We start from the raw sequence: 113,549 nt of genomic DNA, 5'->3' as shown, positions 1-113,549 counted from the left end.
CAGGGGGGACCCTGTGGGAGAGTAGGACGCCGCCGAACAATCTTTGTGGGAAGCCCCGCACCTTATGGTGCGGGGCTTTTCCGCGTTTACGGGGTTCACCGGGTCTGGGCTGGTGTTGGTGGACGAGGCGTGGATCGAGGGGGTTTGCTGCCAGCAGCCGTCCGATCAGATTGCCGTGCGGGACGTCGAGGGCTTGTTGGAGAGAGACCACCTGCTTTCGGACCGCGGCGCCTGAAAGGCTGGCGCATCGATCAGCGCACCGATCCCGCCGTCTCTTTGCTAGCTGGGGACGCTGTGCTGGGAGTACCGGTACGGCACCAACCGATTTGGTCCTGAAGACTCTTGGTGCAGAGGAGCCGGCAGGGCGAGTCTGGGTCCTCGGGCTCGATCAGCAAGAGCTGTCGGTGACCCGAAAGGCACGTCTTAGCTGGCCCCGTACCTTGTGCGCGGGCTCTGTCAGAGGCGGCCGGAGGACTTCAGGGTGAGGTAGGCGTCGGCCAGGTCCGGGGCAAGGTGGTTCGGGGTCGAGTCGATGACCGTGATGCCCTGGTGACGGAGGCGGTCTGCGGTGTTGCGGCGGGCGGCGCGGGATTGTTCCGCGGCGGCGGCCGCGTAGACGGCCTCGGGGGTGTGCCGGCCGGCGGCCATTTCTTCTATGCGGGGGTCGGCGACGGCGGCGACGATGAGTTCGTTGCGATGGGTGAGGCTTGGGAGGACCGGCAGCAGGGCCTCCTCTACGGGGGCCGTGTCGAGGCCGGTGAAGAGCACGATGAGGGACCGGCGCTGGGTGCGGCGGTGGATGGAGGCGGCCAAGCCGCGTGCGTCCGCCTCGACGAGTTCGGATTCGAGGGGGGCCAGGGCATCGGTCAGGGCCGGAAGCAGATCGAGGGCCGTTCGGCCTTGTACGGAAGCCCGTACGCGGCGGTCGTACGCGAGGAGGTCCACTCGGTCGCCGGCGCGAGAGGCGAGGGCTGCGAGGAGGAGTGCTGCGTCCATGGAGGCGTCGAGGCGAGGGATGTCGCCGACGCGGGCGGCGGAGGTGCGGCCGGTTTCCAGGACGAGCAGGATGCGGCGGTCGCGCTCGGGGCGCCAGGTGCGGACGGCGAGGGTCTGCCGGCGGGCGGTGGCGCGCCAGTCAATGGAGCGTGTGTCGTCGCCGGGGGCGTAGTCGCGGAGGCTGTCGAATTCGGTGCCCTCACCGCGGGTCAGGATGCTTGTGCGGCCGTCGAGTTCGCGGAGTCTGGCGAGCTTGGCGGGGAGGTGCTTGCGGCTGGCGAAGGGCGGCAGGACGCGCACGGTCCAGGGGACGTGATGGTTTCCTTGCCGGGCTGCCAGGCCGAGGGGGCCGTAAGAGCGGACCGTGACGCGTACTGCGCGGTGGTCGCCGCGGCGGGTGGGATGAAGCGTGGTGGTGAGACGCCTGCGTTCGGCACCGGGGATACGGACGCTGTGGCGGGATGCGGTGATGTCCGTGCCGGGGTGGAAGGAGCTCGGGGGCCAGGCGTCGCGGATCTGCGCGCGCAGGGTGCGGCGGTCCGGGTTGGTGAGGGTGAGGTGTGTGTGGGCTTCGCCTGTTAGTCGAACGGTTGTGTCACCGGTACGGGTGAAATGGAGCTTTCGCACTGGCGCGGCGAGCGCGAGGTCGCACAAAATTGCTATCAGCAGGGCGAGTTGGACGGTGAGGATGCCGAGCCAGCTCGGGAGCACGAAGCCGACGAGGAGAGCTCCGACTGCGGCGATGAGGGCGGTGCGTCCGGTGAGGGCCACGGCGTCGCCTCAGCGGGGGACGGGGAGGTGGGCGAGCACGGCGTTGATCACGGAGTCTGCGGAGACTCCCTCCATCTCCGCCTCGGGGCGGAGCTGGATGCGGTGTCGGAGCGTGGGGAGGGCAAGGGCCTTGACGTCGTCCGGGGTGACGTAGTCGCGACCGGTGAGCCAGGCCCAGGCCCGGGAAGTGGAGAGCAGGGCGGTGGCGCCTCGAGGGGAGACGCCGAGAGAGAGCGAGGGGGATTCGCGGGTGGCGCGGCAGATATCGACGATATAGCCGGTGACTTCGGGGGAGACGGCGGTCTTGGCGACCGCGGCCCGAGCCGCTTCGAGGTCGGCGGCGGAGGCTACGGGGCGCAGGCCTGCGGCGCCTAGGTCGCGGGGGCTGAAGCCGTCCGCGTGGCGGGTGAGGATGTCTATCTCGTCCTGGCGGGCGGGGAGAGGGACCGTCAGCTTCAGCAGGAACCGGTCGAGCTGGGCCTCGGGGAGCGGGTAGGTGCCCTCGTATTCCACGGGGTTCTGGGTGGCGGCCACGAGGAACGGTTCGGGGAGGGGTCGGGCGGTGCCGTCAATGGTGACCTGGCGCTCCTCCATGGCTTCTAGGAGGGACGCCTGGGACTTGGGAGGGGTGCGGTTGATCTCGTCGGCGAGAAGGAGGTTGGTGAAGACGGGGCCGGGCTGGAAGGAGAACGCCGCGCTGCGGGAGTCGTAGACCAGGGAGCCGGTGACGTCGCTCGGCATGAGGTCGGGGGTGAACTGGACGCGCTTGGTGTCGAGTTCGAGGGTGGCCGACAGGGCTCGTACGAGCAGGGTCTTGGCGACGCCGGGGACGCCTTCGAGGAGCACATGGCCGCGGCAGAGCAGGGCGACGACCAGGCCGGTGACGGTGGAGTCCTGGCCGACGACGGCCTTGGCTATCTCGGTGCGGACAGCTTCGAGGGAGGCTCGGGCGCTGTCAGCGGTCGGGGTGCTCACGGGGGGCGTGCCTCTCTTGGGAAACGATCGAGATTTCGAGTTCGTCGAGTTGGTCGGCCAATTGCACCAGGGCCTTGTCATCCGCGGGAGCCGGGCCGAAGAGCAGGGCGTGAAGTCCGGCTTCGGCCACGGGTGCGGTGGTCAAGTGGGCATGGACGGCCGGGAGAAGGATGTCGGGGGTGTGGGCGTGCGCGGGAGGCACGCCGATGAGGGGGGCGAGCCGCGTGCGGGTGGCGGCGCGTAGGACGGCTGCGGCGCGGTCGCGGGCGTTGGCCTGCTCGTAGAGACGGGCGTGGCCTTCGGTGGTCTCGGCGGCCGGGACGGTGACCGGCAGGCGTTCGTGTACCAGCGGGCCGAGCCGGCGGGCACGCCAGAGAGCCGCGAAGGCCGCGGCGAAGGCGAGTTGGAGCAGGCCCCAGCCCCAGCCGACGGGTATGAGGTCGAGGAAACCGCGTTGGTCGTCCTGGGCGGACGCCGGGTCGCTCACGGAGGGGAGGTACCAGATCAGATGCTTGTGCGCACCGAGGAGTTGAAGGGCCAGCGAGGCGTTGCCGCGCTCGGCGAGGTGGTGGTTGTAGAGGAAGTCGGGGGAGCCCAGGAGCACGGTGTCGCGGCTGGTGTCGTGGGCCGGCAAGCGCAGCAGGGTGGGCAGGTCGCCGCTGAGGTAGCACCGGTCGGCCGGGCCGTCGGGGGCGAGGTAGCGCAGGCCGCCCAAGAGGGCATCACCTGCGCGGCGGGCGGCGGGCAGCGAACAAGCGGGACTGCGTGCCGTGTTGCCGGTCTCGGAGGCCGCCTTGATGTGAGGAGCGAAGGCATCGAGGGTGGTCGGGCCGGGGGCGAGCAGGACGATGCGGCCGGAGGTGTGCGCGGTTGCGGTGCGCAGGCCGGTCAGCTGTCGTGTGGTGAGGACGTCGGGGTCGGTGACGAGGAGTGTGGTGCCGGGGCCGGCCGCGGCGGCGGCCTCCTCGGAGGTGGTCACGACCTGGGTGGTGACGCCTTGGGCGGACAGGAGTTGGGCGAGGGCCCGGCTTCCGGTGCGGTCCGCCGAGCGGGGGTCGAGCCTGCCGTGCTGTTCTCCGGACTGCAGGGTCGCCAGTGTCACCCCGGTGACGACGAGCAGGAGGAGCGCGAGCAGCGGGCCTCGCGACTGCCGCCACAGGTGACGGGCGGGGGTCGGGGTCGGGGCGATGGTGTCCGTTGTGGCTGTGGTCATCCGCGGCTCCCGGCCGGGGCGGCGAGGTGGGGCTTGGCGTGCCGCAGGTCGTTGTCGAGGTCGGTCAAGAGGGCGTACTCCCGCTTCGTGCCGGGGCGGCCGCCGTATGTGACGTCGTCAAAGGTGCGGGCCGCGGCGCTCAGTTGGCCGGCGTGTGCGGGGAAGACGCGGCCGGCCGCGGTGGCGGCCTCGTCGGCGGTGCGGCCAGGGCCGGGCGTGAGCAGCGCGCGCTCTTCGAGGGCGAGGACGATGGCGCGCATGCGTTCCTGCATTGCCTGGCTCCAGTGGCCCTCGGCGGCGTGCCGGTCGGCGGCCGAACGGTGCTCGTCGGCCGTCCGGGGGGTATCGGCGAAGAGCGCGCCGCCGGTGGTCGGGGTGCGGCGGATCGCGCCGAGCCGCAGCCGGAGCGCGACGATCAGCAGCAGCACCGCCGCGACGACGGTGAGCAGCCCGATCCAGCCGCCGGGGGCGGCGCCGGCGGCTGTCTGGAACAGGTCGTCGATGCGGTTCCCCAACCAGGCCAGGGTCTGCTGGATCGGGTTGGGATCGTTCTGGTGGTACCGGGGGTCGGACAGCTCGCGCTCCGCCGCTTCGCGTGCGGGCGTGCGCGGAGTCCGGACCGGTATGTCTTCGCCGACACGCACCATGAGTCGTCCGAGTGCGGTCGTCATCCCCCCTGTTGTCACCGCATCAGCTTCCCGGAGTGGGGTCGGTGTGGGCATCCGCGGGGACAGCGGCATCGGCCGTACCCGCGGCGTCCGTGCCGTAGCCGGGGAGGCCTGCGGCGCGGGCGAGTTCGAGGTCGAGGGCCTCGCGGCGGATGCGCTGGTCCATGTAGAGGAGCGCGGTCACGCCTGCGCTGAGCGGGAAGGTGAGGGTGGAGCTGATGACGGCTCCGATACCCATGACGGTGAGGAAGGTCCAACTGGTGCTGTCGTTGGTGCCGTTCGCCCAGTCCATCAGGCTCTCGCCGTCGGCGGCGAAGGCGATGAGGGTGGCCGGGATCTGGATCATGAACTCGACGACGGCGACCATGAGGTAGGCGAGGAGCTGGATGCCCAGCACCCGCCACCACGAGCCCCGTACGAGCTTGGCGGAGCGGCGCATGGAGGCGATGACGCCCTGCTTCTCCAGCATCAGCGCGGGGGAGGCGAGGCTGTAGCGGACTCCCAGCCAGACGCTCACGATGGTGGCGGCCAGTCCGCCGAACAGGATGAGCAGCAGGCCCACTCCCACCCCGCCTGTGGCGGCGATGAGGATGCCAGGGGCCAGGCCGACCGCAGCGATGGCCAAGAGCATGACGGGAAGCAGGAGCAGCAGGCCGAACAGGCGCGGGAGCTGGCCGCGGGCGTCCTGCCAGGCCTGCGCGGTGGTGACCGAGCGGCCGAGGACAGCGCGGCTGGTGACCATGGTCAGCAGGCCGGTGGCGATGAGGGTGGCGAGGAGACCGATCAGCGCGGTGGCGCCGCTCGTGGCGAGCGTCTTGAGCATGTCGCGCATGAGGTCCGCCATGGCCGAGCGAGAGCTTTGGCCTATGGAGGGCGCCCGGCCGGGGCCCTGGAACCACAGTCCGGTGACGACCGTGATCAGGGTCTGCGAGACAACGGCGACGACCAGCGATATGCCGAGGACGGTGCGCCAGTGGGCGCGCATCGTGGAGACCGCGCCATCGAGTATCTCGCCGACGCCGAGCGGACGCAGCGGGATGACGCCCGGCTTGGCGGCCGGTGGCGTCGGGGCCCAGCCGGTGCCCCATCCCGGCCCGCCGGCCGGCGGGCCGTTCCAGCCGCCCTGGGCGGGGATGGTGGTGCCGGCGCGGGCGCGGGTGCCGGCCGCGGTGTTCTGGTCGGCCGGGCCGCCCTGGCCGGGGATCCCGGTGGGGGACGACCACTGGCCGGCGGGCGGCTGGTGCTTGGACCAGTTCGGCGGGGCCGGCTGCTCGGCGTCGGGTTCGTCGGGGGCGGGCTGCTGGGCGGGCTCCTGGGTGCCGCGGTCCGGCTCGTCGGAGGGGGCGGATCCGGGCGAGGCCCAGCCCGGAGAGTCGTTCATCTTCGCTCCTTCTTGCTGCCCGTAATCCGCCGGGGCGGCCGGGGTCCGGGGTCCGCGGTGTCAGTCATCGTGTCATGGCGGGTGGCTCTGTGTACCGGAGCCCTGAGCAGTGAAGGACCTTCTGTTCGGAGCGGTGTCGGCGGCAGACTGAGCCAATGGCCGATCAGTACGAGGTATCCGAGGCGGGCGCTCAGCCGCTCGCCATCCCGTCGTTGCGTTGGGAGGAGCCGCCGGAGGGGCCCGTTGTGGTCCTCCTTGATCAGACCCGCCTGCCCGGGGAGGAGGCGGAGCTGGTGTGTACGGATGTACCGGCGCTGGTTCAGGCAATCCGGACGCTGGCGGTGCGCGGCGCGCCGCTGCTGGGCATCGCGGGTGCGTACGGTGTCGCGCTGGCCGCTGCGCGCGGGTTCGATGTGGAGGATGCCGCGGAGATGCTGGCGCATGCCCGCCCGACCGCGGTCAATCTTGGGTATGGCGTGCGCCGGGCGGCCGCCGCCTACCGCGAGGCCGCCGGTCGCGGGGCTGGTCCGGAGGCGGCCGCGGCGGCGGCGCTGGCCGCGGCGCGGGCCGTACACGCGGAGGACATCGAGGCCAGCGCGCGGATGGCGGAGCACGGGCTGGCGCTGCTGGGAGAGCTGCTGCCGGGCGGTGGCCACCGGATTCTCACCCACTGCAATACGGGCGCGCTGGTGTCCGGAGGGGAGGGGACCGCCCTGGCGGTGGCGCGCGCGGCGCACCGGGCCGGTGAGCTGCAACGGCTGTGGGTGGACGAGACGCGGCCACTGCTGCAGGGGGCGCGGCTGACGGCCTACGAGGCGGCGCGCGCGGGCATGGCGTACAGCGTGCTGGTGGACGGAGCGGCGGGGTCGCTGTTCGCCGCCGGTGAGGTGGATGCGGTGCTGATAGGTGCGGACCGTATTGCGGCGGACGGCTCGGTCGCCAACAAGGTCGGCAGCTATCCGCTGGCGGTGCTGGCCCGCTATCACCACGTTCCGTTCGTGGTGGTGGCGCCGACGAGCACGGTGGATCTGGAGACGGAGGAGGGGGCGGATATCGAGGTCGAGCAGCGGGCGGGCAGCGAGGTGACGGAGCTCTCGTTGGCGCCCGGAGAGGGGGCCGGGGCGGGAGCCGGCGCCGGAATCGCGGTGGCGCCGGTGGGCGCGCAGGCCTACAACCCGGCCTTCGATGTGACTCCACCGGAGCTGGTGACGGCGATCGTGACGGAGGCCGGAGTGGTCTCGCCGGTCACTCGGGACGGGCTCGCCGAAGTGTGTTCCACGTCACGATGGAGTAAGTCACGATCAGGTAATGGGATGATGGCCGAATGAAGGGACGCGTCCTGGTCGTCGACGACGACACCGCACTGGCAGAGATGCTCGGCATCGTGCTGCGCGGCGAAGGCTTTGAACCGTCGTTCGTGTCGGACGGTGACAAGGCCCTTGCCGCCTTCCGCGAGACCAAGCCCGATCTTGTGCTGCTCGACCTGATGCTGCCCGGACGGGACGGTATCGAGGTGTGCCGGCTGATCCGGGCCGAGTCCGGGGTGCCGATCGTCATGCTGACCGCCAAGAGCGACACCGTGGATGTGGTGGTCGGGCTCGAGTCGGGCGCGGACGACTACATCGTCAAGCCGTTCAAGCCCAAGGAGCTGGTGGCCCGGATCCGGGCGCGCCTGCGGCGCTCGGAGGAGCCGGCGCCCGAGCAGCTGGCGATCGGTGACCTGGTCATCGATGTGGCGGGCCACTCGGTGAAGCGGGACGGGCAGTCGATTGCGCTGACCCCGCTGGAGTTCGATCTGCTGGTGGCGCTGGCGCGCAAGCCGTGGCAGGTGTTCACGCGCGAGGTGCTGCTGGAGCAGGTCTGGGGCTATCGGCACGCCGCCGATACCCGGCTGGTCAATGTTCATGTGCAGCGGCTGCGTTCCAAGGTCGAGCGGGATCCGGAGCGTCCGGAGATCGTGGTGACCGTGCGCGGGGTCGGCTACAAGGCCGGGCCCAGCTGAGATGACCCGGGACGGTGCGGCCCCGGAGGGAAAGCGGGGGCGTTCCGTCGACCCGGCGAGTGAAATGTCCTTTTCGGGAAAGTTGTCCGCTTGGTTGCTGCGTGGCGGGCAGCTGCTGCCCGACGGCGCGGTGAGCGGCCCGGTCCACCCTCTGCTGCGGCTCTTCAGCCGCTGGGTGCGACGGCCGCTGCTGCCCGCCCTGCGGCTGTGGCGGCGCAACATCCAGCTGCGCGTGGTGGCGACCACCTTGCTGATGTCGCTCGCGGTGGTGCTGCTGCTCGGCGTGGTGGTCGTCGGACAGGTCCGTAACGGCCTGCTCACCGCCAAGGCGCAGGCCGCACAGAGCCAGGCCGTGGGCGGCTTCAGCGTCGCCCAGAAAATGGCCGACGGCGCCGATGACACCCGGCCCGACGACGCCGCCCGCAGCGGCAACCGCGGCACCCAGGACTCCGCGACCTGGCTGACCGGCCTGGTCGAGCAGCTCGCCAGCGGCGGCCAGGGTGTCTTCTCCGTCGTGGCGCTCAGCTCCGACTCCGACGAACCGTTCGGAGACTCCAGCCCGGGCACCCGCGGCCCGCGCGCCTCCGGGGACGTCGACCCCGAGCGCAGCGTGCCCGCCGAGCTGCGGCGGAAGCTGGACACCAAGTCCGGGACGTTCCGCCAGTACACCCAGATCAAGCGCATCGGGTCGGACGACGGCATGCCGGCGCTGATCATCGGCAAGCGCCTCAACGACGTCAACAGCAACCAGTACCAGCTCTACTACCTCTTCCCGTTCAGCCAGGAAGAGGAGTCCCTGAAGCTGGTGACGGGGACGCTCGCGACGGCCGGAGTGTTCGTCGTGATCCTGCTCGGGGCCATTGCCTGGCTCGTGGTGAGGCAGGTCGTCACGCCCGTACGGATGGCCGCGGGGATCTCCGAGCGGCTGGCCGCGGGTCTTCTCCAGGAGCGGATGAAGGTCACCGGCGAGGACGACATCGCCCGGCTCGGCGAGTCCTTCAACAAGATGGCGCAGAACCTCCAGGTCAAGATCCAGCAGCTGGAGGAGCTGTCCCGGATGCAGCGCCGGTTCGTCTCCGATGTCTCGCACGAGCTGCGGACGCCGCTGACGACCGTACGGATGGCCGCGGACGTGATCCATGAGGTGCGGGACGAGTTCGATCCCGCCACCGCGCGCTCCGCGGAGCTGCTGCGCGGACAGCTCGACCGCTTCGAGTCGCTGCTCGCGGAGCTGCTGGAGATCAGCCGGTTCGACGCGGGCGCCGCGGCGCTGGAGGCCGAGCCGATCGATCTGCGCGATGTCGTCCACCGCGTCCTCGAGGGCGCCGAGCCGCTCGCCGAGGCCAAGGGCACGCGTTTGGTGGTGCGCGGCGCCGAGCGCCCCGTGATCGCCGAGGCGGACACCCGACGGGTGGAACGGGTCCTGCGCAACCTCGTCGTCAATGCCGTCGAGCACGGCGAGGGCCGGGACGTCGTGGTCCGCCTGGCGTCCGGCGGCGGCCAGTCCGGTGGCGCGGTGGCCGTCGCGGTGCGCGACTACGGCGTCGGTCTCAAGCCCGGCGAGGCGACCCGGGTCTTCAACCGCTTCTGGCGTGCGGATCCGGCGCGGGCGCGTACAACGGGCGGTACGGGCCTTGGGCTGTCCATCGCCGTCGAGGACGCCAGGCTGCACGGCGGCTGGCTGCAGGCCTGGGGCGAGCCGGGCGGCGGCTCGCAGTTCCGGCTGACGCTGCCCCGTACGGCCGGCGAGTCGCTGCGCGGCTCCCCGATACCGCTGGAGCCGGAGGACTCGCGACGCAACCGCGGCCTGGCCGAGGCGGGGCAGGCGGGCGACGGTGCGGGCCGCAAGGCGTCCACGATCCCGGCGCAGCCGCGCGCCGCGGAATCGCGCGCCGGGGCACGCCCCGCGGCCGATCCGGCGGCGCTGCCGGGCGACGGCACCCGTGTGGTGCCGGGGACCGGGGGCGCACGGAGCGGGGCGACGGCGCACGACGAGCCGGGCGCCGGCGGGCGGGAGCGGGAGGCCGGGCGTGGCGTGGAGCGGGAAGGCGAGCTGCGTGGACACTGAGCGGGGAGGCGAGGGCCAGGTGGGGCGGACGTCCCGTACACGCGCCCTTAGGGGAGCCGGGCGGGCGCGGAAGGCGGCGCTGCTCGGCTGCGCCGGCGTACTCCTCGCCGGGTGTGCCTCGATGCCGGACAGCGGCGACGTCAAGGCCGTCGATCAGTCGCCGCGCGCCGACGGGGACTCGCAGGTGCGGGTCTACGGCGTCCCCCCGCAGGACGGCGCGCAGCCGACGAATATCGTCCGCAGCTTCCTCGACGCGACGACCAGCGACGAGGCGGATTTCCGTACCGCCAGCCAGTACCTGGCCAAGTCGGCCAGGCGGAAGTGGCAGCCGTTCCGGGTCACCGATGTGCTCCAGGAGCGCCCCAAGTCCGAGCCGCAGGCTCAGCCCAACCGCGAGGACGGCAACGGCTACACGGTCGTGCTCTCCGGCAGCCAGGTGGCGAAGGTGGACGCCAATCACGCCTACACGCCGGAGGAGAAGAAGTACCGCCAGACCATCCACCTCATCAAGGAGGACGGGCAGTGGCGCATCGACCGGCTGCCCAACGGCCTGGTGCTCGGGCAGTCCGACTTCCAGCGGATCTACCGCTCCGTCAACAAGTACTACTTCGCGTCCTACGCGTCGGAGTCCGCGGAGCCGAAGGCCAGCCGGAACGTCCTGGTCGCCGACCCGGTGTATCTGCGCCAGCGGATAGAGCCGATCACGGCCAGCGTGGAGGCGCTGCTGTCCGGGCCCACGGACTGGCTGAGCCAGGTGACGTCGTCGGAGTTCCCGCCCGGTACGCGGCTCGCCGCGCGTGATCTGTCGCTGGACGACTCCAACGCGCTACGGGTCAAGCTGAGCAAGCAGGCGGTCAGCACCGATACCGGCCAGTGCAAGCGGATGGCGGCCCAACTCTTCTTCACCGTCCAGGACATGACACGCGCGTCCAAGGTCAGCGAGGTGCAGCTGGAGGACACCAGCGGTAACTCCCTGTGCGCGCTGACCCAGGAGCAGGCCGAACGCGACTTCTCGCCGACCCGGCTCGCCGGGCACTCCGCGCAGGAGTACTTCATCGACGCCGATCACAAGGTCGTCGCCATGTCCGACGCGGCCACCGAACCGACGCCGGTGCGCGGCCCGTTCGGCACGGGCAAGACCCCGCTGCGCTCGGTCGCCATCTCGCGCGACGAGACCACCGCGGCGGCGGTGTCGAGCGACGGCCGCGCGCTGTACGTGGCCGGCCTGGAGGACGGCACCCAGCGCGGCGCCCCGCTGCTGACCAGCACCGGCTCGGCCAAGGACGCGGACGAGGGGCTGACCGCGCCGAGCTGGGACGGCCTCGGTGATCTGTGGATCGCCGACCGCAACTCCCACGGCTCGCGGCTGCTGAGGGTGCGCGAGGGCAAGGGCAGCCCCGAAGAGGTGGCGGTGCCGGGCCTGAAGGGGCGGCGGATCAAGGCGATCCGGGTGGCCTCGGACGGCATCCGGATCGCGGTGCTGGTGGAGGACAAGGGCCGTACGACGCTCCAGCTGGGCCGGGTCGAGCGCGGTGGTTCGTCGGCGCACCCGGCCCTCTCGGTGCAGGAACTGCGGCCGATCGCACCGCAGTTGGAGGACGTGGTGGCCGCCTCGTGGGCGGGCGGCAGCCGCCTGGTGGTCGTCGGACGGGAGTCCGGCGGGGTCCAGCAGATGCAGTTCATGGAGACCGACGGCTCGGCGTCCAATGCGCAGACGCTGCCCGGGGTCAACGGCGTCAAGGCGGTGGCGGCCTCGGAGGACGAGACCCGGCCATTGATCGCCGACGCCACCGAGGGCATTGTGCGGCTGCCTCCGGACGCGAACTGGAAAACGGTGGCCAAGGACGGGACCGCGCCGGTCTATCCGGGGTAACGGCCCAGGTCACGGCGCGGGGCGCCGCGGTTTTCCACAGGGGTGGTGGCCGGACGCCGTCGGCGCGACCCTGGAGTCATGCAGGGTATGTGGCGGGAGCTGGCCGGTCTGGTGCTACCGGTCGACTGCGCGGGGTGCGGGAGGCCGCGTACGGAGCTGTGCGCGCGGTGCCGCCGCGCGCTGTCGGGTGAGGGGCACGGTGCCCGGCGGGTGACGCCGAGGCCGGGACCCGCCGGGCTGCCCCGGGTCTGGGCGGGCGCGCCGTACGCCGATGAGGTGCGGGCCGTACTGCTGGCGCACAAGGAGCGCGGTGCGCTGCGGCTGGCGCGGCCGCTGGGCGCGGCTTTGGCCGGGGCGGTGCGGCGGGTGCAGACCGGTGGCGGGCCGGTGGGCGAGCGGCGGGGCGGGGGCGTGGCACCGCTGCTGGTACCGGTGCCGTCGGCCCGAAGATCGGTGGCCTGCCGGGGCCATGATCCGGTGCGCAGAATCGCGCTGGCGGCGGCCGCCGACCTGCGGCGCGGCGGCGGCGGAGCGCGGGTGCTCGCGGTGTTGCGGCAGCGCCGCACGGTGGCCGACCAGGCGGGGCTGAGCGCCCCGCAGCGGCTGACGAATATGGCCGGTGCACTGGAGGTGCCGGGCGGGGCCCGGAGGCTGCTGACGGGGGCGCCAGTGGTGCTGGTGGACGACCTGGTGACAACGGGCGCCACGCTCGCCGAGGCGGCGCGGGCGATCGCCGCGGCGGGTGGCCGGGTGGCCGGCGCGGCGGTGGTCGCGGCGCCCCACAGGGCTTTCGAAAGGAACTGGAACTGACCAAGGAATTTCATCGGTGCAGGTAATGGGGGACAAATTTCACCCAAACGGAGCTGGTGGTCGCAAGGGGGTGCCGACACCCATCCAGGAGAGCTATGTTCGGTTGTGAGGACTTGGTGGCCGCTTTGCCTCGGATGTCGCGATGGGTGCGCTTAGGGGCTATTGAGGCGAACCTGAAAACGTTGGAGTGGAGAGCTCGCCCTTGGGGGAGGAGGAGGTGAAAGTCGCCAAGTCCGAGGCTTCGGCACCTACCGGAGCCTGGTGCAAGAAGGAGTCGCTCCCTCTGCGTAGCGGAGCGATCCGGGAACGGAGTTCTGCGTGGACATCGTCGTCAAGGGCCGCAAGACCGAGGTGCCCGAGCGGTTCCGCAAGCACGTGGCCGAGAAGCTGAAGCTGGACAAAGTCCAGAAGCTCGACGGCAAGGTGATCAGCCTGGACGTCGAGGTGTCCAAGGAGCCCAACCCGCGGCAGGCCGACCGTTCCGACCGAGTGGAGATCACCCTCCGCTCCCGTGGCCCGGTGGTCCGGGCCGAGGCGGCCGCAGCCGACCCGTACGCCGCGCTGGACCTGGCTACCGCCAAGCTGGAGGCGCGACTGCGGAAGCAGCACGACAAGCGCCACTCACGTCGCGGCAACGGCCGCATCCCGGCGAGTGACGTCGCCGTCAGCGTCCCCGACGCCGCGCATCTGAACACCAATGGTGAGCTCGCCACCGAGAGCGAGGCCGAACCGATGGTCCCGATCACGAAGATGGGTTCGCTCGATGTCCAGGGCGAAGGCCCCCTGGTCGTCCGCGAGAAGACCCACTCGGCAGCGCCGATGACGCTCACCCAGGCGCTCTACGAGATGGAGTTGGTCGGCCACGACTTCTATCTCTTCGTCGATGCCGAGACCAAGCAGCCGAGTGTCGTCTACCGGAGGCACGCGTACGACTACGGCGTCATCCACTTGAACCCCGACTCGTTCGGGGAGGAAGAGCCGGGGGGCGCGGGCGGCGCGCTCGGCGGCTGACACTCATCCGCTCGGTGCCCCCGGCGTACGCCGGGGGCACCATCGTGCCCGAAGAAAGCAGGAGTTGAAGCCGTATAGTGTTTGTGCCAGCCAGGGAGTATGTGGACACGAAACGGCTACTCGCCGGGGAGACGGTCGTATGGCATTGATCAGGCTGGCCGCGCGGGGCTGTTGTCAACCAGCCTTATATCCAAGCTCTGGCCCTTCGGCCGAGTAGTTGACGGGGAGGAACAATGGGGGACAGTTTCGGGCCCGTGAGTGACGGCGCGGACGACGAGGGAAGCGGTATCGGGGACGGCGCCGCCGCGGGTATTGCCGCGAGCGTGCCGCGAAAGGAGCCGATCCGGGTCCTGGTCGTGGATGACCACGCGCTTTTCCGGCGGGGCCTGGAGATCGTGCTGGCCCAGGAAGAGGACATCCAGGTCGTCGGCGAGGCCGGGGACGGCGCGGAGGCCTGTGACAAGGCCGCGGATCTGCTGCCCGACATCGTGCTGATGGACGTGCGGATGCCCAAACGGGGCGGCATCGAGGCCTGCACCTCCATCAAGGAGGTGGCCCCCAGCGCGAAGATCATCATGCTGACGATCAGCGACGAAGAGGCCGATCTCTACGACGCGATCAAGGCCGGGGCCACCGGATATCTCCTCAAGGAGATCTCCACCGACGAGGTGGCCACCGCAATCCGTGCCGTCGCGGACGGCCAGTCGCAGATCAGCCCTTCGATGGCGTCCAAGCTCCTGACGGAGTTCAAGTCGATGATCCAGCGCACGGACGAGCGCCGCCTGGTGCCCGCGCCCCGGCTCACCGACCGCGAGCTCGAGGTCCTCAAGCTCGTCGCCACCGGCATGAACAATCGCGATATCGCCAAAGAGCTCTTCATTTCCGAAAACACCGTGAAAAACCACGTTCGCAACATCTTGGAGAAGCTGCAGTTGCACTCCCGGATGGAGGCAGTGGTGTATGCGATGCGGGAGAAGATTCTCGAGATCCGCTGACCCTCTCGGGATCCGCCGGCCGTACGGTCGCGGCCGTCGGTCCGGGGGCTGTACGAGCCCCCGGAGAAGCCGGTCCGGGTGACCGGACTCAGCCGGTCCGGTCACTCATGTGAGTGAGTTCCGTTCGGAGGGCTTCGGCCAGTGCGGCGTCATCGCAGCGCTCCAGGCGTACGGAATCGCAGCCGACCCAGGTGGCGGCCTCATGGAGGGCCTGGGCCATGGGGCGGACGGCCTTGGGGCCTTGCAGCGAGACCTGACGGGCGATGAGGGTGGTGCCCTCGCGGGCCGGATCGACGCGGCCCACCAGGCGGCCGCCGGACAGCAGGGGCATCGCGAAGTAGCCGTGTATCCGCTTGGGGCGTGGGACGTAGGCCTCCAGGCGGTGGGCGAAGCCGAAGATCCGCTCCGTACGCGGGCGGTCCCAGATGAGGGAGTCGAACGGCGAGAGCAGGGTCGTGCGGTGCCGGCCGCGCGGCGGGGCGGCCAGGGCGGCGGGATCGGCCCAGGCGGGCTTCCCCCAGCCCTCGACCTCGACCGGCACCAGGCCCGAGCCCTCGATCACGGCGTCCACCTGCTCGCCCTTGAGGCGGTGGTAGTCGGCCAGATCCGCGCGGGTGGCCACGCCCATCGCGGCGCCCGCCTGGGCGACCAGGCGGCGCATGCACTCGGCGTCGTCCAGATCGTCATGCAGCAGGGCGTCGGGGACGGCGCGCTCGGCGAGGTCGTACACCCGCTTCCAGCCGCGGCGCTCCGTACAGACCACCTGGCCGGTGTCCAGCAGCCACTCCACCGCGATCTTGGTCTCGGACCAGTCCCACCACTCGCCGCCCTTTCGGCCGCCGCCCAGCTCTGACGTGGTCAGCGGGCCGTCCGCGGTGAGGCGCTTCAGGACCGCGGCGCAGGAGCGCTCGGAGTCCTTCATGATGTGCCAGCGGTGGCCCCTGGCGCGGTAGGCCCGGCGGCGGAACGCGAAGTGCGGCCATTCCTCGATGGGCAGGATGCAGGCGGCGTGTGACCAGTACTCGAAGCTGTGGGTGTCGCTCCAGTAGGCCGCCTCGACGGCGCCGCGGCCCACCGCGCCGAGGCGGGCGTACGGCACCAGCTCATGCGAGCGCGCCAGCACCGAGATCGTGTCCAGCTGCACCGCGCCCAGATGCCGCAGCACCCCGCCCACGCCGGCCCGTCGGTCCGGTGCGCCCAGCAGGCCCTGGGCCCGCAGCGCCAGGCGCCGGGCGTCGTCCCGGGAGAGCGCGGTCACGGGCGGGGGCTGGGTGCGTGGCGCTGTGGTCATGCGGAAAAGGGTAGGGGCGGGCACTGACAACGGAACCCGGCAACGGGCCTGGCACGGGCCGCGGCCCGGCGTTCAGTCCGGGTACGGGAGGTACGGCGTGGTGTCCGGGGCCGGGACCGGGACACCGGTGGGGCCGGGCGCCCGGGGCAGGTCCGACGGGAGCAGGGAGCCGATCCAGACGTCCCGCCGGGTGCCCTCCTGGACGAGCTTGGCGCGCAGGGTGCCCTCCATCCGGAAGCCGACCTTGCGGGCCACCGCCCGGGAGCCCTCGTTGCCCGCCTCCGCGAGCCACTCCATCCGCTCCACCCCAAGATCGTCGAACGCCCAGCGCACCACCGCCAGGGCCGCCTCGACGGTGTACCCCTTGCCTCGGTGCTCCCCGGCCGTCCAGTAGCCGAGCTCCGCCTGCCGCTCCGGGGTGCGCAGCAGGTCGAGCCGTACCAGCCCCATGGAGCCGATCAGGGAGCCGTCGGCCCGGGAGAGCACCGCGAAGGAATAGCTGGTGTCGGTCCGCCAGGCCTCCGGGGAAGTGGTGCCCGTGAACAGCTCGGCGTCCTGAAGGCTGTACGGCGAGGGGATGCCCGTCCAGCGCGGAATGTCGGGTTCCTGGCAGGCGGCGTATACGGCCGCGGCGTCCGGCGCCTCGAAAGGGCGCAGGAAGAGACGCTCGGTCGTGAGAATGACGGGCTCCATGGTGCGAGTCTGAGACGCGGCGGGGACGGCCGCGAAGGGATTTCGCGGTGATTCCCGGCACCTTCTCGCCAGCTCACGCGTTCACCTGAGGAGGGCAGGCCTGCCCTTGCCGCGGCGGACCTCCCCTGCCCGAGAGCGTCCTCCCTTACGATGGCCGTTGCGGCGGGGCCTGCCCCTGGATAAATGCCGCGCCCCGCGCACTCGACCGTGCCAGGCCCGACCGGCAAGGAGACCAGCCCAAGTGTCCGTCTTCAACAAGCTCATGCGTGCAGGCGAAGGAAAGATCCTGCGCAAACTGCACCGCATCGCGGGCCAGGTCAACTCCATCGAAGAGGACTTCGCGGCCCTCTCCGACGCCGAGCTGCGGGCGCTCACTGATGAGTACAAAGAGCGGTTCGCGGACGGGGAGAGCCTGGACGACCTGCTGCCCGAGGCGTTCGCCACGGTCCGTGAGGCCGCCAAGCGCGTGCTCGGCCAGCGCCACTACGACGTCCAGCTGATGGGTGGCGCGGCCCTTCACCTCGGATACGTCGCCGAGATGAAGACCGGTGAGGGCAAGACCCTGGTCGGTACCCTCCCGACGTATCTCAACGCGCTGTCCGGCAAGGGCGTCCACCTGATCACGGTGAACGACTACCTGGCCGAGCGCGACTCCGAGATGATGGGCCGGGTCCACAAATTCCTGGGCCTGACCGTCGGTTGCATCCTCGCCGATATGACGCCCGCCCAGCGCCGCGAGCAGTACAACTGCGACATCACGTACGGCACGAACAACGAGTTCGGCTTCGACTATCTGCGCGACAACATGGCCTGGTCGCAGGACGAACTCGTCCAGCGCGGCCACAACTTCGCGGTCGTCGACGAGGTCGACTCCATCCTCGTCGACGAGGCCCGTACGCCGCTGATCATCTCCGGCCCGGCGGATTCGGCCACCAAGTGGTACGGCGACTTCGCCAAGTTGGTCCAGCGCCTCAAGAGGGGCGAGGCGGCCAACCCGCAGCGCGGCGTCGAGGAGACCGGCGACTACGACGTCGACGAGAAGAAGCGCACGGTCGGCATCCATGAGTCCGGCGTCAGCAAGGTCGAGGACTGGCTGGGCATCGACAACCTCTACGAGTCGGTGAACACCCCGCTCGTCGGGTACCTCAACAACGCGATCAAGGCCAAGGAGCTGTTCAAGAACGACAAGGACTACGTCGTCATCGACGGCGAAGTCATGATCGTCGACGAGCACACCGGCCGTATCCTCGCCGGCCGCCGCTACAACGAGGGCATGCACCAGGCCATCGAGGCGAAGGAGGGGGTGGAGATCAAGGACGAGAACCAGACGCTCGCCACGATCACCCTCCAGAACTTCTTCCGCCTCTACGACAAGCTCTCCGGCATGACCGGTACGGCCATGACCGAGGCCGCCGAATTCCACCAGATCTACAAGCTCGGCGTCGTCCCGATCCCGACGAACCGCCCGATGGTCCGGATGGACCAGGCCGACCTGATCTACCGCACCGAGCCCGCGAAGTTCGACGCGGTCGTCGAGGACATCGTCGAGAAGCACGAGAAGGGCCAGCCGATCCTGGTCGGCACCACCTCGGTCGAGAAGTCCGAGTACCTCTCGCAGCAGCTCAACAAGCGCGGCGTGGCCCATGAGGTGCTCAACGCCAAGCAGCACGACCGGGAGGCGCCGATCATCGCCCAGGCCGGCCGCAAGGGCGCCGTGACGGTCGCCACGAACATGGCCGGCCGTGGTACGGACATCAAGCTCGGCGGCAACCCCGACGACCTCGCCGAGGCCGAGCTGCGCCAGCACGGCCTGGATCCGGTCGAGCACGCCGAGGAGTGGGCGGCCGCGCTGCCCGCCGCCCTCGAGCGGGCCGAGGCCGCGGTCAAGGCGGAGTTCGAGGAGGTCAAGGAGCTCGGCGGGCTGTATGTGCTGGGCACCGAGCGGCACGAGTCGCGCCGTATCGACAACCAGCTGCGCGGTCGTTCCGGCCGTCAGGGCGACCCCGGCGAGTCGCGGTTCTACCTCTCCCTCGGTGACGACCTGATGCGTCTCTTCAAGGCCCAGATGGTCGAGCGGGTCATGGCGATGGCCAATGTTCCCGACGACGTACCGATCGAGAACAAGATGGTGACGCGGGCGATCGCGTCCGCGCAGTCGCAGGTCGAGCAGCAGAACTTCGAGACGCGTAAGAACGTCCTGAAGTACGACGAGGTCCTCAACCGCCAGCGCGAGGTCATCTACGGCGAGCGCCGCCGGGTTCTGGAGGGCGAGGACCTGCAGGACCAGATCAAGCACTTCATGGAAGACACCATCGACGCCTACATCCAGGCGGAGACGGTCGAGGGCTTCGCCGAGGAGTGGGACCTGGACCGGCTGTGGGGCGCCTTCAAGCAGCTTTACCCGGTCAAGGTGACCGTCGACGAGCTCGAGGAGGAGGCCGGTGACCGCGCCGGCATGACCGCCGAGTTCATCGCCGACGCGATCAAGGACGACGTCCACGAGCAGTACGCCGCCCGCGAGGAGCAGCTCGGCTCGGAGATCATGCGCGAGCTGGAGCGCCGGGTCGTGCTGTCCGTCCTGGACCGCAAGTGGCGTGAGCACCTCTACGAGATGGACTACCTCCAGGAGGGCATCGGCCTGCGGGCGATGGCCCAGAAGGACCCGTTGGTCGAGTACCAGCGCGAGGGCTTCGACATGTTCACCGCGATGATGGAGGGCATCAAGGAGGAGTCCGTCGGCTACCTGTTCAACCTGGAGGTCCAGGTCGAGCAGCAGGTCGAGGAGGTCCCGGTCCAGGAGGCGGCCGAGCAGCCGTCCCTGGAGAAGGCCGCGGACGTCGTCCCGGCCGGCGCGGGCCGCCCCGAGATCCACGCCAAGGGCCTGGAGGCCCCGCAGCGTCCGGACCGGCTGCACTTCACGGCGCCCAAGGTGGACGGCGACGGCAGCGTCATCGAGGGCGACTTCGTCAGCGACGAGGACGGCGAGGGCCCGGCCCGCTCCGAGGCCGATGGGCTGACGCGGGCGGAGCGGCGCAAGGCGCAGAAGGCCGGCGGACGCCGCCGCAAGAAGTAAGCGCGCAGGACCAGGCGCCCCGGCTGTGACGGCCGGGGCGCTTTTGCGTGCCGGGGCGCCTTTGCGTGGCGCCGGTGGCCGGGGGGCGGCCCAGCTACCGCCGCGGGGTGTGCCAGGCGCGGCACCTCGCGGCGTGGTCGGCACACCCGCGGAGAGCTTCCCCCACGCCATCAGGGCGCGGCGGCCCATGGCGGGCGCAGCTCCGCCGCCTGGCAGCGGGGTGCCGGGACCCATGGCGCGGGCGTCGGGCCGAGGTCGAAGGTGGCGCAGCGCCACCGGGTGTCGGCGCCGAGTTCCAGGCGGAAGGCGAGGGCCCGGAGGCGGTCGCCGGAGGCGATGCGGGCGAATGCCTCGATGACTCCGGTGCGCGGTCGGCAGAGCCCGCACTCGTGGAGGGCGGGGAGGGGCGCGCGGCGGCCCCCGGCGGTGAGGGGCCGCAGCGGGGTCTGCGGGGCGAGTTCGACCAGCCGGTCGTAGGCGACGGGCAGGGCGTGGCCGAGGAGGGCGTGTACGGGGCTCTGGCCGCTGAGCGTGAGCAGCAGCTGACGGGCGAACCAGAGGTGGGGGCGTCGCTCGCGTGCGCGGCGCTGGGCGCCGACGGTCGGCAGACGGGCGGCTGCGGCGGCTACGGCGGCGGTGGACCCGTCAGGGGAGAGGCCGGTGGGGAGCGGGCGCCCCGGGGTGGTGCGGGTGGTGGTCGAGGGGCCGCCGGGGCGGGTGCGGGCGGCGCCGCGGCCGGGGCCTGCGCCGGGGCCGCGTGGGGTGCTTCCGGGGCGGCGGGGGGAGGGGGCGCGGCGAGGCTGGGGCGGAACGGGCCCGGTGGGCCTTCCGGCGGCCGTGGCGGCATCGGGGCCGGTGCGGGGCCGGGGTACGCGGTCGCCGGGCGCGTCGGTGGCGGGAGGCGCGCTGCGGGCGGTGGTGGGGTCTGTCGTGGCGGACGTGGCGGACGTGGCGGACGTGGCGGACGTGGCGGAGGCGGACGTGGCGTGGGCGGTGGCGGCGTCGTGGGGTGTCCGGCCGCGGCCGGGTTCTGTGGTGGCGTCGGAGGTTCGGTTCCGGTGGGTGTCCTTCATGGTGGTGCCCCCCTTGTGCTCGGCCGGTCGATTACCGGGCGGTAGCTTCGGGGATCTTCTATCGGCGCGCCGGGGCGGGCGGCAAGGCGGGAGCGGGTGGGTGAGCGGGCGCCGCAGAGTTCACCCGTTCGTGGCGCGGCCTTGGGAAATGGCCTCGGGAACGCGGTCCGGCGGGGGTGCGAGGCGGGTGGCGCGGGGGCGGTGCGGACGCCCCGATGGGGGACTCCCGCCCGTATGCTGGCTGGGCATTCTTCAGAGTCGAGCGAATTGAGCGGAAGCGGCTGCCATGCGCGTCTATGTCCCCCTGACCCTTTCCGGTCTCGCAGAGGCGCACAAGAACGGCGAGCTCGGCCCCGGGCCGCTGGACGCGTACGCCGTCACGCCCGCGCTGCGCGAGTGGTACGTCTCGGACGACATCGAGGAGCTGGAGTACGCGGCGCTGAACCGCGCGGCCCAGGCCTCGCTGCGGCAGCTCGCCGGGAACCCGCAGGTCACGCGCCGGCGGGTCGTGGTGGCCGTGGACGTACCGGAGGGCGCGGCGGTGGCGGACCCGGACCGGGGGCTCGATGAGTCGGCGCTGGGCGAGGTGCGGCTGGCCGGGCCGGTGGCGTTGACGAAGGCGGCGGCGGTGCATGTGGATGCCGCCGACGCGGAGGCGGATGTCGCGGCGGCCGCGGCGGCGCTCGGCGCGGCCGATCAGGGCGATGACGACGCCCAGTTCGTGGTGGACGGTGCGCAGGACCACGACCTGATGTGGTTCGGGGTGCAGGAGATCCCGCACGTGATCGGCTGAGGGACGGGCGGCCGCCGCCGGTCCGTTCTGCGGCGTTGTCAGTGGGTGCGGGTATTTTTTCTTCATGGGGTCGCGCAAGGGGGCGTACATGAGGATCGACGGGATGCGGCACGCGTCGCACATCGTGTGGGACTGGAACGGCACGCTGTTTCATGACACCGACGCGGTGATCGGGGCGACCAACTCCGCGTTCGCGGAGATCGGGCTCGAGCCGATCTCGCTCGAGCGGTACCGGGAGCTGTACTGCGTGCCCATTCCGCGGTTCTACGAGCGGCTGCTGGGGCGGATGCCGACGGATGCCGAGTGGCTGATGATGGACGACGCCTTTCACCGGCATTACAGCGAGCACCGGGTGCGGTGCGGGCTGGCCGAGGGCGTGGATCTGCTGCTGGAGGGGTGGCAGGCGGCCGGGCACAGCCAGTCGATTCTCAGCATGTACGGCCATGACGAGCTGATACCGCTGGTGCGCGGCTTCGGGATCGAGGCGCGTTTCGTGCGGGTGGACGGCAGGACCGGGCCCTCGGGCGGCGGCAAGAGCACGCACATGGTGCGGCATCTGGCGGCGCTGAAGGGCGTGGATCCCGGACGTACGGTCGTGATCGGTGACGCGCTGGACGATGCGGTGGCCGCGCGGGACGCGGGGGCGCATGCGGTGCTCTACACCGGCGGCTCGCACAGCCGTGCCAGTCTGCTGGCCGCCGGGGTGCCGGTCGTGGACACCCTCGCCGAGGCGGTGGAGGTGGCCACGCAGCTGGCCCGGGAGGCGGCCGCCGGGTAGCCGGCGGGGTGGCCGGGCGCCGCGCTCCGCGTGCCGTGCCATCGCACATCCGGACCGGCGAGACGTTGTCCGGATGGTCTAAGTTCGTAGTGGGGTTTTGTACGTAGACGGCCCATGACGGCACCCCTGCCGGGAGCGATAGCCTTGCACCGTGATCAGCGCGATAACCCGCGGGGGCATCGAGGCCCCCGCCGTGCGCCCGGGACACCACCGTGACCGGGCGGTCGCTGGTCTTTGCGGCCAAGGGCCCATGTCGACTGCGTCAAATCTCGTCGAACACGGCACGGCCATCTCTCATCGCGGCATAGCGTCGACATCGACAGGACACCCCGCGTCGCGGCGGCGTTGTGCGGCTTCCACAAAGTTCTTCCACGACGTCACGCAATGGCGCGCGACAGGAGCCAGAGGACATGCAGACCAAGCTGGACGAAGCCAAGACCGAGCTGCTCGCCAGGGCCGCCCGGGTCGCTGAAAGCAGCCCGGCCGGGGGACATCTCCCGGTACGCGGACTCGACCCGGAGACCCTGACGGGGTACCTCCAGCGCTATTACCTGCACACCGCCCCCGAGGACCTCGCCGACCGCGACCCGGTTGATGTCTTCGGTGCCGCGCTCTCGCACTACCGCCTCGCGGAGATGCGTCCGCAGGGCACCGCGAACGTCCGGGTGCACACCCCGACCGTCGAGCAGAACGGCTGGACCTGCAGCCACTCCGTCGTCGAGGTCGTGACGGACGACATGCCGTTCCTGGTCGACTCCGTGACCAACGAGCTCTCGCGCCAGGGGCGGGGCATCCATGTCGTGATCCACCCGCAGGTGATCGTCCGCCGGGACGTCACGGGCAAGCTCATCGAGGTCATCGACGCCAACGGCGACGGCCGCGGAAACGGCGCCGGCGGCAAGCGCGCCGCGCTGCCGCACGACGCGCTGACCGAGTCCTGGATCCATGTCGAGATGGACCGCGAGACCGACCGGGAGGACCTCAAGCAGATCACCGCCGATCTGCTGCGGGTGCTGTCCGATGTCCGCGAGGCCGTCGAGGACTGGGACAAGATGCGCGCCGCCGCGCTGCGCATCGGCACGGACCTGCCCGACGAGCCGGTCGCCGACGACCTGCGGGAAGAGGAGATCAAGGAGGCCCAGGAGCTGCTGCGCTGGCTGGCCGACGATCACTTCACCTTCCTGGGCTACCGCGAGTACGAGCTGGCTTCCGCGCCCTGTGAGGGCGGCGCCGACGAGGACGTCCTGACCGCCGTGCCCGGTACGGGCCTGGGCATTCTGCGCGCCGACCCCAAGCACCGCGAGAGCGACATCGGCCACCCCGTCTCGCCGTCCTTCAACCGGCTGCCCGCCGACGCCCGCGCCAAGGCCCGCGAGCACAAGCTGCTGATCCTGACCAAGGCCAACAGCCGCGCCACCGTGCACCGCCCCTCGTACCTCGACTACGTCGGCGTCAAGAAGTTCGACAAGGACGGCAACGTCGTCGGCGAGCGGCGCTTCCTGGGCCTGTTCTCGTCGGCCGCCTACACCGAATCCGTGCGCCGCGTCCCGGTCATCCGCCGCAAGGTCACCGAGGTCCTCGAGGGCGCCGGGTTCACCCCGAACAGCCACGACGGCCGCGACCTGCTCCAGATCCTGGAGACCTACCCGCGCGACGAGCTGTTCCAGACCCCGGTCGACCAGCTCCAGGCCATCGCCACCAGCGTGCTCTACCTCCAAGAGCGCCGTCGGCTGCGGCTCTACCTCCGCCAGGACGAGTACGGCCGCTACTACTCCGCGCTGGTCTACCTCCCGCGCGACCGCTACACCACCGGCGTTCGGCTGCGGCTGATCGACATCCTGAAGGAGGAGCTGGGCGGCACCAGCGTCGACTTCACGGCCTGGAACACCGAGTCGATCCTCTCCCGGCTGCACTTCGTCATCCGTGTCGAGCCCGGCGCCAGCCTGCCCGACCTCACCGACGCCGATGTGGACCGCATCGAGAGCCGTCTGGTGGAGGCCGCCCGCTCCTGGGCCGACGGCTTCGGCGAGGCGCTGACCGCCGAATGCGGTGAGGAGCGCGCCGCCGAGCTGCTGCGCCGCTACCCCGGCCACGCCTTCCCCGAGGGCTACAAGGCCGACAACTCCCCGCGCAGCGCGGTCGCCGACCTTCAGCACCTGGAAAAGCTCACCGGCGAGCCCGGCAACGACTTCTCGGTGAGCCTGTACGAGCCGGTCGGCGCCGGCCCCGGCGAGCGCCGCTTCAAGATCTACCGCACGGGCGAGCCGGTCTCGCTGTCGAGGGTGCTGCCGGGCCTGAACCGCCTGGGCGTCGAGGTCATCGACGAGCGCCCGCACGAGCTGCGCCGCGCCGACGGCACCGTCGCCTGGATCTACGACTTCGGTCTGCGGATGCCGGAGCACGTCTCCGGTGACGACGCCCGCGAGCGGTTCCAGGAGGCGTTCACCGCGGTGTGGACGGGCGCCGCCGAGAGCGACAACTTCAACAAGCTGGTGCTCCAGGCCGGCCTCAACTGGCGCCAGGCGATGGTGCTGCGCGCGTACGCCAAGTACCTGCGCCAGGCCGGGGCGACGTTCAGCCAGACGTACATGGAGGACACCCTCTCCAACAACGTCCACACCACCCGGCTGCTGGTCTCGCTCTTCGAGGCGCGGATGTCCCCGGACCGCCAGCGCGCCGGCACGGAGCTGACCGACGCCCTGCTGGAGGAGCTGGAGGCCGCGCTCGACGAGGTCGCCTCCCTGGACGAGGACCGCATCCTGCGTTCCTTCCTCACCGTCATCAAGGCGACGCTGCGTACCAACCACTACCAGAAGGACGGCGAGGGCAAGCCGCACGCCTACCTGTCCATGAAGCTGGACCCGCAGGCCATCCCCGATCTGCCGGCGCCCCGCCCGGCCTACGAGATCTGGGTGTACTCCCCGCGCGTCGAGGGCGTCCACCTGCGGTTCGGCAAGGTCGCCCGCGGTGGTCTGCGCTGGTCGGACCGCCGGGAGGACTTCCGTACGGAGATCCTCGGCCTGGTCAAGGCGCAGATGGTCAAGAACACCGTCATCGTGCCGGTCGGCGCCAAGGGCGGCTTCGTCGGCAAGCAACTGCCGGACCCCTCGGTGGACCGGGACGCCTGGCTCGCCGAGGGCATCGCCAGCTACAAGACCTTCATCTCCGGTCTGCTGGACATCACCGACAACCTGGTCGGCGGCGAGGTCGTACCGCCGAAGAACGTCGTCCGGCACGACGAGGACGACACCTACCTCGTGGTCGCGGCCGACAAGGGAACGGCGACGTTCTCGGACATCGCCAACGAGGTTGCCGAATCGTACGGATTCTGGCTCGGCGACGCCTTCGCCTCCGGTGGCAGCGCCGGCTACGACCACAAGGGCATGGGCATCACCGCCCGCGGTGCCTGGGAGTCGGTCAAGCGGCACTTCCGCGAGCTGGGCCACGACACCCAGTCCCAGGACTTCACCGTGGTCGGCGTCGGCGACATGTCCGGCGACGTCTTCGGCAACGGCATGCTGCTCAGCGAGCACATCCGCCTGGTCGCGGCCTTCGACCACCGGCACATCTTCATCGACCCCAACCCGGACGCGGCGACCTCGTACGCCGAGCGCCGCCGGCTCTTCGAGCTGCCCCGCTCGTCCTGGGCGGACTACAACACCGAGCTGCTCTCGCAGGGCGGCGGCATCCACCCGCGCTCGGCCAAGTCCATCCCGATCAATGCGCAGGTGCGGGCCGCCCTCGGCATCGAGCCCGGCGTGAAGAAGATGACGCCGGCCGATCTGATGCGGGCCATCCTCAAGGCGCCGGTCGACCTGCTGTGGAACGGCGGCATCGGCACGTATGTGAAGTCCTCGGCGGAGTCCAACGCCGAGGTGGGCGACAAGGCCAACGACGCCATCCGCGTCAACGGCGAGGACCTGCGGGTCAAGGTCGTGGGCGAGGGCGGCAACCTGGGCCTGACCCAGCTGGGCCGGATCGAGTTCGCCGCGGCCGGCGGCAGGATCAACACCGATGCGATCGACAACAGCGCCGGTGTGGACACCTCCGACCACGAGGTGAACATCAAGATCCTGCTCAACGCCGTGGTCGCCGAAGGCGATATGACGGTCAAGCAGCGCAACAAGCTGCTGGCCGAAATGACCGACGAGGTCGGCGAGCTGGTGCTGCGCAACAACTACGCGCAGAACACCGCGCTGGCGCTGGCGCTGGCCCAGTCCTCCAGCATGCTGCACGCCCAGCAGCGCTTCATGCGCCGCCTGGTGCGCGACGGCGACCTCGACCGGGCGCTGGAGTTCCTGCCCACCGACCGGCAGATCCGCGAGCGGCTGAACGCCGGGCGCGGTCTGACCCAGCCCGAGACCGCGGTGCTCCTGGCCTACACCAAGATCACGGTGGCCGATGCGCTGATCCAGACCGGGCTGCCGGACGACCCGTACCTCCAGCGGCTGCTGCACGCCTACTTCCCGTCGGCGCTCTACGACCGCTTCGCCGAGCAGGTCGACGGGCACGCACTGCGCCGCGAGATCGTGACGACGGTGATGGTCAACGACACCGTCAACACCGGCGGTACGAGCTTCCTGCACCGCATGCGGGAAGAGACCGGCGCCTCGCTCGAAGAGGTCGTACGGGCGCACACCGCGGCCCGCGCGATCTTCCGGCTCAACCAGGTCTGGGACGACGTCGAGGCGCTCGACAATGTCGTCGCGGCCGACGTCCAGACCCGGATCCGGCTGCACTCGCGGCGGCTGGTCGAGCGCGGCACCCGCTGGCTGCTCAACAACCGCCCGCAGCCGCTGGAGCTGTCCGAAACCATCGACTTCTTCAGCGAGCGGGTCGCCCAGGTCTGGTCCGAGCTGCCGAAGCTGCTCCAGGGCAGCGACGTCGAGTGGTACCAGACGATCCTGGAGGAGCTGACGGGCAGCGGAGTGCCCCAGGCGCTGGCCGTCCAGGTGGCCGGGTTCTCCTCGGTCTTCCCGGCGCTGGACATCGTCGCGATCGCCGACCGTACGGGCAAGGAGCCGCTGGACGTCGCCGAGGCGTACTACGACCTGGGCGACCGGCTGCGGATCAACCAGCTGCTGGACCGCATCCTGGAGCTGCCGCGCAACGACCGCTGGCAGTCGATGGCCCGCGCCTCCATCCGCGAGGACCTCTTCGCGGCGCATGCGGCGCTGACCTCGGACGTGCTGTCGGTGGGCAACGGCACCTCGACGCCCGAGCAGCGCTTCAAGGCCTGGGAGGAGGCGAACGCGGCGATCCTCAGCCGCGCCCGCGCCACGCTGGAGGAGATCCACGGGTCGGAGGGCTTCGACCTGGCGAATCTGTCGGTGGCCATGCGGACCATGCGGACGCTGCTCCGTACGCACAGCTGATACGCCCGCCACGACGCGGACGGCCCCGGAGCAGATGCTCCGGGGCCGTCCCCGTTTCCGCATGGCCGGGCCGTTCGCGGGCCGCCCGGCACGGCGCCCTAGCGGTGCGCCTCGTACGCCTTGATCACTTCGTCCGTCGGGCCGTCCATCAGCAGCTCGCCGTGCTCCAGCCACAGGACCCGGTCGCAGGTGTCCCGGATCGACTTGTTGTTGTGGCTGACCAGGAAGACCGTGCCGGCCTCCTTGCGCAGCTCGCGGATGCGTGCCTCGGAGCGCTTCTGGAACTTGCGGTCGCCGGTGGCCAGCGCCTCGTCGATCATCAGCACGTCGTGGTCCTTGGCCGCCGCGATGGAGAACCGCAGCCGGGCCGCCATGCCGGAGGAGTAGGTGCGCATCGGCAGCGAGATGAAGTCGCCCTTCTCGTTGATGCCGGAGAAGTCGACGATGCCGTCGTAGCGCTCGCGGACCTGCTCGCGGGACATGCCCATGGCGAGGCCGCCGAGGAGGACGTTCTTCTCGCCGGTCAGGTCGTTCATCAGCGCCGCGTTCACGCCCAGCAGCGAGGGCTGGCCGTGCGTGTAGACCTTGCCGCGCTCCGCGGGCAGCAGGCCGGCGACCGCCTTGAGCAGCGTCGACTTGCCGGAGCCGTTGGAACCGATCAGTCCGATCGACTCGCCCCGGTAGGCGGTGAAGGAGACGCCCTTGACCGCATGCACCTCACGCACGCCCGTCGAGGGCTTGCGGCGGACGATGCGGTTGAGCGCCGCGGTGGCGCTGCCCTTGCCCGCGCCGGTGCCGTACACCCGGTAGACGATGTGCAGATCGTCCGCGATCACCGTCGGGATCCGGGCCCCGGCGTCCTCTGCCGGCTGAACGCCGGTCCTCTGCTCAGCCACGTCCGTACCGCTCCTCGGCCTTCCAGAAGTACACATAGCCGACGACGCCGGCCAGCAGCGCCCAGCCACCCGCGAACGCCCATACGTGCGGCGGCAGTTGCTTCGCGGTGAAGCTGTCGATCAGCGCGAAGCGCATCAGGTCGATGTAGACGGCGGCGGGGTTGCCGTTGAGCAGGAGCACCACGATCCCCGGGAGGTGCTTGCCCTGGACGATCACGCTGATGCTGAACATCACGCCGGACGCGTACATCCACGTCCGCATGACGAAGGGCATCAGCTGGGCCAGGTCCGGGGTGCGCGCGCCGAGCCGCGCCATGACCATCGCCAGGCCCGTGTTGAAGACGAACTGGAGCGCCAGCGCCGGGAAGGCCAGCAGCCACGACCAGGTCGGCAGCTGCCCGAAGCCGAGCAGGATGACCACCAGTACGGCCATGGAGTACAGCAGCTGCTGCAGCTGCGCCAGGCAGAACGAGATCGGCAGGCAGGCGCGCGGGAAGTGCAGCGCCCGCACCAGGCCGAGGTTGCCGGAGATCGCCCGCGTTCCGGCCATCACCGAGTTCTGCAGGAAGGTGAAGATGAAGACGCCGGTGACCAGGAACGGGATGTAGTCGTCGACGTTCCTCTTCTGATTGAGCAGCACACCGAAGATCAAGTAGTACACGCCGGCGTTGAGCAGCGGAGTGATCACCTGCCACAGCTGGCCGAGCTTGGCGGTGGTGTACATCGCGGTGAGCTTGGCGGTGGCGAACGAGGTGATGAAGTGCCGCCGGCGCCACAGCTGGCGGGTGTACTCCGGCAGCGAAGGGCGGATGCCGCTCACCGCGAGGCCATGGCGTTCGGCCAGGGCGCGCAGCTCGGGATCGGGGGAGGCGCCGGATCCGGGTTTCCTGGCGGGTGCCGGGGCCGGGGGAGCGAGGGTCTCGGGCATGGGGCCGCTTTCGCTTGCGTACAGGGGCGGCGGAACGGGTCATCCGACGACGACGGAACGGGGCCGTATCGTCGCGACGATGCCGACACTAAAGGGATTCCACGTCGAGACGCAACCGTAGCGTCGTGACGCTATGCTCAAGCCATGGCAAAAGACGGGGCACGAGAAGCCGGCGGGACGGAGACAGCGGCGGGCCGCCGGGCACCGGCCGGCGCCGCCGTACTGCGGGAGGACAAGACCGCCGCAATCCGCGCCGCGGTCTTCGCGGAGCTGGCCGCGGTCGGATTCGCCCGGATGTCCATCGAGGGCATCGCGCGGCGCGCGGGCGTCGGCAAGACCGCGGTCTACCGGCGGTGGCGCTCCAAGCTGCACCTCGTCCTGGACGTGGTCTCCGCGGTGGCCGCCGCGGGCCTGCCGTCGCCGGACACCGGGTCGCTGCGCGGCGATGTCCGGATGCTGCTGGAGGTCGCGGCCCGCGCGCTGCGCCATCCGATGGCCTCGCAGATCCTCCCTGACCTGCTGGCCGAGGCGGCCCGCAGCCCGGAACTCGCCGAGGCGCTCAAGGCGGCCCTGCACGACAGTCAGCAGGGCGTCGCCGCGGCCATGGTGACGCGGGCCGTCGAGCGCGGGGAGATCCCGGCCGGTGCCGACGCGGGACTGGCGCTGGATCTGCTGACCGGGCCGCTGTACTGGCGCCTGGTTGTCGTCCGCGACGACCTGCCCGCGGGGTATCTCGACGCGCTGGCGCGGTCGGTGGCGGGGGCGCTCGGCGCGGAGTGAGGCCGTACGGCTGAGGGGGCGGCCCGGACTCACCGGGCCGCCCCCTCATTCGTGCGCCGTCACTTCTTCCGGAGCGTCAGCTTCGTCTCGCCCGCAGTGGCGTGAAGACGCCGTGTTGCCTGCCGAGGAAGGCCACCCCCGGCCGCCGTGATCTGGCCGGGGGGGGGCGTATCCGTATGCGGTCCAACGGCCGCCGTCAGCCCGCCAGTTCGATGCCGGAGGCGTCCGACGCGCCCGTGCCCGACGCCTGGTCGTCGCCCGCCTTTCGCGGCGCCGGCAGCTTGACCAGCCCGGCCGCGGCCGCGGCCGCCCGCGGCTGCGGCGCCACGGTCCGCTCGTCCATCGGCTCCGGCTCGGGGCCCGCCTCCTGGCCGAGGAAGACCTGCCGCACCACGCGCTCGGCGGCGTGCCCGTCGTCCCACTGGCAGAACCGCTCGCGGAAGGCGGCCCGCAGCGCGGTGGCCTTCTCGTCGTTCCAGCGGCCGCTGCGGAACGCCTCGATCAGCTCGTCCTCGGTGGTGGCGATCACGCCCGGGGTGTCGCCCGGCTTGCCCGAGAGCAGGTCGAAGGTGACGCCGCGGGAGCGGACGTAGGTGTCCCAGTCGTCCGCGTAGTTGATGATCGGCCGGTCGAGGTTGGCGTAGTCGAACATGATCGACGAGTAGTCCGTGATCAGCGCGTCGGCGGCCAGGCACAGCTCCTCGACGACCGGGTGGTCCGAGACGTCGATCAGCGCGCCGCGCTCCTGGAGCTCCTGGAGGCCCGGGTCCTGGTCGTAGAAGTAGTGGGTGCGCACCAGCAGGACGAAGTCCTGGCCGGCCGAGCTCAGCTCGCGGGAGATCTTCTCCAGGTCCAGGCGCGGGACATAGCCGACCTGGTAGTCGCGCATGGTCGGCGCGTACAGGACGGCGGTCTTGTCGGGGGCGATGCCCAGGCGCTCGCGGATGGCCAGGACGTCCTCCGCGGTGGCGCGGTAGTAGACGTCGTTACGGGGGTAACCGGCGTCCAGCGACGTGAAGTTGCAGGGGTAGACGCGCTCCCACTGCTCGGTGGTGTGCTGGTTGGCGGAGAGGGAGAAGTCCCAGCGGTCGGCGCGGGCGAGCAGCTTGCGGAAGCTCATGCCCTTGGCGGCGGCCGGGTAGCGCTTCTGGTCGACGCCCATCGACTTCAGCGGGGTGCCGTGGTGGGTCTGGACGTGGACCTGGCCCTCGCGCTTGACCACGCCGTCCGCGAAGTTGACGTTGTTGACCAGGTACTTGGCGCGGGCCACGACCTCCCAGTAGCGCGGCGAGTTCAGGACGACATGATCGACGCCGGCCGGGAGCTGGTCGGCCAGGGACTGCTTGACCACCCAGACGCCGTGCACGTTCGGCGCCAGCTCCTTGGCCTTCTCGTAGATCGCGAGGGGGTTGCAGGCGGGCAGGCGGTTCCAGTACGCGGAGTAGACCGCGAGGTTCTCGTCCAGCGGCTGCCGCAGCAGCGCCTGGTAGCGCAGGTCCATGGCCTTCTTCTTGGCCTGCTTGACGCGCTTGCCCGCGTGCTTGCGGACCGTGCGCTGGACCTTGCCGGCGACCTTGAGGCCGGCCAGCGCCGGGTAGGCGTCCTTGGCGAGCAGCGCGTACTTGCCGCCGGCGATGCCCGTGGGACGCATGAAGCCGGCCGGTATCCGCATGCGGTAGTCGCGGGCGGCGCGGTGGAAGAACTCGGCCGTGGCGTTCTGCGGGAGGCGGCCCGGCTTGTCCAGGATGGTCAGATAGTGGTCGATCATCTTGCGGAACATCTGCGGGCGCCAGCGGGAGAGCTCGGGGTGCGCGTCGAGATAGGCGAAGACCCGGCCGTACTGGTCGAAGACGTCGAAGTGCTTACGGCTGGTGGTGCGCAGGATGTTGCCGCCCTGGCGGCGCTGACGGTAGTGCAGGCACACCCGGTCCAGAACGGCGATCCGCCCGGCGGTGATCAGTGTGCAGAACGTCCAGGGGGCGTCCTCGTAATAGCCGACCGGGAATTCGAATCCGTGTTCTTCGATGAAGTCGCGGCGGTAGGCCTTGTTCCAGACGATCTGCAGCAGATCGAGGATCTCGGGGCGGTCGGCGAGCGAGAAGGAAGGGGCGCCGGATTCGCTGAGCAGGTCGGCGAGCGCATTGCGCCGGGCCGAGCCGTCCCAATAGGTCCGCGCGTAATCGAAGATCAGGATCTCCGGGTCCTCGGTGGCGGCCAGCCGCTCGGCCAGGGCGCTCAGCGCGCCCGGCACGAGGGTGTCGTCGCTGTCGAGGAAGAGGACGTAGTCGCCGGTGACCTTCTCCAGACCGGCGTTACGGGCCCGGCCCAGGCCGACGTTCTCCGGCAGGTGCAGGACCTGGACGCGGTCATCGAGCGCGGCGTACTCGTCCAGGATGGCGCCGCTGGCGTCGGGCGAGCAGTCATCGACGGCGATCAGTTCGAAGTCCGGGAAGTCCTGCGCCAGCACGGAGTCCAGGCATTCACGCAGATACCCCTGAACTCTGAAGCACGGGACGATGACGCTGAAGCGGGGTGCGGCGGCGTCGCGGACTATCTCTGACATGCGGTGCTACTCCTCGTGACGAGCTGAGTACAGAACGCAAAAAAGCCCCAAAGGGCGTGTTCCATTGTCAGCCATCCGACTCCCGTTCACCCAAAAAGGTTGGCCTTCGTAACCTGAAAGTTCTGTAGAACACATCGCGGCCCGAAGAACGTGGCGACTTTCCGAACGCGCGAGATTTTCGAGGCAACCAAATACTGGGTTAGTGACATCTTCCCTAGATGGGGCTCGATGAGGAGAGCTGATATTGCCCGCCCACCCGCCCGCTATTTCCCGCCGCCGGCTGCTCCGGGCGACCGGCGGTGGAGTGCTGGCGGCGACGGCCGGTGCGGGCGTCTGGGCCCGGCTCGTCCGCGAGGAGCCACTCACCCGAGCGGCCGCACCGGCCCGCCCCGGGCGGTCCCCGGTGGCCGCCGCGAACCAGACATTTCTCCACGTCATCGCCCATGCGGACGATGCGCTCTACTTCATGAACCCGAACCTGGAGCAGTCCATCCGCAGCGGGGCGCGCTCGGTCACCGTCTGCCTCACCGGCGGCGAGTCCGACGGGCGCAACGCCGGCCCGGACACCCCCGACCCCGACCGCGTCCCGCACGACCGGGCGGCCTTCGCCCGCGCCCGCACCAACGGGCTGCGCGCCGCGCACGCCCTGATGGCCACCGGGGACGCCGACAGTCCCTGGGACCTCGCGGCGATATCCCTCCTGCCCGGCTTCCAGGTGGAGCTGCACACCCTGCGCGAAGCGCCGCAGAACCAGCTGATCTTCCTGGAACTCGTCGAGGCCAGGGCCGTCTCGGCGCCCCGTGCGGTCAGCCTGCGCGGCCTCTGGCTGGGGGCGGCCGACGCCCTGCCCACCCTGCGCCCCGCGGGCACGCCCGTACAGGCGGCCTACCGCTACAGCCGCGACCAGGTCATCCGCACCCTGAGCGCGGTACTCGACCGGGTGCGGCCCACGGTGGTGCGCACCCTGGACCCGAACGCCCTGCACCGCTCCACGGCCCCGCTCGCCGCCGCGGACCCCCGTCTGGCCGGTCTGCGCTACTTCGACCACCAGGACCACACCGCCTCCGCCTACTTCGCGCAGGCGGCGCTGGCCGACCACTGGCGACGCGCAAACGGCCCCCCGGCCGTGGTGGAGAACTACCTGGGCTACGAACTCGGCGTGCTGCCCCACAACCTCGACCCCGGAGCCGCCCGCCGCAAGGCCCGGCTGCTCTCCGTCTACGGCTGGTCCGGCGGCCGCCGCTGCGGCGATCCCGCGGGCTGCGGCGACCGCAAGGTGGGCGACAGCGCCTACCGCGCCGGCTCCCGTGACTGGATCCGCAGCACCCGGTTGCGCGCGCCCGGCTCCAACGCCTGGATCCGGCCCCTGGAGGACGGCCGGCTCGCCGCCTTCGCGGTCCTGTCCGGCCGGGCGCACTGCTGGACCGAGACCCGGCCGGGCAGCGGCCGCTTCAGCGCTCCCGCCCCGCTCGGCGGCGACCGGCTGGAGGGCCAGATCCATGCCGTACGGCATCCCGACGGCGGTCTCCACCTGTTCGCCGCCCGCACCGTGCTGCCCGGCCCCGGCACCGCCCACCGTCGCGAACTGCTGACCGCCCGCCAGGCCGGCACCGCCCGCGACGGCACGCCCCTCTTCCCGCACTGGGTGCCGCTGGGCTCCCCCGACCCGGACCCGGTCCGCTCGCTGGAGACCGGCTTCCCGGTGGCGGTGGCGGCCCCGGACGGCACGGTCCATGTCTTCGTCCGGACCTGGGACGGCTCACTCGCGCACCGCGGTGGCCCGGACGGCGGGCGGTGGACGCCGTGGCGGCGGCTGGAGGGCCCGGTCGGCGCGCTTACGGCCTCGCCCCGGATCGTCGACGGCATCGACGCCTGTGTGGACTCCGAGGGGATGATCCATCTGGTCGCGCCGAGCGGCCGGACCGTCCACCACTGGGTGTCGAAGGAGGCCGGGCGGCTACCGCGGCCGGGCGCCGCCACCGGGCTGCCGGAGGCGGCCGGGCCGGTCAGCGTCGTCCCCCTGGCGGACGGCGCGGTGCGCGTCCTCTTCCGCCGGGCGGGCACCGCTCAGGTGCTGATCGCGGAGCGGCGGAGGCGGATCGGCAGCTGGCGGGTGGCGGCGCAGTGCGCGCCGGTCGGCGGCTACGGGCGGGTGGCCGCGGCGCCGGCCGGCGCCGGCGCGCGGATGGTGCTCGCGGTGCGGGACGACGCGGGCGGGGTGCGGGCCGCGATGGCACAGGAGGTCCCGGGGCCCTGGCACACCGGGCGGGTGCCGCATTCGGGGGCGGCCGGGGTGGCCGAGGACGCCGGGGGCCGCGCGGTGGTCGCGGTGCTCGGCAATGACGGCCGGCTGTATACGGCGCGGCAGCCGGCGGCCGGGCCGCAAGCGCCGTTCGGGGCGTGGGCTCAGGCCGGTTCGCGGGGGCGTGGCGTGGACTGACCGGCCCGGCGGCCCGGAAGCAGTATCCGCCGTGCGACCAGGAAGGTGAACGGGATCGCCAGCGCCGCCGCCGCCAGCGGTGCCACCTTGCTGTTCATCCCGCACCAGCTCACCAGCACCACCAGCCCCACGCTCTGCGTCACGTAATTGGTGACCTGGGTCAGCGGGAAGAGCAGGAACTTCTTCCAGGTCGGCCGGGTGCGGTAGGTGAAGTAGGTGTTGAGGAAGAACGAGCAGGTCATGCCGGCCAGGAATCCGATGGTGTAGGCCGCGAAGTACGGCAGCACGCGGTGCAGCGGCAGATAACAGGCGTAGAAGGTGAGGGTGTTGACCCCGCCGACGACGGCGAAGCGGATTATCTGGCCCCATTCGGGGAGCGCCGGGAGCCTCCGCCGCATGCGCTGCGGCATCAGCCGGCCTGGGAGGGGGCGGCGACGGTGGCGGCGTCCGCCGGGGTGCGGGGGCGCGCCGTGCCGTTGGCCCGAGTGCGCGGGCGTGCCGCCCCGCTGGCCTCCTTGACCAGGAAGTGCGGCCGCCGCTTGGTCTCGTAATAGATCCGCCCGATGTACTCGCCGATCAGCCCGAGCATCACCATCTGGAGTCCGCCCAGGCCCACGATGATCGCCACCAGCGTCACATAGCCCGGTGCGGTGATGCCGCCGACGACGGCGGCGCCGATCACCCACAGCGTGTAGAGCGTGGCGAGCGAGGCCAGGCTCAGTCCTGTGTAGATGGCCGCCCGCAGCGGACGGCAGTTGAACGACAGCATGCCGTCGATGCCGTAGTTGACCAGGCCGCCCAGGTGCCACTTGGTCTCCCCGGCCTCCCGGGCGGCATTGCGGTAGTCGAAGGTGATGGTGTCGAAGCCGATCCAGGAGAACAGGCCCTTGGAGAAGCGGTTGTACTCCGGCAGTGAGACCAGCGCGTCCACGGCGGTGCGCGACAGCAGCCGGAAGTCGCCCACGCCGTCGGCGAGTTCGACGTCCACCCAGGTGTTGACGGCGCGGTAGTAGAAGCGGCTGAGCGCGGTCCGCAGCCGCTTGTCGCCGTCCCGGCTGCGCCGGGCGATGACCTGGTCGTGGCCCAGCTGGTAGAGGTCGAGCATCTTCTCGATCAGCTCGGGCGGATGCTGGAGGTCGGCGTCCATGATGATCACCGCGTCGCCGGTGGCCTCCTTGAGGCCGGCCAGCATGGCGGGTTCCTTGCCGAAGTTACGGCTGAAGGAGAGGTAGCGGGTGGTGCTGGGGTGCCGCTGTGCGAGGTCGCGGAGCCGGGGCAGGGTGCCGTCCGCGCTGCCGTCGTCCACGTAGCACAGCTCGTACTCGACGGCGAGTCCGTCGAGGACCGAGCGGACCTGGTCGTCGAACCGGCTTATGACGGCCTCTTCGTTGTAGCAGGGGACGACGAGGGAGAGCTTCATGGTCGCGCCTTTTCGCCGGTGTTCCGCCGGGGGTCAGGGGACGACTCGGTCACCGTCCCCCGAGGGATAATTCTGGCAAATCTGGTGGAATGCCACGATTTGGGACGACGCGGCGAACGAGGGGTTGCGGCGTCTGAAGAGGGGGGTGGCGAGGGCCACCGCGGCCAGCGTCAGCGCGCCCGCACCACTCGCCGCCAGCCCCGGTACCAGGCCCGGAGGGGCGTACGCGCACGACAGCCGCGAGGCGCCGGAGCCCAGCGGCACGGCCAGCAGACCGGCGTACGAACCCGCCGCGCGCGACGGCCCGCCGTCCACCGAACAGCCCCACCCGGGCACCGCCGGAAGAGCGAACAGCGCGCCGCCGGAGCTGCCGGGCGGCAGCTCGGCAACCAGTCCATGGCCGCCGGTGTTCCATTTGACGAGGCCGCCCGCACGCCGGGCGGTCAGCGCGGCGGACAGTGCCCTGGGAGGGAGACAGCCGATGGGGTGTGCGGGGATATGTTGCCGGCCGGGTCCGGCGAAGCGGACCGACAGTGTGCCGTCGGCGGGCACGGCGCCCAGCGTGCGGACCGGGTTCGCGGTGGTGCCGTCGTGCCGCCCGATCGCCCAGCTCCACCCGCCCAGGGCGCTGACCTGCCCGTAGAACCACGGGGCGTACCAGACGGCGGTTCCGCCCGGGGTGCAGCGGGCGGTGAAGGTGGTGCCGAGGCCGTAGGGCTGGTCGCCATCGGCAGGGTCAGCGCTGCCAGCGCTGCCATGGCGGTCGTGGCGGTCGTGGCCGTCCTGGCCGTCCTGGCCGTCACCGGGATCACCGGGATCACTGGGAGTATCGGAATCGCCGGGGCCGGTGTCCGGGGCGGGGTGTTTGCCGTCGGGCAGCGTCCAGCCGCCGACGGTGCGCCCGGGGGCGGGGCCCGCGGCCGGGGTCAGGGCGGGGACCTCGTAGACCTTGGCGCCCAGGGCGCGTTCCTGGCGGGCGAAGACGGTCTCCGTGCCCGGCGTCCGGGGCCTGCCGGGGGCGCCCGTCCGGCGCGCGCCTCCCATGGCCGTTCCGAGGTCGCGGCGCACGGTCACGAGCGGGCCCGCGGCGGCCGGCCGGGCGGTGAAGCGGCCGCCGCCGCGCGGCGCCAGATAGCTGCTGACGCCCATCAGGGCGCGCCCCACCGGGTCCTCGAGGCTGAGCGTGTGCCGCCCGTTGATGTACCAGCCGGCGCCCAGGCCGCGCAGCGCCCGGGCGGTCGCGGCCGGCACGAAGCTGCTGTAGTACGAGCCGCCCTCGCCGCCGATCAGCAGCGGATCGTTGTTGGCGAACTCGTGCGGGCCGGGGTCGCTGCGCGAGTGGGGCCAGTCGTCGCGGGCGGCGAGTCCGTCCCGGGCGGCGAGCGCCCGCTGGCTCAGCGTGGCCTTCGGCCGGAACCACGCGATGTTGTCCCGCAGGGCCATGACGGAGTACGCCGAAGAGGCCGAGCCGAGCAGAACGGCACCGGCCAGCGCGGCGGTGGCAACGCTCCGCACGGCGCCCGGGGCGGCGCGGCGGTGGGCGGCCGCCAGCATGAGCAGCGCGCTCAGGACGACACCCCCGCCGCCCGTCACCAGGATCCAGGTGCCGCCGACCGACGGCCGGTCCCGGCACACCCACGCCAGCAGCCCCACCAGCGCCGCGCCCCCGGCCAGTTCACGGGCCCGCGGCCGGTGTGCCAGCGCCAGCCAGGCGATCATGACGAGGATCCCGCTGAGGACGAAGGCGGCCCTGAACGGACTCCCGTTCGGCAGCGCAAACCCGTGCCACAGCAAAATCGTCGGCTCCCACACGAACGAACCGGCCACCGCCGCCGCCAGGACGTACCACCCCACCCGCACCCTGACCGGCACGGCCCGCACCCACGGGAACGCCGCCACCAGCAGCAGCGCCAGCATCCCGACGAAAATGTCCGGGGCCTCCTCCGCGCCCCGCCCGCCCGGCAGCAGCTGCGCCAACTGATCGAGCAGCCGCGGCGGTCCGGGGTAGGACACCGCCGGCGCGGGCTGCGCCGTCCGGCTGGCCTCGAGGGTGACGGTCAGCGCGGGCGCCGCCAGCGCGATGCCCACCACCATCATCGAGGCGGCCCGTCCCAGCGACCGCAGCCGGTCGCGGACCGGCGTCCCGGAGGCCAGGGTCAGCCGCAGCAGCAGCACCAGCGCGGTCGCGAGGCTCGCCATCGCCGCCGTATAGAAATTCCCCGCCCAGGCGAGCGCGATGAGCAGCGTCCCGGCCACCCACCGCCGTCGGTGCAGACACCAGTCCGCCGCGATCGCGGTCAGCGGCAGCGAGACCAGTCCCCACATCCACATCGGATCGGCGGACCCGTCGCGCAGTACCCAGGCGCACAGCCCGTAGCCCGCCGCGAGCGGCGCCCGCAGCAGCCCGGGGCCCGGCCGCAGCCGCCCCAGGAAGACGGTCATCAGCGCCGCACCGAGCCCGATGCTCAGCAACGTCACCAAGAAGACCGGGAATTCGACCAGATGGCGCGGGAAGAGCCCGACCAGCCAGGAGAACGGGTTCATCAGATACGTGAGGAAGTCGGCCAGGAACGGCACGCCGTAGCCGCTGCTCCAGTTGAAGAACAGATCGCCGCTGGTGGTGCCGTGCAGCAGATCCCACAGCCGGGCGTGGAACGGAATGAACTGATTGCCCAGGTCGTTGACGGCGCGCGAGCGCCCCCCGAACGGGTATCCGCCGTGGACCGCCAGCGCCAGGCAGTACGCCCCCATGGACAGCAGCGCCGCGAGCCCGGGGGCGGCGAGGCGCCTGATGATCGGTCTCACGGTTGCCGCGGTCTCCAGCTCCAAGATCAAGATCGCCGGGGACTCACTCTAGGGGATATGTCTTAAATGTTCGTTTTGCTATGCCGAAGTGCGGGATAGTTTCCCCTGATTCCCCGTGGGCGCGGGCAGACCCCGGGGCGCCATGAGTGAAGGAGACGGAGTGCAGGTGGCCGCAACCGACAGTCCCCCGCCCGGCCACACCTCGGCGGCGGCCCCCTCCGCGGCCGTCTCGGTGATCGTCCCCGTCCACAACACCCGCCGCTATCTGGACCGCAGCCTCGGCTCGGTCTTCACCCAGACCCTGCCCCAGCACCGCATCGAGGTGATCGCGGTCGACGACGGCTCCACCGACGGCAGCGGCAGATGGCTGTCCGAAGCGGCCCGCACCCACCCCAATCTGACGGTCCTTCACCGCCCCGCATCGGGCGGCGCCGGCCGCCCCCGCAACACCGGCCTGGCCCACGCCACCGGCGACTTCGTCTTCTTCCTCGACTCCGACGACCGCCTCGGCCCCGAAGCGCTGGCCCGGCTCACGCAGATGGCCCGGACCCACGGTTCGGACATCGTCTACGGCCGGATAGTCGGCGCCGACGGCCGCGCCGCCCCCGTCGACCTCCGCATCACGAGCCCCCGCGTCTCCCCCTTCGACTCCCCGGTCTACTGGAGCCTGGCCGCCTACAAACTCTTCCGCCGCTCCTTCCTCGACCGCCACCGCCTCCGCTTCGTCGAGGGCCGCCTCCTGGCCGAGGACCTCCCCTTCGGCATCGCGGCGCTGCTGCGCGCCGACACCGTCTCCGTGCTCGCCGACTACGACTGCTACTACCTCCACGGCCGCGACGACGACAGCAACGCCACCCGCCAGGACGCCGACTGGCCCGAATATCTCTCCTATATCGCCACCGTCCTCGCCGGTCTCGCGGCCGAGGTCCCGCCCGGCAAGGACCGCGACGCCCTCATGGTCCGGCACTTCCACGGCGAGATCCTCATGCCCTTCGCCGCCCCCTACCTCGCCCGCGCCCCGGCCGGCCGCCGCGACATGGCGAACGCCGCCCGCCCCCTCGTCGCCCGCTACCTCACCGACCGCGTCCTGGCGGCCCTGCCGCCCCGTCTGCGCCTGCGCGCCCACTGCCTGCGGGCCGGCCTCGACGACGCGCTGACCGCCGTCATCCGCACCGATACGGGCGCCCGCCCCGGACCGCCCCATGTGGACCCCGACGGCCGCGTCTACGCCGCCTACCCCTACTTCCGCGACCCCGTCCGCCCCCTGCCCGACGCCTGCTACGACCTCACCCAGCGACTGGCCCTCCGTCAGCGCCTGACCTCCTACCGCTGGAGAGACGGCACCCTCCACCTCCACGGCACCGCCGAGCTGCCCGGCCTCATCGCCCACGCCACCGAACTGGTACTCCGCGGCCGGGGCGCCGAATACCGCCTCCCCACCCGCCGGGTGGACGGCGCCTGGCACGCCACCCTCGACCCGGCGACCGCCGCGGACGGCGCCCCCCTGGCAGACGGCATCTGGGGCCTGAAGGTCGCGGTCACCGCGCGCGGCGCAACGGGCCCGGCCGTCCGCCGCGCCGCCTGGCTGCACCCGGAGACCGAAGACCCCACGACCCTCGCCCCGCGCGTCCTCGGCCGCGGCCCCGCCACCCCCACGGTCGGCGGCCTCTTCCTCTCCCACCCCCACGGCCATCTCCACCTCGACCTCGACGGCCGCGGCGTACGCCGGCCCGTGGGCGGCGACCTGCGGGGGAGGATCACCGGCAGGCCCACCGGCCGCACCCGCGGCACCGGCCGTACCGGCCTCACCGCGTGCCTCACCCTCCCCGGATGCCCCGCCGACGCCGAGCTGCAGCTGATCCTCACGGACGCGACCCGAATGGCGGGACTGCGTACGAGCGTGGAACGCGGCGCGGGGGACCGGCTCACGCTCCGCGCCCGGCTGCGCGGCGCACCACGGGGGACCTGGCAGGTGGCGGTCCGGTTCGCCGCCGGGGCGCTGCGGCTCCGCCTGCCGGTGGAGGCCCCCGAAGGACGGGAGCCGCTGACGGTCACGGTGCCGCCGCGCCGTCCACGGAGCTGAACGACGGCGGCGCCCCGCACTCACGGGGTGTGCGGGGCGCCGCCGGTACGTACGCCGGGACCCGGCACCGGTGCGTCAAAGGCGCCGCACCCATGCGGCGGCGCCGTGGCCCACCGCCAGGTAGATCAGCGCGGGCAGGGCGTAGTTGAAGAAGACGCGCAGCCCCTCCGTGTCCATCGTGAAGATGTCCTGCGACCAGCCGGCGAGCCAGCCGGCCAGACCGTGCACGAAGTCGACGAAGACATTCGCCTGGTTGGCGTCGAGCAGGTACAGGAGGATCCACAGCCCGAGAAAACCTGCGGCGATATCCGCGACGGTGTGGATGATCAGGGCCGTCCGCTCTGCCCCCATGCCCCTGCGATTGCTCACCGGTCTGACGTGGGTGTCGTAAGGGGCGTTTCGCTCGCCGTTGTGCATTGGGCTCGGGTTGCCGTTGTATGGGTCGTTTTCCGCCGGGTGACCATGGGTATAAGACATGGCCGACGTGTTTCCTTCGGCCTCCCCTTGAAACCCGATCCACGGCTCGTTCACCTCGCCTTCCCTGACTCGGCACCCCGCCTCGACAGGCCGCCCACACCATGACGGTCGCCGCCGGGCGATTTTTCACCGCATGCCCGCCGTCGCATCAGGAATGGCTGTTCAGGAAGCCGGTCAAGGTGGCGCCCCACCGGCCGAGCGGGCTGACGGCGGCGCTCACGCCCGCCCGGATGCAGGGGCGGCGGGCCACGAGGGCTTCCCCGTAACGGTCGAGGCGCCGGCCGAGCCGATCGGCGACCGGGCCCCGTCGGCGGCCGAGCATCCACCGGACGGCCATCCAGTCGGCCGATAGGACGTCAGAAGCCGGTCCGGCGAACCCGCCGCCCGCGCGCGACCGCGCAGGGAGCGGGCACACCACCGCCGCCCGCCCCGCGCGTCTCGCAGGGCAGGCGGCGGGCGAAAGATCACGGCTGGTGCCGCTGCCACCCCGCCCAGGCCGACGCGATCATGTCGCGGACGTCATGGCGCGCCTTCCACCCCAGCTCCGAGGTGATCCGGTCGGCGGCCGCGACCACCCGCGCCGGATCGCCGGGCCGCCGCGGCGTGACCTCGGGCGTGACGCCCTCGTGCCCGGTGACCTCGCAGATCAGGTCGATCAGCTCCCGTACCGAAACGCCTTCGCCGCGCCCGATGTTGAGGGTCAGATCGCGCACCGGGCCGGGCTCGGCGAGCTTGCGGGCGGCGGCGACGTGGGCGTCGGCGAGATCGGCGACGTGAATGTAGTCGCGGATGCAGGTGCCGTCGGGGGTGTCGTAGTCATCGCCGAAAATCCGGGGGGCGGCGCCTTCGGTGAGCTTCTCGAAGACCATCGGGACGATGTTGAAGACGCCGGTGTCGGCCAGCTCGGGGGTGGCCGCGCCGGCGACGTTGAAGTAGCGCAGGCAGGCGGTGCTGATGCCGTGCGCCTTGCCCACCGCGCGGGCCATCCACTCGCCGGCGAGCTTGGTCTCGCCGTACGGGTTGATCGGCATGCACGGCGTGTCCTCGGTGACCAGATCGACGTCCGGCATGCCGTAGACGGCGGCCGAGGAGGAGAAGACGAAGCGGCCGACGCCGGCGCAGGCCATGGCCTCCAGGAGGGTCTGCAGGCCGTGGATGTTCTCGCGGTAGTAGACGAGCGGCATCTCCACCGACTCGCCGACCTGCTTCTTGGCGGCGAGATGGACCACATCGGTGATGTCGTGGGCGGCGAAGGTGCGGTCCAGCAGTGCCCGGTCCAGGGTGGAGCCGACGACCAGGGGGACGTCCTGCGGGATCCGGTCGACGATGCCGGTGGTCAGGTTGTCGAGCACCACGACCGGCTCGCCCGCCTGGCGCAGGGCCCGTACGACATGGGCGCCGATGTAGCCGGCACCACCCGTGATCAAGTAAGACATGGCGTCAATCCTAGGTCGGGAGCGAACGGGGAGGGGAGCGGCTCAGCGGCGGAGTCTGCCGGCCGCGATGCGCCATACGCTGCGCAGCCCGGCCGCGACCCGCAGCGAGAGCGCGCCGCCGGTCGTCGCGTACGGCTGGGCCAGGAGAAGGCCGTGGCGGCGGCTGGGCAGCGCGCGGCGGCGCAGCCCGGGGCCGGTCGCGCGGAGCGAGGCGCGGAAGCTGGAGGCATCGGCGCAGCGGACCTCGGCCATCAGGTCCCACGGCTCGGGGTCGGCCGCATGGCCGGTGCCCCGGTCGACCAGGGTCGCCAGGTCCAGGACCACCTCGGCGGTCCAGCAGGCCTCGGACCCGGTGACGGCGGGGGCGGGGGTGAGCGCGGCGGTGTGGACCGGGCCGCGCCGGTCGTCCCGGCGGCGGCGCAGCTCTATGTCGATGCTGACCGGGCCCGCCGCGGCCAGCCGCCCGTACAGATCATGGACGCGCAGCCGGAGCCGGCGGCTGCGGGCGCCGATGAGGGGCTCGGCGTCGATGGTCACCGGGAGGCGGTGCATCGGCTTGGTGCCCAGGGCGTCCAGCTCGACCTCGGGCAGGTCCGGGGACCATACGGCGAGGCCGTCGGCCTCCGCGTACGGGGGCAGCAGCCGTCCCGGACGGGCCGCGAGCTGGGTGAGGCGCTCCAGGTCGCGCGGGGCCGGGGAGGCCAGGACGACGCGGGCCAGCCAGCGGGCCGGGGCGCGCGCGGCGCGCAGATCGGCCTCGTCGAAACCGGCCAGATACTCGCGGGTCAGCCGCCACCACTCGGTGCGGTAGTCGGCGCCGCGGGTGTGCAGCTCGCGGAGGTACAGCCGCAGATCGTGGTCGAGGAACTTGGTGTCGGCGGCGTGGGCGAGGGCCTTGTGCCCGGCATCCTGGAAGATCTGCACGCTGGCGCGGTGGGCGTCGATCCGGGCCTGCCAGTTGGCGACGCTCTTGCGGTCGAGCGAGATCGACTGCTTGGCGGCGCTCCGGCGGACGTGCCAGATGTAGACGCGGTCGGGGATGGTGGCGATGCGGGGCGCGGCGGCCAGCACCCGGGCGGTGAAGACGAAGTCCTCGTAGGTGTAGCGGCCCTCGGGGAAGGTGATGCCGTGCCTGGAGAGGAACGTTCTCTCATAGAGCTTGTTGACGCACAGGGTGTCGCGGACCAGATAGGGGCCGGCGCCGGCGGAGTCGTGCACGGCCGGCTCGCGGTAGAGGGCGGGCAGCCAGGGAACATCGCGCTTCGCCGGGAGCTCGCGGCGCACACAGGCGCCCGCCGCCACCGGGACGTCATGGCGCTGCGCGGCGGTCAGCAGCGCCTGGGCCGCACCCGGGGGCAGTACATCGTCGCTGTCCAGGAACATCACATAGCGGCCGGTGGCGGCCCGCAGCCCGTCGTTGCGCGGGGTACCGCAGCCGCCGCTGTTCTCGGTGCGGTGCAGCACCCGCAGCCGGGGATCGGTTTGGGCGAGGGCGTCCAGGGCGTCGCCGGTGCCGTCGGTGGAGGCGTCATTCACCGCGATCACCTCGGTGACGGTTTCCCCGGGTGCCCCCTGCGCGAGTGCCGAGCGCACGGCATCGCCGACATGGGCGGCATCGTTGAAGGCGATGACGACGATGCTGACCTGCGCGGTTGGCGTGATGGTGGGCCCAGGCCGCGGCTCAAGGGCTTCTTTCACAGTCACTACATCTACATTTCGTGTCGACAGCATCTCTGGGCGCGAACGGGATCCGGTCCTTTTGTCTGATGGGTCAGAGGAGGAATTCCGTCGCACGGTTGCGCCCGTCGCCGCGGATTTCCGCGTTCTTGCCGTCTTCTTACTGGCCGGAAGACCGGGCTGGGGCGCGCAGGGGTCCGTAAGGGCTTCTGCACAAGCTGTAACGACGCGAAGGCCGCACGATGCCGATCCCGGCGCCACCACCTTGCCGCCGCGTCCCGCCCGCCGTCGCCTCCCAGTGGCTCATCCCCCGAGCAGATCGGCCACCCGGCCCGCCGCGCCGCCGTCGTCCCGGTGGCAGAAGGACTCCCGGAAGTCCGCATACGCCTCCGCGCCGGCCCGTGTGATGGCCGACAGGTCGCCCAGCGCATCGATCAGCTCACCGGTGGAGGCGAGCAGCGGGCCGGGCACCCGCGCCTCGAAGTCGAGGGTGAAGCCGCGCAGGGTGTCGCGGTAGTGCGGCAGATCGGGCGTCAGGAACAGCATCGGGCGGCCGGTGTTGGCGAAGTCGACGGCCAGCGACGAGTAGTCGGTGACCAGCACATCGGCGGCCAGCAGGAGCTCGGTGGCGTCGGGGTGGTCGGAGACATCGAGCGCGAAGGGGGCGGTGGGGGTCCCCTGGTCCGTGGAGGGGGAGCCGGGCGCCTGGGGGAGGGCCGGCAGCCGGTCGGCCACCAGGGGGTGGCTGCGGACCAGCAGGACGTGGTCGTCGGCGAGGGCGCGGCGGGCCAGGCCGAGGTCGAGGGGTAGGTGCAGGCGGTGGTGGGCGGCGTCGTAGGCGAGATCGTCGCGCAGGGTCGGGGCGTAGAGCACGACCGTGCGGCCCGGCTCGATCCCCAGGTGCTCGCGTACGGCGGCCGCCCGCAGTTCACGGTCCGGCGCCAGCAGGGCGTCCGTACGCGGCAGACCGGACTCCAGGAGCTCGCCGGGATAGCCGAGGGCGGCGCGCAGCACGGGGGTGCTGTGGGAGTTGGGGGACAGCAGCACGCTCCACTGGCGGCCCAGGCGCGGGCGGGGCGCCAGATGGGCGAGCCCGCCGCAGAACGTGCCCGCCAGCCCCGCGCCGATCTGCTTGAGCGGGGTGCCGTGCCAGGTCTGGATGACGCTCTGGCCGTCGCGGCGCAGGAACCACGACGGCAGATGCGTGTTGGTGACGATCCAGCGGCTGTGCGCCAGCGCACCGTGCCATTCGGCGCTGCCGACGACCACCGCGCGGGCCGAGTCCGGCACCGTGGCCTGCGCGTCGCGCACCGCCCACAGGTGCCGGACGTCCGCTCCCCGGCGCACCAGCTCTTCGTGCACCGCCCGCGGTGAGTCCCCGTACGCCCGGCCCCCGAAGCTGCTGTAGAGGACGGCCTCGCGCAGCGGGCGGCCCCGGTGCAGCGGGTAGTGCAGCTCGCGCAGCACCCGGCGGCGGTAGGGGCCGCGGTCGGTGGCGGGCAGCGCCGGACCCGCCGTCACGATCGCCTCGTCGTGGCGGTGCCGGTCGAGGGTGAGCGGCTTGCCGGCGACCGTACGGGAGGTGGGCAGCCCCTCGAAGACGGCGGGCGCGAGGCGGACCGGGGCGTCCAGCGGCGAGCCGGCGGCACCCAGCTCGCGCAGATGCAGCGTCCAGCGGCCCTCGCGCAGCGGCCGCTCACCCGCGAGGGAGGGCAGCGCGCCCAGCGGCAGCGCGCAGTGGAAGCGGTCCCCGTCGTGGGCGGCGGGGACCGCCGCCTCGGCCGCGTGCGCACCGTGCTTGAGGACGACCTCGGTGGCCAGCGGCGCGGCATCCGGCAGCCGCCCCGCCACCAGCAGCGTGCCGTCCGCCCGCCAGATGACGCGGTCCACATACGGCTGCGGGGTGCGGTCGTGGAGGACGAGGCGGCCGGTGGCGGTGGCCGCGACGACCAACTCGCGGCCCTGCGGCAGCGGATGGCCCACGGGGGACAGACACGGCGAGCAGGCGATCGCGTCCGTCGTGCCGTCCGGCAGCACCAGCTCCGGCATCCAGGTCTCGGTGTGTACGGGCGCGATCGCCCGCGGGACACCGTCCGGACCCGGGCGCGCGGCGGCCAGCGCGTCGAGGCGGATGCGCAGGGTGAGGACTTCCCCGGACCGCGCGGCGTCGGACCGTGCCGCGTCGGACCGCGCCGCCGCCGGCCGCGCCGCCTCTCCCGCCGGGCCGGGCTCCCCCGCCCGCCCCGGCTCCACCGGAAAGGTCACCACCGTCCCCGTCCCCTGGTGCGTCAGCCGCAGCGCCGCCGGCCGCGGGCCGGGCGCCGACACCGGCAGATCCAGGGCCTGAGCCGACGCCACGGGCCGCCCGGCGAGCCGGCGCGTCCGGCGTTCGACGGACAGCCGCAGCCGCCCGTCGGCGTACCGGGGAGCGATCCATACGCCGTCGCCCGCCTCATGGGCGAGCGGCGCGGCACCCGACCCGGTCTCCGCCGCCTCCAGCGCCGCCGCCCGCACCACCCCCGCCGACGCGACGATCACCCCGACCGACCAGTCCCCGTCCTCCCAGCGCCCGCCCCTGCGCAGCCGGGCGGGATCGAGCGTCACCTCGAACCCGGCCCAGTCGTAGCAATGCCGCTCCTGGCCGGATTCGGCGGTCGCCTGCGGCATCGCCACCTGCCGCAGCGGCAGCAGGATCCGGCGCCGCCCCTGAGCGAGCACCATCGTTCTGAGGTAGCTGCCCCGGGCGGCCGCGTCCAGGTTGCGGATGTACGCATGGCCGCGCAGCACCAGCGTTCCGCCACCGCTCCCGGCTCCGCCCGAGCGGGGGGACCCGCTTCGCCACACCGCCTCCCGGACCCGGGCCCGTACGGGAAAGTCCGTGCGGTCCAGCCGGGTCACGCCCGGCGGCAGCTCCAGCGGCGGGGTGAACGGCAGCACCGCGCGCTTGCGCAGCGGCGGGCCCGCCACATCGAACCCGGCCGGATTACGGGCCTCGTGCGCGAGCAGCGTCAGCAGATCCGCTGTCCGGCCTGCGCGGATCAGATACCAGCGCATCCGCAGCTCCACCGGGAGCGTGGGGAAGAGCCGGGGATCGACCTGGGCGAGAAAGTCCCGGGCACCCTCCAGGAACGCGGCACGGCACTCGGGCGCGGCCGCGGGCAACGCCGCCACGAGGTCGAGCAGCCCGTCGGTCAGCAGCCACCGGTCGTACTCGCGCCGGTAGTCGTGACGGCGGGGATGCGCCGGGTCGGCGAGGAAGCGCCGGATTCCGGCCACCGCCACGAACCGGTCCCGCACACCCGCCGCATCCAGCCGCCGGTGCCGCTGGGGTCCCTCCGGAAGACGGTGGTGGACGACGTGTTCGCGACGGACGTCCACCGCCCCGGCCAGGAAGTGCGCGGGCAGCGTCACCGCCGCGTCATCGCACAACTCCCCTTCCGGAAAAGCGAGTTCATGGCGGTCCCAGAAGCTGCGACGGAAGACCTTGTTGCCGGCGAGGTGGTCGAACAGCAGCGTGCGGTCCTCGGTGACGTGAGTGCGCAGCGCCGTCTCCCGCGCGGCAGGGTGATACCGGCACTGACTGCGGCCCGCCGCGCCCAGCCGGTAGACATTGCCGGTCGCGAAGTCGGCGCCGGACGTCTCCAGCACGCCGGTCAGATCCTCGTACGCGCGCGGCAGCAGCACATCGTCGGCGTCGGCGAACGCCAGGTAGGAGGTGCCCGGATAGGCGTGCCGGGCACCGGCGTTGCGCGCCGCGCCGAGCGTGAGGACGCCCCCCGGACGACGGACGGGCGGGCGGACGACACGGAACCTCGGGTCCCGGTCGGCGAACGCGCGGGCGGCGGCGACGGGCTCCGCGGCGTTCTCCTCCACCAGCACCACATCGAGCTCGGTCAGTGTCTGGGCCGCCACCGACTCCAGGCACTCCTCCACATTCCGCTCCGGCCCCTCGCTGCGGGGGACCGGGACGACCACGGTGAGCCGAGGCTTCATACGCGCGGACCTGCCTTTCCGAACACGTGCCGATCAGGCGAATCACGGGATTGCGGCGTTCAACTCGCCCGTCGGCGGCACGGTCACCGGATCTGCGCTGAAAGGGTGAGACGGCCGGGGCCCGCACAGGGGCGGCGCGCCGCGCGGCACGCCTCCCCCTCCATGCCGTAGACCGTTGGGCAGCGTCATGGCGCCCCACGCGCCGTGTCCCCAGGGAAAGGTGACCGCGACCCGATGCCCGGCCGAACCGACAGCTCCGCCGCCACCAACAGGCCCGACGTGCCCGCCCCCCAGGCGCGCGGCACCCGGCCCGCCAAAGGCGCCGGCACCGCACCACACGCCTCCACCGCACGCTTCCCGGCCGGGGAACGCACCGGCGTCGTACGGCCGTTGCCCGCCCGGCCCCGCTACCGCCGGCAGCTGCGCCGGATCGGCACCGGGCGGGTGCTGGACATCGGCTGCGGCGCGGGCGACACGCTCGCCGACTGCGCGCCCGGCAGCGTCGGCATCGACCACGACCCGCGCTCCGTGCACAAGTGCCGGGCCCGCGGGCTCACCGCCTACACGGCCGACACCTTCCTCGCGAGCCCGCACGCCCGGCCCGGCTCCTTCGACGCGCTGTTGTGCGCACATGTGCTGGAGCATCTGGACGACGAGCAGGTCGAGGGCCTGCTGCGGGCCTATCTGCCCTACGTACGGCCGGGCGGCGGCGTCCTGTTGATCACCCCGCAGGAGGCCGGCCACCGCGCCGAACCGGCCCCGGTCCGCTTCACGGACTTCACGCTGCTGCGCGCCTTCGCCGAATCGGCGGGGCTGGCCGTCCGGCGTACGTATTCCTACCCCTTGCCGCGCGTGGCCGGGAGGCTGCTGCGGCGCAATGTGTTCGCGCTGGTGGGGCAGGTGCCGCGGTAGGGCGTACGGGCGGGGGCGGGGTACCGCGCGGCACCCGGCCCCGGCCCGTACGCCCGTCGCTCAGCGCCCCGCCACGCGGCCCTTCTTGCGGGCGGAGACGATCGCCCGGGTGACGATCGGCGGCAGCACATCCAGCGCGACCCGGCGCAGCACGCTGCGCTGCGGCCGGGGCACCGAGCGCGGGCGGGGGAGGGCCGCGGCCGCCTTCGGGGCCGCCGACCGCTCGGGCGTGCGCGCCGCGGCCTTCGGCTCATGCCGGGAGGCCGGCTGCGCGGGCTCCTTGGCGCCCTTGGCGCTCAGCCGGATCAGCGGGGCGTCATTGACGTACTGCACCTCGTGCCAGACGTCCTTACGGGACTGCAGCCATTCCAGCAGCGCCTTCTGCAGCGGCTCCGGATCGCCCCATGTCCCGTAGAACTTGGTGCCGGTGATGCAGATGGGGCGCAGCCCCTCGTTCGCGACGGCCTGCCAGGTGGCGGCGGCCACACCCGGGCAGTGCTCGGCGCGGTAGTCGTCCATCACGACCACGCCGTCCTCGGTGAGCAGTTCGCGCACCGACAGGATGTCGCCGTGCACATGCTCGTACAGATGCGAGGCGTCGATATGTGCGAAGCGCACCGAGTCGTCGGCGACGTGGTCGCGGACGACGGAGCTGAGGCCCTGCACGATGGTGGGCAGCTCGTCGTGGAACGAGAGGTAGTTGGCCTCGAAGGCGCGGCGGGTCAAGGTCGCGTAGGACTTCTTCATCTCCTTGGAGTTGGAGGAGTCCTCGGCCGGGGAATCGAAGAGATCGCAGACCGTGAAGCGCTCGTCGGTGCGCATACGAGCCCCGATGAAAATGGCGCTTTTGCCCATGTACGCTCCCAGCTCGAGCAGGTCGCCCGAGACCGACCGGTCCCGCTGATGCGCGAGGAACCAGTCGAAGAGCAGCTGGTCCGCGGTGAAGAACCAGCCCTTCACGTCGGACAGCCGGGTAGGGCAGGGGAGTTGTTCGGCGCTCTTGTCTGCGATGGGGGCAGTCATGTGCGGTCCGTCTCCAGACGGTCGGGAATCGATGGCGATGTGCGACGCGTATGCGGATGTGCGTGAGGGGTATGTACCGGCGTTTTCTGCCGTGGATGTCATGCGGATTTGATTGTTATTTGTGGTGATTTATTCGGATCCATGGGGATCCGGTGTGGTGGTGTCCGCTGTTGCCGAAGCTCCCAGCCGCGGCCGGCGCTTCTCCTGTTGTAGATGCGGCCGGCGTGGGGGCCGGTTCCGCGTGGGCGCGACCCGCGCAGGGGCCGGGGCGCCGCCGCCCGGCACACATACCGTCCGGGCGCGTCTACGCAGTGTCCACGACAAGACCCCGCCGCACCATGCGTTTCGCGGCACTGACAGCCATCGGCCGCCATCCGCCGTCATCGTAGGGGGAAAGAAATGAACGGAAGATGGCGCGGGTCACCCCGGCACCTGCGCGCCTATTTCACCGCGCCGGCCATCACCCCGGAGACGAACTGCCGCTGGAAGGCGAAGAAGACGATCAGCGGCACCACCATCGACACGAACGCGCCCGGCGCCAGCACATCGATGTTGTTGCCGAACTGCCGCACCTCCTGTTGCAGCGCGACGGTGACCGGCGGATTGCCGCTGTCCGCGAAGATCAGCGCGACCAGCATGTCGTTCCACACCCACAGGAACTGAAAGATCCCCAACGACGCGATCGCCGGCCCGCCCAGCGGCATCACGACCCGGGTGAACAGCCGCAGCTCGCCCGCCCCGTCCAGCCGCGCCGCCTCCAGCAGCTCGCGCGGGATCTCCGCGAAGAAATTCCGCAGCAGGAACACCGCGAACGGCAGCCCGAAGGCCGTATGGAAGAGGATCACCCCGGCCGTGGTCTCGAAGAGCCCCACCGCGCCGAACAGCTTGGCCACCGGAATCAGCGCCACCTGCACGGGCACGACCAGCAGCCCGACGACCACCATGAACCAGCCGTCCCGCCCGGGAAAGTCCAGCCACGCGAAGGCGTAACCGGCCAGCGACCCGATCACCACCACCAGCACCGTGGCCGGCACGGTGATCGCCGCGGTGGTCAGCAGCGAACCCATCACCTTCTCGTTGCCCAGCAGACTGCTGTAGTTGTCGAAGGTGATCTGGGCCGGCTTGGCGAAGACCTCCCACCAGCCCGACTCGGCGATCTGCTGCGGGCTGCGCAGCGAGGACAGCAGCAGCCCGATGGTCGGCATCAGCCAGAAGAGCGCGACCAGGATCAGGAAGACGCGCAGCGCGCCGCCGCCGGTCCGGGCCGCGATGCGGGTGGCCGGCGACTGCTTCGCCGGTACGCGGCCGGCGCCGGCCGGGCGCGCGTCGGGGAGGGTCCCCTGCGTAGTCGTCATCGGCGACGCTCCTTCCGGATGCGCCGGAGATTGACGTACATCACCGGCAGCACGAGCAGCAGCAGGAACACGGCGATCGCGCTGCCCAGCCCCTCGTCGACGTCCGTACCGAACGACGACTGGAAGAGCTGGAGGGCGAGCACATTCGCGGACCGGAGGCTGGAGCCCGGCGCGATGATGTAGACCAGGTCGAAGATCTTCAGCACATTGATCATGAGGGTGACCAGGACGACCACCAGGACGGGCGCCAGCAGCGGCACGGTGATCCGGCGGAAGACCTGCCATTCGCCCGCGCCGTCCACCCGCGCCGCCTCCAGCAGCTCGCGCGGCACCGCCGCCAGCCCCGCCGCGATCAGCACCATCGCAAAACCGGCCCACATCCACACATAGGACCCGATGATGGCCGGGGTGACCAGCGTCGGGCCGAGCCAGTCGACGCCGTTGTAGGCCTCCGCGAAATTGGCCGCGGGCAGCCGCAGCCGGGCGCCGCCGGCCTTGTCCGCAGGCAGCGCGTACGTCCCGTCGGCAGCCGTCGTCGCCGAGGCGACCACCCTGCCGCCCTTGACCGCCTCGACCGTCAGGCCCGCCAGCGCCCGCTCCCGGCCGTCGATGACATTCGGCCGCCCGCCGCCACCGCGGGTGAAATCCAGCCAGACCGTGCCGGTGACCTTGCCCGGCCGCGGCTTCGCTGCGGCCGCCGGCCTCGCGTTCCGTACATCGGCCTGCTGTACGGCCACCAGCGGCAGGTTCACCGTCGCGCCCGCCCCGGCGCGCACGGCCGAGCTGGTGGTGAAGGCACCGCCGCCGGACGGCCGCAGATCCGCGTTCGGCCGGGGCTTGGCGCCCGGGAACGGCGCCGGCTCGGCGAACGTGTCATGCACACCCACCCACACCGCATTGGCCACCCCGCGCTCCGGGTTCTGGTCGTAGACCAGCCGGAAAATGATGCCCGCCGCCAGCATGGAGATCGCCATCGGCATGAACACGACCAGCTTGAAGGCGGTGCCCCAGCGGATCCGCTCGGTGAGCACCGCGAAGATCAGCCCCAGCGCCGTGGAGACGGTCGGCGCGACCACGACCCAGATGACGTTGTTCCGCAGCGCGGTACGGATCCCGTCGTCCGAGAACATCTCGCCGTAATTGCCCAGCCCCACAAAGCCGTTGCCGGACGCGTCGAACAGGCTGCGGTAGACGGAGAAGACGATGGGATAGACGACCAGCGCACCGAGCAGCACCAGCGCCGGCAGCAGAAAGACGACCGCGATCCACGAACGCGTTCCCATGACGCTTTTCCGCTTGCCGCCCGGCTGCCGGGCACCGCCCGGCCGGCGCGCGCCGTCAGACGCGGGCGCACGGCCGGACGCATGTGTACTGCCCGAGGCTGCGGTGGCTGGTAACTCGCTCATCGCGACGGTCCCCCCGTCCGGTCGAGGCGGTCGGCGTCAGTGCCCGAACGATTTCGCGGCGTCCTTCTCCAGCTGTGCCTGCGTCCCCGCGACGTCCTTGGGGTTCTTGAGGAAGTCCTGGAGGTCCTTCCACTCGCCCTGGCCCGGCTTGCCGCCGAAGGAGGCGGGCGCCTGGTCGGACATGTCGAACCGGAAGTCGTCGCCCGCCGCGATCAGCGCCCCGGCGATCTTGCGCATCACGCCATTGGCGTACGCCGCCTGGTCGAGCTCCTTGTTGGGCGAGATGAACCCGCCCGCCTGCGCCCAGATCTTGGCCGCGTCCGTCGACGCCAGGAACGTCAGCAGCGCCTGCGAGGCCTTGCTGTCCTTGAGCGCCACCGCCACATCGCCGCCGGTCACCACCGGGGACTTCGCGCCCACCGCCGGGAACGCGAAGACCTTGGCATCGGTGCCGACCTTGGACTTGGTCTGGGAGATGGTGGCCGCGGCGAAGTCGGCCGAGGAGACCATCGCGGCCTTGGGGGTGTCGCCGCCGCTGAACGTCTGCGTCACCGACGTCGGGAAGTCGGTCGCCAAGGCACCGGAATTGCCGCCCGCTACCAGGTCCTTGCGTCCGAAGAGCTGGCCCAGCGTGGTCAGCGCCTGCTTGACCGAGGGATCCGTCCACTTGATCTCGTGCCGCGCCAGCTGGTCGTACTTCTCGGGTCCCGCCTGCGAGAGATAGATGTTCTCGAACCAGTCGGTCAGCGTCCAGCCGTCCGAACCGCCCACCGAGACAGGCTCCACGCCCGACTCGGCAAGCGTCTGCGCGGCCTTGAGGAAGCCCTTCCAGTCCTTGGGCTCCGTGACCCCCGCATTGCCGAACGCCTTGGCGTTGTACCAGACCAGCGACTTGTTGCTGGCCTTGAAATAGACGCCGTACGGCGTGCCCTTGTGGGCGCCCAGATCCCGCCAGCCCTTGGTGTAGTTCTTCGCGAGCTGCGCCTTGGCGGTGGCGCCGAGCGGCTTGAGCCAGCCCTTCTGCGCGAACTCATTGAGCACGCCGACCTGCTGGAGCATCGCGATGTCCGGCGGACCGCCACCGGCGATCTTGGAGCCGATGAAGCCGGCCATGTCGTCGCCGCTCGGCACGAAGTCGACCTGGGCGCCGGTGCGCTTTTCGAACTCGTCCAGCACCTTGACGAAATTCTCCCGCTCCGGGCCCGTCCAGACCGCTGTGACCTGGAGCTTCTGGCCACTGAGCCGGGGGAGCCGGACCGTTGGGGCAGTGCTCCCGCCCTTGCTGCCGCCGCCCGCGTCGTCCTTCGTCCCGCCGCCGCAGCCGGCCAGCGCGAGGGCGAGGGCCGCGGCCGCCGCCAGGGCGGTCGTGGCGCGGCCGGCCGTGCCGTCGAATCGTGTGCGCATCCCCGTAGCCCCTTATCGCTGCGCCTGCCGTGCGTGCGGTGGTGCCGTGCGGTGGTGGTGCGGTGGTGCCGGCGCGGTGCCGCTCTCACGGTGCGCCCCGTGGCGTGCGACAGGTCTACGCCCGGATCCCCGGCGCCGCAATACCGCATCCGGCCTCAACTGACCTTTTGTGATGGGGCTGTTACGGGCGGTGGGGCCGCCGCCCGTGTCGGGCACCGGCGGCGGGCCTCACACGAGCGGCGGCGCGGCGGGCGCCCCCAGGGACTGCCCGGCCCGCTGGAGCGCGCTGGCCAGCAGGGCCAGGTCAGTGGGGCCGTTGCCCAGCTCGCGCAGCGGACGCCGGGCCGGCGGGTCCCCCATCCGCTGCCACTCCAGCGGGACGACCGTCGGCCGCAGCGTGGACGTACGGGGTATCCGGCCGGTCACCCGGCCCGCCTGGAACGGCGTCGAGGACCCGTCCGCCGCCCGGTCCAGCCGCCCGCGGCCAGGCGGCACCGGCTCCGATGCATCGGCCGAAGCGCCCAACTGAATGCGCAGCCCCGCCCGTTCGCTGGTCGCGGTCTCCGCCGTGCGGTCCGGATGGCCGCTCGCGGCTATCAGATGGACGCCCAGCGCCGCACCGTCCCGGGCGACCGCCTCCAGGGCCCGCACCACGGAACCGGCGGCCGGCCGGCCCGTACTGCCCAGCGCCGGGGCCACCAGCGCGTCGAAGTCGTCGACCAGCACGAACAGCCGCGGCATCGGCGGCGCCTGGTCCTCCGCATCCGGCGCCCCGCTGCGCGCCCGCAGCCGCAGCGTGCCCGTGCCCGAAGGGTCGGCCGGTGCCCCGCCGCTCCCTTCTTCCGCATTACGGGCACGATGACGGAAAGCGAGGAGCTCCTGCGGGGTGCTGCCGGGCGTATCGCCGTCCTCGGCCGAGCGGCGCGGTGCGATGATCCGCGGCGCCGGGAGGTGCTTGGCGCGCCACTCGGCGAACGGCGTGCCGGCCAGTATCTCCGCGCGCCGCTTCAGCTCCGAGGACAGCGCCTGCGCGAACTCCCGCATCCGGACCGGGTCCGAGGCGGCCAGATACGTCGTGACATGCGGCAGGTCCGTACACACCCGCAGTCCCTCGCCGCGCTCGCTGCCGCCGCCGTCCACCAGGACCAGCGACAGCAGATCCGGGCGGTCCGCGGCGGCGAGCGAGGCGGCCAGCGAACGCATCAGCTCGGTCTTGCCGCCGGCCGGCGCGCCCTCCAGGAGAAGATGCGTGCCGTCGGCGGCGAGGTCGGCGGCCAGCGGGCCGTGCGGGCCCGCGCCCAGCACCGCCGGGGCGCTGGGCCGGTCGGTGTCCAGGGCGGCCGCCCAGCGCGCCATCAGGGACGCGGGCGTGGCGCGGGCCAGCCCCAGCTCGTCCAGCAGCCGGGACGCATCGGGCAGCGGAACGGCCGCGCGGTGCACCTGGCGGTCGCCGGCCGTGGCCGTCGCCTCGGCCTCGCGCAGCGGCGCCAGCGCACGGGCGAACCGCTCGGCCCAGGGCGCGGAGACCGCGTCCACCGCCGCCACCGTGCCGTTCGGCCCCGTACCCGGCTGTACGACCCGCAGCGCCGTGGCCACATCGCCGCTGAGCACCGCCACCGCCCCGCACTCGCCGAAGGCGGGCGACGCCTTCCGGGCGGCCTCGTACGTCGCGGCCAGCGGGAAGGCGGGGGACGCGGCGGGCGTCTCGGCCAGACAGATCAGGTGGATGCCGACCGCCGGGCCGCCCGCAGCGAGCCGGGCCGCACTCTCGCGCAGCTCCGACGAGCCGAGGTCGCCGTCCACGATCACGACCGTGTACGGGCCCTGATGGCGGGCCGCGGCGGCGGCCACCTCGGCGCGGTCGGCGCTGGCCCAGTGGGGGCCGAGCGGGCCGTCGTCCAGGCGGCGCACCAGCTCGCCCGTACGGGCCGCGGCCTGCTCCTTGTCGTAGGCGAGCAGCAGCCGGCAGTCCTGGCCGTGGGCCGGGCGGACATGCGGCAGCCAGCCGAGCCAGGACCAGTCGGACACCCGCTCCTCGGCGCCGCGCCCCCGGTCCGTGGAGATCAGCACGAGCTCGAGGGTGCCGGGCGAGTGCAGGGCGGCGAGCTGGGCGACGGCGGCGCGGGCCAGCCCGGCCAGCCGCTCGCGCGGCCCGGCCAGGCCCAGGGACCCCGCCCGGCGCAGCTCGACGGTGACCGGCGCGGCGATCCGGCCCCCGGCCTTGCTGGTCGTGCCCAGCCGGACGGCCAGCGCATCCGGGTGCTCCTGCCCGCGCTCCCACAGGCGGGGGCCGGGACCGAGCGCCGTCAAGAGGATGGCGGCGGCATCCGGCCAGCGTTCGTGCGCGGCCGGCGCCTCCGCGCCCGCCGGACCCGGCCCGTACGCGGCGTCGGCCGGCTCGTCCGCCGGGTGCGGCAGTCCCGCCTCGGCGTCATCCGGCTGCTCGACGGCATAGCGGCCAGCGGCCAGCCGCCGCGCCCATGCCCCGATGCCGCCGCGGCGGGCCGTCCTGGGGCCTTCGGGGGGCACCAGCTGCTGCTGGCCGGCGTGCGTGCCGTCCGGGACGGCCGGTCCGTATTCCTGGTGGCTGTAGGCGGCGGCCGGACGGTCCGCCGCGTCGGCCCATGACCCGTCGTCGGGTGCCGTACCGCGCAGCGGCGTGTCCCGCCGCTCCGGCCCGGTCGGCGCGGCGGCGGGCGGCGCCGGGAAGGGGACGGCGGAGACCGGGCCCTGGGCGCCGTTCGGGGCCTCCCACGCGCCCGCCTGCCCGGCCGGGCCCTCCGGGGAGAACCGCGCCCCCGCCGTGCCGGCGGCCGCCGCGTCCCTCCCCCACTGCGGGGCGACTCCCGCCGCCGGCCCCAGTGCGACCCGCAGATGCCCCTCGCCGTCGGGGGCGGCGGGCAGCGCCGGGTCCGGGGTGCCGGGGGAGGACTGCAGGCGCAGGGCGGACTCGCCGACCCGCAGCAGGGCGCCGGGGAGCAGCGGGGCGGGCCGTTCGCCGAGGTCGGTGCCGTCAACCGCGGTGCCGTTGGTGGACCGCAGGTCGGCGACGTACACCGCACCATCCGGCTCGACCGTCACCGCGCAGTGCAGCCGGGAGACGTCCGGGTCGTCGAGGGGGACGTCCGCGTCGGCGGAGCGGCCGATGCGGATCTGGCCGCCGTGCAGCAGATGGACGCCGCCGGCATCGGGACCCGAGACCACGCGCAGCCGGGCCGGGCCGTGCGGCAGGCCGTGCGCCGGGGCGGGGCCGGGGCCCTGGAGGGCGAGCACCGCGCCGTCGATCAGCGGCGGCTCGCCGATCGCCGCGCGCTGCGGATCGAGCCGTTCGTTGCCCGCGTACAGCACCACGGGGCCGCCGCCGCCCGCGCCGCCCACATCCGCGCCCGAGCCGGCCACGGACGCCGCGAGGGAACCCGCCACCGCCGCCAGGGCGGTCCCGGCAGGGGCCGTCACGAGCACGTCGCAGGCGCGTGTGGTGTGGCCGCTGCGCGGCCCGAGGACGGTCAGCCGGATCTGCATCGCCGTCAACGGTCCCTTCTGCCGGGAATCCGGCAGGGGCTCGCTCACCCCCCGCCGCGCCCGAGCACGTCGGCACGTACAAGTCCCAAGCGCACGTCGCGACGGAGAGCGCGCGCCCCCACCACAATGCGTGCTGGGGGCATCCTCGCACCTGCCACTGACAACACGCCCGCCGACCGCCGCTTGGTGATCTTGATTGGTCTTCTAAGGGCGAAAAAGTGCCGGCTTGCGCGCGCCGAACGGCCTGATTTCGACCGCGGTGGTCAGCCGCCGGCGCGGCCGGCGCGCCCGCCGCGCCCATCGGCGGACGCCCGGCGGCAACCATCCGGCCGTATCCCGCGTCTTCCCCACAAGCCCGAGCAAGCCTCAACAGGCCTCGTCCGGCGCCTGGCCATGGAATGTGCCCGACGGCCTACAGTGGGTCGGACAGGCCGCGAGCCAGGCCATGATCGCCCACAAGCGTCTGACCCGGCGGGCCAGGCACAAGATCCACCACGACAGGGAGCGCATGACGTGCGGCCGGTAGGCAGCAAGTACCTGCTCGAGGAGCCGCTGGGACGCGGCGCCACGGGCACCGTCTGGCGTGCCCGCCAGCGGGAGACGGCGGGCGCGGAGGCCGCCGTTGCCGGCGAGCCCGGCGAGACCGTCGCGATCAAGGTCCTCAAGGAGGAGCTGGCGAACGACGCGGACGTGGTGATGCGCTTCCTGCGGGAGCGCTCCGTCCTGCTGCGGCTCACCCACCCCAACATCGTCCGCACCCGCGACCTCGTCGTCGAGGGCGATCTGCTCGCCCTGGTCATGGACCTGGTCGACGGCCCCGACCTGCACCGCTACCTGCGCGACAACGGCCCCTTCAGCCCGGTCGCCGCCTCCCTGCTCACCGCGCAGATCGCCGACGCCCTGGCGGCCAGCCACGCCGACGGCGTCGTCCACCGCGACCTCAAGCCCGCCAACGTCCTGCTCGCCGGCTCCGACGGCAGCAGCCAGATGCACCCGATGCTGACCGACTTCGGCATCGCCCGCCTCGCCGACTCCCCGGGCCTGACCCGCACCCATGAATTCGTCGGCACCCCCGCCTACGTGGCGCCGGAGTCCGCCGAAGGGCGCCCGCAGACCTCCGCCGTGGACATCTACGGCGCCGGAATCCTGCTCTACGAGCTGGTCACCGGCCGCCCGCCGTTCGCCGGCTCGACCGCCCTGGAGGTGCTGCACCGCCACCTGAGCGAGGAGCCGCGCCGCCCCAGCACGGTGCCCGAGCCCCTGTGGACGGTGATAGAGCGCTGTCTGCGCAAGCGCCCCGAGGAGCGACCCAGCGCCGAGAACCTCGCCCGCGCGCTGCGCACCGTCGCGGCCGGCGTCGGCGTGCACGCCACCCCGGCCGAGGCCGAGGCCGCCCTCGGCGTCGCCGCGCTGCTCGCCCCCGACCCGACGCCCGCCACGGTCCCCGGTACGGGCACCGACGGCGGCCAGGGCACCGGCGACGCCGACCCCACCCAGGTGCTGCCCTCCAACGCCGGCTCGTACGACCCGGCCGCGGCCACCAGCGTCCTGCCCGCCACCGGTGCACCGGGCCAGGGCGGCCAGGGCTACGGCCAGGGAGACGCCGACCCCACGCGGGCGATGCCCCCGATGCCCATGGGCGCCCCCGCCGGAGGCCCCCAGGAGCCCGAGGGCCCGCATCCGTGGGAGTCCCAGCTGCGCGCCGCCCGCGACCGCAACGAACAGACCCAGGTGCAGTACCTGGACCCGAACGACGACCCGCTGCGCCGCCGCCCCCAGCGCCGGCCCGGTCCGCAGCAGCCCCCGCCGCCGCAGTACCGCCAGCAGCCGCCGCCGTACGACCGGCAGCAGCGCCAGGCCCCGCAGCGCCGCCAGGAGCCCCCGCCGCAGCGCTACGAGCCGCAGCGCCCGCCCGCCCCGGAGCCCCGGCCCCGCCGCGAGCCCCGCCAGCGCAGCGCCAACCCCATGAAGATCCCGGGCCTGGGCTGCCTCAAGGGCTGCCTGTTCACCCTGCTCATCCTGTTCATCGCGAGCTGGCTGATCTGGGAGCTGACCCCCCTCCAGGAGTGGATCGGCACCACCAAGGGCTTCTTCGCCCAGATCGGGGACATCTTCACCACCGTGAAGGACTTCGTCGAACAGCTGGGCGGCAACGGCAGCGGGGCCTGACCCCGGACGGGCCGCTGCCGTCCCCGTAGCCGTTCCCGCCGTCGGCCATGTTGTTGATTTGTCGATTTCTGATGGGCGATTTCGCGCACAGAAGTGAAGGATGCGGCTGTCGGGGGCACTGAACCCCTCGGCACCCGCGTAGCTTTGACGCCAACTTCAGCCCCCGCAGGACGCTCGGGGGCCCGACACGTCGGAGCAGTCTTGGCACGGAAGATCGGCAGCCGGTACACCGCTCACCAGATCCTGGGGCGCGGCAGCGCCGGCACGGTATGGCTGGGCGAGGGTCCCGAAGGGGCCGTGGCCATCAAGCTGTTGCGGGAGGACCTCGCCTCCGACCAGGAGCTCGTCGGCCGCTTCGTGCAGGAGCGTACGGCGCTGCTGAGCCTGGAGCACCCGCATGTCGTCGGCGTCCGCGATCTCGTCGTCGACGGCAACGACCTCGCGCTGGTCATGGACCTCGTACGGGGTACGGACCTGCGCACCCGCCTCGAGCGCGAGCGACGGCTGGCCCCGGAGGCCGCCGTCGCCATCGTCGCCGACGTCGCCGACGGCCTCGCCGCCGCGCACGCCGAACGCATCGTCCACCGCGACGTCAAGCCCGAGAACGTCCTCCTGGACATGCAGGGCGCGCTCGGCCCCGGTGGCGCGCACCCCGCGCTGCTCACCGACTTCGGCATCGCCCGCCTGGTGGACTCGCCGCGCCGGACCCTCCCCCAGCCCCCGGCCGGGGGGAGCCCCGTCGCGCTCCGCTCGACCAAGGTCATCGGCACCCCCGACTACCTCGCCCCCGAAATCATCGAGGGCCTGCCGCCGCGCGCCTCCGTGGACGTCTACGCGCTGGCCACCGTCCTGTACGAGCTGCTCGCCGGCTTCACCCCCTTCGGCGGCGGGCACCCCGGGGCCGTACTGCGCCGCCACGTCACCGAGAGCGTCGCCCCGCTGCCCGGCATCCCCGACGAGCTGTGGCAGCTGCTGCTCCAGTGCCTGGCCAAGGCCCCCGCCTCCCGGCTGCGCGCCCCCGAGCTGGCCGCCCGGCTGCGCGAGATGCTCCCGGGCCTGGCCGGCATCCCGCCGCTGGACATCGACGAGCCCGACGGCGAGCAGCCGGAGAACGACTCGGAGGGCGCGCCCGCCACCGGGACCCGCGACTACCCGCCGGCCGCCCAGGCCGAGGACACCCCGCCGCGCGGCGCGGTCCCGCTGGTCCAGGGCGCGGCGCCGGACTCCAACCGCGACACGCACACCAGCATGCGCGTCCCCGGACCCGACGAACTCGCGGGCGGCGCGCACGGCACCGCCCGGACGCCCAGGGTCTCCGGCCAGCGCCGGGCCGGCTCCGCGCGGCACCGCTCGGCCCCGGAGGCGGTGCGCCGCCGCCGGATCAGGTTCGGCGCGGCGGCCGCCGCGGTGCTCGTGGCGGCCGGCCTCGGCGGCTGGCTGGCCTCGGGCGACGACGATCCGGGAGACGCCCGGCCGGGCGTCCACCAGCCCGACGCCCCCTGACCGCCACGGACCCTCCGGCCCCTGCGACCGCGGGCCCGGAGGGTCCGACCGCCCCGGCCGGGACACACTCTCGGCGGTAGCCGTTAGGCTGGGTGCGTGGCAGTCGTCGATGTATCCGAAGAGCTGAAGTCCCTCTCCTCGACCATGGGGTCGATCGAGGCCGTCCTGGACCTCGACAAGATGAGGGCCGATATCGCCGTGCTCGAGGAGCAGGCCGCGGCGCCGTCCCTGTGGGACGACGTGGAAAACGCCCAGAAGATCACCAGCCAGCTGTCCTACCTCCAGGGCCAGCTGCGCCGGGCCGATGATCTGCGCGCCCGGGTCGACGATCTCGAGGTGCTCTTCGAGCTGGCCGAGGCCGAGGACGACGAGGACGCCCGCGTCGAGGCCGAGGCGGAGCTCGAGGCCGTCCGCAAGGCGGTGGACGAGCTCGAGGTCCGCACGCTGCTGTCGGGCGAGTACGACGCCCGTGAGGCACTGGTCAACATCCGCGCCGAGGCCGGTGGCGTGGACGCCGCGGACTTCGCCGAGAAGCTCCAGCGGATGTATCTGCGCTGGGCCGAGCGCCACGGCTACAAGACCGAGCTGTACGAGACCTCGTACGCGGAAGAGGCCGGCATCAAGTCGACCACCTTCGCCGTCCAGGTTCCGTACGCCTACGGCACCCTCTCCGTCGAGCAGGGCACGCACCGCCTGGTGCGCATCTCGCCGTTCGACAACCAGGGCCGCCGCCAGACCTCCTTCGCGGGCGTCGAGGTGCTGCCCGTCGTCGAGAAGACCGACCACGTCGAGATCGACGAGTCCGATCTGCGGGTGGACGTCTACCGCTCCTCCGGCCCCGGTGGCCAGGGCGTGAACACCACGGACTCCGCGGTCCGGCTGACGCACCTTCCCACCGGCATCGTCGTCTCCTGCCAGAACGAACGCTCGCAGATCCAGAACAAGGCCTCGGCGATGAACGTCCTCCAGGCCAAGCTGCTCGAGCGCCGCCGCCAGGAGGAGCAGGCCAAGATGGACGCCCTCAAGGGCGACGGCGGCAACTCCTGGGGCAACCAGATGCGTTCGTACGTCCTGCACCCCTACCAGATGGTCAAGGACCTGCGTACGGAGTTCGAGGTCGGCAACCCCTCCGGCGTGCTGGACGGCGACATCGACGGCTTCCTGGAAGCCGGCATCCGCTGGCGCAAGCAGCAGGAGAAGTAGCCGCTCGGCCCTCCCGGGGCCGGATCCACGGCGGATCCACGGCGCATCTGATGCCCGGACAACTGTCTCCCTCGAGGAGGCAGTTGTTTTCGCTTCGGCGGTTTGGTCACAGTCGTATGTCCATGTACCGCCCAACACACAGCAATTCGGGCATCGGGACTTTATTCGACCTTGACGATGTTGGCCGAACTGGGAAGGCTGGGCGCGGCATGCGTATGTCTGGGGCGCGTGTTTGAACGGGGAGATGAGTGGCCTGCCCGCTGTGCGGGGCCGTGACTCGCGTACCCCCATCGGATCTCGCCCCGTACAGCGGTGCTCCAATGACGAGTTCAGCTACTGGGGGTAGCAGTACATGACGAAGAAGACGCGGCTGCGCGTAGCGCGCATTGCAGCCGGTGCGGTGATCGCGGCGGGTGCGTCGCTCACCGCCGCCGGCGCCGCCTCTGCGGCCGGAACCGGCCAGAGCCAGGCCGTCGAGGACAACTGCAGCCCGCTCGACCCGCTGCACCTGTTCTGCGACGACACCGGCGGTGACTCCTCCGGTGGTGACACCGGCGGCGACACCGGCGGCGACGGCGGCGACGACTCCACCGGCGGCACCATCGGCGGCGTGGTCGACGGCGGCCAGTCCGGCGGCCAGGACGACGGTGGCACCACCGACGGCGGCACCGACGACGGTGGCACCATCGACGGCGGCACCGACACCGGCGGCCAGGACAATGGCGGCCAGGACAACGGTGGTCAGGACAACGGCGGCCAGAACAGCGGCGGCCAGGACAATGGCGGCCAGGACGGCGGCCACGACAACGGCGGTCAGAACGGCGGCCAGAACAGCGGCGGCCAGAACGGCGGCCAGGACGGCGGTCAGACCGGCGGTCACAGCACCGGTGGTCAGAACGGCGGCCAGACCGGCGGTCACAGCACCGGTGGCGGCGACAACGGTGGTGGCGACAGCACCGGCACCGGCACCGACAACGAGGGCTCCAAGCCGATCGAGCAGCCGGGCCAGGGCAAGGAGGGGATGTCCAACACCCCCGGCCAGGCCAAGCAGCAGGCGAAGGGCGGAGAGCTGGCGGAGACCGGTTCCTCCGGTACCACCTTCCTGCTCATCGGTGCGGCGACGATGATCGCGGGCGGTGTCGGCTTCCGTATGCTGCCCCGTCTGATCAACAAGAACGGTGGCGGCGCGGCCGCGGCCTGACGCTGACACGCACAAACGGAGGGCCCGGGGCGCACCAGCGCCCCGGGCCCTCCGGCGTTTCAGCCCGGCGTTCCCGCCGGTACGTACACGAATGGTCGCACCCGGTCACGTCACGTGGTCCGCCTCCGTGGCCCCTGGCGCCGCGTCCCCTGCCGCGTACCGGTCCCCGGCGGGCCCGGACGGGTCAGACGGCCTGGTGGAGCAGTACCGCGACCGCGATCAGCGCGACCAGCAGGGCCACCAGCGCCACAGGGCTGAGCTGGCCGAATATGCCCTCTTGCTGCTGAAGCCGTTCTCTGCTGGCCCGGCACACAGGGCAGCGGCCCTCGCTCACAGGGGCCGCGCAATTGGCGCACACCAATCGGTCGTACGTCATGCGACCTCCTTCTTCACTGCGCCAACGCACCGGAAGGCGCATTGGTTCCCCCTACCACTGTGCCAGCTTCCGGGCGGAACGGCGCGCCCCGCGGGATTGTGCTCCTTTTGCCCGCTCCGCGTACCCGCGATCGGCCACCCAGATGCCGAGAATGTCCGGCTAGATGCCGTGAATAAACGCACCAACCCACGGCGGCGACTACGCCGCATCACGAGGTTCGCGTATGGTCACGCACACCGACGGGAGCCGCAACACGGCAAACCGTGCCCCTACCCAGTCGACCGTGGTGCATCAGTGATCCGATTCGACAACGTCTCCAAGACCTACCCGAAGCAGAGCCGCCCCGCCCTCAGGGATGTCTCCCTGGAGATCGAACGCGGCGAGTTCGTCTTCCTGGTGGGTTCCTCGGGCTCCGGTAAGTCCACCTTCCTGCGCCTGCTCCTGCGTGAGGAGCGCGCCAGCCATGGCGCCGTGCACGTGCTGGGCAAGGACCTCGCGAAGCTGTCCAACTGGAAGGTCCCGCAGATGCGGCGCCAGGTGGGCACCGTCTTCCAGGACTTCCGGCTGCTCCCCAACAAGACGGTGGGGCAGAACGTCGCCTTCGCCCTCGAGGTCATCGGCAAGCCGCGCGGCCAGATCCGCAAGACGGTGCCCGAGGTCCTCGAACTCGTCGGCCTCGGTGGCAAAGAGGACCGCATGCCCGGTGAGCTCTCCGGCGGCGAGCAGCAGCGCGTCGCCATCGCGCGGGCCTTCGTCAACCGCCCGATGCTGCTCATCGCGGACGAGCCCACCGGAAACCTCGACCCGCAGACCTCGGTCGGCATCATGAAGCTGCTGGACCGGATCAACCGCACCGGGACGACCGTGGTCATGGCCACCCACGACCAGCAGATCGTCGACCAGATGCGCAAGCGGGTCATGGAACTCGAAAAGGGCCGGCTCGTCCGCGACCAGTCGCGCGGCGTGTACGGCTACCAGCACTAAGCGTGTACGGCCCCCAGCACTGAAAGGACGCCATGCGCGCCCAGTTCGTCCTGTCGGAGATCGGCGTCGGTCTCCGCCGTAACCTCACGATGACCTTTGCCGTCATCGTCTCCGTGGCCCTCTCACTGGGCCTGTTCGGCGCCTCGCTGCTGATGCGCGACCAGGTCAGCACCATGAAGGGCTACTGGTACGACAAGGTCAACGTCTCCATCTTCTTCTGCAACAAGAACGACGCCGAAACGGGTGCCAACTGCGCCAAGGGCGCGGCCACCCAGCAGCAGAAGAACGACATCCTCGCCGAGCTGCACAATCTGAAGATCGTGCAGAACGTGCAGCACGAGACCAGCGACCAGGCATACAAGCACTACAAGGAGCAGTTCGGCGACACGCCCGTCGCCGGACTGGTCACCCCCGACCAGCTGCCGGAGTCCTTCCGGGTCAAGCTCAAGGACCCCGCGAAGTACGACGTCATCAAGTCGGCGTTCTCCGAGCGGCCCGGCGTCCAGGAGGTGCAGGACCAACGCGACACCGTTGAGCCGCTGTTCAACCTCCTCAACGGCATGAACATCGCCGCGCTGTGTGTGATGGGGCTGATGCTGGTCGTTGCGCTGATGCTGATCGTCAACACCGTCCGGGTGTCGGCGTTCAGCCGGCGGCGGGAGACCGGGATCATGCGGCTGGTGGGCGCGTCCAGCTTCTACATCCAGATGCCGTTCATCCTGGAGGCCGCCATCGCGGGCCTGCTGGGCGCCGTCTTCGCGTGTGTGCTGATCGTCGGCGGCAAGGCCGTCCTCATCAACAACTGGCTGGCCCAGAAGATTCAGGTGATCAACTTCATCGGCTGGGACTCGGTGGCGCAGGTGCTGCCGCTGGTCCTGCTGATCGGGCTGCTGATGCCCGCGCTCGCCGCGTTCTTCGCGCTGCGCAAGTATCTCAAGGTGTGAGGTTTGCCAAGGGGCGCCGTACGGTCAACTCACCGTACGGCGCCCCTTTGTCCCCTAGACTCACCGGCATGTCGGGCCCGTGTTCGTACGACCGGCCCCGCCGCATTCGCCGCGGGGCAGCCCTGACGTTGATCTTCGCGAGTGTGCTCGCCACGGGTGTGGCGACCGGCACTTGGGGCGACCGGGCCGAGGGCGCGGCGGGACGGACGGGGTCCGGCGCCACGGTGTCCGTCGCGGAAGACGCCAAGAGCCGCACCGCCGACCGCGCGGCCGTCGAACGCGCCGCGGCCCAGGCCATGGAGGACGGCAAGTCCGGCTCGCAGGCCGCCGCCGATGTGGTCAGCCGCAGCGGCGACCGCTGGTCGACGATCTACACACCCGGCGAGTTCAAGGACTTCGAGCAGCAGTTGGGCGGCTCCTACGTCGGCGTCGGCCTGTGGGTACGCCAGGCCGACGGTGGCCGGATCCGGGTGGCGCGGGTGCAGCCCGGCAGCCCCGCGGAGCGCGCCGGGATCGCCATCGGCGACGGGCTGCGCGCCGTCGACGGCCGGGCCGTCCGGGGCAGACCGGTCACCGAGATCGTCGCCGGGCTGCGCGGCGAGCCCGCCGGGGGCGCCGGCACCCCCGTCGAACTCGACCTCCAGCGCGGCACCCGCCACTGGCGCACGACCCTGCACCGCACCCGCCTGAGCAGCCAGAACGTCACCGTCGTGCCCCCCGCCGGGCCGCACGGGCCCACCCGTGTCAAGGTCGCCGCGTTCTCCCAGGGCACCGGCGAGGCGGTGCGCCGGGCGGTGCGCCGGGCCTCGTCGCACGGCGGCCTGCTCCTCGATCTGCGGGGCAACACCGGCGGTCTGGTCACCGAGGCCGTCTCCGCCGCCTCCGCCTTCCTGGACGGCGGACTGGTCGCCACCTACGACGTCCGCGGCAGCCAGCGGGCCCTGTACGCCGAGCCCGGCGGCAACACCCGCATCCCCCTGGTCGTGCTCGTCGACGGCGGCACGATGAGCGCCGGCGAACTGCTGGCCGGCGCCCTTCAGGACCGCGGCCGGGCGATCGTCGTCGGCTCCCCGACCTTCGGCAAGGGCTCGGTCCAGATGCCCAGCCGGCTGCCCGACGGCTCGGTCGCCGAGCTCACCGTCGGCCACTACCGCACCCCGTCCGGCCGGGCCGTCGACGGCCGGGGCATCAGCCCCGACCTGATCGCCGAGGACCATGCGGAAAAACGGGCCCGCACAGTAATGAGTGGCCTCGGTACCGGCTCGTAGTGCGAAAATGGCAACACGATGACTACGCAGACTAAGCAGACCAAGCAAAAGGGCAAGGACCCCGGGCACAAGCTCGTGGCCCAGCACAAGAAGGCGCGGCACGACTACCACATTCTGGACACCTATGAGTGTGGCCTGGTGCTGACCGGCACCGAGGTGAAGTCGCTGCGGCAGGGACGGGCGTCGCTGGTGGACGGATTCGTCCAGATCGACCGCAATGAGGCGTGGCTGCACAACGTCCACATCCCTGAATACGCCCAGGGAACCTGGACCAACCACAGTGCCCGCCGTAAGCGGAAGCTGCTGCTGCACCGCCACGAGATCGACAAGCTGGAGTCCAAGATCCAGGAGAGCGGCCACACGATCGTGCCGCTGGCCCTCTACTTCAAGGACGGCCGGGCCAAGGTCGAGATCGCGCTGGCCAAGGGCAAGAAGGAATACGACAAGCGGCAGACCCTCCGCGAGCAGCAGGACCGTCGCGAGACGGACCGCGCCATCTCCGCGGCCCGGCGGCGCCAGCGGGTGGCCTGAGCGGTAGCGCGACGGCCCCGCGGCCGCCCTGCGACGGCACTCCCGGGGAATACGCTGGCAACGGCACAGGTTGGTCACGTACGATGGCCAGGCACCCCACGGAGGGTGCAGGCGCCCCGGTGTAGGCGCCGGCTTGATAAATCAACATGGGGATGATCGGTTTCGACAGCGGATGTCGAAGCAGGGGAAGCGAGTCGAGGAAGCGGCAATGATCTCGTTAACCATATGTCGCAACAAATAATCGCCAACACCAAGCGCGATTCCTTCGCCCTCGCTGCCTAAGTAGCGACTTGCGAAGTGTCAGCCCGGGGCTGTTCCCGACCCGGATCCTGGCATCAGCTAGGGAACTAAACTTCTAGACCCGGTCACGGGGTTTAGAAGGAAATCAAACAGTGGCTGGGCCCGTCGGAGACTTGTTCGCGTGATCTCCGGGGCCGAGAAAATCGCAGCGAACTGCACTCGGAGAAGCCCTGATTCTGCACCGTTGGACGCGGGTTCGATTCCCGCCATCTCCACTCATCCCATGTAAGCCGCTGCCCCGCGAGGATCCTCGCGGGGCAGCGGCTTTTTGTCTGCCCGCCCGCCGTCCGCCTGCCATCGCCGGTGCACGGGCCCGGTCAGGCGGCGTCGGTGGGGAGGGCGGCCGGGCCGGTGCGGGTGGTGATCAGGGTGATGGCGAGGGCCAGGGCGGCGGCCGTAGCAGGAACGGCGTAGGCGAGACCGGGGCCCGGGGCCGGTCCGGAGAGGTGGTCCACGGCCCAGCCGCCCGCCGCCGAACCGCCCGCGATACCGCTCAGCAGCGCGGTCACGGCCAGGGTCATGCCCTCGTTCAACCGGTCCGCGGGGGTGCGGGACTGGATCAGACCCATGCCGGTGACCATGGTCGGGGCGGTGGCCATCCCCGCCAGGAGCAGCGCGCAGGCCAGCGCCGTCAGGCCCCCGGTCGAGGCGGCGAGGAGCGGGAGCGGCATGAGGGTGGCCATGGCGCCCACGCAGAGACGGAAGCGGTGCGGTGGGTGGTGCCCGGCCCGGCCGGCGGGGCGCAGCAGTCCGTAGAGGAGGCCTGCGGTGCAGGAGCCGGCTGCCTGGAGGGCGAGCAGGGCGCCCGCGGCCGGGCGTACGCCGTGGTCGTCGGCGTACGCGAGGGTGACCACCTCGAGGGAGCCGAAGATCGCGCCGGTGGCGAGGAACGTGAGCAGGAGCGGCGGCAGGCCGGGCAGGCGGAGCGGGGAGCGGGGGCGGGACGGGGCGCGGGGCGCGATGGGGGGTTCGGTGCGGCGCTGGGCGGCGAAGAGGAGGACGCCGGAGAGCAGGAGCGTGATCGCTACGGCGGTGCCGGCCTCGGGGAAGAGGGCGGTGCACAGGAAGGTGGCGAGGACGGGGCCGAGCATGAAGCAGAGTTCGTCCGCGGACTGTTCGAAGGAGTTGGCGGTGTGCAGCGCGGCGGGGTCGTCGCGGAAGAGGTGGGCCCAGCGGGCGCGGGACATGCCGCCGGTGTTGGGGGTGGTGGCGGTGGCGGCGTAGGAGGCGAAGAGGGTCCAGGCGGGGGCGTCGTAGTGGACGCACAGGAGGAGGGCGAGGGAGCCGAGGACGGCGAGGGCGGTGGCCGGGACGGCGATGCGGGCCTGGCCGTGCCGGTCGACGAGGCGGGCGGTCAGCGGGCCGACGACCGCCGTCGCGGCCAGTCCGGTTGCGGTGACGGCTCCGGCCAGCGCGTAGGAGCCACGGCTGCCGGCGATCATCAGGACCGCGCTGACGCTGAGCATGCCCATGGGGAGCCGGGCCAGCAGGTTGGCGGCGGTGAAGGCGCGGGTGCCGGGGACGGAGAAGATCCGGCGGTACGGGGCGAGGGGGTGGCGGCGGGGCGTGCGGCGGCGGCGCGCGCGGGCGCCGCGCCGTGCACCAGGTGCAGGGGCGGCGGGCCGTACGGGAGGGGCGGTCACGGGGCGGGCGGCGAGGAAGAGGATCATTTCTCTACCGTCGTGGACGGCGCCGGGGGACGTCCAACACCTGGTGGCGACCTATTCACGCATCTGGGTTGTGAGTTGGCGGGGCGGCTGGAAGGCTGGCGCGATGGCGTACGACGTGGAGCCCCGGCTGTTGCGGGCGTTTGTTGCGGTGGCCGACGAACTCCACTTCACCCGGGCCGCCGCCCGGCTCTATGTCGCCCAGCAGGCGCTGAGCCGCGATATCCGGCGCCTGGAGCGGGAGTTGGGGGCCGGTCTGTTCGTGCGGACCACGCGGCAGGTGGCGCTGACGGCGGAGGGTGAGCGGCTGCTCCCTTATGCGCGGCGGGTGTTGAGCGCGCAGGACGAGCTGGTTGCCGCGTTCCGGGGCGCCGCCGAGCGGCCGCTGCTGGTGGATGTCGGGGCGCCGGTGGGGACCGCGTTCCGGGTGCTGGCCGAGGCGCGGGAGCGGGTGCCGGAGAGCTGCGAGCTGGTCGCCCGCTTTCACAGCGGGCTGACCGGGGCGGCGGGGGAGCTGGCGGCGGGGCGGCTGGACGTGTCGTTCGGGCGGTTCGCGGGGCTCCCGGCGGGCGTACGGGCCGAGCTCGACCACCAGCCCGTACGACTGGAGCCGATGGCGGTGCTGCTGCGGGACGACCATCCGCTGGCCGCTCGGTCCGCCGTACCGCTCGCGGAGCTGGCCGGCGAGACGCTCTACGCGGGCGCCGGGAACGCGGGGACCGCCGAGTGGACGGGACTGGCGGCGCGGCTCTTCGAGGGGCGGGGCATCGCGATGGCCGAGCCGTTCCCGGAGATCGAGGGGCCCGAGGAGTTCGTGCGGGTGGTGCGGAAGCGGGGCTGGTCGGTGCTGGCGAGCGTGGAGTTCATTGAGGTGCCGGGGATGGTGTTGCGGCCGGTGGTGGATCCGGTTCCGCTGTCGCCGGTGTCGATGGTGTGGCGGCGGGGGCTGCGCCATCCAGGGCTGGAGGCGTTGCGCGCCGTGGCCCGGGAACTCGGGGAACGGGACGGGTGGCGCGCGCCTCCGGGGGAGGCGTGGTGGCTCCCGGAGGAGGACGCCGGGGTGATGGGGCGCCTCTCCCGTACGTCCCCGGGCTGACCCGCCCCTCACGGGCTTCCGCCGCGCCCCGTGAGTGCAAGGTTTCGCCGGTGTCATCGGGCGGCATCGGGGGGAAACCCGCCGTCCCTAGCTTCGGAAGCAGGAGCCAGGGACATGGGAGGCGGGATGACGGCCGAGGTAGGCACGGACGCGGCGGGCGGTGCCCCCAGCGGGAGCCGTAGCGGTGGTCGTACGCGGCGGGGACGGCGCTGGATCGAGCGGTGGGAGCCGGAGGACGCACAGTTCTGGGCGGAGACCGGGGAGCGGGTGGCGCGGCGGAATCTGGTGTTCTCCGTCTTCTCCGAGCACATCGGGTTCTCCATTTGGAGCCTGTGGTCGGTGATGGTGCTGTTCATGGGGCCGGAATACGGGGTGGATCCGGCCGGAAAGTTCTTCCTCGTGGCGGTGCCGACGCTGGTGGGCGGCGTGCTGCGGGTGCCGTACACGTTCGCGGTGGCGCGGTTCGGAGGGCGTAACTGGACGGTGTTCAGCGCGCTGTTGCTGCTGGTACCGACGGGTGCGGCGGCGCTGGTGATGACGCCGGGGACGTCGTACACCACCTTCCTCGTCGTGGCGGCGCTGACGGGTGTGGGCGGGGGGAATTTCGCCTCGTCGATGACGAACATCAACTCCTTCTATCCGTTGCGGAAGAAGGGCTGGGCGCTGGGGCTGAACGCCGGCGGCGGGAACATCGGGGTGCCGGTGATCCAGCTGCTGGGGCTGCTGGTGATCGGTACGGCGGGGGCCGACCGGCCGCAGCTGGTCCTGGGTGTGTATGTGCCGCTGATCGTGGCCGCGGCGGTGCTGGCGGCGCTGTTCATGGACAATCTGGCGCCGGTGACCAATGACACCGGGGCCGCTGTCGAGGCGGCCAAGGAGCGCCACACATGGGTGATGGCGCTGCTGTACGTCGGCACCTTCGGGTCGTTCATCGGCTACAGCTTCGCGTTCGGGCTGGTGCTGCAGATCCAGTTCGCGCGGACACCGCTGCAGGCGGCGTCGCTGACGTTCATCGGGCCGCTGCTGGGGTCGCTGATGCGGCCGGTCGGCGGACGGCTGGCGGACCGGATCGGGGGCGCGCGGATCACGCTCGCGAATTTCGCCGCCATGGGTGCGGCCACCGCAGTGGTGATCTATGCCTCCGCGCAGCGGTCGCTGCCGGTGTTCCTCGTCGGGTTCATCACGCTGTTCGTGCTGACGGGGCTCGGCAACGGGTCGACGTACAAGATGATTCCGGGGATCTTCCAGGCCCAGGCGCTGCGGCGGGGGCTCGAGGGGGAGGCGGCCGCGGCCTACGGGCGGCGGCTGTCCGGGGCCGCGATGGGGCTGATCGGGGCGGTGGGGGCGCTCGGCGGGCTGGGCATCAATCTCGCGTTCCGGCAGGCGTTCCTGGTGACGGGGTCGGGGACGCCGGCCTTTGTGGCGTTCCTGGTCTGTTACGTGGTGTGCGGCGCGGTGACCTGGGCCGTATACCTGCGCCCCGCGGCGCGCGGGCGGGCCGCGGCGGAGCCGGAGGCGGACGAGGGGGCCGCGCGGCCGGTGTACGCCGAGGTCTGATGCGTCCCGCCGGCCACCGGAGCCCCATGGGCCACGGTGGTCGGCGGGTGGGGCGGAAGGGGTGGCCGTAACAGACGGGAAATACTGGGGGACCGGGCCTGTCATCAGCCGTTGGCAGGCTTGCACCCTGGCACCCCGTGCCGCCCGAGCCGCGGCGGCAGGGAGACGACGCAGCACACCCTTGTGGGCGGAGCGGGACGGACGACCATGCACGATGAGCAGCAAGACCACGAGGGCCCGGCCGCCGTGCGGGCGCTGGACGGGTTCACGGTAGGGGTCACCGCGGCCCGGCGGGCGCAGGAGCTGGGCGCGCTGCTGGAGCGGCGCGGCGCCCAGGTCATGCACGCCCCCGCGCTGCGCATCGTCCCGCTGCCGGACGACACCGAGCTGCTCGCCGCGACCCAGGACCTGATCGACAGCGCCCCGGACGTGGTCGTGGCCACCACCGCCATCGGCTTCCGCGGCTGGGTGGAGGCCGCCGAGGGCTGGGGGCTGGGCGAGGCGCTGCTGGAGCGGCTGGCCGGCGTGGAGCTGCTGGCCCGCGGCCCGAAGGTGCGCGGCGCGATCCGGGCCGCCGGGCTGCACGAGAAGTGGTCCCCGGCCTCCGAGTCGATGGCCGAGGTCCTCGACCGGCTGCTGGCGGAGGGCGTCTCGGGCCGCCGGGTGGCCATCCAGCTGCACGGGGAGCTGCTGCCGGGGTTCGTCGAGGCGCTGCGGGCCGACGGCGCCGAGGTCGTGGGCGTCCCCGTGTACCGCTGGATGCCGCCGGAGGACATCGGCCCGGTGGACCGCCTGCTGGACGCGGTCATCGGCCGCGGCGTGGACGCGGTGACCTTCACCAGCGCCCCCGCCGCCGCCTCGCTGCTGCGCCGTGCCGAGGAGCGCGGTATCCAGGAGGAGGTGCTGGCGGCGCTGCGGCAGGAGGTGCTGGCGGTGTGCGTGGGGCCGGTCACCGCGCTGCCGCTCCAGGCGCATGACGTCCCCACCCACCAGCCCGAGCGGTTCCGGCTGGGGCCGCTGGTGCAGCTGCTGTGCCATGAACTGCCGGGCCGGGCAAGAGCGTTGCCGGTCGCCGGGCACCGCGTCGAGATCCGCGGGCACGCCGCCGTGGTGGACGGCGAGCTGCGCCCGGTGCCGCCCGCCGGGATGGCGCTGCTGCGCGCCCTGGCCCGCCGCCCCGGCTGGGTGGTCTCCCGCGCGGATCTGCTGCGGGCGCTGCCGGGCGCGGGCCGGGACGAGCATGCGGTGGAGACGGCGATGGCCCGGCTGCGGGTGGCACTGGGTGCGCCCCAGCTGATCCAGACGGTGGTCAAACGCGGGTACCGGCTGTCGCTCGATCCGCATGCGGAGACCGGGAAGTACGACGGAAGCTGACCGGGCGGGCGGGGCGGGGCGGGACGGACGCCAGGGACCCGGCCCCGGGCGGCGGGCCTCAGGCCGGGTTGTTGACGCGGATCTTGGACTGGCCGTGCTTGCGGGTCTCCCAGTCCTCCATGAAGCGCGCCTCCAGACCGTGCTTCCGGGCCAGTCGCAGCAGCGTCTCGGTGCGGTAGTAGAAGTCCTCGCGCAGCACCTGGTGCTCGGTGCCCTCGGTGCGGTCGAAGGTGAAGTCGAAGAAGCCGCCGGGCGCCAGGATCCGGCCGACATGCGCCAGGCACTCGTCGATGATGTCGATCGGCGAGTGCGAGAAGACGCTGTGCGCGTGGACGACGTCGAAGTGGGCCGCCGGAAGGAAGTCCAGCTTGAGGTTCCGGGTGATCGTCAAGTGCGGGAGCTTGTCCTGGAGTTCGTACGTCGTCAGGGTCTGCTTCGCGGATATCAGGATGTCCGGGGAGATGTCGATGCCGTAGTAGTTGCCGGCGTCGAGGTGGGCGATGAAGCGCCAGCCGGCCCGTAGGTTGCCGCAGCCGATGTCGAGCATGCGGTGGCCGGGCCGCAGGCCGTGCTCCCTCAGGTAGTCGAACTGCATCTCGCCCAGCGCCAGCCAGCGTTCATGGGTGCGGCTGCCGACCGCGGCCTCCGGGTTGCGGCCGGTGTCCGAGGCCATCACCGCCCGGTAGTAGTCCACGTGGTGGGGGTGCTTGAGGCGCAGCCAGGTGTCGCGTGCGGTGCGTTTGACGTACGGGGTGATGCGGGCCGGGTTCCGCACCGCGTAACCGATCTTGTGCGTCAGGCTGGCGCGGTTCTTGCGCAGGGATGTGGGCGACATGCCGCCGGACTATACATGAGATGTATACGCGAAGTGTCTACATGGGGTGTCTACATAAAGGGTCTGTGCCCGCGCAAAGGGCCTGCGTGACACGCCCACTTGCGGTGCCCGCGAGCGGCCCGTGGGCCGGGCCCTGTCACCGCAGGGTTCCGGCGGCCGCCCCCGCCGGGCACTCTGGGAGTCCACGCGTGCGTTCCGCGTGGGTTCTCTAAGGAGTGACAGGCACATGGCGGCGCATGATGACCTGCGGTTCGACTGCGGGCGGATCTGCCTGGACCTGGTGGCCACCACCGGCGAAGACGCCGAACGGCTCACCGGCCCCGAGCACTTGACGGCCTGGCTGACCGGCACGGGCGTGGTGCCCCGCGGCGTCCCCCTGGACGGCGTCGACGGGCAGTGGGTCGCCCGCTTCCGGGCGCTGCGCGAGCTGCTGCGCCGGGTCGTGCACGACGAACTGCGCGGCCGGGCGGCCGACGCCGACCTGGCGCGGCTCAACGCCGCGGCCGGGGCCGCCGGCCCGCCCGCCGTCCTCGTGGTGCGCGCCGGGGACGGCACGCTGGCCCGCACTTTCCCCGGCCCGCCGGACTGCACCGGGCTGCTGGCCGCGGTGGCCCGCGACGCCGTGGGCCTGCTGACCGACGCCACGGCGCGCGGGCAGCTGCGGCAGTGCGCGGGGGAGAGCTGCTCGCTGGTCTATCTGGACACCTCCCGCGGGCGGCGGCGCCGTTGGTGCTCCAGCGAGGTGTGCGGCAACCGGGAGCGGGTGGCGCGCCACCGCAGGCGGACGACGGCCCGCAGCGGCGCCGGCGCCCGGGACGCCGGGCCGGGCGGACGGTAGCGGTCCGGGCGCGGGGCCCGGCCCGGCGCTGCGGTACCGGATTCCCGGGCCGGATTCTTGGCCGAAAATGTTCGCCCGGCCCTGAGTGATCCCGCCCGCCCCGTCCGTATCCCTCCCCACAAGGCCGATTCATGGCATGGTCCCGGGCGCTCTCCGGTGATCCGCGCTATCGACCCGGGAGTTGGAGTGCGCAAGGATGCCGCCGTGGCAGACCGGACGACACCTGACGAGGTGCTCATGCGAGCCCTCTACGACGAACACGCGGGCCCGCTTCTCGCCTTCGTCCTGCGACTGGTGGCGGGCGACCGGCATCGCGCGGAGGACGTGGTGCAGGAGACGCTGGTGCGCGCCTGGCGCAACGCCGAGCAACTGCAGGCGGCGACCGGCTCCATCCGGCCGTGGCTGGTGACCGTCGCCCGGCGGATCGTCATCGACGGCCACCGCAGCCGTCAGGCCCGGCCCCAGGAGGTCGATCCGACGCCCCTGGAGACCATGCCGGCGGCCGATGTGATCGACCGGGCGCTGCGCACGATGACGATCTCCGAGGCGCTGAGCGATCTGAGCCCGGCCCATCGGGAAGCGCTCGTCGAGACGTACTTCAAGGAGCGTACGGTCAGCGAGGCGGCGCAGGCGCTGCGCGTTCCGGCGGGGACCGTACGGTCCCGGGTCTTCTACGCGCTGCGCTCCCTGAAGCTCTCGCTGGAAGAACGAGGAGTGACGGAGTGACCCCGCCCACGCAGCCGGACCGGCACACCGACGTCGGCGCCTACGCGCTGGGCGTCCTGGACGCGGTCGACGCGGACCGGTTCGAGCGGCATCTGGCCGGCTGCGACCGCTGCGCGGCCGAACTCGAGGAACTGCTCGCGATCTCCCCGCTGCTGGCCGAGTTCAAGGAGACCGCGCCCACGCCCGGGACGATCACCGCCGTACCGGGACCCGGCGTCCTGGACGGGCTGCTCGACGAGGTGGCGGCCGCCCGGCGCGGCCGCGGCCGGCGCCGGCTGTATCTCGTCGCCGCGGCCGCCGCACTGATCATCGCCGGACCGCTCGCCACCTTCGCCCTGACCGGCGCGGGACCGAAGGAGCGGCCCGCCGCGCCGCCGCTCGCCAGTGCCGTCCGCGCGCAGTACGCCGCGGGCGAGAAGGTGACCGCCGTCGATCCCGTCACCAAGGTCTCGGCGGGCGTCTCCATGGCCGCCAAGCCGTGGGGAACCCAGGTCGTCCTCCAGCTCGCGGGCGTCAAGGGGCCGCTCACCTGCGACCTGGTCGCCGTCGGCAAGGACGGCAGCCGCCAGACCGTCACCACCTGGGCGGTCCCCAAGGGCGGGTACGGCATCAAGGGCAGCGCCGGCAAATGGAACAGCGAGCCGCTGTTCGCCGCGGGCGGGGCGGCCCTCAACCGCGGCGACATCGACCGCTTCGAAATCCGTACGCTCAACGGCGACCGGCTGGCCGGCGTGGACGTCTGAGACCGGCCCGGACTCCCGCCGGCCCGTCCGCGGGGGCGCCGGGCGGGGCGTGCCGACGGTGAGCGGACAGGGTCCCGGAGCGATCCGGGACCCTCATCTGCCAGGACCTGGACTTCTGCCGAAGTTAACGTCTAGGTCAACATCCGACCGGACACGCCCATTTTTGTCCGTATGGCCAGATGCGTACGGTGCCCCGTTCGCGTACGGTTGACGGCTGCCCTACGCACAGCAGAAGGGGGCCTGGGTGGCCGCGCAGAACGCCACGCACGCGCCGGATCACGCATCGGACGCCGTCCATCACGCAGCGGATTCCGTACGCGACCGCGAGATCGAGGCCGAGCAGACGCATCTCGACAGCGTCTACCGGCGCCTTGAGGAGAAGATCCACGAGGCGGAGTTCCTGATGGACGACGCCGCCAAACGCGGCCAGGTCGGCACGCCCGGCGCGCTCGCCGAACGCGACGCCCAGGTCTTCCAGGCCGGCGTCCATCTCCACCGCCTGAACTCCGAGTACGAGGACTTCCTCTTCGGCCGGATCGACCTGCTCCCCGGCAAGGACGGCAAGAAGGGCCCGGACGGCGCGTACACCTCCGTCGAGCCCGCCGACGGCGCCATCGTGGACAACCGGGCCGAGATCGCCGAGACGCTGCACATCGGCCGCCTCGGCGTGCTCGACGCCGACTACACCCCGCTGGTCATCGACTGGCGGGCGCCGGCCGCCGCGCCCTTCTACCGCGCCACCCCGGTCGCCCCCGGCCGGGTCGTGCGCCGCCGCGTCATCCGCTCCAAGGGCCGCAAGGTCCTCGGCGTCGAGGACGACCTGATGCGCCCGGAGATCACCGCCACCCTGGACGGCGCCGAGCTGCCCGCGATCGGCGACGGCGCGCTGATGGCCGCCCTCGGCCGGGCCCGCAGCCACACCATGCGCGACATCGTCGCGTCCATCCAGGCCGAGCAGGACATGGTCATCCGCGCCCCCGCCGCCTCCGTCACCGAGGTCGAGGGCGGCCCCGGCACCGGCAAGACCGCGGTGGCGCTGCACCGCGCCGCCTACCTCCTCTACCAGGACCGCCGTCGCTACGCCGGCGGCATCCTGGTCGTCTCCCCGACCCCGCTGCTGGTCGCCTACACCGAAGGCGTACTGCCCTCGCTCGGCGAGGAGGGCCAGGTCGCCATCCGGGCGCTGGGCTCCCTGGTGGACGGCGCCGAGGCCACCGCGTACGACCCGCCGGCCGTCTCCCGCATCAAGGGCTCCGCGCGCATGCAGAAGCTGCTGCGCAAGGCCGCCCGCGGCGCGCTGGACCAGCCGCGGGATCCGCAGCGGGACACCACCCGGCTGCGCGTCGTCGCCTTCGGCGGGCGCCTGGAGCTGACCGCCGACGAGCTGCGCAACATCCGGCTGGCCGCGCTCGGCGGGACCGCCCCGGTCAACCTGCTGCGCCCGCGCGCCCGCCGGCTGATCCTCGACGCGCTGTGGACGCAGTCGGGCGCCGCCCGCCGCTACACGGACCCCGAGCTGGCCGCCGAGGTCCGCCAGGGCTTCGACGAGGACCTGAGCACCGAGCCGGACTTCCAGGAATTCCTGGACGCCTGGTGGCCCGAGCTCACCCCGCGCGGGGTGCTCGCCGCGATGGCCGACGAGCGCCTGCTGGGCCGCTGGGCCCGCCGGATCCTCAACCCGCGCGAGGCGCGCCAGCTGGCCCGCTCGCTGCGCCGGGTGGGCCCGGACGGCCGCGGCCCGCTGTCGGTGCACGATGTCGCGCTGCTGGACGAGCTCCAGCAGATCCTGGGCGCCCCGGCGCGCCCGGCCCGTCCGCGCGAGGCCGACCCGCTGGACCATCTGACCGGTCTGGAGGAGCTGTCGACCTTTGCGGACCGCAACTCCGGCGGCCGCAGCCGGCGCGAGCGCCTGGAGGAGGAACGCACCGACTACGCCCATGTCATCGTCGACGAGGCGCAGGACCTGACGCCGATGCAGTGGCGCATGGTCGGCCGCCGCGGCCGGCACGCCACCTGGACGGTGGTCGGCGACCCGGCGCAGTCGTCCTGGTCCGACCCGGACGAGGCCGCCCTCGCCCGCGACGAGGCCCTCGGTACCCGCCCGCGCCGCCGCTTCACGCTCACCGTGAACTACCGCAACCCGGCGGAGATCGCCGAGCTGGCGGCCAAGGTGCTGGCGCTGGCGATGCCCGGCATGCGCTCGCCGAACGCGGTCCGCTCGACGGGCCTGGAGCCGCGGTTCGCGCTGACGTCACCCGATGGTCCCGGCGGCCCCGGCGCTCCCGGCGCCGCCGCCGACGAGGAACTGGCGCGGGCCACGGCGGCCGAGGCCGCGCGGCTGCTGGACGAGGTGGACGGCACGGTCGGCGTCGTGGTGGCCATGAACCGCCGCGAGCAGGCCCGCCGCTGGCTGGCCGGGCTCGGCGACCGCGTGGTGGCGCTGGGCTCGCTGGAGGCCAAGGGGCTGGAGTACGACGCGACCCTGGTGGTCTCGCCCGCCGAGATCGCCGATGAGTCCCCGGCCGGGCTGCGGGTGCTCTACGTCGCACTGACCCGCGCCACCCAGCAGCTGACGGTGCTCTCCACCGGACGCGACGAGCCGGACGCGGCGGGGGTGCCCGACCTGCTGCGCGACTGACCGCCGTCGTACGGCGGCGCCCGCCGCCGCCGTACGGGGGAGGGGACCGGCCGCCGTACGAGGGGTCTTGAAAATCGGCTGCCCATGACGGGATTCGCTTCCCGGGATGGTTTGTTAGCCTGGGTGACGGCACCGGCTCGATCCAAGCCCCCGGGCCCAACCATCGTCGCTACGAGCGACCACTTGCCGCGAGGCGAGCATGGCGGGTCGGTGTCATTAAGCAGTCTGCGGGCGTCTCTCCTCCGGGAGGGGCGCCCGCAGTCGTTTCGCCGCCGTGGGCGCGGCGGCCGCCCGGTCCTTGCCGGAAATCGCCTTGCCGTGATCGGGGAGGGGGGTTCCGCTCACCCGTGCTCTCTCGTATGGTGGAAATGTCTTTCCGAATTTTGTAGCTGGTTACCGTGTACCGGCTGGTAGGTGGGACGATCGGACAACGCGCTCCGTACTTGGGCATCCCCGGGTCACGGAGCCGCATAGAGAGAAAACCAGGGAAAGCAGAGGAAGTCGGCCATGGCAACGGCGCCCAGCGTCTCGTACTCGATGACGGTTCGGCTGGAGGTCCCGGCCAGCGGGACCGCGGTCAGCCAGCTCACCACGGCCGTGGAGTCCTCCGGCGGGTCGGTCATCGGCCTCGACGTGACCGCATCCGGCCACGAAAAGCTCCGGATCGACGTCACCATCGCCGCCACGTCCACCGCGCACGCGGACGAGATCGTCTCCCAGCTGCGCGAGATCGTCGGCGTCACGCTCGGCAAGGTCTCCGACCGTACGTTCCTGATGCACCTCGGCGGCAAGATCGAGATGTCGTCCAAGCACCCCATCCGCAGCCGCGACGACCTCTCGATGATCTACACCCCCGGCGTCGCCCGGGTCTGCCAGGCGATCGCCGACAACCCCGAGGACGCCCGCCGCCTGACCATCAAGCGCAACAGCGTCGCGGTCGTCACCGACGGCTCCGCCGTCCTCGGCCTCGGCAACATCGGCCCCAAGGCCGCCCTGCCCGTCATGGAGGGCAAGGCGGCCCTCTTCAAGCGCTTCGCGGGCATCGACGCCTGGCCGCTGTGCCTGGACACCCAGGACACCGACGCCATCGTCGAGATCGTCAAGGCCATCGCCCCCGGCTTCGCGGGCATCAACCTCGAGGACATCTCCGCCCCCCGCTGCTTCGAGATCGAGGCCCGGCTGCGCGAGGCCCTGGACATCCCCGTCTTCCACGACGACCAGCACGGCACCGCCATCGTCGTCCTCGCCGCCCTCACCAACGCGCTGCGCGTCGTCGGCAAGAAGATCGAGGACGTACGGGTCGTGATGTCCGGCGCGGGCGCCGCCGGTACGGCCATCCTCAAGCTGCTGATCGCGGCCGGCGTCCAGCACGCCGTCGTCGCCGACATCCACGGTGTGGTGCACGCCGGCCGCACCGACCTGGTCGACGCCGACCCGGACTCGCCGCTGCGCTGGATCGCCGACAACACCAACCCCGAGGGCGTCACCGGCACCCTCAAGGAGGCCGTGGTCGGCGCGGACGTCTTCATCGGCGTCTCCGCCCCCAACGTCCTGGACGGCGACGACGTCGCGAAGATGGCCGAGGGCGCGATCGTGTTCGCACTCGCCAACCCCGACCCCGAGGTCGACCCGGCCATCGCTCGGCAGACCGCCGCCGTCGTGGCCACCGGCCGCTCCGACTTCCCCAACCAGATCAACAACGTTCTGGTCTTCCCCGGCGTCTTCCGCGGCCTGCTCGACGCGCAGTCCCGCACGGTCAACACCGAGATGATGCTGGCCGCGGCCGGCGCCCTCGCCGACGTCGTCCTCGACGACGAGGTCAACCCGAACTACATCATCCCCAGCGTCTTCAACGACAAGGTTGCGGGCGCGGTGGCCGGTGCGGTAAGGGAAGCGGCCAAGGCCGCCGACCCCGATGTGACGGCCGCCACGGCCCTCTGAGTCCGGCGCGTCGCGTGACACGCCCTCCGTAGGCCCCCCATAGGCTGGCGGTCAGCAAATGACCGCCTCCCTGTGGGGCCGGCCCGGAGCGGCGCGCTACGGAACGTCACCATGACGAGGCAGTGGGGCTTTCGTGTGACTCTCCAGGGTTCCGGATTGGCTTTAGTCCCGCAGGTAGGGGCAGGATGCGTAATCGGGCGCGAGGGTCTGGCAGCAGACCCGGGTCCGGGGACTGTCCGAGGGCCCTGGCAGCATCGGCTTCGCTGTGCCTGATACGCGGCTCTGCCGCAGGGCACGCCCATTGGCAAGAAGAACACGGGAGTACAAACATGAACCGCAGTGAGCTGGTGGCCGCTCTGGCCGATCGCGCCGAGGTGACCCGCAAGGACGCCGACGCCGTTCTGGCCGCCCTCGCCGAGGTGACGGGCGAGATCGTCGCCAAGGGCGACGAGAAGGTCACCATCCCCGGCTTCCTCACCTTCGAGCGCACCCACCGTGCCGCTCGCACCGCGCGCAACCCGCAGACCGGCGACCCGATCCAGATCCCGGCCGGCTACAGCGTGAAGGTCTCCGCGGGCTCCAAGCTCAAGGAAGCCGCCAAGGGTAAGTAAGTCCCTCGGCAGCACCGCACGAAGCCATAAAGGGCGGCCATCCCATCGGGGTGGCTGCCCTTTTGGCTGCGGTGGCCGGCCGCCGCGGCCGCGTCACGCCCTCCTGCGGACCGGGCCGGCCGGCTGGGCACCGGCCGTAGGGGCCCTGTGGCCCGTTCTGGGGCGCTGCCTCAAACGGCCGGGGTGAACGGGAAGTCCGACAGGTCAATGTCCTCCAGAGAGGCCACCACGGCCGTACGGGGACCCGGCACGACGCCCGGCACGGTCGGTACGGCCAGCAGCCGGCAGCCCGCGGCCAGGGCGGCGGCCGCGCCGGTGGGGGTGTCCTCGACGGCCAGGCAGTGCGCGGGATCGACGCCGAGGCGGGCCGCCGCGGCCAGATAGGGGTCCGGGTGCGGCTTGCCGCGCGGCGTCTCGCCCGAGGTCACCGACAGCGCGAAGCGATGCGCGCCGAGGGTGCGCAGCACCAGGTCGGCCACATGCCGCTCGGAGGCGGTGACCAGCGCGGCCGGTATGCCCAGCGCGTGCGCCCGGTCCAGCAGCCGCAGGGCGCCCGGCTGCACGGTGACGCCGGCCGCGACCCGAGCGGTGAAGTCCCGGTCCAGGCGGGCGGCGGTCCGCCGGACACCGAGGGCGACGCCGTGCTCGCGCACCAGGCGCTCGGCGGCATCGTCCACCGGCGCACCGGCGAACGCCGCCAGCACCTCGTCCGAGGCCGCCACACCCTGTTCCCGCAGGAAGTCGGCCACGGCCGCCAGCCATTGGTGTTCGGTGTCGACGAGGGTGCCGTCCATGTCACAGAGAAGGGCGGCGGGGAGCGCGGGGGCGGGGAGAGGGGACATGCAGGCTCACTGTTCGGTCGGGCCGGCTCGGCGGCTCGGGCGGGGCGGGCAGGGCGAGTTCGGGTCCCGGGTCCGGGATGGCTCCGGGGCGGGTGGAGGGGAGGGGGGAGGAGAGGGGACGGAAGCCAAGCTTCCCTCCGCCGGTTCCCTCCGCCGGTTCCCTCCGCCGGTTCCCTCCGCCAAGGTGCATTCCGCCAAGGCGCATTCCGCCAAGGCGCATTCCGCCAAGGCGCATTCCGCCAAGGCTCGTTCCCCGTTCCCCGTTCCCCGTTCCCCGTTCCCCGTTTCTCCGTTTCCGCGTTCCCAGATCCCCGTTCCCAGTCCCCGCCGCTGTCCCGGGAATACCGCCCCGCGCCCCCGAGTTGTGGCCCCGCAGGGGGCCCTCGCAACCCTTACGGGGTCTGTTCGACCACCCCGTAAGGGACCGGGCATGGGGACGGTGACGCACCGTCAGCCGACGGGCGGGCGGACGGCGGTCGTCCGAGTTTCGACCGGGCGGGCCTCGGCGATCGTCGTCGTGCGGCGTACGCGCAGGGGCGGGCAATCCCCAGCGCACTCGCAACTCCCGGCACACACGCCACAGGAGGCGAGGAACGCCTGGACGACGCGTTCGTTGCCGTGCGGCAACTCCTCGCCCGCGTCGGCCGCCCGGTCCGCGTACCTCGCGCGCTCCCGCCACGCTCTGGAGGGCGGTCCCGCCGATCCCGCGCCCGCCCTCGTCAGTGGCGCGGCCCTCTGCCCGGCGACGACGCCCGGCGGACGCACGGTCGCCCGCACATGGCTGTGGGCCGGGCCCCCAACGGTGGCCCGGCCCACAAGCGCGGCCTCGGTGTGTTGCGCGGCCTCAGCCCGCCACACGGGCGGGCTCGGCCCGCGGTGTCCCGTTCGGCAGTTCCACATGGGCGCCCAGCTCGACGAGCTTCTCCATGAAGTTCTCGTAGCCGCGGTTGATCAGGTCGATGCCGTGCACCCGGGAGGTGCCCTGCGCCGCCAGCGCCGCGATCAGATAGGAGAAGCCGCCGCGCAGGTCGGGGATGACCAGGTCGGAGCCCTGGAGCTTGGTGGGCCCGGAGACGACCGCGGAGTGCAGGAAGTTGCGCTGCCCGAAGCGGCAGGCGGAGCCGCCCAGGCACTCGCGGTAGAGCTGGATGTGCGCGCCCATCTGGTTGAGCGCGGAGGTGAAGCCGAGCCGGGACTCGTACACCGTCTCGTGCACGATCGACAGGCCCGACGCCTGGGTCAGGGCGACGACCAGCGGCTGCTGCCAGTCGGTCTGGAAACCGGGGTGGACGTCGGTCTCCAGGGCGATGGCGTTGAGCGAGCCGCCCGGGTGCCAGAAGCGGATGCCCTCGTCACCGATCTCGAAGGCGCCGCCGACCCTGCGGAAGGTGTTCAGGAAGGTCATCATCGACCGCTGCTGCGCGCCGCGGACGAAGATGTTGCCCTCGGTGGCCAGCGCAGCGGACGCCCAGGAGGCGGCCTCCAGGCGGTCCGGGAGGGCGCGGTGGTTGTAGCCGTCGAGCTTGTCGACACCGGTGATCCGGATCGTCCGGTCGGTGTCCATGGAGATGATCGCGCCCATCTTCTGCAGTACGCAGATGAGGTCCTCGATCTCCGGCTCCACGGCGGCGTTCGACAGCTCGGTGACGCCCTCGGCCAGGACGGCGGTCAGCAGCACCTGCTCGGTCGAGCCGACCGACGGGTACGGCAGCCGGATCTTGGTGCCGCGCAGTCGCTGCGGGGCCTCCAGGTACTGCCCGTCGTCGCGCTTCTCGATCGTCGCGCCGAACTGGCGCAGCACGTCGAAGTGGAAGTCCACCGGGCGGCCGCCGATGTCGCAGCCGCCCAGGCCCGGGATGAAGGCGTGGCCGAGGCGGTGCAGCAGCGGGCCGCAGAACAGGATCGGGATCCGCGAGGAGCCGGCGTGTGCGTCGATGTCCGCGACGTTGGCGCTCTCCACGTGCGACGGGTCGAGGATCAGCTCGCCGGCTTCGTCACCCGGGCGGACCGTGACGCCGTGCAGCTGCAGCAGCCCGCGCACGACGCGGACGTCGCGGATGTCGGGCACATTGCGCAGCCGGCTCGGGCCGCTGCCCAGGAGGGCGGCGACCATGGCCTTCGGTACGAGGTTCTTCGCACCGCGGACCCGGATCTCGCCCTCGAGCGGGGTGCCGCCGTGGACAAGCAGTACGTCGTCAGTAGAGACGGTCATGGATCTCGCGTTCCTGGAGACGGGCAGGGCCAAGCAGAAATGGTAAGGGCGCGGGAGGGCGGGTCCGTAGGGCCGTGCACCGATTAGGCATGTAATGGCTTTGTCACAACACGCTCCGCTACGATCCGGCTTTGATTCGTAATCGCCTTTTGGCCGAAAATGCCGCCGAATGTCTCGAATGAGTCATCTGCTCTTCGCCCCGTGCGCCGGTGCTGCCGCCGTACGCCCTGCCCTGCTCTTGCACCGCTCGGGCCGTTGACTCCCCGCTTCGGGCCGAAGTGCGGGATCATGTGCCCATGACCGAGGTGTCCTCGCTCACAGGGCGGCTGCTCGTCGCCACACCCGCGCTCGCCGACCCCAACTTCGACCGCGCGGTCGTACTGCTCCTCGACCACGACGAGGAGGGTTCCCTCGGCGTTGTCCTGAACCGCCCCACGCCGGTCGGCGTGGCGGACATCCTCGCACCCTGGGCCGCGCTCGCCGGCGAGCCGGGGGTGGTCTTCCAGGGCGGCCCGGTCTCGCTGGACTCGGCGCTCGGCGTCGCGGTGGTGCCCGGCGGGCCGTCCAGTGAGGGCGGCGTCGCCTCCGCGCAGAGCGGTGCGCGGGCCGGCGGCGGCGATACGGAGGTCGGGGGCGCGGCCGCCGCGGATACGGACGACCTGCCGCCGGGCGACGAGCCCCTGGGATGGCGCCGGGTGCACGGCGCGATCGGCCTGGTCGACCTGGAGGCCCCGCCGGAGCTGCTCGCCGCCGTCCTCGGCAGCCTGCGGATCTTCGCCGGGTATGCGGGCTGGGGCCCCGGCCAGCTGGAGGACGAGCTGGTGGAGGGCGCGTGGTACGTCGTCGAGTCCGAGCCGGGCGATGTCTCCTCGCCCGATCCGGAGCAGCTGTGGCGCGCGGTGCTGCGGCGGCAGCGCAATGAACTGGCGATGGTCGCCACGTATCCGGACGACCCCTCGCTGAACTGACCCCGTCCCGGGCCCGGCCCGCCGGTCCGCGCCTTCCTCGCCGGAGGGGGCGCCGCCGGGGTGCGCCGGAGGGGGAGTCCCGGAGGCTTGTTACGGGTTCGTCATGGGGAATTGTCAGACCCCGTCGCTATGGTTCGGGATACAGGGGACGGTGCGCGGGCGCGAGGGCGCGGCCGCGCGGAGACGAACGGGGGAGCGCCATGCACAGGCCGAGCCTGCCCGAGGATCTGGACCACCCGGAGCGGCTGTGGGCGCGCGCCGCGACGCTGTCCGTGGTGGCGGCGGCCATGGACGACTGGGACGACTTCTCCTGGGGACCGCTGGGCCTGGAGTGCTCGAACGGCGGCGGTGCCTACTGGTGGCGGCTGAAGCTGTACGACGGCGGCCGCGCCCTGCTGTGCGGCCAGGACTCGGACGGCAGCTACACCCACAGCGGCAAGCGGCAGATCGACTTCCTGGCCGGCGGTCCGCAGTGGCTGCCCTGGGAGCAGATGCGCTACGACGCCGAGGGCAATCTCTTCGGCTTCGTCTACTGGTGGCAGGACGGCGCCTGGGCCCGCGCCCCGTACCCTGAGACGATGCCGGACGACGGCCTGGAGATGGCCCTGAGCTGGGCCGGGACGGGTGACGACGCGATCGAGCGGATCGTCGAGGACCTGGTGGCCGTCACGGAGACCGAGGTCGATCCGGCGGCCGCGGTCCGCGCGTTCATAGCGGCCGCAGAGGCCCGTACGGTCGGCGCGGCGGACATCACCGCGCTGCTGGACGCGGTCTGCGATCAGGATTCCTGGTACGAGGTGCGCCCGAAGGCGGCGCTGGCGTTCGCCGTGGAACTGGGCCTGACGGCCGAGGACCGGGGCGGGGTGCCGGTCGCCTCGTAGGCCGCGGGCGTGGCCCCGTACGCGCTTCCCGGGCGGAGGCCCGCGTGGCGGCCCTCGGGCTTGTCCTCCATACGGGGACAGGCCGACGCTCCCGGGTTGCGGCGGGCGTGGGTACCCTTGGCAGTTATGAGCACTCTTGAGCCCGAGCGCGGGGCAGGTACGGGGACCCTCGTAGAGCCGACACCGCAGGTGTCGCACGGCGACGGCGACCACGAGCGCTTCGCCCACTACGTCCAGAAGGACAAGATCATGGCGAGCGCGCTCGACGGCACGCCCGTCGTCGCGCTGTGCGGCAAGGTCTGGGTGCCGGGGCGCGACCCCAAGAAGTACCCGGTCTGCCCGATGTGCAAGGAGATCTTCGAGTCCATGGGCGCCGGTGGCGACAAGGACAAGGGCGGCAAGGACGGCGGCAAGAAGTAGCCGCCCCGCTCCCGCGGGTTTGCCCTACGGCTTCGGTACGCGCATCCGCGCATACCGGAGCCGTAGGCGTCTTCGCCGTGGCAGGTTCGGTGCATGACCCACAGAGCCACGCCACACAGCGCCGTGCCGCACCGAGCCATCCCCCGGACGGCCCAGCCGGCCCACCCGGCGCATACGGACCTGCTTCCGGCGCCGCGTCGCCTGAGCTGGTTGCCCCCCACCCAGGGGCTCTTCGCCCTCGACCACGAGACGCTGCTCGATGCGCGGCCCGGCACCGAGGGCGCGGCACGCTGGCTGCGGTCCACGATCGGCGCGGCCACCGGTCTCCCGCTCGCGCCGGGCGCGGACGACGACAACCGCATCGTGCTCGCCATCGACCGGGATCTGGCGCCCGAGGGCTACCGCATCACCGTGGACGGCCATGCGGTCCGTATCGACGGCGGCGGCGCGGCCGGAGTCTTCTGGGGCGCGGGGACCTTCCGGCAGTTGCTCGGGCCCGAGGCATTCCGCAGGGCGCCGGTCGTGGAGCGGGACGAGTGGCACCTGCCGATGGTCGTCGTCGAGGACGAACCGCGCTTCGCCTGGCGCGGCATGATGCTCGACGTCGCCCGCCACTTCCTGCCCAAGGACGGCGTGCTGCGCTACCTCGACCTGCTCGCCGCCCACAAGCTCAACGTCCTGCACCTCCACCTCACCGATGACCAGGGCTGGCGCATCGAGATCCGGCGCTACCCGAAGCTGACCGGGACCGGCGCCTGGCGCGAGCGCACCAAGCTCGGCCACCGCGCCTCACCCCTCTGGGACGACCGCCCGCACGGCGGCTACTACACCCAGGACGACCTCCGCGAGATCGTCGCCTACGCCGCCGCGCGGCATATCACCGTCATCCCCGAGATCGATATCCCCGGGCACTCGCAGGCCGCCATCGCGGCGTATCCGGAACTCGGCAACGCCGACGTCATCGACACCACCTCCCTGAAGGTCTGGGACACCTGGGGCGTCAATCCCAACGTACTTGCCCCCACTGACAACACCCTGCGCTTCTACGAGCACGTGCTGGAGGAGGTCCTGGACCTCTTCCCCTCGCCGTTCGTCCACATCGGCGGGGACGAGTGCCCCAAGGACCAGTGGCGGGCCTCGGCCACCGCCCGGGCCCGCATCGCCGAACTCGGCCTGGACGGCGAGGACGGGCTGCAGAGCTGGTTCATCCGGCACTTCGACCGCTGGCTCGCCGACCGCGGCAGGCGGCTGATCGGGTGGGACGAAATCCTCGAGGGCGGCCTGGCCGAGGGGGCGGCCGTCTCCTCCTGGCGCGGCTACGCGGGCGGGATCGCCGCCGCCCGGGCCGGCCACGACGTCGTCATGTGCCCCGAGCAGCAGGTGTACCTGGACCACCGTCAGCACGCTCACCCAGACGAGCCGGTGCCGATCGGATACGTCCGCACCCTGGAGGACGTCTACCGCTTCGAGCCGGTGCCGCCGGAGCTGACGAAGGAGCAGGCCGCCCGCGTCCTGGGCACCCAGGCCAACGTCTGGACCGAGGTCATGGACAGTCAGCAGCGCCTCGACTACCAGGTCTTTCCCCGGCTCGCGGCGTTCGCCGAGGTCGCCTGGGCGCGGCTGCCGCGGCCCGCCGACCGCGACTACCAGGACTTCACCCGCCGGATGGCCGCTCATTACGCCCGCCTCGACGCCCTCGGCGTCGACTACCGCCCGCCCGGCGGCCCGCATCCCTGGCAGCGCCGCCCCGGTGTGCTCGGACGCCCGATCGACGGGGCGCCCCCAAACGTGTGAGCCCGTGCGCAAGGAGGTGTTCGCGCGGCCGGAGCCTGGGACGGTGGTTGCCCGCACCGCCGTACGGGCGATGAGCGCCCGCAAAAACGGCGCCCCGTACCCCGTGTGCCGCCCGCCCGTAGCCCCCACAAGCGGCGGACGAATCGGACCAGCCCACCGCATGGGGACGGAACGCCGCTTCGCGGACCCTCTCGCCGTGGGGCCGGGAAGATGTGCCAGAGTTGCCACGTCCGGGCCGTGAGCACGTACCGTACGGCGGAGCGGAACTGCCGGGACACCGGGGAAGGGGCAGCTGGCTTGACCACCCACGCACCGCAGGCGTCACCAACGGTGACATTGCCGGCCTCGCTCGACGAGGCGGTGGCGGCGCTCACCGCCATGCCCGCCGCCGTTCCGGTCGCGGGCGGCACGGACCTCATGGCGGCCGTCAACGCCGGACTCCTCAGACCCGCAGCCCTGGTGGGCCTCGGCCGGATCAGCGAGATCCGCGGCTGGCAGTACCAGGACGGCCATGCGCTGCTCGGCGCCGGCCTCACCCTCGCCCGTATGGGGCGCCCCGACTTCGCCGCGCTGATCCCCGGCCTGGCCGCCGCGGCCCGCGCCGCCGGCCCCCCGCAGATCCGCAACGCCGGGACGCTCGGCGGCAATATCGTCACCTCCGCACCCACCGGCGACACCCTGCCCGTGCTCGCCGCCCTCGAAGCGACCGTGATCATCGCCGGACCGGGCGGTGCGCGCCGCGAGATCCCCGTCAGCCACCTCCTGGCGGGCCGGGAGATGCTGCATCCCGGTGAACTCGTCGGCTTCGTACGGGTGCCGCTGCTGCACGCCCCGCAGACCTTCCTCAAGGCCACCGGCCGTACGGGCCCCGGGCGCGCCACCGCCTCGGTGTCGCTGGTCCTGGACCCGGCCCGGCGCGGCGTGCGCTGCGCCGTGGGCGCGGTCGCCGCGATGCCGCTGCGCCCCCTGGAGGCCGAGGAGTGGGTGGCCTCGCTCATCGACTGGGACGGCGAACGCGGCCTGGTGCCCGAGGCCCTGACGGCCTTCGGCGACTACGTGGCAGCCGCATGCATTCCCGACCCGGCGCCGCCGCAGGACGGTTCGGAACCCGTGACCCTGCCGCCCGCCGCGCTGCACCTGCGCCGTACGGTGGCAGCCCTGGCCCGCCGCGCACTTGGGAGGGCGCTCTCGTGAGCGAAGAAAACCACACCCCGCAGCAGCCGCACCCCGACCAGGGCTGGCAACCACTCCCGCAGGGCGGCGAGTACGAGTCGGAGGCCACCGCCTTCGTCCAGCTCCCGGAGGGCTTCACCACCGGCGTCTACGGCGGTGTGCCCGGCCGCTACGGAAACGGCTACGGCAACCCGGGCGCCGACCCGCTCGCCGCGCCCGGCCACGGCTACACCCCGCCCTCCTCGTTCACCCAGCACGAGGCCGCGCCGCCGGTCCCGGACGCGGGCACCGACCCGGCGTCGACCGGCCAGTGGACGATGCCGTTCGCGGACCCGTCGGCGGGATACGTCGACCCGTCCGCCGGATACCCGGCGCACTCGGGCCACTCGGGCCACCCCGGCCACCAGGATTCCGCCGCGATCTATCAGGGCGGCGCGCCCTCGGCGGCGCAGCCGTGGAGCGGCGACCAGGTGGACTGGCCGGTCGCGGGCAGCGCGGAGGCCGCCGGAGCGTGGTCGGTCCCGGCCGCGGCGGACGACGGCCTGGAGGAGTCCGGCGAGTATCTGGTCGGCGATGACGGCCTCACGGGCTACCACGGGCTGCAGGGGCAGGCCGGGCACCACCCGGAGCCCGGCGACGCCGCCGCTTACCAAGGCGGCTACCAGGACACCTACGGCGGCCCCGAGGCCCCGGCGGACCCCGGCGAAACCGGCCGCACCGGCCACTGGAACTTCGCGGCCGGACTGAGCGCCACGACCGGCGTGCCCGGACATGGCGAGACCGCCGCCGACGACCGGTTCCGCGCCCCCGCCGACGATCCGTACGGCGCGGCGGACGGCCCGGCGGACGGTCGTACGGAAGGCCTGCCCGGCGGCGGCGAAGCGGTTGACGGCGACCCGTACGGGACGGGCGCGGGCCGGATGGACGCCCCGGCCGCCGGCGCGACCGGTCACTGGTCGCTGCCCGCCGATGCGCTCGCCCAGTGGCCGCCCGCGCAGCAGGAAGCGGCTCCCCGCCCGGAGGCGGCGGCGCCGAGCATAGGTGCCGGTTCCGGTGGCGACCGGTGGGCGGTCCCGGCCGCCGAAGGGGAACAGCCCGACCACTCCGGGGAATTCGCGGCCGGCCCGCCGACCGCTCCCGCCGCGGGAACCGGCACCGGGGACGCGTACGGGGCCTACGAGCCGTACGGGGCGTACGAGGAGCACCGGGCGGCGGCCGGCGACGACCGCCTCGCCGGCCCGGACCAGCGGGCGCCCGGGGAGGCCGACGCGAGTGCCGCGACGGAGCCGGCGCCGGCGCTCGGCGCGGTGACGGCCGAGCACGAGGGCGCCGCCGCGCCCGCCCCGTCACCTGCCGAAGACCACGACGCGCATCACGACGCGCATCACGACGCGCACCTTGAGGCGGCCGGCACGGCCGCTCCCGGCGAAGTGGCCGAACCGGCCGAACCGGCCGAACCGGTGGGCCCCACCGAGCCCACCGAACTCACGGGCGTCCCCACCGACCCCACCGCCCCCGCCCACCTGACCGCACCCGTCCACGACACTCCCGTCCACGACACCCCCGCCCCCGACGCCGCCGGAACCCCCGACGAGCACCCCCACGACGAGCACCCCGCCGCCTCCTACGTCCTGCGCGTGAACGGCACCGACCGCCCCGTCACGGACTCCTGGATCGGCGAGTCGCTGCTCTACGTGCTGCGCGAGCGGCTCGGCCTCGCCGGGGCCAAGGACGGCTGCTCACAGGGCGAGTGCGGGGCCTGTTCCGTCCAGGTGGACGGGCGGCTCGTGGCCTCCTGCCTGGTGCCGGCCGCCACCACGGCGGGCAGCGAGGTCCGTACCGTCGAGGGGCTCGCGCAGGACGGCGTCCCCTCCGACGTGCAGCGGGCGCTGGCCGCGTCCGGCGCCGTGCAGTGCGGCTTCTGCATCCCGGGCATGGCGATGACCGTGCACGATCTCCTGGAGGGCAACCACGCCCCCAGCGAACTGGAGACCCGTAAGGCGCTGTGCGGCAACCTCTGCCGCTGTTCCGGCTACCGCGGCGTGCTGGACGCCGTCGACGACGTCGTCAAGGCCCGCGCGGAGGCCGCCGAGGCCGCGCACGCCGCTGCGGAGACCCCGCCGGACGCCCCGCAGGACAAGCCTCGGATCCCTCACCAGGCGGGCCCCTCGGACCCCACCGGCCACGCCCCGCACAACCAGGATTCTCCCGGCCACCCTCCCCAGCAGGGACCGGGCGTCGATCCGCAGACGGGAGGCGCCGCATGAGCAAGCGCAGCAGGGGCGTCCCCCCGGCCGAAGTCCTCCGGCTGCTGCCGGGAGGTGCCCCCAGGGGGAGAGTCATGGAGAGGTGCGCGCCGAGCGAGCGCGAGGCCGGGCGGAGCGAGGTTTCGGCATGAGTGGCACGACAGACGGCGCCGGCGCCGCGACCGCGACCCCCACGGCGAGCGTCCCGGTCCCGCCGGTGGAGCCGCCGCCGCGCGGCCTGGGCGTCTCGCTGCAGCCCGCGGACGCGCCGGCCAAGACCCAGGGCACCTTCCCGTACGCCGCCGACCTGTGGGCCGAGGGGCTGTTGTGGGCCGCGGTGCTGCGCTCGCCGCACCCCCGCGCGCGGATCCTGTCGATCGACACCAAGCACGCGGCCGAGATGCCGGGCGTCCGCGCCGTCGTCACCCATGAGGACGTCCCGGGCGACGCGGGGCACGGCCGGGGCGTCGCCGACCGCCCGGTCTTCGCCAAGGACGAGGTCCGCCACCACGGCGAGCCGATCGCCGCGGTGGCCGCCGACCACCCCGACACCGCCCGTCTGGCCGCCGCCGCCATCGCCGTCGAGTACGAGCTCATGGACGCGGTCACCGACCCGCAGCTGGCCTTCGAGGCCGAGCCGCTGCACCCCGACGGCAACCTCATCCGGCACATCCCGCTCCGCTTCGGCGACGCCGAGGCGGTCGGCGAGGTGATGGTCGAGGGCCTCTACCGGATCGGCCGCCAGGACCCGGCCCCCATCGGGGCCGAGGCCGGACTCGCGGTGCCGCGCCCCGATGGCGGCGTGGAGATCTACACGGCCTCCACCGACCCGCACACCGACCGCGATCTGGCCGCCGCCTCCTTCGGCCTCGACCCGGACCGCGTCAAGGTGGTGGTGACCGGCGTCCCCGGTGCCACCGCCGACCGCGAGGACCCCGGCATCCAGCTCTCGCTCGGCCTGCTGGCGCTGCGTACGGGCTGCCCGGTCAAGCTCGCCGCCACCCGCGAGGAGTCCTTCCTCGCGCACGCCCACCGCCACCCCACGCTGCTGCGCTACCGCCACCACGCCGACGCCGACGGCAAGCTCGTCAAGGTGGAGGCGCAGATCCTGATGGACGCCGGCGCCTACGCGGACACCTCCGCCGAGGCCCTGGCCGCCGCCGTCTCCTTCTCCTGCGGCCCCTACGTCGTCCCGCACGCCGTGATCGAGGGCTGGGCGGTACGCACCAACAACCCGCCGTCCGGCCATATGCGCGGCGAGGGCGCGATGCAGGTGTGCGCGGCCTACGAGGGCCAGATGGACAAGCTGGCCGCCCAACTGGGGCTGGAACCGGACGAGATCCGGATGCGCAATGTGATGGCCACCGGCGATCTGCTGCCCACCGGCCAGACCGTCACCTGCCCGGCCCCGGTCGCCGAGCTCCTGCACGCCGTCAAGGACGCGCCACTGCCCGAGCTGCCCAAGGACGCGCCCGAAGCGGAATGGCTGCTGCCGGGCGGCCCCGAGGGCGCGGGCGAGCCGGGCGCGGTACGCCGCGGCGTCGGCTACGCGCTGGGCATGGTCCACATGCTCGGCGCCGAGGGCACCGACGAGGTCTCCACCGCCACCGTCAAGGTCAGCGGCTCGGTCGCCACCGTCATCTGCGCCGCCGTCGAGACCGGTTCCGGCTTCTCCACCCTGGCGCGCCAGATCGTCCAGGAGACCCTCGGGGTCGACGAGGTCCATGTCGCGGGCGTCGACACCGACCAGCCCCCGGCCGGACCCGCCTGCCACGGCCGGCACACCTGGGTCTCCGGCGGCGCCGTCGAACGCGCCGCCAAGATGGTCCGTACGCAGCTCCTGCAGCCGCTGGCCCACAAGTTCGGCATGTCCACCGAGCTGCTCAGCATCACCGACGGCAAGATCACCTCGTACGACGGGGTGCTCAGCACGACCGTCGCGGAGGCGCTGGACGGCAAGGAACTGTGGGCCACCGCCCAGTGCCGGCCGCACCCGACCGAGCCGCTGGACGAGAGCGGACGGGGCGATGCGTTCGTCGGCCTGGCGTTCTGCGCCATCCGCTGCGTCGCCGACGTGGACATCGAGCTGGGCACCATCCGGGTCGTCGAGATGACCGTCGCCCAGGACGTGGGCCGGGTGCTCAACCCGCGTCAGCTGCGGGCCCGTATCGAGGCCGGCGTCACCCAGGGCCTGGGCGCCGCCCTGATGGAGAACCTGCGCACCACCCGCGGTCAGGTCCGCCACCCCGACCTGACCGGCTACGCGCTGCCGACCGCGCTCGACGCCCCCGACATCCGCATCGTCGAACTCGTCGAGGAACGCGATGTGGTCGCGCCCTTCGGCGCCAAGCCCGCCAGCGCCGTCCCGGTCGTCACCTCCCCGGCCGCCGTCGCCTCCGCCGTCCGCGCGGCCACCGGCCGCCCCATCGGCCGCCTCCCGATCCGCCCGCAGGCGGCGGTGGCACAGGCCGTGCAGATGTAGCCCGGGAGGGCGCCCCGTTGTTTTGCCGCCGCCCGCCCCCGCCGGGGGCGGGCGGTAACCACTGGCGGGCCGATCTTCCCGACTTTGCACAGAGGCCTCTCGGCATCCCGGGGGCATACAATGCAATCCGGGTTTCCCATGATTCTGCGCGGCGTTCGAGGTCCGCCTCCGCGGGAGCGCCCCGGCCCGTACACCGGCCGTCACGGATTGCGTTGCGGGTATTTCGGGTGAGGCAATTCAGGTGAGGCGATTCGGGTGAGGTATTTCGGGTGAGGTAATTCTGCCTACGCCCTCATCGGCTGATTTACCTCTTGATTACCTGAAGTCGAAGATTGACCCTTGACCCATGCTCTGCGTGGGGTCGTCGATACCCGTTTGCTAAGTATTCAGAGGTGCGGCTCCAGACCAGGGGGCGGAGGCATTGCGCGCACCTGTTGCCGATTCTTCCCGCTATTTTACGTCACGCCCTGCTCATGGCCGGCTGCCTTCGATCGCACGCGGGCAACATCGCAAGCACTGTGCGGAAAGGGGAATCCCGTGAGAGGGAAAATCGCACTGAGTTTCGCCGCGGCAGCTGCGCTGGCCGGAGGGGTGTCCGCTATCTCTGCCGCACCCGCCTCCGCCGCCCCGGAACAGAGTTGTCGGGTGACAGGAAATACATTGACGGGCTCGAACTTCGCCCCCAATGGGTCGTTCACAGTTTCTCCCGGCGGGGCGGCTGCGCGTTCTTCCGCCAATGGCAGCCTGACGACCACGGTTTCGGGTACGGGTCCGTTCTCCGTAGGCCCTGTGGCCTGCACCGGTGGGGCGTCCTCGGCGTCGTCCGGCAGTGGCGGAGCCGCTGCTGCGGTAGCCGCCGGAGCGAGCGCAGCACAAGCGGCGAGGAGCAAAGGCGCCTCCCCGGCGGCGGCGAAGGCGCAGGGTGTAGCAGCATCACAGGCCAAGGCGGCAAGCCTCGGCCTTTCGCAGACAGTGATTAACCAAGTTACCAATCAGACGAATGCCACTTTGAATCAGATTATCAATTCTCCTGGTTCAAGCATTACCAGCGCCACGGGCCTGTCGTCCGCCAGTTCCGGCTCCCAGACCACGCCCGCCAGCACAGGTGGCACGCCAACCACGCCGACCACACCAACTACCCCGACGACGCCGACGACACCAACTACGCCGACGACGCCGACGACACCAACTACGCCGACGACGCCGACCACACCGACGACGCCGACCACACCAACTACGCCAACCACGCCAACGACGCCGACTGGGCCTTCCGGTACGAGCACCACGCCGACTATGCCTTCCGGTACGGGCACCACGTCGACCATGCCTGTCAGTACAGGCACCACGCCCACCACGCCCACCACCACGGGCACCACACCCACCACCACGGGCACCGCGACCACTACGCCCGCCACCGTGGTCAAACCGGCCGGCGAGTAACTCGCTCGGAAACCGAGACGCACGAGACGAAGGGCAATGGGCCGGTCCCCTTTGGGAAGACCGGCCCATCAGCCACTCGCTCCAGGCCGGAGCAATGGAGGCCGTGGCGGGATTCGAACCCACGTAACTCGCTTTGCAGGTTTGTCCGTGCTGGTCAGAGCGTGATCCGCAGTCGTTCAGCCTTGTTCATCCCCGTACTCCCGTCCGTGGCGTGAACCCTCGTGAACGGCATCGAACGGCGGTGAATGAGACGGAAACTGAGACGGTGCCGAGGTCACTGACCAGGCAAGTCAGTCCGCCCTAAGCACGCGGCTTGGGGCTCGATGCCAGAGCGTCGGCCACAGTGGTCATGTCGGTGACCACTGCATTGGCCCCCGCCTCAGCCAAGGCGACGCCCTTGTGCGACTTGTTGGCGAAGCCGATGGACATTGCTCCAGCGGCACGAGCAGCTTCGACGTCTGTCACTGAGTCCCCGATGAGTGTGCAGTTGTGGGGGTGTACGCGAAGTTGTGCGGCGGCGAGCAGCAGCGAGTGGGGGTCGGGCTTCATCAGATCCGGCCGGTAGGCGGCGCGTCCAATGACCTCATGTACCAGGTGGCGAAGGCCGTGCAGCATCAGGAACGCTCGTACGCAGGCAGTGGAATTGTTGCTGACAATGGCGACCTTTCGCCCGGATGAGTGCGCCGCTTCGAGAGCGGCGACCGCGCCGGGGACGGGCGGCCCCGCGACCTTGACCGCCGACACTTCGGCTTTGGTCAGTGATTCTTCGATTGCCCGGATGACTGGCTCGCCGCCTTGGTCCGCAAGACGCAGGATCTCCATTGGGTCGTCGACACCATGCGCCTTGCCGCCAAGCGTCGCGTCGTGCTGGGTGACAACCTCCGTGAGTTCCCGCGCGACACCGGGGGCGGGCCGCCCCGCGAATACGTCGCAGATCGGCCCGTCGAAGTCGAACAGGACGCCGTTGGTGGCTCCGGCGATCTCGGCGAGCTTGCTACTTCCCATCAGGGTCGACGTCCCTTCCGATGGTGTTCCAGACGCTGTCAAACCACATGCGGGCCTGCTCGACCTGCTGAGCCCCACTCGACGACTCCCCCTCGTTCACGGAGTAGTGGAACAACGTGGCGTCCGCTCCCACCAGGTCGTAGATCTCTATGGCCTCTCCCTCAGCCACCACCTTGTTGGGCCGGATGGGGTAGTACCCGAAGAATGCGTCTTCCTTGTTGATCACGTACAGCTTGAAGAATTGCGTGCCGCCGTGGACCCTCACGCTCACGTTGGTTTCCGCCACCAGCCCGAGAACGCTTAGCTCGTGGATGGAGTTGGTGATGCTTCGGGTGAAGCCGACCATCATCTCGTGCATGCGACGGCGTAGGCGCGGGTCGTCCGCCCCGTCTTCGCGACGCACGGGCGCCGCGTGGGGCACCGACATGTCCGGCACCAGGATGCGGATGTCGATGCTCGACGGTGTCAGCCGGCCGACGCGGATCTTGTCGATGGGCTCCTGAAGCGCACTGTGCAGTGTCTCGCTGGAGAACCCGGCGAAGTCGATCGAGACCTCCGAGCTGGCAAACGCCTGCTCAACGTATGGGCGGAGACCGGCCGGCCGTTCGGTGCGGTTGCGGACGTACACGCCGCTGCCCTTGCGGGATACGACGAGGCCTTCGTCTTCCAGGTCACGGAGCGCCCGCTGGATCGTGGCGCGGGCGAATCCGTACAGCTCGGTCAGCTTGTTGTGCGACGGGAGCTTAGCCCCGGGGCCTAGCTTCCTGGTCCGAATGGCGGCGCCAAGACTGCTCGCCACCTGCTCATACGGCGGCCGGTCGTCGTCCGGATCCAGAGGTTCGGGCGTGAAAGTCATGCCCCTGATGCTACGTCCTCCCCCCTTGATCAGGACAGCCAGGCTAGTCAGGTGTTGACGTGACTAGCCAGGCTGGCTACGTTGTACTCATCCCAACCAGGCTAGCCAAGTTGGTCAGGATGGGGCGGCCTTGTTTGGCCTGCACAAACGCGTGATCTGCGTCGCCCGGACGGCCCCGTGACACGGGTCGAAAGGAAGCGGTCGTTGCTTGAGAACTGAACAGCGTGCGGGCCTCTGAGCCGTCTCCCCCATAAGTGACGGCCGCGCGGATGCGAGATCGCGCACCACTTCAGCCCTTTCGCAGCGCGTCACGCGCTGCGGCCGGTTGCCTCCCCTGCCCGTCCGGGCCGCGTTAAGCGCGGGCCTGTACGGGTGGGGCTGAGGGGAGCCGGAATCCACTGGGTCCACAACGGCGCGCGGCTCCGGTGTTTGCCCACCGGAGCCGCTGACGGGCCGTTCCACTGTGAGAGGAGCACGACCCAATGAGGTACATCGTTCCTGTTCAGGCGGTCGTTACCGCCGCTGATTTCGACCGCGAGCCGACGACCGCGGAGCTGGATGCGATCGACGCGGAGATGCCACTCATCACCGCGCAGGATGAGCTGCTCGTTGCGCAGATCATGGTCCTGGACCGTCGGCCGTCCGAGCTGGACGCCCGGCGCATCCGCCGGGCCCGACGCAAGGTGCTCGCCGCCCGGCGCGAGCTGGCGAACCTGTCCGCCACGGCGATCGCGCCGGGGGTGGGGGCGTGAGCTACCAGGACACCGCACTGACCGCCGCGCACGCGGAGATCAAGGCCGAGCTGGCCCGCACCGACACCAAAGCCAGCCTGCTGCTGGCGTTCACCGGCGCGATGCTGGCGGCCGGCGCCCTGCTGGTCGTGGCTGCGGTGATCGCCTGGGTCGGTGCATCGTGAGGACCACCCACCAGCCCCTGAGCCGGGCCCAACGGCTCGTCCTGACGGCCGCGTTCGTGCCGATGCTCGCCACCGGCGTGGCCGGTGGAGTGGGGACCTTCAGCAACATCAGCCGCGCCTACGGCACCGGCACCGCACTGGGCGCGGTGGCCGCCGGCGAGGGGGCGACCGCCGTGCTGGCGCTGGTGCTGCTCGGATTGACGATGCTGGGTCAGGCTTCACCGCTGGTGGTCCGGGCGGGCCTGTGGGCCCTGCCGGCCGCCGCCTCCGCGATGGCGGCCATGGCTGCCGACGATCCGGGCCGCACCGTCATCTACGCCGTGACTCCGATGGGCATGTGCGTGGCGGCCGAAGGCATGGCGTTCCTGGCCCGCCGCATCGTCGTCCACCAGGACGGCCGGGACGCCGAGGCGGAGCGCAAAGCCGCCGCCGTCGTCCAGGCGCTGGCCTACCACCGGGCCTGCGCCGCCAACCACCCCGACGCAAAGGTCCAGCGCAAGTCGGAGCGCGCCTCGTGGAAGCTCGCCCGGAAGGTCGGCGCCGGCGATACCGCCCTGGGTGCCCGTCTGCTGGACGTCCAGCGCGATCGGGTCACCGACGGCGCCAACGCCGCTCTCGGCGACATGTTCTCCGTCACCCGCGAGACCACGGAGAACGCGCCCCGGGCGCTGCCGTTTGGCGCCGTCCGGCCGGAGCTGGAGAGCACAGCGACCCCTGCAGCAAATACGGAGGAATCGACCGAGAGCAACGCAATTCGGTCTACGGCTGAGCTGGAGGAATCGACCCCCGAACCTGTCGTGTCGATCGAGGCGGAATCGACCCTGGCCACCCCCGACCCCGCGCCGGTAGTCGAGTCGGCCGGTCGACCGGTCACGGCGGTGGCAGCCGCCGAGTCGAAGCCGCGCCGGGTGACCGGTCGGGTGCCCCAGTCGGCCCGATCGCCCCGACCGAACCGGACCCCCGAGCAGCTGCTCGCCGAGGCACGGTCGGCAACCGCGGATTGGCCGGTCGAGGCGCTGACGGCCGAGGCGATCCGCCGGGCGGTGCACACCGCCCCGGCCAAGGCCCGGGAACTGCGCGAGATCCTGCGAGCCGAACGCGCTGAGGCCGCGTGATGCGGCTGAGCCTGGCCGACTGCTTCGACCCCACGGGCGAACGGTTCGGCCTCCCCACCTACCCGTGGAAGCTCGCCCCCGACGGCTACGCCACCCGCCGCCAGCTACGGGCCCGCGGACTGCGGCCCGGCGGACAGGACGTAGCCGCTCAGCTCCTGCGCCCCCGGCGGCGCCGGGAGCCGCTGACGGCCCACCTCTACCGCATCGACCAGGCCAAGCCCGTCCGTCCCATGACGGCCGGTAAGCGGGCCGCCCTGGCAAAGGCTCTGGCGGCCCGCCGCGTCTGCCCCGCCTGCCGCACGGACGCCGGGTACTGCATCCCGCGCTCCCTCGGCATGTGCGTGCCCTGCAACGACACAACCACCAGCCCAGCTGCCTGACAGGAGACACAGTGACCAGCAACAACAGTCCCCGCATTCTGCCCGAACTGGCCACGCTCGCGGCCGAACAGCGCGAGGTGCGCATTCGCTTCCTGAAGGCGGAGGAGGAGGTGCGGGAAGCTGCCCTCAAGGCCGCCGAGGAGAAGATGCGGACCGCGGCCGAGCGTGACGCTCAGGAGATGGTCACGACCGTCTTCCCCGAGACGCTCGCTCGCGTGGTGAGCCTGGAGATGTGGCGTGGCTACCCCGGCATCGACCGTGCCTTCAGGGACTTGGTGCCGCCGTCGGCCGTCGCCTACCTCGGTGGCAGCACCTACCTCCACTACACCGAACCGGACGCCGACGGCGGCTTGGTCATGACGCTGCACCAGCCGTGCACCGCCTGCGGCGCCCGCATCGAGCACCGGCTGTGGGACGACATCGAACTGGGCGCCTGCCTTGGCTCCGAGGACAACCCGCAGCTTTGCGGAACCCGCGCCTGCGAGCGCCGATCCCTTGATCTCTTCGCGGTCTGACGGCTGCCTGTCCGCCCCGGCAAGCGCCGGGGCGGGCGGGGAGCCGGGACAGCCCCGGCCCCGGAGCGACGAGGGAGACCTCCATGTTCCAGGCAACCGCAGGAAGGACTGACCATGCCCCCGCGCCGCTACCAGTTCGATAACCAGCTCCCCGTTCCGCGGCAGGACCCCTCCCTGCCCGTCTACCAGCCGCAGCCCCTGCCCGGCCCGGCCGCCTACGACGACGGTCGGCAGATCATCGTCCAGCACATCCACCAGGCCCCGCCCGACCGCACCCTGCAGCGCGTCACGCTCGCCGCCGGCGCCGGTGGCGGCGCGGTGGTTGCCGGTGTCTTCCTCGGCCCGATGGTCGTCACTGTGCTGGCCTCCGCGGCCCTGCCCCTCGCCTTCCTCGCCCTGGCCCTCGTCGCCGCCGCATGGGGTGTGGGGACCGTCGTGAAGGCGGCCGGCAGCGAGGACGCCAAGGCTGCCGCGAAGAACGTCGCCAGGGCTCGTAAGCGCCGCTGACGGCTGCCCAGACGCGCCCGGCCCACTGGCCGGGCGCGGTGGGGAGCCGGGACAGTCCCGGCCCGGACAGGAGCCGACATGGCCCAGCACGAGCCCAAGCTCACCACCACCGAGAAGGCCAAGCTCGCCTGCCTGGGCGCCCGCATGTGCAAGCGCTCGCTGGCAGGCGAGGACGTCTACCTCGGTGACCTCAAGCGCAAGTTCAACCGCGTCCTGGACGGCGCCGCCAAGCGGGCCGAGAAGGACGCGTGAATTCGCCCCGGGGCGGCCGATGGCTGCCAGGCGAACCGGCCGCCCCGGGCCCTGCTCTGCACTACCAGATGCGTGACAGGAGACACCATCATGACCGAACCCGCCGCGGAAGAACCGCAGATGGGAACCGTTCACCACCTCGACCGGCACCGAGCCCGCCGTGACACCGTCGACCTCGCCAAAGACACCACCGCCCCCGCCCCCGCCCCGACCGTCGACGCCGTCCCGCATCAACCGCAGCAGCCCACCGCCGATGGCGCTCCGCCCACCTCCGGCCGTACCCGGCTGACGGTTCGCCGGGTGCACGCGCTGGCCACGCACGAGCGCACCCGTGACGCTGTCGGGATGGTGGTGCGCCATGGTGGCTACTTCATCGGCGGCGCCGGAGTTGTCGCCAAGAGGGGCTGGGAGGGGCGGACCGTCGCCGTGCACCACCGGATGCGCGCGATGGCGCTGGCCGCCGGGGATCACGCGGCGGCGGCCGAATGGCAGGACCGGGCCGACCGGTTCCGCCGCGAGCGGCACGAGCGGCGCATTGAGCTGGTCCACAAGGTGCCGACGATGGCCAGGTCCGCCGCGATCGGCACGGCCGCGGCTGAAGGCGTCCTGCTGCTGGTCGGGATCTGCATGGCGATCCACGACCACGAGCTGCATGACGTGGTGGCTCCGACGCTGGCCGCGATCGACGCAGTACAGGCGCTGTGCTGGTTCGTGGGGATCGCGTGGGGCCCGGCCCTGGGGCTGGCGCTCGTGGCCGGTCTCTCGCATCTGTGGCGCGCTGGCCACAAGAACGAGACGGCGCCTGCCTGGGCCCGGCCCGCCCCCGACACGGTGGACGACGTCCCGATCACCCCGTCGATCGTGGTCAAAGCCCTGTCCGACCTGGGAATCCCCGCCCTGAAGAAAGCCATCAAGGAGATGGCAGACGGAGCCGCCGGAATGCTCGGGCCGATCCGCCTGGCGGGCTGCGGCGTCGAGGTCGACGTCACCTCCCCGTCCGGGGTGTCCACCGAAGAGATCCTGGGCAAGCGCCGCAAGCTCGCCGAGAACATGAACCGGCACGAACACGAGCTGCACATGAGCATTCCGCCGGCGCCCCGCACCGTGCGCATGTGGATCGCCGACTCCGGTGCCCTGGATGAGCCGATCGGCCCGTCGCCGCTGGTCACAGACCCGGATGTGACGGCCGATTACAAGTCGGGCCGTGCCCCGTGGGGTCAGGACCTGCGCGGCGACACGGCGCTGATTTCGCTGTTCCAGCGGCACATGCTCATCACGGGTCTGTCCAACCAGGGCAAAACCGCGTCCCTGCGGGCCCTGGCTCTGTGGCTTGCCTTTGATCCTCGGGTGAAGTTCCGCCTCGCGGACCTCAAGGGCGTCGGTGACTGGTCGATGTTCCGGGGACTGGCCGAGGTACTCATCGAGGGGCCGACGGATGAACACGTCATCGCTGCCACACAGATGGCCGAGGAGGGCGTCGAGGAGATGGGGCGCCGGATCGCGCTCATGAACGAGCTGACCCGCAAGGGCTGGTCACAAGACAAGATCCTGGCTGACCCGCGGTTCGATCCCCTGGTGCTCATCATCGATGAGGCCCAGGTCGCCTACGGCTCCGGCGCCAGGGAGACGTACGTCGCGGACAACGGGACGGTCAAGTACGGCGCGCCCTACGGGGGATCGAAAGCCGACAGTCGGTACTTCCAGGCCATCAAAAAGATCCACGACCAGGGACGGGCCGTGAGCGTCACGACCTGGGAGGGCACGCAGGACCCCACCAACGAGAACCTCCCGAAGCGGTCCCGCGAGGGCAACCACATCCGGGCCTCGCTCGTCGTCGGCACCGAGTCGCAGGCCGAGATGGCCGTCGGGGCGCAGGCCCTGGCGGGCGGCGCCGCCCCGCACAAACTCCGCCAGGGTCTCGACAAGGGCACGCTGGTGGTGGCGGGCGACGGAATCAAGCTCACCCCCGGCCAGTCGTCGGTGACCGTGCGCACGCACTTCATCGACATCGACCCGGCCAAGGAGATCGCCGAGCGGGCAAAGGCACGCCGGGCCGGCGTCCAGACGCAGACCGCCGCGGAGCCCGCAGAGGACGTCGACCATCTGGCCAACGTGCTCGAAGCGCTGGGCGACGGGAAGCGCATCCAGACCCAGGAGGTTCTGCGCCGGCTCATTAGCAAGCACCCGCATGCGTATGGCAGCTGGGAGCTGCACGACCTCACGCGAATGCTGCGCGAGGCAGGCGCTGAGCCGAAGGCGACACGGGCCGACAACGGCAAGACCGGCGTGGTGTGCGTCTCCCGTGCCCGCATCGAGACGGCCATCGAAGCACGCGAAGACGCCACCGAGAGCGACGCAGAGTAGTCGTTCACCGATGGAGGCGAGTGGTGGAGGCGCCGGAATCTGATGGAGAACTCCACCAGACGGTCCACCACTCACCTCCATCCGCTCTCAACTGCGGAAAAGCCGCCTCGATGGACCTGGTGGCCCTGATGGAGGCACCTCTCCAGCAGGGCCCCACAAGCCAGGTTTTCAGCCCTACGGCCTCTCTCCTCTCTCCTCCCCGTCGGTTACGCAAAGTAAAGACATGGTCGGCGCGGTCGGCCGCGTCGCCATCGAATGCAGCCCCAACCCGGTGGGCCCGCGCCCGCCTCGCCGCCAAGGAGACCCGTGTACGACGACGACTTCATCGACTGCGAACTCTGCGCCCCCACCGACGACAGCGAGCCCTACCCCTACGCGCACTGCTGCGGCTGCGGCGCCACCGGCGCCAACCAGTACACCGACTGCACCTGCGAGTAGGGAGAGCCCGATGACCACACTGCTGCGCCTGCGGATCCAGCGCGCCACCTGGCCCCGACCGGCCCTCATCCTCACCGACACGCCCCGCCCCGACTGCCGCTACTGCGCGGGCGACGGCGGCAATGAGCACGAATACGGCCACCCCGAGACCGGCGAATACGCCGGTTCCCGCTGGGAGCCGTGCATCTGCTGGAACCACAAGCGCCGCTGGCTCCTGGTACCCCTGCCCCGCTTGTCCCGGCGGCACCGCTGCACCCCCAACTGCCTCTGCAACGAACCGCCCTTCTAGCCATGGCTAGGGCGGCCCGCGTCTCGCCAAAGCCTCGGGCCGCCCTGGTCTCCAGTCCCTTACAGACCTGTGGAGGTCTCCAGCATGACTCAACCTGCCCCGATCCGACGACCCCGCGAGCTGCGGATCGCCCTGGACCTGGCCGCCCGTGGCGTCCCGGCCCTCCCCCTGCGACGCGGCAAGCGGCCCTTCGCCAACTGCCCGGCATGCTCGGGGAGCGCCTGCGGCGACCGTCCCCACATGAAGGCCGCCGGCCCCTGCCAGTGCCCGGCGCCTTGCCACGCTTGGGCCGCAGCAACTCCGGACCAGGCCGTCCTCACCTCCCCGGCCTGGTCGCGGGCCTGGCGTGACGCTGTCGCCGTCGCCTACCACCCCGGCGGCGCGGGACTCACCGTGGTGGACCTGGACGACGCCGCCGCCGTCGAATGGGCCCGAGCGAGCCTGCCGCCCACCCGGACCGTCCGCACGACCCGGGGCGAGCACTGGATCTACTGCCGCTCCATGCAGTCCGCCAACCGCGTACGCCCCGGCGTGGACATCAAATCGCGCATGTCCTACGCCCGCTGGCTTGGTCCCGGCATCGGCACTATGACGGAACTCCCGACGGCGGTCCGCGCCCTGGTCGAAGGAGAAGAGACCACCCCGCGCCCGGCGGTGGTCTCTTCCATCTCCACGCGCCTCACCGTCGACCGCGCCAGCGCCACCGGATGCCGCCACACCGAGAACTTCGTCCTCACCGGCCTTCTGCGCGGCGTCGAACGGATTCAGGCCCGGACCACATCCGGCGCCGGGTCTCAGGCGTACGGCGTCGCATCCTTCTTGGCCGCTCAGCACGCCGATTGCCCCGGCCCCTGCGGCCTTACCACCCTCGCTGAGCGCATCGTCGACGCAGCCGTCTCCGTCGGTGTCCCGGAGTCCTATGCCCGACGCGCCGTCATCCGCGGCCTCAACAGCGGCACAGGGAGGGCAGCGTGACCACACGCCGCATCAGCCCCGCCAAACTGGTCCGCACCCCCGCCGGGAGTGGGGCGCCGAAAGTCGTCGCCGAAGGCGCCCTTTCAGCTCTTCGCCCTGACCCGCAGATGGTCACGGTGACCGGCATCCAGCCCGGTTTCGTCGTGCGCGGGCTGGGCCGGGGCCAGCTCCCCGTAGCCGACTGACTGTGTGCCTGCGGCCACTACGAACGCGCCCGCGGCCGCCGTGCCGTCACCGAACTGACCAGCCGCGCCAGCGTGGGCAACTGCCCGCACCGCGCCCCCGAGACGAACAGGAGGAACGCTGCATGACCAGCTCCCAGCAGCAGACCGGCGCGACCGTGGACGGTGCGGCGCTGCTCGATGAGGTGGAAACCTTCCACCGACGCTTCAACGTCTTCCCGCACGAGGCCGCCTATGTGGCCGTGGTCCTGTGGGACGCGCACGCGCACCTGCTCGACTGCTTCGAGTCCACCCCGCGCCTGGCCTTCCTGTCCCCCGAACCGGGGTCCGGGAAGTCGAGGGCGTTGGAAATCGTGGAGACGCTCGTGCCCAACCCGATGGCCGCTGTCGACGCGTCCGCCGCGGCGCTCTTCCGCGCGGTGGCCGGGGTCGACGGCAAGCGGCCTACGATCCTCTTCGACGAAATCGACACCATCTTCGGCCCCAAGGCCGGGGAGAACGAGCAGCTCCGTGGATTCATCAACGCAGGACACCGCCGCAATCGGCCGATGTTCCGCTGCGTGGGCGACGGCGCCAACCAGACAGTGCAGGCATTCCACTCCTACGCTGCTGTAGCCGTGGCCGGGCTCGGCTCTCTGCCTGACACGATCCGAGACCGTTCCGTCAACATCCGCATGCGCCGCAGGGCACACAACGAGGAGATCGAGCCCTACCGCACCCGCATCCACGAGAAGGAAGGGTTCGCCCTGCGCGACCGGCTCGCCGCATGGGCAGAGCAGGTCAGTGAGCGGGTCATGGACGTGTGGCCGGCGATGCCCGACGGCGTCACCGACCGGCCGGCGGACGTGTGGGAACCGCTGCTCGCCATCGCGGACGCCGCCGGCGGGGACTGGCCCGACCGGGCCCGCGAAGCCTGCGTGGCACTGGTCACCGCGTCCAAGGCCAACGACAAAGGCAGTCTCGGGGTGCGGCTGCTGACCGACCTGCGGGACCACGTCATGGTCGGCATCGACAGGCTTCCGACGGTCGCGATCCTGGACCGGCTCAACGCCCTGGACGACGCCCCCTGGGCGGACCTCCACGGCAAGCCGCTCGACAACCGCCGCCTGTCCAAGATGCTCGCGGAGTACATGACGGCCGACAACGAGCCCATCGCCTCTCGCAACATCAAGACCGCCGGGAGCGTCCTCAAGGGCTACTACGTCGCCGATCTCCTGGACGCGTGGGCCCGCTACTGCCCCCCACCCCCAGAAAGTCCGCTACCTCCGCTACCCGGCACGGAAAACACCGTCTGACCAGCAACAACAGGGTAGCGGCAATCGGCATTCCAGTCCGCTACCTAGCCGCTACCCATCCGCTACCGCTACCCCTTCCCGCTACCTCAAACAGGCCCCTGACCTGCGAGGTAGCGGCGGTAGCGGAAGTAGCGGACTTCCCGGAAGGGGGCGGGAGCTCCGCCCCTGTCCCTGCCGTGCAACGAAGGAGCGTCGCGCGAATGGACACGACTCAACTCGCTGAAGTTGTCGACACAACCCTGGTGCTGCTGAAGGTCGAAGAAGCCGCCCGCCGCCTCCAGGTCGGTCGCACCGTCTGCTACCGGCTCATCAATTCCGGAGAGCTGGAGTCCCTGTTGGTTGGTGGACTCCGACGCGTCCCCGCCGACGCGCCGGCCGCATACCTCGCCCGTCGCCGCGCTGAGCAGCGCGCGGCCTGACGCATCCCTCACCGGAGCGCCGCCCCACAACAGGGGTGGCGCTCCGGTCGTTTCTCCACAACCTGAAGGAGCCCCGCCCGTGGCGGACGACAAGAAGCGCACCAGGCGCGCCAATGGTGAATCCTCCATCTACCTGGGCAAGGACAGGAAATGGCACGGCCGCGTCACCGTCGGAGTACGGGACGACGGCACGCCCGACCGCCGCCACGTCGAGCGCAAGACCCGAACCGAGGTGGCGAAGGCCGTCCGGAAGCTGGAGCGGGAACGCGACGCCAAGACCATCCGCAAGGCGGGTCGGCCCTGGACAGTCAAGACGTGGCTGGCGCACTGGATTGAGAATGTCGCACCCCTCGCGGTCAACGACAACACGATGGTTGGGTACGGCGTTGCCGTGCGGAAGCACCTCACCCCCGGCCTGGGCGCTCACCGCCTCGACAGGCTCAAGCCCGAGCACATCGAGGCGTTCTACTCGAAGATGCAGGCCAACGGCAGCAAGCCCGCGACTGCTCACCAGGCGCATCGCACATTGCGGGTCGCACTGAATGAGGCCGTCCGGCGCGGACACCTTGGCAAGAACCCTGTTGAGCTGGCCAAGGCACCGAAGGTGGGGGAGTACGAAGTGGAGCCCTACACCGTGGAAGAGGTGCAGCGCCTGCTGAAGGCTGCCGATCGGCACCGCAACTCTGCACGTTGGGCCGTTGCCCTTGCTCTCGGGTTGCGGCAGGGAGAAGTACTGGGGCTGAAGTGGGGGGACGTAGACCTTGACGGCGGATTCCTGGTGGTCCGCCGCAGCCGTCACCGCCCTCAGTATGCCCACGGATGCGAGAAGCCCTGCGGACGCAAGGCCGCCGGGTACTGTCCACAGCGGCGGCGCACCAACCCGGAGACGTCCACCACCAAATCGCGGGCCGGCCGCCGGGCGGTTGGTCTCCCCGAACAGCTCGTAGACCTGCTGCGGGTCCATCGCGTGGCGCAGGATGCCGAGCGTGAAGCCGCCGGGAATCACTGGGAGGAGGGCGGTTGGGTGTTCCCCAACGAGCACGGCCGCGTCCCCTCCCACCGCGAGGATTGGTCCGCGTGGAAGGCTCTGCTGACTGAGGCCAAGGTGCGTAACGGGCGCTTGCACGACGCTCGCCACACGGCCGCGACGGTCCTGCTCATCCTTGGTGTGCCTGAGCGGGCCGTCATGGGCCTCATGGGATGGTCGACTACGGCCATGGCCGCCCGGTATCAGCACATGGTCAACGAGGTACGGGTCGACATCGCGAGGCAGGTTGACGGTCTGATCTGGAAGCCCGAGACGGACCGGCCGGACGATGACGACGACGGCGCGGCCGGCGCCCTCGTACCGGCCAACTGAGACGGCAACTGAGACGGACGGCCAAAAGGGTGGCACCCCGCTTGGGGTGCCACCCTTTTCGTTTTGCCTGGTCAAGGCGGATAGAGGCCGTGGCGGGATTCGAACCCACGTAACTCGCTTTGCAGGCGAGCCCCTGAACCACTCGGGCACACGGCCGGGTTGATGCGGTGTGTCATGACAGTACGGTGCGGGGCCGGGGGCGGAGCAAGGGTTCCGGGCGGGCCGCCATGAGGCTGCAATACGGCGCAATGCGGGGTTCATGAAGGGGGGACGGCCCCTTCACGAGGCGGAGCCGCGGTGCTCAGGATTCCGGCGGGGTGTCCCGGACGGCGACCAGGCCGTTGAAGACGCCGATATAGGCGGTGCCGTCGGGGCCGAGGGTGATCGGGGCCCAGTTGTTGTCGTAGAGCGGTCCGGTGCCGGTCAGGCGCTTGAAGCGGGTGTGGCCGGTGCGGAAGTCGACGGCGGTCAGGTACCAGGCGTCGATGCCCAGGCGGTTGGGGTCCTTTGTGTAGTAGTAGAGGAGGCCGTTGGCGGTGGAGAGCTTGGCGACGCTGGAGGGGGCGCGTTCCTTGCTCTCCCAGACGGTGTCGCAGCCGCTGCCGTCCGGCCGGATGTCGACCCTGGTGATGCCGCCGACCACCGACTTGCCCAGGAGCAGGGAGGTGACGTTCTCGTAGCCGTAGTTGTTCTCGACGACGAGGCTGTTGCCGTAGCCGATGAGTGAGTTGTCGGTGGTGGAGGCGCCGGCGCCGAAGACCGGGACGGTGCAGAGCAGGCGGCCGGCGTCCGGGCCGGTGCGGCGGTAGACCAGGACGTTCATCCGGTCGTCGGCGTTGTCGGTGATGGCCACGTAGGGGTGGGCGGAGTCGCCGAGGAGGGTGGGGGTGGTGCCGGAGCCCTGGTTGATGGAGCCGGGCTTGCCGCCCGTGCCGCGGTCGTAGGTCCGGCGCCACTGGACGCGCGGGGTGCCGTCGGCGTCCGCGCGCAGGCTGTAGAGGGCGTGGTCGGAGACGATGGAGACCCCGTCCTCGGCCGCCGAGAAGCTGTTCTGGATCTCCTCGCCGGGCAGCTGGGTGGTGCGTACCGCACCGCTCTCCGGGGCGATGGTGCCGATCCGGCCCTTACGGGTCACCCACCAGATCCGGCCTTCCCAGTCGGGCTGGACGGAGGTGACCGGGTCGCATTCCCCGCGCGGGTAGAGGTTGGTCCAGCCGACGCAGTCGTGCGGGACGTAGGGGGTGAGATCCCAGTCGTCGTCGACGGTGAACTGCCAGGACCCGTCGGCGGCCCGGGAGTGGGACAGGCGCAGGACGTGCTGGCGGGAGTCGGCGAGGACGACCCGGTCCTTGTTGTCGAGGTAAAAGTAGGCGCCGCCCGAGGTGTCCTTGAAGATCTTGGAGAAGTCGAGGCGGGTGATGGCCTCGATGGTGGACGGGCGCTGCGGCAGCTTGTACTCGGCGAGGGTGGCCAGGCTCTTCGGGTCCAGCAGCTTGAGCCGGAAGCCCTGGAAGGTGCCGCAGACGGTCAGCAGGCGGCCGTCGCGGTCGAAGGTGACCGTGGCGCATTCACCGCCGAGCGCCGCCATCTTCTCGCTGGTCACGGACGGATCGGCGCCGAGCGGCCCCGGGAAGGGATGGGTGTCGCTGCTCGCGCCGTCGCCGTGCATCCCGGCCCGCCCGTTGGGCGCCAGGTACGGATGCTGCGGCGGCGCCTGGTCGGCGGGCAGGGGATGGGCGGTGGCCGGGGCGCCCTCGTACTGCGGGACCAGCCGGTGGCCCGGGGCGGGTGGTATCGGCACCGCCTGTGCGGCGGGCGTGAGCGCCAGAGAGGCGGGGAGGGCGAGGAGCAGGGCGGTAAGGCCCGCGCCGACGCGCCTCCCGATCCGTCCGCGGCGTCTGCCGCCCCGCCCGCCAGGAGCCCCAAATAGCCTTGTCTGCATACGAGTTCCTTCGTCTTCCGTCATCCGTCGGCAAGGGCGGCCGAGGCTAAGGCGACAGGGCAGAGGAGTCCATGGCTTCAGGGGCCCTGACATGGAGCGTTCATACGGTCGCCGATGCAGCACACGGTTTCCGGCCACGGCCGACCGGACGCGACTAGGACCAAAGCCCGACTCCATCCCCATCCCCGTCCCCGGACAGGGGCGCAACCGAGCTACGGCCCTTACGCTGGCAGGATGACCGCCGGCCACCCCCACCCGGGCCCCGACCTGGGGCCCCACCCGGGCGCTCTCCCTCACCGGCGGCGGCCTGACCTGGGCACTCGGCTCGTACGTACAGAGCCGCCGGCACCTCGAGCCGCACCGCGAACGGCTGATGGGCCTGGGCATGGCCTTCCTGGCCGCCGCCATCGTCATGGTCCCCCTGGCGCTGCTCGACGGGGTCCCGGTCTGGATCGTCGCCGCGGCCTGGACGCTCGGCGGCTTCGGAATGGGGCTCAACATCTCCAGCGGCGGCGTCCTGCTGCTGAAGCTGTCCCGGCCCGAGGACGCGGGCAGCCACTCCGCTTCGCTGCAGATGGCCGACGCGCTGGGAAACGTCACGTTCGTCGGCGTGAGCGGCGTGCTGTTCGTGGCCTGCGGCGGCGGCCGGATCGCGACCGCAACGGCCCAGGCCGCCGCCGCTCCGGCCCACCCGGCCGCCTTCGTCGCCGTGTTGGCGGCCCAGGCCCAGGCCGCGCACACGGCGGCGGGGGGGGGCGGTTGGGGGGGCCGTGGCGGCGCGGTGGGGGGGGGGGTGGTTTTTGGGTTTCCCCCCGGG

General features: G+C 71.8%; 86 protein-coding genes, 1 tRNA gene, 1 other RNA gene and 2 pseudogenes. 56 read left to right on the top strand and 34 right to left on the bottom strand.

From position 1 onward, the window contains the following. Positions 1 to 456: 456 nt before the first annotated feature. From ACIRPT_RS37800 to ACIRPT_RS37780, 5 genes are read right to left on the bottom strand one after another with little or no spacing between them, the layout of a single operon-like run. Complete coding sequence (locus ACIRPT_RS37800; protein ID WP_403835907.1) at positions 457 to 1,767, bottom strand: DUF58 domain-containing protein; 1,311 nt, start codon at positions 1,765 to 1,767, stop codon at positions 457 to 459. 9 nt (positions 1,768 to 1,776) lie between these two features. After that, positions 1,777 to 2,742, bottom strand: coding sequence for an AAA family ATPase (locus ACIRPT_RS37795; RefSeq protein ID WP_403835905.1), 966 nt, complete (start codon positions 2,740 to 2,742; stop codon positions 1,777 to 1,779). Beyond that, positions 2,723 to 3,955, bottom strand: coding sequence for a DUF4350 domain-containing protein (locus tag ACIRPT_RS37790; protein WP_403835904.1), 1,233 nt, complete (start codon positions 3,953 to 3,955; stop codon positions 2,723 to 2,725). The genes ACIRPT_RS37795 and ACIRPT_RS37790 overlap by 20 nt, the downstream gene beginning before the upstream one ends. Continuing rightward, positions 3,952 to 4,626, bottom strand: a complete 675-nt coding sequence (locus tag ACIRPT_RS37785; RefSeq protein ID WP_403835901.1) for a DUF4129 domain-containing protein — start codon at positions 4,624 to 4,626, stop codon at positions 3,952 to 3,954. The genes ACIRPT_RS37790 and ACIRPT_RS37785 overlap by 4 nt, the downstream gene beginning before the upstream one ends. A 19-nt stretch (positions 4,627 to 4,645) precedes the next feature. Next, positions 4,646 to 6,004, bottom strand: a complete 1,359-nt coding sequence (locus ACIRPT_RS37780) for a hypothetical protein (RefSeq protein ID WP_403835898.1) — start codon at positions 6,002 to 6,004, stop codon at positions 4,646 to 4,648. Positions 6,005 to 6,159: 155 nt separating this feature from the next. Here ACIRPT_RS37780 and mtnA point away from each other — a divergent pair, with 155 nt between their 5' ends. The 7 genes from mtnA to ACIRPT_RS37745 all read left to right on the top strand — a co-directional run bounded on the left by mtnA (position 6,160) and on the right by ACIRPT_RS37745 (position 14,763). Next, positions 6,160 to 7,332 (top strand): S-methyl-5-thioribose-1-phosphate isomerase, encoded by a 1,173-nt coding sequence (gene mtnA / locus ACIRPT_RS37775; RefSeq protein WP_403835895.1) that lies wholly within the window; start codon positions 6,160 to 6,162, stop codon positions 7,330 to 7,332. After that, positions 7,329 to 8,006, top strand: coding sequence for a two-component system response regulator MtrA (mtrA, locus tag ACIRPT_RS37770; RefSeq protein ID WP_030416996.1), 678 nt, complete (start codon positions 7,329 to 7,331; stop codon positions 8,004 to 8,006). The genes mtnA and mtrA overlap by 4 nt, the downstream gene beginning before the upstream one ends. Before the next feature lies 1 nt (position 8,007). After that, positions 8,008 to 10,074, top strand: coding sequence for an MtrAB system histidine kinase MtrB (gene mtrB, locus ACIRPT_RS37765; protein WP_403835891.1), 2,067 nt, complete (start codon positions 8,008 to 8,010; stop codon positions 10,072 to 10,074). Beyond that, positions 10,064 to 11,947 carry an LpqB family beta-propeller domain-containing protein gene (locus ACIRPT_RS37760; RefSeq protein WP_403835888.1) on the top strand — a complete coding sequence of 628 codons (1,884 nt, stop codon included), beginning with the start codon at positions 10,064 to 10,066 and terminating at the stop codon, positions 11,945 to 11,947. The genes mtrB and ACIRPT_RS37760 overlap by 11 nt, the downstream gene beginning before the upstream one ends. A gap of 78 nt (positions 11,948 to 12,025) precedes the next feature. After that, positions 12,026 to 12,757, top strand: a complete 732-nt coding sequence (locus ACIRPT_RS37755; protein ID WP_403835885.1) for a ComF family protein — start codon at positions 12,026 to 12,028, stop codon at positions 12,755 to 12,757. 318 nt (positions 12,758 to 13,075) lie between these two features. Then, the gene (gene hpf, locus ACIRPT_RS37750) at positions 13,076 to 13,768 is read left to right on the top strand and encodes a ribosome hibernation-promoting factor, HPF/YfiA family (RefSeq protein ID WP_403510496.1); all 693 of its coding nucleotides are present in this window, start codon (positions 13,076 to 13,078) and stop codon (positions 13,766 to 13,768) included. Positions 13,769 to 14,001: 233 nt separating this feature from the next. After that, entirely contained in the window at positions 14,002 to 14,763 is a 762-nt protein-coding gene (locus ACIRPT_RS37745; RefSeq protein ID WP_403510499.1) for a response regulator, read from the top strand. A gap of 88 nt (positions 14,764 to 14,851) precedes the next feature. Here the strand turns inward: ACIRPT_RS37745 and ACIRPT_RS37740 are convergent, their stop codons facing one another. Both ACIRPT_RS37740 and ACIRPT_RS37735 read right to left on the bottom strand, forming a co-directional pair. Beyond that, positions 14,852 to 16,054, bottom strand: coding sequence for a winged helix-turn-helix domain-containing protein (locus tag ACIRPT_RS37740; protein ID WP_403835882.1), 1,203 nt, complete (start codon positions 16,052 to 16,054; stop codon positions 14,852 to 14,854). A 72-nt stretch (positions 16,055 to 16,126) separates the two neighbouring features. Continuing rightward, positions 16,127 to 16,747, bottom strand: coding sequence for a GNAT family N-acetyltransferase (locus tag ACIRPT_RS37735; protein WP_403835879.1), 621 nt, complete (start codon positions 16,745 to 16,747; stop codon positions 16,127 to 16,129). 241 nt (positions 16,748 to 16,988) lie between these two features. On the opposite strand from ACIRPT_RS37735, the gene secA reads away from it, so the two are divergent. Continuing rightward, positions 16,989 to 19,820, top strand: coding sequence for a preprotein translocase subunit SecA (gene secA / locus ACIRPT_RS37730; protein WP_403835876.1), 2,832 nt, complete (start codon positions 16,989 to 16,991; stop codon positions 19,818 to 19,820). Positions 19,821 to 19,990: 170 nt separating this feature from the next. Here the strand turns inward: secA and ACIRPT_RS37725 are convergent, their stop codons facing one another. Beyond that, the gene (locus tag ACIRPT_RS37725; RefSeq protein WP_403835873.1) at positions 19,991 to 20,893 is read right to left on the bottom strand and encodes an Rv3235 family protein; all 903 of its coding nucleotides are present in this window, start codon (positions 20,891 to 20,893) and stop codon (positions 19,991 to 19,993) included. A 286-nt stretch (positions 20,894 to 21,179) separates the two neighbouring features. On the opposite strand from ACIRPT_RS37725, the gene ACIRPT_RS37720 reads away from it, so the two are divergent. From ACIRPT_RS37720 to ACIRPT_RS37710, 3 genes are all read left to right on the top strand, one after another. Then, entirely contained in the window at positions 21,180 to 21,686 is a 507-nt protein-coding gene (locus ACIRPT_RS37720) for a DUF6912 family protein (RefSeq protein WP_403835870.1), read from the top strand. Between the two features lie 88 nt (positions 21,687 to 21,774). Continuing rightward, the gene (locus ACIRPT_RS37715; protein ID WP_403835867.1) at positions 21,775 to 22,464 is read left to right on the top strand and encodes an HAD family hydrolase; all 690 of its coding nucleotides are present in this window, start codon (positions 21,775 to 21,777) and stop codon (positions 22,462 to 22,464) included. Between the two features lie 410 nt (positions 22,465 to 22,874). Beyond that, positions 22,875 to 27,839: an NAD-glutamate dehydrogenase gene (locus ACIRPT_RS37710; RefSeq protein WP_403835864.1), complete on the top strand. Its 4,965-nt coding sequence runs from the start codon at positions 22,875 to 22,877 to the stop codon at positions 27,837 to 27,839. Positions 27,840 to 27,937: 98 nt separating this feature from the next. Here ACIRPT_RS37710 and ACIRPT_RS37705 read toward each other — a convergent pair whose 3' ends face one another. Together ACIRPT_RS37705 and ACIRPT_RS37700 are read right to left on the bottom strand one after the other, a co-directional pair. Further along, positions 27,938 to 28,771 (bottom strand): ABC transporter ATP-binding protein, encoded by an 834-nt coding sequence (locus ACIRPT_RS37705; protein WP_403835861.1) that lies wholly within the window; start codon positions 28,769 to 28,771, stop codon positions 27,938 to 27,940. Further along, positions 28,728 to 29,663, bottom strand: coding sequence for an ABC transporter permease (locus ACIRPT_RS37700; protein WP_403835858.1), 936 nt, complete (start codon positions 29,661 to 29,663; stop codon positions 28,728 to 28,730). The genes ACIRPT_RS37705 and ACIRPT_RS37700 overlap by 44 nt, the downstream gene beginning before the upstream one ends. A 144-nt stretch (positions 29,664 to 29,807) precedes the next feature. On the opposite strand from ACIRPT_RS37700, the gene ACIRPT_RS37695 reads away from it, so the two are divergent. Further along, positions 29,808 to 30,443, top strand: a complete 636-nt coding sequence (locus ACIRPT_RS37695) for a TetR/AcrR family transcriptional regulator (protein ID WP_403510529.1) — start codon at positions 29,808 to 29,810, stop codon at positions 30,441 to 30,443. Positions 30,444 to 30,639: 196 nt separating this feature from the next. Here ACIRPT_RS37695 and ACIRPT_RS37690 read toward each other — a convergent pair whose 3' ends face one another. Next, positions 30,640 to 33,006 (bottom strand): CDP-glycerol glycerophosphotransferase family protein, encoded by a 2,367-nt coding sequence (locus tag ACIRPT_RS37690; RefSeq protein WP_403835855.1) that lies wholly within the window; start codon positions 33,004 to 33,006, stop codon positions 30,640 to 30,642. Positions 33,007 to 33,250: 244 nt separating this feature from the next. Between ACIRPT_RS37690 and ACIRPT_RS37685 the strand changes: the two genes are divergently transcribed. Further along, positions 33,251 to 35,446, top strand: a complete 2,196-nt coding sequence (locus tag ACIRPT_RS37685) for a PIG-L family deacetylase (RefSeq protein ID WP_403835853.1) — start codon at positions 33,251 to 33,253, stop codon at positions 35,444 to 35,446. On the opposite strand, the gene ACIRPT_RS37680 is transcribed toward ACIRPT_RS37685, so the two are convergent. From ACIRPT_RS37680 to ACIRPT_RS37670, 3 genes are read right to left on the bottom strand one after another with little or no spacing between them, the layout of a single operon-like run. Then, complete coding sequence (locus ACIRPT_RS37680; protein ID WP_403510537.1) at positions 35,413 to 35,844, bottom strand: GtrA family protein; 432 nt, start codon at positions 35,842 to 35,844, stop codon at positions 35,413 to 35,415. The two genes, ACIRPT_RS37685 and ACIRPT_RS37680, sit on opposite strands and share 34 nt — an antisense overlap. Before the next feature lie 11 nt (positions 35,845 to 35,855). Next, positions 35,856 to 36,866 (bottom strand): glycosyltransferase family 2 protein, encoded by a 1,011-nt coding sequence (locus tag ACIRPT_RS37675; RefSeq protein WP_403835850.1) that lies wholly within the window; start codon positions 36,864 to 36,866, stop codon positions 35,856 to 35,858. Between the two features lie 33 nt (positions 36,867 to 36,899). Beyond that, positions 36,900 to 39,671, bottom strand: a complete 2,772-nt coding sequence (locus ACIRPT_RS37670) for a YfhO family protein (RefSeq protein WP_403835848.1) — start codon at positions 39,669 to 39,671, stop codon at positions 36,900 to 36,902. A gap of 166 nt (positions 39,672 to 39,837) precedes the next feature. Between ACIRPT_RS37670 and ACIRPT_RS37665 the strand changes: the two genes are divergently transcribed. Continuing rightward, the gene (locus ACIRPT_RS37665) at positions 39,838 to 41,754 is read left to right on the top strand and encodes a glycosyltransferase family 2 protein (protein WP_403835845.1); all 1,917 of its coding nucleotides are present in this window, start codon (positions 39,838 to 39,840) and stop codon (positions 41,752 to 41,754) included. Between the two features lie 75 nt (positions 41,755 to 41,829). Here the strand turns inward: ACIRPT_RS37665 and ACIRPT_RS37660 are convergent, their stop codons facing one another. From ACIRPT_RS37660 to ACIRPT_RS37640, 5 genes are all read right to left on the bottom strand, one after another. Beyond that, positions 41,830 to 42,171, bottom strand: coding sequence for a hypothetical protein (locus tag ACIRPT_RS37660; protein WP_403835919.1), 342 nt, complete (start codon positions 42,169 to 42,171; stop codon positions 41,830 to 41,832). Positions 42,172 to 42,379: 208 nt separating this feature from the next. Continuing rightward, positions 42,380 to 42,568, bottom strand: a complete 189-nt coding sequence (locus ACIRPT_RS37655) for a hypothetical protein (protein ID WP_403835842.1) — start codon at positions 42,566 to 42,568, stop codon at positions 42,380 to 42,382. Positions 42,569 to 42,695: 127 nt separating this feature from the next. Further along, positions 42,696 to 43,667, bottom strand: a complete 972-nt coding sequence (galE, locus tag ACIRPT_RS37650) for a UDP-glucose 4-epimerase GalE (RefSeq protein WP_403835840.1) — start codon at positions 43,665 to 43,667, stop codon at positions 42,696 to 42,698. Positions 43,668 to 43,709: 42 nt separating this feature from the next. Further along, positions 43,710 to 45,365: a glycosyltransferase family 2 protein gene (locus ACIRPT_RS37645; RefSeq protein ID WP_403835917.1), complete on the bottom strand. Its 1,656-nt coding sequence runs from the start codon at positions 45,363 to 45,365 to the stop codon at positions 43,710 to 43,712. Positions 45,366 to 45,647: 282 nt separating this feature from the next. After that, positions 45,648 to 49,337, bottom strand: a complete 3,690-nt coding sequence (locus ACIRPT_RS37640) for a CDP-glycerol glycerophosphotransferase family protein (protein ID WP_403835837.1) — start codon at positions 49,335 to 49,337, stop codon at positions 45,648 to 45,650. 234 nt (positions 49,338 to 49,571) lie between these two features. Here ACIRPT_RS37640 and ACIRPT_RS37635 point away from each other — a divergent pair, with 234 nt between their 5' ends. Next, the gene (locus tag ACIRPT_RS37635) at positions 49,572 to 50,249 is read left to right on the top strand and encodes a class I SAM-dependent methyltransferase (protein ID WP_403835834.1); all 678 of its coding nucleotides are present in this window, start codon (positions 49,572 to 49,574) and stop codon (positions 50,247 to 50,249) included. A 60-nt stretch (positions 50,250 to 50,309) separates the two neighbouring features. On the opposite strand, the gene ACIRPT_RS37630 is transcribed toward ACIRPT_RS37635, so the two are convergent. The 5 genes from ACIRPT_RS37630 to ACIRPT_RS37610 all read right to left on the bottom strand — a co-directional run bounded on the left by ACIRPT_RS37630 (position 50,310) and on the right by ACIRPT_RS37610 (position 58,959). After that, the gene (locus ACIRPT_RS37630; protein ID WP_403835832.1) at positions 50,310 to 51,272 is read right to left on the bottom strand and encodes a class I SAM-dependent methyltransferase; all 963 of its coding nucleotides are present in this window, start codon (positions 51,270 to 51,272) and stop codon (positions 50,310 to 50,312) included. A gap of 440 nt (positions 51,273 to 51,712) precedes the next feature. Next, positions 51,713 to 52,627, bottom strand: coding sequence for a carbohydrate ABC transporter permease (locus tag ACIRPT_RS37625; protein ID WP_403835830.1), 915 nt, complete (start codon positions 52,625 to 52,627; stop codon positions 51,713 to 51,715). After that, positions 52,624 to 53,910 (bottom strand): carbohydrate ABC transporter permease, encoded by a 1,287-nt coding sequence (locus tag ACIRPT_RS37620; protein ID WP_403835828.1) that lies wholly within the window; start codon positions 53,908 to 53,910, stop codon positions 52,624 to 52,626. Before ACIRPT_RS37620 ends, ACIRPT_RS37625 begins: the two co-directional genes overlap by 4 nt. Positions 53,911 to 54,069: 159 nt before the next feature. Then, on the bottom strand, positions 54,070 to 55,437 hold the full coding sequence (locus tag ACIRPT_RS37615) for an ABC transporter substrate-binding protein (RefSeq protein ID WP_403835826.1): 1,368 nt from the start codon (positions 55,435 to 55,437) through the stop codon (positions 54,070 to 54,072). A 228-nt stretch (positions 55,438 to 55,665) separates the two neighbouring features. Beyond that, positions 55,666 to 58,959: an FHA domain-containing protein gene (locus ACIRPT_RS37610; RefSeq protein WP_403835915.1), complete on the bottom strand. Its 3,294-nt coding sequence runs from the start codon at positions 58,957 to 58,959 to the stop codon at positions 55,666 to 55,668. Between the two features lie 513 nt (positions 58,960 to 59,472). Here ACIRPT_RS37610 and ACIRPT_RS37605 point away from each other — a divergent pair. The 4 genes from ACIRPT_RS37605 to ACIRPT_RS37590 all read left to right on the top strand — a co-directional run bounded on the left by ACIRPT_RS37605 (position 59,473) and on the right by ACIRPT_RS37590 (position 65,035). Continuing rightward, the gene (locus ACIRPT_RS37605) at positions 59,473 to 61,128 is read left to right on the top strand and encodes a serine/threonine-protein kinase (protein WP_403835824.1); all 1,656 of its coding nucleotides are present in this window, start codon (positions 59,473 to 59,475) and stop codon (positions 61,126 to 61,128) included. A gap of 201 nt (positions 61,129 to 61,329) precedes the next feature. After that, entirely contained in the window at positions 61,330 to 62,631 is a 1,302-nt protein-coding gene (locus ACIRPT_RS37600) for a serine/threonine-protein kinase (RefSeq protein WP_403835821.1), read from the top strand. 96 nt (positions 62,632 to 62,727) lie between these two features. After that, the gene (prfB, locus tag ACIRPT_RS37595; protein ID WP_403510571.1) at positions 62,728 to 63,834 is read left to right on the top strand and encodes a peptide chain release factor 2; all 1,107 of its coding nucleotides are present in this window, start codon (positions 62,728 to 62,730) and stop codon (positions 63,832 to 63,834) included. Positions 63,835 to 64,186: 352 nt separating this feature from the next. Continuing rightward, positions 64,187 to 65,035 carry an LPXTG cell wall anchor domain-containing protein gene (locus ACIRPT_RS37590; protein WP_403835819.1) on the top strand — a complete coding sequence of 283 codons (849 nt, stop codon included), beginning with the start codon at positions 64,187 to 64,189 and terminating at the stop codon, positions 65,033 to 65,035. A 184-nt stretch (positions 65,036 to 65,219) separates the two neighbouring features. Here ACIRPT_RS37590 and ACIRPT_RS37585 read toward each other — a convergent pair whose 3' ends face one another. Continuing rightward, positions 65,220 to 65,411 carry a hypothetical protein gene (locus ACIRPT_RS37585; protein ID WP_403835817.1) on the bottom strand — a complete coding sequence of 64 codons (192 nt, stop codon included), beginning with the start codon at positions 65,409 to 65,411 and terminating at the stop codon, positions 65,220 to 65,222. A 294-nt stretch (positions 65,412 to 65,705) separates the two neighbouring features. Here ACIRPT_RS37585 and ftsE point away from each other — a divergent pair, with 294 nt between their 5' ends. The 5 genes from ftsE (at position 65,706) to ssrA (ending at position 69,656) form a co-directional block, all read left to right on the top strand. Beyond that, positions 65,706 to 66,395 (top strand): cell division ATP-binding protein FtsE, encoded by a 690-nt coding sequence (gene ftsE, locus ACIRPT_RS37580; RefSeq protein WP_403510579.1) that lies wholly within the window; start codon positions 65,706 to 65,708, stop codon positions 66,393 to 66,395. 32 nt (positions 66,396 to 66,427) lie between these two features. Beyond that, entirely contained in the window at positions 66,428 to 67,339 is a 912-nt protein-coding gene (gene ftsX, locus ACIRPT_RS37575) for a permease-like cell division protein FtsX (protein WP_403835815.1), read from the top strand. Between the two features lie 68 nt (positions 67,340 to 67,407). Then, positions 67,408 to 68,607 (top strand): S41 family peptidase, encoded by a 1,200-nt coding sequence (locus ACIRPT_RS37570; RefSeq protein ID WP_403835813.1) that lies wholly within the window; start codon positions 67,408 to 67,410, stop codon positions 68,605 to 68,607. Positions 68,608 to 68,625: 18 nt separating this feature from the next. Continuing rightward, positions 68,626 to 69,138 (top strand): SsrA-binding protein SmpB, encoded by a 513-nt coding sequence (gene smpB, locus ACIRPT_RS37565; protein ID WP_403835811.1) that lies wholly within the window; start codon positions 68,626 to 68,628, stop codon positions 69,136 to 69,138. A 148-nt stretch (positions 69,139 to 69,286) separates the two neighbouring features. Then, positions 69,287 to 69,656, top strand: a transfer-messenger RNA (tmRNA) gene (ssrA, locus tag ACIRPT_RS37560). 99 nt (positions 69,657 to 69,755) lie between these two features. Here ssrA and ACIRPT_RS37555 read toward each other — a convergent pair. After that, complete coding sequence (locus ACIRPT_RS37555) at positions 69,756 to 71,108, bottom strand: MFS transporter (RefSeq protein WP_403835809.1); 1,353 nt, start codon at positions 71,106 to 71,108, stop codon at positions 69,756 to 69,758. Between the two features lie 103 nt (positions 71,109 to 71,211). Between ACIRPT_RS37555 and ACIRPT_RS37550 the strand changes: the two genes are divergently transcribed. The 3 genes from ACIRPT_RS37550 to ACIRPT_RS37540 all read left to right on the top strand — a co-directional run bounded on the left by ACIRPT_RS37550 (position 71,212) and on the right by ACIRPT_RS37540 (position 75,132). Next, complete coding sequence (locus ACIRPT_RS37550) at positions 71,212 to 72,201, top strand: LysR family transcriptional regulator (RefSeq protein WP_403835806.1); 990 nt, start codon at positions 71,212 to 71,214, stop codon at positions 72,199 to 72,201. A 126-nt stretch (positions 72,202 to 72,327) separates the two neighbouring features. Next, positions 72,328 to 73,758 (top strand): nitrate/nitrite transporter, encoded by a 1,431-nt coding sequence (locus ACIRPT_RS37545; protein ID WP_403835803.1) that lies wholly within the window; start codon positions 72,328 to 72,330, stop codon positions 73,756 to 73,758. Positions 73,759 to 73,965: 207 nt separating this feature from the next. Further along, positions 73,966 to 75,132: a uroporphyrinogen-III synthase gene (locus ACIRPT_RS37540; RefSeq protein WP_403835801.1), complete on the top strand. Its 1,167-nt coding sequence runs from the start codon at positions 73,966 to 73,968 to the stop codon at positions 75,130 to 75,132. A 58-nt stretch (positions 75,133 to 75,190) separates the two neighbouring features. On the opposite strand, the gene ACIRPT_RS37535 is transcribed toward ACIRPT_RS37540, so the two are convergent. Continuing rightward, the gene (locus tag ACIRPT_RS37535) at positions 75,191 to 75,967 is read right to left on the bottom strand and encodes a class I SAM-dependent methyltransferase (protein ID WP_403835799.1); all 777 of its coding nucleotides are present in this window, start codon (positions 75,965 to 75,967) and stop codon (positions 75,191 to 75,193) included. A gap of 226 nt (positions 75,968 to 76,193) precedes the next feature. Between ACIRPT_RS37535 and ACIRPT_RS37530 the strand changes: the two genes are divergently transcribed. The 6 genes from ACIRPT_RS37530 (at position 76,194) to ACIRPT_RS37505 (ending at position 83,464) form a co-directional block, all read left to right on the top strand. Beyond that, positions 76,194 to 76,805, top strand: coding sequence for a CGNR zinc finger domain-containing protein (locus ACIRPT_RS37530; RefSeq protein WP_403835796.1), 612 nt, complete (start codon positions 76,194 to 76,196; stop codon positions 76,803 to 76,805). 186 nt (positions 76,806 to 76,991) lie between these two features. Then, a complete protein-coding gene (locus ACIRPT_RS37525; RefSeq protein WP_403510606.1) occupies positions 76,992 to 77,531 on the top strand; it encodes a sigma-70 family RNA polymerase sigma factor in 540 nt (179 codons plus the stop codon). Next, a complete protein-coding gene (locus tag ACIRPT_RS37520; protein ID WP_403835793.1) occupies positions 77,528 to 78,274 on the top strand; it encodes an anti-sigma factor family protein in 747 nt (248 codons plus the stop codon). The genes ACIRPT_RS37525 and ACIRPT_RS37520 overlap by 4 nt, the downstream gene beginning before the upstream one ends. A 244-nt stretch (positions 78,275 to 78,518) precedes the next feature. Then, on the top strand, positions 78,519 to 80,912 hold the full coding sequence (locus ACIRPT_RS37515; RefSeq protein WP_403835791.1) for a HelD family protein: 2,394 nt from the start codon (positions 78,519 to 78,521) through the stop codon (positions 80,910 to 80,912). A 507-nt stretch (positions 80,913 to 81,419) separates the two neighbouring features. Beyond that, positions 81,420 to 82,853 (top strand): NAD-dependent malic enzyme, encoded by a 1,434-nt coding sequence (locus ACIRPT_RS37510; protein ID WP_403510614.1) that lies wholly within the window; start codon positions 81,420 to 81,422, stop codon positions 82,851 to 82,853. A gap of 329 nt (positions 82,854 to 83,182) precedes the next feature. After that, the gene (locus ACIRPT_RS37505) at positions 83,183 to 83,464 is read left to right on the top strand and encodes an HU family DNA-binding protein (protein WP_030069353.1); all 282 of its coding nucleotides are present in this window, start codon (positions 83,183 to 83,185) and stop codon (positions 83,462 to 83,464) included. Positions 83,465 to 83,634: 170 nt separating this feature from the next. Here ACIRPT_RS37505 and ACIRPT_RS37500 read toward each other — a convergent pair whose 3' ends face one another. Both ACIRPT_RS37500 and murA read right to left on the bottom strand, forming a co-directional pair. Continuing rightward, a complete protein-coding gene (locus tag ACIRPT_RS37500; protein ID WP_403835789.1) occupies positions 83,635 to 84,306 on the bottom strand; it encodes an HAD family hydrolase in 672 nt (223 codons plus the stop codon). A gap of 844 nt (positions 84,307 to 85,150) precedes the next feature. Continuing rightward, entirely contained in the window at positions 85,151 to 86,518 is a 1,368-nt protein-coding gene (murA, locus tag ACIRPT_RS37495; RefSeq protein WP_403510620.1) for a UDP-N-acetylglucosamine 1-carboxyvinyltransferase, read from the bottom strand. A 296-nt stretch (positions 86,519 to 86,814) separates the two neighbouring features. Here murA and ACIRPT_RS37490 point away from each other — a divergent pair, with 296 nt between their 5' ends. The 7 genes from ACIRPT_RS37490 to ACIRPT_RS37460 all read left to right on the top strand — a co-directional run bounded on the left by ACIRPT_RS37490 (position 86,815) and on the right by ACIRPT_RS37460 (position 96,482). Further along, positions 86,815 to 87,486 carry a YqgE/AlgH family protein gene (locus ACIRPT_RS37490; RefSeq protein WP_403510623.1) on the top strand — a complete coding sequence of 224 codons (672 nt, stop codon included), beginning with the start codon at positions 86,815 to 86,817 and terminating at the stop codon, positions 87,484 to 87,486. A 200-nt stretch (positions 87,487 to 87,686) separates the two neighbouring features. Continuing rightward, a complete protein-coding gene (locus ACIRPT_RS37485) occupies positions 87,687 to 88,367 on the top strand; it encodes a hypothetical protein (protein ID WP_403510626.1) in 681 nt (226 codons plus the stop codon). Positions 88,368 to 88,493: 126 nt separating this feature from the next. Beyond that, on the top strand, positions 88,494 to 88,787 hold the full coding sequence (locus tag ACIRPT_RS37480; protein WP_026169910.1) for a DUF3039 domain-containing protein: 294 nt from the start codon (positions 88,494 to 88,496) through the stop codon (positions 88,785 to 88,787). Positions 88,788 to 88,880: 93 nt separating this feature from the next. Beyond that, on the top strand, positions 88,881 to 90,581 hold the full coding sequence (locus ACIRPT_RS37475; protein ID WP_403835785.1) for a beta-N-acetylhexosaminidase: 1,701 nt from the start codon (positions 88,881 to 88,883) through the stop codon (positions 90,579 to 90,581). Positions 90,582 to 90,878: 297 nt separating this feature from the next. Continuing rightward, positions 90,879 to 91,775: an FAD binding domain-containing protein gene (locus ACIRPT_RS37470; RefSeq protein ID WP_403510631.1), complete on the top strand. Its 897-nt coding sequence runs from the start codon at positions 90,879 to 90,881 to the stop codon at positions 91,773 to 91,775. Further along, positions 91,772 to 94,021, top strand: a complete 2,250-nt coding sequence (locus tag ACIRPT_RS37465) for a 2Fe-2S iron-sulfur cluster-binding protein (protein WP_403835782.1) — start codon at positions 91,772 to 91,774, stop codon at positions 94,019 to 94,021. The genes ACIRPT_RS37470 and ACIRPT_RS37465 overlap by 4 nt, the downstream gene beginning before the upstream one ends. Before the next feature lie 127 nt (positions 94,022 to 94,148). After that, positions 94,149 to 96,482 (top strand): xanthine dehydrogenase family protein molybdopterin-binding subunit, encoded by a 2,334-nt coding sequence (locus ACIRPT_RS37460; protein WP_403510637.1) that lies wholly within the window; start codon positions 94,149 to 94,151, stop codon positions 96,480 to 96,482. Positions 96,483 to 97,495: 1,013 nt separating this feature from the next. Here ACIRPT_RS37460 and ACIRPT_RS37455 read toward each other — a convergent pair. From ACIRPT_RS37455 to ACIRPT_RS37445, 3 genes are all read right to left on the bottom strand, one after another. Next, the gene (locus ACIRPT_RS37455; protein ID WP_403835779.1) at positions 97,496 to 97,807 is read right to left on the bottom strand and encodes a hypothetical protein; all 312 of its coding nucleotides are present in this window, start codon (positions 97,805 to 97,807) and stop codon (positions 97,496 to 97,498) included. Positions 97,808 to 98,222: 415 nt separating this feature from the next. Further along, positions 98,223 to 98,927: an HAD family hydrolase gene (locus ACIRPT_RS37450; protein WP_403835776.1), complete on the bottom strand. Its 705-nt coding sequence runs from the start codon at positions 98,925 to 98,927 to the stop codon at positions 98,223 to 98,225. Beyond that, on the bottom strand, positions 98,917 to 99,783 hold the full coding sequence (locus ACIRPT_RS37445; RefSeq protein WP_403835774.1) for a winged helix-turn-helix domain-containing protein: 867 nt from the start codon (positions 99,781 to 99,783) through the stop codon (positions 98,917 to 98,919). Before ACIRPT_RS37445 ends, ACIRPT_RS37450 begins: the two co-directional genes overlap by 11 nt. Before the next feature lie 482 nt (positions 99,784 to 100,265). Here ACIRPT_RS37445 and ACIRPT_RS37440 point away from each other — a divergent pair, with 482 nt between their 5' ends. From ACIRPT_RS37440 to ACIRPT_RS37370, 15 genes and pseudogenes are all read left to right on the top strand, one after another. Then, positions 100,266 to 100,535 carry a DUF6284 family protein gene (locus ACIRPT_RS37440; RefSeq protein WP_403835771.1) on the top strand — a complete coding sequence of 90 codons (270 nt, stop codon included), beginning with the start codon at positions 100,266 to 100,268 and terminating at the stop codon, positions 100,533 to 100,535. Further along, positions 100,532 to 100,645 (top strand): annotated as a pseudogene (locus tag ACIRPT_RS37435) (integral membrane plasmid transfer protein); the annotation flags it as partial. The gene ACIRPT_RS37440 and the pseudogene ACIRPT_RS37435, both read left to right, overlap by 4 nt. A 50-nt stretch (positions 100,646 to 100,695) precedes the next feature. Then, positions 100,696 to 101,814 carry a conjugal transfer protein gene (locus ACIRPT_RS37430; protein ID WP_403835769.1) on the top strand — a complete coding sequence of 373 codons (1,119 nt, stop codon included), beginning with the start codon at positions 100,696 to 100,698 and terminating at the stop codon, positions 101,812 to 101,814. Beyond that, positions 101,814 to 102,194, top strand: coding sequence for an RRQRL motif-containing zinc-binding protein (locus tag ACIRPT_RS37425; RefSeq protein ID WP_403835767.1), 381 nt, complete (start codon positions 101,814 to 101,816; stop codon positions 102,192 to 102,194). Before ACIRPT_RS37430 ends, ACIRPT_RS37425 begins: the two co-directional genes overlap by 1 nt. 11 nt (positions 102,195 to 102,205) lie before the next feature. Next, positions 102,206 to 102,709 carry a hypothetical protein gene (locus ACIRPT_RS37420; protein WP_403835765.1) on the top strand — a complete coding sequence of 168 codons (504 nt, stop codon included), beginning with the start codon at positions 102,206 to 102,208 and terminating at the stop codon, positions 102,707 to 102,709. 3 nt (positions 102,710 to 102,712) lie between these two features. Then, positions 102,713 to 103,216, top strand: coding sequence for a DUF6251 family protein (locus tag ACIRPT_RS37415; RefSeq protein ID WP_403835913.1), 504 nt, complete (start codon positions 102,713 to 102,715; stop codon positions 103,214 to 103,216). Between the two features lie 78 nt (positions 103,217 to 103,294). Continuing rightward, a complete protein-coding gene (locus tag ACIRPT_RS37410; protein WP_403835763.1) occupies positions 103,295 to 103,468 on the top strand; it encodes a DUF6257 family protein in 174 nt (57 codons plus the stop codon). Positions 103,469 to 103,588: 120 nt separating this feature from the next. After that, entirely contained in the window at positions 103,589 to 105,832 is a 2,244-nt protein-coding gene (locus ACIRPT_RS37405; RefSeq protein ID WP_403835911.1) for an FtsK/SpoIIIE domain-containing protein, read from the top strand. Positions 105,833 to 106,138: 306 nt separating this feature from the next. After that, positions 106,139 to 106,270 carry a hypothetical protein gene (locus tag ACIRPT_RS37400; RefSeq protein WP_403835760.1) on the top strand — a complete coding sequence of 44 codons (132 nt, stop codon included), beginning with the start codon at positions 106,139 to 106,141 and terminating at the stop codon, positions 106,268 to 106,270. A 19-nt stretch (positions 106,271 to 106,289) separates the two neighbouring features. Continuing rightward, the gene (locus tag ACIRPT_RS37395; protein ID WP_403835909.1) at positions 106,290 to 106,559 is read left to right on the top strand and encodes a hypothetical protein; all 270 of its coding nucleotides are present in this window, start codon (positions 106,290 to 106,292) and stop codon (positions 106,557 to 106,559) included. An 84-nt stretch (positions 106,560 to 106,643) separates the two neighbouring features. Beyond that, positions 106,644 to 107,534: a bifunctional DNA primase/polymerase gene (locus ACIRPT_RS37390; protein ID WP_403835757.1), complete on the top strand. Its 891-nt coding sequence runs from the start codon at positions 106,644 to 106,646 to the stop codon at positions 107,532 to 107,534. Then, positions 107,531 to 107,719: a hypothetical protein gene (locus ACIRPT_RS37385; RefSeq protein WP_403835754.1), complete on the top strand. Its 189-nt coding sequence runs from the start codon at positions 107,531 to 107,533 to the stop codon at positions 107,717 to 107,719. Before ACIRPT_RS37390 ends, ACIRPT_RS37385 begins: the two co-directional genes overlap by 4 nt. A 122-nt stretch (positions 107,720 to 107,841) precedes the next feature. Then, positions 107,842 to 109,011, top strand: coding sequence for a DUF3631 domain-containing protein (locus ACIRPT_RS37380; protein WP_403835752.1), 1,170 nt, complete (start codon positions 107,842 to 107,844; stop codon positions 109,009 to 109,011). A 200-nt stretch (positions 109,012 to 109,211) separates the two neighbouring features. Continuing rightward, positions 109,212 to 109,430, top strand: coding sequence for an excisionase family DNA-binding protein (locus tag ACIRPT_RS37375; protein ID WP_403835750.1), 219 nt, complete (start codon positions 109,212 to 109,214; stop codon positions 109,428 to 109,430). A 79-nt stretch (positions 109,431 to 109,509) separates the two neighbouring features. Continuing rightward, positions 109,510 to 110,790, top strand: a complete 1,281-nt coding sequence (locus tag ACIRPT_RS37370) for a tyrosine-type recombinase/integrase (RefSeq protein WP_403835747.1) — start codon at positions 109,510 to 109,512, stop codon at positions 110,788 to 110,790. 84 nt (positions 110,791 to 110,874) lie between these two features. On the opposite strand, the gene ACIRPT_RS37365 is transcribed toward ACIRPT_RS37370, so the two are convergent. Continuing rightward, positions 110,875 to 110,946 (bottom strand) — tRNA-Cys (locus ACIRPT_RS37365). Between the two features lie 145 nt (positions 110,947 to 111,091). Continuing rightward, positions 111,092 to 112,732 carry a hypothetical protein gene (locus ACIRPT_RS37360; RefSeq protein ID WP_403835744.1) on the bottom strand — a complete coding sequence of 547 codons (1,641 nt, stop codon included), beginning with the start codon at positions 112,730 to 112,732 and terminating at the stop codon, positions 111,092 to 111,094. A gap of 286 nt (positions 112,733 to 113,018) precedes the next feature. Between ACIRPT_RS37360 and ACIRPT_RS37355 the strand changes: the two are divergent. Then, positions 113,019 to 113,549 (top strand): annotated as a pseudogene (locus tag ACIRPT_RS37355) (hypothetical protein); the annotation flags it as partial.

It is taken from the genome of Streptomyces sp. NPDC101227, assembly GCF_044767545.1.
Classification (GTDB): Bacteria; Actinomycetota; Actinomycetes; order Streptomycetales; family Streptomycetaceae; genus Streptomyces.
The sequence above is the reverse complement of the archived record's forward strand: the minus strand, read 5'-3'. Positions and strand labels throughout refer to the sequence as shown.

Coding starts and splice junctions, on each gene's coding strand:
- ACIRPT_RS37790 (WP_403835904.1), bottom strand. CDS start 3,955: ATGACCACAGCCACAACGGACACCATCGCCCCGACCCCGACCCCCGCC.
- ACIRPT_RS37785 (WP_403835901.1), bottom strand. CDS start 4,626: ATGACGACCGCACTCGGACGACTCATGGTGCGTGTCGGCGAAGACATA.
- ACIRPT_RS37780 (WP_403835898.1), bottom strand. CDS start 6,004: ATGAACGACTCTCCGGGCTGGGCCTCGCCCGGATCCGCCCCCTCCGAC.
- mtnA (WP_403835895.1), top strand. CDS start 6,160: ATGGCCGATCAGTACGAGGTATCCGAGGCGGGCGCTCAGCCGCTCGCC.
- mtrA (WP_030416996.1), top strand. CDS start 7,329: ATGAAGGGACGCGTCCTGGTCGTCGACGACGACACCGCACTGGCAGAG.
- mtrB (WP_403835891.1), top strand. CDS start 8,008: ATGACCCGGGACGGTGCGGCCCCGGAGGGAAAGCGGGGGCGTTCCGTC.
- ACIRPT_RS37755 (WP_403835885.1), top strand. CDS start 12,026: ATGCAGGGTATGTGGCGGGAGCTGGCCGGTCTGGTGCTACCGGTCGAC.
- ACIRPT_RS37745 (WP_403510499.1), top strand. CDS start 14,002: ATGGGGGACAGTTTCGGGCCCGTGAGTGACGGCGCGGACGACGAGGGA.
- ACIRPT_RS37740 (WP_403835882.1), bottom strand. CDS start 16,054: ATGACCACAGCGCCACGCACCCAGCCCCCGCCCGTGACCGCGCTCTCC.
- ACIRPT_RS37735 (WP_403835879.1), bottom strand. CDS start 16,747: ATGGAGCCCGTCATTCTCACGACCGAGCGTCTCTTCCTGCGCCCTTTC.
- ACIRPT_RS37725 (WP_403835873.1), bottom strand. CDS start 20,893: ATGAAGGACACCCACCGGAACCGAACCTCCGACGCCACCACAGAACCC.
- ACIRPT_RS37720 (WP_403835870.1), top strand. CDS start 21,180: ATGCGCGTCTATGTCCCCCTGACCCTTTCCGGTCTCGCAGAGGCGCAC.
- ACIRPT_RS37715 (WP_403835867.1), top strand. CDS start 21,775: ATGAGGATCGACGGGATGCGGCACGCGTCGCACATCGTGTGGGACTGG.
- ACIRPT_RS37710 (WP_403835864.1), top strand. CDS start 22,875: ATGCAGACCAAGCTGGACGAAGCCAAGACCGAGCTGCTCGCCAGGGCC.
- ACIRPT_RS37705 (WP_403835861.1), bottom strand. CDS start 28,771: ATGTGTACTTCTGGAAGGCCGAGGAGCGGTACGGACGTGGCTGAGCAG.
- ACIRPT_RS37700 (WP_403835858.1), bottom strand. CDS start 29,663: ATGCCCGAGACCCTCGCTCCCCCGGCCCCGGCACCCGCCAGGAAACCC.
- ACIRPT_RS37695 (WP_403510529.1), top strand. CDS start 29,808: ATGGCAAAAGACGGGGCACGAGAAGCCGGCGGGACGGAGACAGCGGCG.
- ACIRPT_RS37690 (WP_403835855.1), bottom strand. CDS start 33,006: ATGTCAGAGATAGTCCGCGACGCCGCCGCACCCCGCTTCAGCGTCATC.
- ACIRPT_RS37680 (WP_403510537.1), bottom strand. CDS start 35,844: ATGCGGCGGAGGCTCCCGGCGCTCCCCGAATGGGGCCAGATAATCCGC.
- ACIRPT_RS37675 (WP_403835850.1), bottom strand. CDS start 36,866: ATGAAGCTCTCCCTCGTCGTCCCCTGCTACAACGAAGAGGCCGTCATA.
- ACIRPT_RS37660 (WP_403835919.1), bottom strand. CDS start 42,171: ATGCACAACGGCGAGCGAAACGCCCCTTACGACACCCACGTCAGACCG.
- ACIRPT_RS37655 (WP_403835842.1), bottom strand. CDS start 42,568: ATGGCCGTCCGGTGGATGCTCGGCCGCCGACGGGGCCCGGTCGCCGAT.
- galE (WP_403835840.1), bottom strand. CDS start 43,667: ATGTCTTACTTGATCACGGGTGGTGCCGGCTACATCGGCGCCCATGTC.
- ACIRPT_RS37640 (WP_403835837.1), bottom strand. CDS start 49,337: ATGAAGCCTCGGCTCACCGTGGTCGTCCCGGTCCCCCGCAGCGAGGGG.
- ACIRPT_RS37635 (WP_403835834.1), top strand. CDS start 49,572: ATGCCCGGCCGAACCGACAGCTCCGCCGCCACCAACAGGCCCGACGTG.
- ACIRPT_RS37630 (WP_403835832.1), bottom strand. CDS start 51,272: ATGACTGCCCCCATCGCAGACAAGAGCGCCGAACAACTCCCCTGCCCT.
- ACIRPT_RS37625 (WP_403835830.1), bottom strand. CDS start 52,627: ATGACGACTACGCAGGGGACCCTCCCCGACGCGCGCCCGGCCGGCGCC.
- ACIRPT_RS37620 (WP_403835828.1), bottom strand. CDS start 53,910: ATGGGAACGCGTTCGTGGATCGCGGTCGTCTTTCTGCTGCCGGCGCTG.
- ACIRPT_RS37615 (WP_403835826.1), bottom strand. CDS start 55,437: ATGCGCACACGATTCGACGGCACGGCCGGCCGCGCCACGACCGCCCTG.
- ACIRPT_RS37610 (WP_403835915.1), bottom strand. CDS start 58,959: ATGCAGATCCGGCTGACCGTCCTCGGGCCGCGCAGCGGCCACACCACA.
- ACIRPT_RS37590 (WP_403835819.1), top strand. CDS start 64,187: ATGACGAAGAAGACGCGGCTGCGCGTAGCGCGCATTGCAGCCGGTGCG.
- ACIRPT_RS37585 (WP_403835817.1), bottom strand. CDS start 65,411: ATGACGTACGACCGATTGGTGTGCGCCAATTGCGCGGCCCCTGTGAGC.
- ftsX (WP_403835815.1), top strand. CDS start 66,428: ATGCGCGCCCAGTTCGTCCTGTCGGAGATCGGCGTCGGTCTCCGCCGT.
- ACIRPT_RS37570 (WP_403835813.1), top strand. CDS start 67,408: ATGTCGGGCCCGTGTTCGTACGACCGGCCCCGCCGCATTCGCCGCGGG.
- smpB (WP_403835811.1), top strand. CDS start 68,626: ATGACTACGCAGACTAAGCAGACCAAGCAAAAGGGCAAGGACCCCGGG.
- ACIRPT_RS37555 (WP_403835809.1), bottom strand. CDS start 71,108: ATGATCCTCTTCCTCGCCGCCCGCCCCGTGACCGCCCCTCCCGTACGG.
- ACIRPT_RS37550 (WP_403835806.1), top strand. CDS start 71,212: ATGGCGTACGACGTGGAGCCCCGGCTGTTGCGGGCGTTTGTTGCGGTG.
- ACIRPT_RS37545 (WP_403835803.1), top strand. CDS start 72,328: ATGACGGCCGAGGTAGGCACGGACGCGGCGGGCGGTGCCCCCAGCGGG.
- ACIRPT_RS37540 (WP_403835801.1), top strand. CDS start 73,966: ATGCACGATGAGCAGCAAGACCACGAGGGCCCGGCCGCCGTGCGGGCG.
- ACIRPT_RS37535 (WP_403835799.1), bottom strand. CDS start 75,967: ATGTCGCCCACATCCCTGCGCAAGAACCGCGCCAGCCTGACGCACAAG.
- ACIRPT_RS37530 (WP_403835796.1), top strand. CDS start 76,194: ATGGCGGCGCATGATGACCTGCGGTTCGACTGCGGGCGGATCTGCCTG.
- ACIRPT_RS37510 (WP_403510614.1), top strand. CDS start 81,420: ATGGCAACGGCGCCCAGCGTCTCGTACTCGATGACGGTTCGGCTGGAG.
- ACIRPT_RS37505 (WP_030069353.1), top strand. CDS start 83,183: ATGAACCGCAGTGAGCTGGTGGCCGCTCTGGCCGATCGCGCCGAGGTG.
- ACIRPT_RS37500 (WP_403835789.1), bottom strand. CDS start 84,306: ATGTCCCCTCTCCCCGCCCCCGCGCTCCCCGCCGCCCTTCTCTGTGAC.
- murA (WP_403510620.1), bottom strand. CDS start 86,518: ATGACCGTCTCTACTGACGACGTACTGCTTGTCCACGGCGGCACCCCG.
- ACIRPT_RS37490 (WP_403510623.1), top strand. CDS start 86,815: ATGACCGAGGTGTCCTCGCTCACAGGGCGGCTGCTCGTCGCCACACCC.
- ACIRPT_RS37485 (WP_403510626.1), top strand. CDS start 87,687: ATGCACAGGCCGAGCCTGCCCGAGGATCTGGACCACCCGGAGCGGCTG.
- ACIRPT_RS37480 (WP_026169910.1), top strand. CDS start 88,494: ATGAGCACTCTTGAGCCCGAGCGCGGGGCAGGTACGGGGACCCTCGTA.
- ACIRPT_RS37475 (WP_403835785.1), top strand. CDS start 88,881: ATGACCCACAGAGCCACGCCACACAGCGCCGTGCCGCACCGAGCCATC.
- ACIRPT_RS37460 (WP_403510637.1), top strand. CDS start 94,149: ATGAGTGGCACGACAGACGGCGCCGGCGCCGCGACCGCGACCCCCACG.
- ACIRPT_RS37455 (WP_403835779.1), bottom strand. CDS start 97,807: ATGGTCGACGTGGTGCCCGTACCGGAAGGCATAGTCGGCGTGGTGCTC.
- ACIRPT_RS37450 (WP_403835776.1), bottom strand. CDS start 98,927: ATGGGAAGTAGCAAGCTCGCCGAGATCGCCGGAGCCACCAACGGCGTC.
- ACIRPT_RS37445 (WP_403835774.1), bottom strand. CDS start 99,783: ATGACTTTCACGCCCGAACCTCTGGATCCGGACGACGACCGGCCGCCG.
- ACIRPT_RS37440 (WP_403835771.1), top strand. CDS start 100,266: ATGAGGTACATCGTTCCTGTTCAGGCGGTCGTTACCGCCGCTGATTTC.
- ACIRPT_RS37425 (WP_403835767.1), top strand. CDS start 101,814: ATGCGGCTGAGCCTGGCCGACTGCTTCGACCCCACGGGCGAACGGTTC.
- ACIRPT_RS37410 (WP_403835763.1), top strand. CDS start 103,295: ATGGCCCAGCACGAGCCCAAGCTCACCACCACCGAGAAGGCCAAGCTC.
- ACIRPT_RS37405 (WP_403835911.1), top strand. CDS start 103,589: ATGGGAACCGTTCACCACCTCGACCGGCACCGAGCCCGCCGTGACACC.
- ACIRPT_RS37390 (WP_403835757.1), top strand. CDS start 106,644: ATGACTCAACCTGCCCCGATCCGACGACCCCGCGAGCTGCGGATCGCC.
- ACIRPT_RS37380 (WP_403835752.1), top strand. CDS start 107,842: ATGACCAGCTCCCAGCAGCAGACCGGCGCGACCGTGGACGGTGCGGCG.
- ACIRPT_RS37375 (WP_403835750.1), top strand. CDS start 109,212: ATGGACACGACTCAACTCGCTGAAGTTGTCGACACAACCCTGGTGCTG.
- ACIRPT_RS37360 (WP_403835744.1), bottom strand. CDS start 112,732: ATGCAGACAAGGCTATTTGGGGCTCCTGGCGGGCGGGGCGGCAGACGC.